116 protein-coding genes, 1 tRNA gene and 16 pseudogenes (2 of these 133 only partly in view) are annotated in these 111,053 nt (G+C 53.6%); 78 read left to right on the top strand and 55 right to left on the bottom strand.

The features are described from left to right. Window positions 1-1,282, bottom strand: partial view of a choline BCCT transporter BetT gene (gene betT / locus ACU8XX_RS18855; RefSeq protein ID WP_000131044.1) — the 5' portion only. Its footprint begins 752 nt before the window's first position; the window shows 1,282 of its 2,034 coding nt (coding positions 1-1,282); it begins with the start codon at window positions 1,280-1,282; its stop codon lies off the left edge, out of view. Window positions 1,283-1,410: 128 nt separating this feature from the next. Here betT and betI point away from each other — a divergent pair, with 128 nt between their 5' ends. The 4 genes from betI to ykgH all read left to right on the top strand — a co-directional run bounded on the left by betI (window position 1,411) and on the right by ykgH (window position 6,049). Then, the gene (betI, locus tag ACU8XX_RS18860; RefSeq protein WP_016241917.1) at window positions 1,411-1,998 is read left to right on the top strand and encodes a transcriptional regulator BetI; all 588 of its coding nucleotides are present in this window, start codon (window positions 1,411-1,413) and stop codon (window positions 1,996-1,998) included. A gap of 13 nt (window positions 1,999-2,011) precedes the next feature. Beyond that, window positions 2,012-3,484 carry a betaine-aldehyde dehydrogenase gene (gene betB, locus ACU8XX_RS18865; RefSeq protein ID WP_016241916.1) on the top strand — a complete coding sequence of 491 codons (1,473 nt, stop codon included), beginning with the start codon at window positions 2,012-2,014 and terminating at the stop codon, window positions 3,482-3,484. 13 nt (window positions 3,485-3,497) lie between these two features. Continuing rightward, window positions 3,498-5,168, top strand: coding sequence for a choline dehydrogenase (gene betA, locus ACU8XX_RS18870; RefSeq protein ID WP_001159094.1), 1,671 nt, complete (start codon window positions 3,498-3,500; stop codon window positions 5,166-5,168). 212 nt (window positions 5,169-5,380) lie between these two features. Continuing rightward, entirely contained in the window at window positions 5,381-6,049 is a 669-nt protein-coding gene (ykgH, locus tag ACU8XX_RS18875) for a protein YkgH (RefSeq protein ID WP_001209100.1), read from the top strand. A gap of 242 nt (window positions 6,050-6,291) precedes the next feature. Here ykgH and ACU8XX_RS18880 read toward each other — a convergent pair whose 3' ends face one another. Genes ACU8XX_RS18880 through ACU8XX_RS18890 form a run of 3 tightly spaced genes read right to left on the bottom strand, consistent with a single transcriptional unit; the run spans window position 6,292 to window position 9,137 of the window. Next, window positions 6,292-6,987 (bottom strand): LutC/YkgG family protein, encoded by a 696-nt coding sequence (locus ACU8XX_RS18880; RefSeq protein ID WP_016241914.1) that lies wholly within the window; start codon window positions 6,985-6,987, stop codon window positions 6,292-6,294. After that, window positions 6,980-8,407 carry a LutB/LldF family L-lactate oxidation iron-sulfur protein gene (locus ACU8XX_RS18885; RefSeq protein ID WP_016241913.1) on the bottom strand — a complete coding sequence of 476 codons (1,428 nt, stop codon included), beginning with the start codon at window positions 8,405-8,407 and terminating at the stop codon, window positions 6,980-6,982. The genes ACU8XX_RS18880 and ACU8XX_RS18885 overlap by 8 nt, the downstream gene beginning before the upstream one ends. A 10-nt stretch (window positions 8,408-8,417) precedes the next feature. After that, entirely contained in the window at window positions 8,418-9,137 is a 720-nt protein-coding gene (locus ACU8XX_RS18890) for a (Fe-S)-binding protein (protein WP_001102119.1), read from the bottom strand. 61 nt (window positions 9,138-9,198) lie between these two features. Between ACU8XX_RS18890 and ACU8XX_RS18895 the strand changes: the two genes are divergently transcribed. The 3 genes and pseudogenes from ACU8XX_RS18895 (at window position 9,199) to fbpC (ending at window position 11,318) form a co-directional block, all read left to right on the top strand. Further along, a protein-coding gene (locus ACU8XX_RS18895) for an IS1-like element IS1A family transposase (protein WP_103215986.1) occupies window positions 9,199-9,896 on the top strand; the annotation gives its coding sequence in 2 pieces (ribosomal slippage) (window positions 9,199-9,448 and window positions 9,448-9,896; 699 coding nt in all). 16 nt (window positions 9,897-9,912) lie between these two features. After that, window positions 9,913-10,260: pseudogene (locus ACU8XX_RS18900) on the top strand (ABC transporter permease subunit); the annotation flags it as partial. Window positions 10,261-10,271: 11 nt separating this feature from the next. After that, complete coding sequence (gene fbpC, locus ACU8XX_RS18905; protein ID WP_000192349.1) at window positions 10,272-11,318, top strand: ferric ABC transporter ATP-binding protein; 1,047 nt, start codon at window positions 10,272-10,274, stop codon at window positions 11,316-11,318. 108 nt (window positions 11,319-11,426) lie between these two features. Here the strand turns inward: fbpC and mmuM are convergent, their stop codons facing one another. The 9 genes and pseudogenes from mmuM to ACU8XX_RS18950 all read right to left on the bottom strand — a co-directional run. After that, the gene (mmuM, locus tag ACU8XX_RS18910; RefSeq protein ID WP_000081352.1) at window positions 11,427-12,359 is read right to left on the bottom strand and encodes a homocysteine S-methyltransferase; all 933 of its coding nucleotides are present in this window, start codon (window positions 12,357-12,359) and stop codon (window positions 11,427-11,429) included. After that, window positions 12,346-13,749 carry an S-methylmethionine permease gene (gene mmuP / locus ACU8XX_RS18915; RefSeq protein WP_023157580.1) on the bottom strand — a complete coding sequence of 468 codons (1,404 nt, stop codon included), beginning with the start codon at window positions 13,747-13,749 and terminating at the stop codon, window positions 12,346-12,348. Before mmuP ends, mmuM begins: the two co-directional genes overlap by 14 nt. Window positions 13,750-14,023: 274 nt before the next feature. Beyond that, window positions 14,024-15,235: a 3-(3-hydroxy-phenyl)propionate transporter MhpT gene (gene mhpT, locus ACU8XX_RS18920; RefSeq protein ID WP_001548201.1), complete on the bottom strand. Its 1,212-nt coding sequence runs from the start codon at window positions 15,233-15,235 to the stop codon at window positions 14,024-14,026. 69 nt (window positions 15,236-15,304) lie between these two features. Beyond that, on the bottom strand, window positions 15,305-16,318 hold the full coding sequence (gene mhpE, locus ACU8XX_RS18925) for a 4-hydroxy-2-oxovalerate aldolase (protein ID WP_001013515.1): 1,014 nt from the start codon (window positions 16,316-16,318) through the stop codon (window positions 15,305-15,307). Further along, window positions 16,315-17,265, bottom strand: a complete 951-nt coding sequence (gene mhpF / locus ACU8XX_RS18930) for an acetaldehyde dehydrogenase (protein WP_000044265.1) — start codon at window positions 17,263-17,265, stop codon at window positions 16,315-16,317. The genes mhpE and mhpF overlap by 4 nt, the downstream gene beginning before the upstream one ends. Then, window positions 17,262-18,071, bottom strand: coding sequence for a 2-keto-4-pentenoate hydratase (gene mhpD / locus ACU8XX_RS18935; RefSeq protein WP_000184938.1), 810 nt, complete (start codon window positions 18,069-18,071; stop codon window positions 17,262-17,264). The genes mhpF and mhpD overlap by 4 nt, the downstream gene beginning before the upstream one ends. A 9-nt stretch (window positions 18,072-18,080) precedes the next feature. Continuing rightward, a complete protein-coding gene (gene mhpC, locus ACU8XX_RS18940; protein ID WP_000222149.1) occupies window positions 18,081-18,947 on the bottom strand; it encodes a 2-hydroxy-6-oxonona-2,4-dienedioate hydrolase in 867 nt (288 codons plus the stop codon). Window positions 18,948-18,975: 28 nt separating this feature from the next. Further along, window positions 18,976-19,929, bottom strand: coding sequence for a 2,3-dihydroxyphenylpropionate/2,3-dihydroxicinnamic acid 1,2-dioxygenase (mhpB, locus tag ACU8XX_RS18945; RefSeq protein ID WP_240765254.1), 954 nt, complete (start codon window positions 19,927-19,929; stop codon window positions 18,976-18,978). A gap of 1 nt (window position 19,930) precedes the next feature. After that, a pseudogene (locus ACU8XX_RS18950) lies at window positions 19,931-21,313 on the bottom strand (bifunctional 3-(3-hydroxy-phenyl)propionate/3-hydroxycinnamic acid hydroxylase); the annotation flags it as partial. Between ACU8XX_RS18950 and ACU8XX_RS18955 the strand changes: the two are divergent. From ACU8XX_RS18955 to ACU8XX_RS18965, 3 genes and pseudogenes are all read left to right on the top strand, one after another. After that, window positions 21,301-21,381, top strand: a pseudogene (locus ACU8XX_RS18955) (hypothetical protein); the annotation flags it as partial. The pseudogenes ACU8XX_RS18950 and ACU8XX_RS18955 sit on opposite strands and share 13 nt — an antisense overlap. Further along, window positions 21,378-22,529 carry an IS30-like element IS30 family transposase gene (locus tag ACU8XX_RS18960; RefSeq protein WP_001254932.1) on the top strand — a complete coding sequence of 384 codons (1,152 nt, stop codon included), beginning with the start codon at window positions 21,378-21,380 and terminating at the stop codon, window positions 22,527-22,529. The pseudogene ACU8XX_RS18955 and the gene ACU8XX_RS18960, both read left to right, overlap by 4 nt. A 10-nt stretch (window positions 22,530-22,539) precedes the next feature. Further along, window positions 22,540-23,441, top strand: a pseudogene (locus ACU8XX_RS18965) (IS3-like element ISEc52 family transposase); the annotation flags it as partial. A gap of 8 nt (window positions 23,442-23,449) precedes the next feature. On the opposite strand, the pseudogene ACU8XX_RS18970 reads toward ACU8XX_RS18965, so the two are convergent. The 3 genes and pseudogenes from ACU8XX_RS18970 to ACU8XX_RS18980 all read right to left on the bottom strand — a co-directional run. Then, window positions 23,450-24,637: pseudogene (locus ACU8XX_RS18970) on the bottom strand (IS256 family transposase); the annotation flags it as partial. Between the two features lie 217 nt (window positions 24,638-24,854). After that, window positions 24,855-25,019 (bottom strand): annotated as a pseudogene (locus ACU8XX_RS18975) (transposase domain-containing protein); the annotation flags it as partial. Continuing rightward, window positions 24,964-25,227, bottom strand: coding sequence for a transposase (locus tag ACU8XX_RS18980; RefSeq protein ID WP_001247776.1), 264 nt, complete (start codon window positions 25,225-25,227; stop codon window positions 24,964-24,966). The pseudogene ACU8XX_RS18975 and the gene ACU8XX_RS18980, both read right to left, overlap by 56 nt. Before the next feature lie 14 nt (window positions 25,228-25,241). Between ACU8XX_RS18980 and ACU8XX_RS18985 the strand changes: the two genes are divergently transcribed. From ACU8XX_RS18985 to ACU8XX_RS19060, 16 genes are all read left to right on the top strand, one after another. Beyond that, a complete protein-coding gene (locus ACU8XX_RS18985; RefSeq protein WP_001295708.1) occupies window positions 25,242-25,505 on the top strand; it encodes a hypothetical protein in 264 nt (87 codons plus the stop codon). Window positions 25,506-25,734: 229 nt separating this feature from the next. Next, window positions 25,735-26,016, top strand: a complete 282-nt coding sequence (locus tag ACU8XX_RS18990) for a helix-turn-helix domain-containing protein (protein WP_000643630.1) — start codon at window positions 25,735-25,737, stop codon at window positions 26,014-26,016. 34 nt (window positions 26,017-26,050) lie between these two features. Further along, window positions 26,051-26,620, top strand: a complete 570-nt coding sequence (hsp20, locus tag ACU8XX_RS18995) for a small heat shock protein sHSP20 (RefSeq protein ID WP_000350437.1) — start codon at window positions 26,051-26,053, stop codon at window positions 26,618-26,620. Between the two features lie 105 nt (window positions 26,621-26,725). Further along, window positions 26,726-29,608 (top strand): heat shock survival AAA family ATPase ClpK, encoded by a 2,883-nt coding sequence (gene clpK, locus ACU8XX_RS19000; protein ID WP_000101612.1) that lies wholly within the window; start codon window positions 26,726-26,728, stop codon window positions 29,606-29,608. Then, entirely contained in the window at window positions 29,608-29,799 is a 192-nt protein-coding gene (locus ACU8XX_RS19005; RefSeq protein WP_001295707.1) for a hypothetical protein, read from the top strand. Before clpK ends, ACU8XX_RS19005 begins: the two co-directional genes overlap by 1 nt. A gap of 60 nt (window positions 29,800-29,859) precedes the next feature. Further along, complete coding sequence (locus ACU8XX_RS19010; RefSeq protein ID WP_000412528.1) at window positions 29,860-31,587, top strand: ATP-dependent metallopeptidase FtsH/Yme1/Tma family protein; 1,728 nt, start codon at window positions 29,860-29,862, stop codon at window positions 31,585-31,587. Between the two features lie 87 nt (window positions 31,588-31,674). Next, on the top strand, window positions 31,675-32,133 hold the full coding sequence (gene hsp20-GI, locus ACU8XX_RS19015; RefSeq protein WP_001275372.1) for a small heat shock protein sHSP20-GI: 459 nt from the start codon (window positions 31,675-31,677) through the stop codon (window positions 32,131-32,133). Between the two features lie 22 nt (window positions 32,134-32,155). Next, window positions 32,156-33,070, top strand: coding sequence for a heat resistance protein YfdX1 (gene yfdX1 / locus ACU8XX_RS19020; protein ID WP_001022485.1), 915 nt, complete (start codon window positions 32,156-32,158; stop codon window positions 33,068-33,070). A gap of 102 nt (window positions 33,071-33,172) precedes the next feature. Continuing rightward, window positions 33,173-34,060: a heat resistance protein YfdX2 gene (yfdX2, locus tag ACU8XX_RS19025; protein ID WP_001005473.1), complete on the top strand. Its 888-nt coding sequence runs from the start codon at window positions 33,173-33,175 to the stop codon at window positions 34,058-34,060. A gap of 89 nt (window positions 34,061-34,149) precedes the next feature. Continuing rightward, window positions 34,150-34,761: a heat resistance membrane protein HdeD-GI gene (gene hdeD-GI / locus ACU8XX_RS19030; RefSeq protein WP_001090787.1), complete on the top strand. Its 612-nt coding sequence runs from the start codon at window positions 34,150-34,152 to the stop codon at window positions 34,759-34,761. 79 nt (window positions 34,762-34,840) lie between these two features. After that, window positions 34,841-35,986, top strand: a complete 1,146-nt coding sequence (locus ACU8XX_RS19035; protein ID WP_001166995.1) for a hypothetical protein — start codon at window positions 34,841-34,843, stop codon at window positions 35,984-35,986. After that, window positions 35,976-36,416, top strand: a complete 441-nt coding sequence (gene trx-GI, locus ACU8XX_RS19040; RefSeq protein WP_016241904.1) for a heat resistance system thioredoxin Trx-GI — start codon at window positions 35,976-35,978, stop codon at window positions 36,414-36,416. The genes ACU8XX_RS19035 and trx-GI overlap by 11 nt, the downstream gene beginning before the upstream one ends. 3 nt (window positions 36,417-36,419) lie before the next feature. Continuing rightward, the gene (gene kefB-GI / locus ACU8XX_RS19045) at window positions 36,420-38,135 is read left to right on the top strand and encodes a heat resistance system K+/H+ antiporter KefB-GI (RefSeq protein WP_001295706.1); all 1,716 of its coding nucleotides are present in this window, start codon (window positions 36,420-36,422) and stop codon (window positions 38,133-38,135) included. Further along, window positions 38,132-38,629, top strand: a complete 498-nt coding sequence (gene psiE-GI / locus ACU8XX_RS19050) for a heat resistance protein PsiE-GI (RefSeq protein WP_000843382.1) — start codon at window positions 38,132-38,134, stop codon at window positions 38,627-38,629. The genes kefB-GI and psiE-GI overlap by 4 nt, the downstream gene beginning before the upstream one ends. Then, window positions 38,607-39,572, top strand: a complete 966-nt coding sequence (locus ACU8XX_RS19055) for a zinc metalloprotease HtpX (protein WP_016241903.1) — start codon at window positions 38,607-38,609, stop codon at window positions 39,570-39,572. The genes psiE-GI and ACU8XX_RS19055 overlap by 23 nt, the downstream gene beginning before the upstream one ends. Before the next feature lie 24 nt (window positions 39,573-39,596). After that, window positions 39,597-40,748, top strand: coding sequence for a S1C family serine protease (locus tag ACU8XX_RS19060; protein WP_000323727.1), 1,152 nt, complete (start codon window positions 39,597-39,599; stop codon window positions 40,746-40,748). Window positions 40,749-40,972: 224 nt separating this feature from the next. Here ACU8XX_RS19060 and ACU8XX_RS19065 read toward each other — a convergent pair. Further along, window positions 40,973-41,548, bottom strand: a pseudogene (locus tag ACU8XX_RS19065) (IS5 family transposase); the annotation flags it as partial. Window positions 41,549-41,785: 237 nt separating this feature from the next. Then, window positions 41,786-42,232: pseudogene (locus ACU8XX_RS19070) on the bottom strand (WYL domain-containing protein); the annotation flags it as partial. A 431-nt stretch (window positions 42,233-42,663) separates the two neighbouring features. On the opposite strand from ACU8XX_RS19070, the gene ACU8XX_RS19075 reads away from it, so the two are divergent. From ACU8XX_RS19075 to ACU8XX_RS19135, 13 genes and pseudogenes are all read left to right on the top strand, one after another. Beyond that, the gene (locus tag ACU8XX_RS19075) at window positions 42,664-43,527 is read left to right on the top strand and encodes a GTPase family protein (RefSeq protein WP_446908308.1); all 864 of its coding nucleotides are present in this window, start codon (window positions 42,664-42,666) and stop codon (window positions 43,525-43,527) included. 91 nt (window positions 43,528-43,618) lie between these two features. Beyond that, window positions 43,619-44,440, top strand: a complete 822-nt coding sequence (locus ACU8XX_RS19080) for a DUF932 domain-containing protein (RefSeq protein WP_001547762.1) — start codon at window positions 43,619-43,621, stop codon at window positions 44,438-44,440. Window positions 44,441-44,656: 216 nt separating this feature from the next. After that, complete coding sequence (locus ACU8XX_RS19085) at window positions 44,657-45,358, top strand: DeoR family transcriptional regulator (RefSeq protein WP_001581462.1); 702 nt, start codon at window positions 44,657-44,659, stop codon at window positions 45,356-45,358. A gap of 40 nt (window positions 45,359-45,398) precedes the next feature. Beyond that, window positions 45,399-45,635, top strand: coding sequence for a protein YpjK (gene ypjK, locus ACU8XX_RS19090; RefSeq protein WP_001144031.1), 237 nt, complete (start codon window positions 45,399-45,401; stop codon window positions 45,633-45,635). Beyond that, window positions 45,635-46,078, top strand: a complete 444-nt coding sequence (locus ACU8XX_RS19095; RefSeq protein ID WP_000649865.1) for a YfjS/YafY family lipoprotein — start codon at window positions 45,635-45,637, stop codon at window positions 46,076-46,078. Before ypjK (ACU8XX_RS19090) ends, ACU8XX_RS19095 begins: the two co-directional genes overlap by 1 nt. A 22-nt stretch (window positions 46,079-46,100) precedes the next feature. After that, on the top strand, window positions 46,101-46,568 hold the full coding sequence (gene ykfB, locus ACU8XX_RS19100; RefSeq protein WP_001547765.1) for a protein YkfB: 468 nt from the start codon (window positions 46,101-46,103) through the stop codon (window positions 46,566-46,568). 76 nt (window positions 46,569-46,644) lie between these two features. Then, complete coding sequence (locus ACU8XX_RS19105) at window positions 46,645-46,884, top strand: DUF905 domain-containing protein (RefSeq protein ID WP_000194654.1); 240 nt, start codon at window positions 46,645-46,647, stop codon at window positions 46,882-46,884. 97 nt (window positions 46,885-46,981) lie between these two features. Next, a complete protein-coding gene (locus ACU8XX_RS19110; RefSeq protein WP_000211838.1) occupies window positions 46,982-47,440 on the top strand; it encodes an antirestriction protein in 459 nt (152 codons plus the stop codon). Window positions 47,441-47,455: 15 nt separating this feature from the next. Further along, window positions 47,456-47,932 carry a JAB domain-containing protein gene (locus tag ACU8XX_RS19115; RefSeq protein ID WP_000811693.1) on the top strand — a complete coding sequence of 159 codons (477 nt, stop codon included), beginning with the start codon at window positions 47,456-47,458 and terminating at the stop codon, window positions 47,930-47,932. A gap of 8 nt (window positions 47,933-47,940) precedes the next feature. Beyond that, window positions 47,941-48,162 carry a DUF987 domain-containing protein gene (locus tag ACU8XX_RS19120; protein ID WP_000691994.1) on the top strand — a complete coding sequence of 74 codons (222 nt, stop codon included), beginning with the start codon at window positions 47,941-47,943 and terminating at the stop codon, window positions 48,160-48,162. An 18-nt stretch (window positions 48,163-48,180) separates the two neighbouring features. Beyond that, the gene (gene yafW, locus ACU8XX_RS19125; RefSeq protein ID WP_000070396.1) at window positions 48,181-48,498 is read left to right on the top strand and encodes a type IV toxin-antitoxin system antitoxin YafW; all 318 of its coding nucleotides are present in this window, start codon (window positions 48,181-48,183) and stop codon (window positions 48,496-48,498) included. Between the two features lie 20 nt (window positions 48,499-48,518). Further along, the gene (gene ykfI, locus ACU8XX_RS19130) at window positions 48,519-48,860 is read left to right on the top strand and encodes a type IV toxin-antitoxin system toxin YkfI (protein ID WP_000854680.1); all 342 of its coding nucleotides are present in this window, start codon (window positions 48,519-48,521) and stop codon (window positions 48,858-48,860) included. A 662-nt stretch (window positions 48,861-49,522) separates the two neighbouring features. Continuing rightward, window positions 49,523-49,735 (top strand): annotated as a pseudogene (locus ACU8XX_RS19135) (integrase core domain-containing protein); the annotation flags it as partial. A 41-nt stretch (window positions 49,736-49,776) separates the two neighbouring features. Here the strand turns inward: ACU8XX_RS19135 and ACU8XX_RS19140 are convergent. From ACU8XX_RS19140 to ACU8XX_RS19150, 3 genes and pseudogenes are all read right to left on the bottom strand, one after another. Beyond that, window positions 49,777-50,520, bottom strand: a complete 744-nt coding sequence (locus tag ACU8XX_RS19140; protein ID WP_032170462.1) for an AraC family transcriptional regulator — start codon at window positions 50,518-50,520, stop codon at window positions 49,777-49,779. A gap of 507 nt (window positions 50,521-51,027) precedes the next feature. Continuing rightward, window positions 51,028-51,725, bottom strand: a protein-coding gene (locus tag ACU8XX_RS19145; protein ID WP_223171527.1) for an IS1-like element IS1A family transposase whose coding sequence is annotated in 2 segments (ribosomal slippage) — window positions 51,028-51,476 and window positions 51,476-51,725 — 699 coding nt in all. Because the reading frame shifts where the segments join, the coding sequence is not laid out codon by codon here. A 46-nt stretch (window positions 51,726-51,771) separates the two neighbouring features. Further along, window positions 51,772-52,068 (bottom strand): annotated as a pseudogene (locus ACU8XX_RS19150) (hypothetical protein); the annotation flags it as partial. A 161-nt stretch (window positions 52,069-52,229) separates the two neighbouring features. On the opposite strand from ACU8XX_RS19150, the gene ysgD reads away from it, so the two are divergent. The 4 genes from ysgD to ACU8XX_RS19170 all read left to right on the top strand — a co-directional run bounded on the left by ysgD (window position 52,230) and on the right by ACU8XX_RS19170 (window position 55,181). Further along, window positions 52,230-52,286, top strand: a complete 57-nt coding sequence (gene ysgD / locus ACU8XX_RS19155) for a protein YsgD (protein ID WP_211180520.1) — start codon at window positions 52,230-52,232, stop codon at window positions 52,284-52,286. Between the two features lie 151 nt (window positions 52,287-52,437). Beyond that, on the top strand, window positions 52,438-53,388 hold the full coding sequence (gene corA / locus ACU8XX_RS19160) for a magnesium/cobalt transporter CorA (protein WP_000947148.1): 951 nt from the start codon (window positions 52,438-52,440) through the stop codon (window positions 53,386-53,388). Window positions 53,389-53,541: 153 nt separating this feature from the next. Then, a protein-coding gene (locus ACU8XX_RS19165) for an IS1-like element IS1B family transposase (RefSeq protein ID WP_240765259.1) occupies window positions 53,542-54,239 on the top strand; the annotation gives its coding sequence in 2 pieces (ribosomal slippage) (window positions 53,542-53,791 and window positions 53,791-54,239; 699 coding nt in all). 168 nt (window positions 54,240-54,407) lie between these two features. Then, complete coding sequence (locus ACU8XX_RS19170) at window positions 54,408-55,181, top strand: LEM-3-like GIY-YIG domain-containing protein (protein ID WP_000355484.1); 774 nt, start codon at window positions 54,408-54,410, stop codon at window positions 55,179-55,181. Window positions 55,182-55,241: 60 nt separating this feature from the next. Here the strand turns inward: ACU8XX_RS19170 and pinE are convergent, their stop codons facing one another. After that, window positions 55,242-55,796, bottom strand: a complete 555-nt coding sequence (gene pinE, locus ACU8XX_RS19175) for a site-specific DNA recombinase (RefSeq protein WP_073514589.1) — start codon at window positions 55,794-55,796, stop codon at window positions 55,242-55,244. 26 nt (window positions 55,797-55,822) lie between these two features. On the opposite strand from pinE, the gene ACU8XX_RS19180 reads away from it, so the two are divergent. Both ACU8XX_RS19180 and ACU8XX_RS19185 read left to right on the top strand, forming a co-directional pair. Beyond that, window positions 55,823-56,374 carry a phage tail protein gene (locus ACU8XX_RS19180; RefSeq protein ID WP_080086227.1) on the top strand — a complete coding sequence of 184 codons (552 nt, stop codon included), beginning with the start codon at window positions 55,823-55,825 and terminating at the stop codon, window positions 56,372-56,374. After that, window positions 56,374-56,976: a tail fiber assembly protein gene (locus ACU8XX_RS19185; RefSeq protein WP_033813583.1), complete on the top strand. Its 603-nt coding sequence runs from the start codon at window positions 56,374-56,376 to the stop codon at window positions 56,974-56,976. The genes ACU8XX_RS19180 and ACU8XX_RS19185 overlap by 1 nt, the downstream gene beginning before the upstream one ends. On the opposite strand, the gene ACU8XX_RS19190 is transcribed toward ACU8XX_RS19185, so the two are convergent. The 14 genes and pseudogenes from ACU8XX_RS19190 to ACU8XX_RS19255 form a co-directional block, all read right to left on the bottom strand. Continuing rightward, entirely contained in the window at window positions 56,948-57,367 is a 420-nt protein-coding gene (locus tag ACU8XX_RS19190) for a tail fiber assembly protein (RefSeq protein ID WP_000376436.1), read from the bottom strand. The two genes, ACU8XX_RS19185 and ACU8XX_RS19190, sit on opposite strands and share 29 nt — an antisense overlap. A 3-nt stretch (window positions 57,368-57,370) precedes the next feature. Next, window positions 57,371-58,021: a gp53-like domain-containing protein gene (locus ACU8XX_RS19195; RefSeq protein WP_446908309.1), complete on the bottom strand. Its 651-nt coding sequence runs from the start codon at window positions 58,019-58,021 to the stop codon at window positions 57,371-57,373. A gap of 3 nt (window positions 58,022-58,024) precedes the next feature. Further along, window positions 58,025-58,609, bottom strand: a complete 585-nt coding sequence (locus ACU8XX_RS19200) for a YmfQ family protein (RefSeq protein WP_000383548.1) — start codon at window positions 58,607-58,609, stop codon at window positions 58,025-58,027. Next, on the bottom strand, window positions 58,600-59,658 hold the full coding sequence (locus ACU8XX_RS19205; RefSeq protein WP_000785311.1) for a baseplate J/gp47 family protein: 1,059 nt from the start codon (window positions 59,656-59,658) through the stop codon (window positions 58,600-58,602). Before ACU8XX_RS19205 ends, ACU8XX_RS19200 begins: the two co-directional genes overlap by 10 nt. After that, on the bottom strand, window positions 59,645-60,070 hold the full coding sequence (locus ACU8XX_RS19210) for a phage GP46 family protein (protein WP_000424747.1): 426 nt from the start codon (window positions 60,068-60,070) through the stop codon (window positions 59,645-59,647). Before ACU8XX_RS19210 ends, ACU8XX_RS19205 begins: the two co-directional genes overlap by 14 nt. After that, window positions 60,070-60,618 (bottom strand): phage baseplate assembly protein V, encoded by a 549-nt coding sequence (locus ACU8XX_RS19215; protein WP_073514591.1) that lies wholly within the window; start codon window positions 60,616-60,618, stop codon window positions 60,070-60,072. Before ACU8XX_RS19215 ends, ACU8XX_RS19210 begins: the two co-directional genes overlap by 1 nt. Beyond that, complete coding sequence (locus ACU8XX_RS19220; protein WP_073514592.1) at window positions 60,618-61,697, bottom strand: phage baseplate assembly protein; 1,080 nt, start codon at window positions 61,695-61,697, stop codon at window positions 60,618-60,620. Before ACU8XX_RS19220 ends, ACU8XX_RS19215 begins: the two co-directional genes overlap by 1 nt. Continuing rightward, the gene (locus ACU8XX_RS19225; RefSeq protein ID WP_073514593.1) at window positions 61,694-63,070 is read right to left on the bottom strand and encodes a DNA circularization protein; all 1,377 of its coding nucleotides are present in this window, start codon (window positions 63,068-63,070) and stop codon (window positions 61,694-61,696) included. Before ACU8XX_RS19225 ends, ACU8XX_RS19220 begins: the two co-directional genes overlap by 4 nt. Before the next feature lie 24 nt (window positions 63,071-63,094). Next, window positions 63,095-65,002, bottom strand: coding sequence for a phage tail tape measure protein (locus ACU8XX_RS19230; RefSeq protein WP_073514594.1), 1,908 nt, complete (start codon window positions 65,000-65,002; stop codon window positions 63,095-63,097). Window positions 65,003-65,086: 84 nt separating this feature from the next. Further along, on the bottom strand, window positions 65,087-65,410 hold the full coding sequence (locus ACU8XX_RS19235) for a phage tail assembly protein (RefSeq protein WP_000571713.1): 324 nt from the start codon (window positions 65,408-65,410) through the stop codon (window positions 65,087-65,089). After that, the gene (locus ACU8XX_RS19240) at window positions 65,407-65,763 is read right to left on the bottom strand and encodes a phage tail tube protein (RefSeq protein ID WP_000090997.1); all 357 of its coding nucleotides are present in this window, start codon (window positions 65,761-65,763) and stop codon (window positions 65,407-65,409) included. Before ACU8XX_RS19240 ends, ACU8XX_RS19235 begins: the two co-directional genes overlap by 4 nt. Continuing rightward, a complete protein-coding gene (locus tag ACU8XX_RS19245) occupies window positions 65,763-67,256 on the bottom strand; it encodes a phage tail sheath subtilisin-like domain-containing protein (RefSeq protein WP_073514595.1) in 1,494 nt (497 codons plus the stop codon). The genes ACU8XX_RS19240 and ACU8XX_RS19245 overlap by 1 nt, the downstream gene beginning before the upstream one ends. Beyond that, on the bottom strand, window positions 67,243-67,410 hold the full coding sequence (locus ACU8XX_RS19250; protein WP_065312204.1) for a DUF2635 domain-containing protein: 168 nt from the start codon (window positions 67,408-67,410) through the stop codon (window positions 67,243-67,245). Before ACU8XX_RS19250 ends, ACU8XX_RS19245 begins: the two co-directional genes overlap by 14 nt. Before the next feature lie 125 nt (window positions 67,411-67,535). Next, window positions 67,536-67,733, bottom strand: a pseudogene (locus tag ACU8XX_RS19255) (transcriptional regulator); the annotation flags it as partial. Between the two features lie 90 nt (window positions 67,734-67,823). Between ACU8XX_RS19255 and ACU8XX_RS19260 the strand changes: the two are divergent. The 11 genes and pseudogenes from ACU8XX_RS19260 (at window position 67,824) to ACU8XX_RS19310 (ending at window position 76,521) form a co-directional block, all read left to right on the top strand. Beyond that, a complete protein-coding gene (locus ACU8XX_RS19260; RefSeq protein ID WP_000848748.1) occupies window positions 67,824-68,498 on the top strand; it encodes a LexA family protein in 675 nt (224 codons plus the stop codon). A 193-nt stretch (window positions 68,499-68,691) separates the two neighbouring features. Next, complete coding sequence (locus tag ACU8XX_RS19265) at window positions 68,692-68,967, top strand: hypothetical protein (protein ID WP_021563905.1); 276 nt, start codon at window positions 68,692-68,694, stop codon at window positions 68,965-68,967. A 275-nt stretch (window positions 68,968-69,242) separates the two neighbouring features. Beyond that, window positions 69,243-69,562, top strand: a pseudogene (locus ACU8XX_RS19270) (hypothetical protein). An 81-nt stretch (window positions 69,563-69,643) separates the two neighbouring features. Then, window positions 69,644-70,180, top strand: a complete 537-nt coding sequence (gene yfdR / locus ACU8XX_RS19275) for a 5'-deoxynucleotidase (protein WP_000008235.1) — start codon at window positions 69,644-69,646, stop codon at window positions 70,178-70,180. Continuing rightward, complete coding sequence (locus tag ACU8XX_RS19280) at window positions 70,171-70,533, top strand: phage protein (RefSeq protein ID WP_032301943.1); 363 nt, start codon at window positions 70,171-70,173, stop codon at window positions 70,531-70,533. Before yfdR ends, ACU8XX_RS19280 begins: the two co-directional genes overlap by 10 nt. Then, the gene (gene yfdT, locus ACU8XX_RS19285) at window positions 70,533-70,838 is read left to right on the top strand and encodes a protein YfdT (RefSeq protein WP_000627693.1); all 306 of its coding nucleotides are present in this window, start codon (window positions 70,533-70,535) and stop codon (window positions 70,836-70,838) included. The genes ACU8XX_RS19280 and yfdT overlap by 1 nt, the downstream gene beginning before the upstream one ends. Then, on the top strand, window positions 70,754-71,188 hold the full coding sequence (locus tag ACU8XX_RS19290) for a helix-turn-helix domain-containing protein (RefSeq protein ID WP_077873866.1): 435 nt from the start codon (window positions 70,754-70,756) through the stop codon (window positions 71,186-71,188). Before yfdT ends, ACU8XX_RS19290 begins: the two co-directional genes overlap by 85 nt. Then, on the top strand, window positions 71,110-72,228 hold the full coding sequence (locus ACU8XX_RS19295) for a tyrosine-type recombinase/integrase (RefSeq protein ID WP_226235061.1): 1,119 nt from the start codon (window positions 71,110-71,112) through the stop codon (window positions 72,226-72,228). The genes ACU8XX_RS19290 and ACU8XX_RS19295 overlap by 79 nt, the downstream gene beginning before the upstream one ends. A 171-nt stretch (window positions 72,229-72,399) precedes the next feature. Further along, window positions 72,400-73,794, top strand: a pseudogene (locus ACU8XX_RS19300) (tyrosine-type recombinase/integrase). A gap of 880 nt (window positions 73,795-74,674) precedes the next feature. Then, complete coding sequence (locus ACU8XX_RS19305; RefSeq protein ID WP_016246899.1) at window positions 74,675-75,439, top strand: hypothetical protein; 765 nt, start codon at window positions 74,675-74,677, stop codon at window positions 75,437-75,439. Window positions 75,440-75,900: 461 nt separating this feature from the next. Further along, complete coding sequence (locus tag ACU8XX_RS19310; RefSeq protein WP_210761266.1) at window positions 75,901-76,521, top strand: inovirus Gp2 family protein; 621 nt, start codon at window positions 75,901-75,903, stop codon at window positions 76,519-76,521. A gap of 73 nt (window positions 76,522-76,594) precedes the next feature. Here the strand turns inward: ACU8XX_RS19310 and ACU8XX_RS19315 are convergent, their stop codons facing one another. The 7 genes from ACU8XX_RS19315 to ACU8XX_RS19345 form a co-directional block, all read right to left on the bottom strand. Next, entirely contained in the window at window positions 76,595-77,089 is a 495-nt protein-coding gene (locus ACU8XX_RS19315) for a helix-turn-helix transcriptional regulator (RefSeq protein WP_210761268.1), read from the bottom strand. A 34-nt stretch (window positions 77,090-77,123) separates the two neighbouring features. Further along, entirely contained in the window at window positions 77,124-80,255 is a 3,132-nt protein-coding gene (locus ACU8XX_RS19320) for a type I restriction endonuclease subunit R (protein ID WP_240765261.1), read from the bottom strand. Continuing rightward, window positions 80,255-81,430, bottom strand: a complete 1,176-nt coding sequence (locus ACU8XX_RS19325) for a DUF4268 domain-containing protein (protein ID WP_001581473.1) — start codon at window positions 81,428-81,430, stop codon at window positions 80,255-80,257. The genes ACU8XX_RS19320 and ACU8XX_RS19325 overlap by 1 nt, the downstream gene beginning before the upstream one ends. Then, the gene (locus tag ACU8XX_RS19330; protein WP_113372773.1) at window positions 81,423-82,766 is read right to left on the bottom strand and encodes a restriction endonuclease subunit S; all 1,344 of its coding nucleotides are present in this window, start codon (window positions 82,764-82,766) and stop codon (window positions 81,423-81,425) included. The genes ACU8XX_RS19325 and ACU8XX_RS19330 overlap by 8 nt, the downstream gene beginning before the upstream one ends. Beyond that, the gene (locus tag ACU8XX_RS19335) at window positions 82,756-84,465 is read right to left on the bottom strand and encodes a class I SAM-dependent DNA methyltransferase (protein ID WP_113372772.1); all 1,710 of its coding nucleotides are present in this window, start codon (window positions 84,463-84,465) and stop codon (window positions 82,756-82,758) included. Before ACU8XX_RS19335 ends, ACU8XX_RS19330 begins: the two co-directional genes overlap by 11 nt. 268 nt (window positions 84,466-84,733) lie before the next feature. Continuing rightward, on the bottom strand, window positions 84,734-85,195 hold the full coding sequence (locus ACU8XX_RS19340) for a GNAT family N-acetyltransferase (protein ID WP_019077728.1): 462 nt from the start codon (window positions 85,193-85,195) through the stop codon (window positions 84,734-84,736). A 62-nt stretch (window positions 85,196-85,257) separates the two neighbouring features. Continuing rightward, on the bottom strand, window positions 85,258-85,860 hold the full coding sequence (locus ACU8XX_RS19345; protein ID WP_001581470.1) for a helix-turn-helix domain-containing protein: 603 nt from the start codon (window positions 85,858-85,860) through the stop codon (window positions 85,258-85,260). A 43-nt stretch (window positions 85,861-85,903) separates the two neighbouring features. On the opposite strand from ACU8XX_RS19345, the gene ACU8XX_RS19350 reads away from it, so the two are divergent. Beyond that, window positions 85,904-86,599 (top strand): B3/B4 domain-containing protein, encoded by a 696-nt coding sequence (locus ACU8XX_RS19350; RefSeq protein WP_001581469.1) that lies wholly within the window; start codon window positions 85,904-85,906, stop codon window positions 86,597-86,599. A gap of 20 nt (window positions 86,600-86,619) precedes the next feature. After that, a pseudogene (locus tag ACU8XX_RS19355) lies at window positions 86,620-86,865 on the top strand (dihydrodipicolinate synthase family protein); the annotation flags it as partial. Here ACU8XX_RS19355 and ACU8XX_RS19360 read toward each other — a convergent pair. Beyond that, the gene (locus ACU8XX_RS19360; protein WP_305955147.1) at window positions 86,767-87,021 is read right to left on the bottom strand and encodes a hypothetical protein; all 255 of its coding nucleotides are present in this window, start codon (window positions 87,019-87,021) and stop codon (window positions 86,767-86,769) included. The pseudogene ACU8XX_RS19355 and the gene ACU8XX_RS19360 overlap by 99 nt on opposite strands. Continuing rightward, window positions 87,003-87,983 carry an IS5-like element ISKpn26 family transposase gene (locus ACU8XX_RS19365; RefSeq protein ID WP_086550188.1) on the bottom strand — a complete coding sequence of 327 codons (981 nt, stop codon included), beginning with the start codon at window positions 87,981-87,983 and terminating at the stop codon, window positions 87,003-87,005. Before ACU8XX_RS19365 ends, ACU8XX_RS19360 begins: the two co-directional genes overlap by 19 nt. Window positions 87,984-88,304: 321 nt before the next feature. On the opposite strand from ACU8XX_RS19365, the gene mrkA reads away from it, so the two are divergent. The 18 genes from mrkA to ACU8XX_RS19455 all read left to right on the top strand — a co-directional run bounded on the left by mrkA (window position 88,305) and on the right by ACU8XX_RS19455 (window position 100,999). Further along, on the top strand, window positions 88,305-88,913 hold the full coding sequence (mrkA, locus tag ACU8XX_RS19370) for a type 3 fimbria major subunit MrkA (protein ID WP_002916128.1): 609 nt from the start codon (window positions 88,305-88,307) through the stop codon (window positions 88,911-88,913). 95 nt (window positions 88,914-89,008) lie between these two features. Next, window positions 89,009-89,710: a type 3 fimbria chaperone MrkB gene (gene mrkB, locus ACU8XX_RS19375; RefSeq protein WP_000820818.1), complete on the top strand. Its 702-nt coding sequence runs from the start codon at window positions 89,009-89,011 to the stop codon at window positions 89,708-89,710. An 11-nt stretch (window positions 89,711-89,721) separates the two neighbouring features. Beyond that, on the top strand, window positions 89,722-92,205 hold the full coding sequence (mrkC, locus tag ACU8XX_RS19380) for a type 3 fimbria usher protein MrkC (RefSeq protein WP_240765265.1): 2,484 nt from the start codon (window positions 89,722-89,724) through the stop codon (window positions 92,203-92,205). Then, on the top strand, window positions 92,196-93,191 hold the full coding sequence (mrkD, locus tag ACU8XX_RS19385) for a type 3 fimbria adhesin subunit MrkD (protein WP_045270033.1): 996 nt from the start codon (window positions 92,196-92,198) through the stop codon (window positions 93,189-93,191). Before mrkC ends, mrkD begins: the two co-directional genes overlap by 10 nt. A 13-nt stretch (window positions 93,192-93,204) precedes the next feature. After that, window positions 93,205-93,840: a type 3 fimbria minor subunit MrkF gene (mrkF, locus tag ACU8XX_RS19390; RefSeq protein WP_045270034.1), complete on the top strand. Its 636-nt coding sequence runs from the start codon at window positions 93,205-93,207 to the stop codon at window positions 93,838-93,840. A gap of 69 nt (window positions 93,841-93,909) precedes the next feature. Then, window positions 93,910-94,607 (top strand): IS1-like element IS1B family transposase gene (locus tag ACU8XX_RS19395; protein ID WP_223566646.1). Its coding sequence is split into 2 segments (ribosomal slippage): window positions 93,910-94,159 and window positions 94,159-94,607, totalling 699 coding nucleotides; the frame shifts between segments, so codons are not numbered across the junction. Window positions 94,608-94,802: 195 nt separating this feature from the next. Next, window positions 94,803-95,666 carry a GTPase family protein gene (locus tag ACU8XX_RS19400; protein ID WP_446908310.1) on the top strand — a complete coding sequence of 288 codons (864 nt, stop codon included), beginning with the start codon at window positions 94,803-94,805 and terminating at the stop codon, window positions 95,664-95,666. Window positions 95,667-95,757: 91 nt separating this feature from the next. Beyond that, window positions 95,758-96,579, top strand: a complete 822-nt coding sequence (locus ACU8XX_RS19405; protein ID WP_001547762.1) for a DUF932 domain-containing protein — start codon at window positions 95,758-95,760, stop codon at window positions 96,577-96,579. 216 nt (window positions 96,580-96,795) lie between these two features. Then, entirely contained in the window at window positions 96,796-97,497 is a 702-nt protein-coding gene (locus ACU8XX_RS19410) for a DeoR family transcriptional regulator (RefSeq protein ID WP_001581462.1), read from the top strand. A 40-nt stretch (window positions 97,498-97,537) separates the two neighbouring features. Further along, complete coding sequence (gene ypjK, locus ACU8XX_RS19415) at window positions 97,538-97,774, top strand: protein YpjK (protein WP_001144031.1); 237 nt, start codon at window positions 97,538-97,540, stop codon at window positions 97,772-97,774. Further along, complete coding sequence (locus ACU8XX_RS19420; RefSeq protein ID WP_000649865.1) at window positions 97,774-98,217, top strand: YfjS/YafY family lipoprotein; 444 nt, start codon at window positions 97,774-97,776, stop codon at window positions 98,215-98,217. The genes ypjK (ACU8XX_RS19415) and ACU8XX_RS19420 overlap by 1 nt, the downstream gene beginning before the upstream one ends. A 22-nt stretch (window positions 98,218-98,239) precedes the next feature. Then, window positions 98,240-98,707, top strand: a complete 468-nt coding sequence (gene ykfB / locus ACU8XX_RS19425) for a protein YkfB (RefSeq protein WP_001547765.1) — start codon at window positions 98,240-98,242, stop codon at window positions 98,705-98,707. A 76-nt stretch (window positions 98,708-98,783) separates the two neighbouring features. Further along, window positions 98,784-99,023 carry a DUF905 domain-containing protein gene (locus ACU8XX_RS19430; RefSeq protein ID WP_000194654.1) on the top strand — a complete coding sequence of 80 codons (240 nt, stop codon included), beginning with the start codon at window positions 98,784-98,786 and terminating at the stop codon, window positions 99,021-99,023. Window positions 99,024-99,120: 97 nt separating this feature from the next. Beyond that, window positions 99,121-99,579, top strand: a complete 459-nt coding sequence (locus ACU8XX_RS19435) for an antirestriction protein (RefSeq protein WP_113372854.1) — start codon at window positions 99,121-99,123, stop codon at window positions 99,577-99,579. Between the two features lie 15 nt (window positions 99,580-99,594). After that, the gene (locus ACU8XX_RS19440; protein WP_000811693.1) at window positions 99,595-100,071 is read left to right on the top strand and encodes a JAB domain-containing protein; all 477 of its coding nucleotides are present in this window, start codon (window positions 99,595-99,597) and stop codon (window positions 100,069-100,071) included. A gap of 8 nt (window positions 100,072-100,079) precedes the next feature. Further along, window positions 100,080-100,301: a DUF987 domain-containing protein gene (locus ACU8XX_RS19445; protein ID WP_063841895.1), complete on the top strand. Its 222-nt coding sequence runs from the start codon at window positions 100,080-100,082 to the stop codon at window positions 100,299-100,301. Window positions 100,302-100,319: 18 nt separating this feature from the next. Continuing rightward, entirely contained in the window at window positions 100,320-100,637 is a 318-nt protein-coding gene (locus tag ACU8XX_RS19450; protein WP_113372912.1) for a type IV toxin-antitoxin system YeeU family antitoxin, read from the top strand. Window positions 100,638-100,657: 20 nt separating this feature from the next. Then, window positions 100,658-100,999 carry a TA system toxin CbtA family protein gene (locus ACU8XX_RS19455; RefSeq protein ID WP_016246873.1) on the top strand — a complete coding sequence of 114 codons (342 nt, stop codon included), beginning with the start codon at window positions 100,658-100,660 and terminating at the stop codon, window positions 100,997-100,999. A 381-nt stretch (window positions 101,000-101,380) separates the two neighbouring features. On the opposite strand, the gene ACU8XX_RS19460 is transcribed toward ACU8XX_RS19455, so the two are convergent. The 3 genes from ACU8XX_RS19460 to proB all read right to left on the bottom strand — a co-directional run bounded on the left by ACU8XX_RS19460 (window position 101,381) and on the right by proB (window position 103,939). Further along, window positions 101,381-101,456: transfer RNA gene (locus ACU8XX_RS19460), tRNA-Thr, on the bottom strand. A 114-nt stretch (window positions 101,457-101,570) separates the two neighbouring features. Further along, window positions 101,571-102,824 (bottom strand): glutamate-5-semialdehyde dehydrogenase, encoded by a 1,254-nt coding sequence (gene proA, locus ACU8XX_RS19465; protein ID WP_000893278.1) that lies wholly within the window; start codon window positions 102,822-102,824, stop codon window positions 101,571-101,573. A gap of 11 nt (window positions 102,825-102,835) precedes the next feature. Next, window positions 102,836-103,939: a glutamate 5-kinase gene (proB, locus tag ACU8XX_RS19470; protein WP_240765267.1), complete on the bottom strand. Its 1,104-nt coding sequence runs from the start codon at window positions 103,937-103,939 to the stop codon at window positions 102,836-102,838. A gap of 287 nt (window positions 103,940-104,226) precedes the next feature. Between proB and phoE the strand changes: the two genes are divergently transcribed. Then, the gene (phoE, locus tag ACU8XX_RS19475; protein WP_112034093.1) at window positions 104,227-105,282 is read left to right on the top strand and encodes a phosphoporin PhoE; all 1,056 of its coding nucleotides are present in this window, start codon (window positions 104,227-104,229) and stop codon (window positions 105,280-105,282) included. Between the two features lie 38 nt (window positions 105,283-105,320). Here the strand turns inward: phoE and crl are convergent, their stop codons facing one another. From crl to gpt, 3 genes are all read right to left on the bottom strand, one after another. Then, a complete protein-coding gene (gene crl, locus ACU8XX_RS19480) occupies window positions 105,321-105,722 on the bottom strand; it encodes a sigma factor-binding protein Crl (protein ID WP_000174677.1) in 402 nt (133 codons plus the stop codon). Window positions 105,723-105,779: 57 nt separating this feature from the next. Then, window positions 105,780-107,024 carry an esterase FrsA gene (gene frsA, locus ACU8XX_RS19485; RefSeq protein WP_000189541.1) on the bottom strand — a complete coding sequence of 415 codons (1,245 nt, stop codon included), beginning with the start codon at window positions 107,022-107,024 and terminating at the stop codon, window positions 105,780-105,782. Between the two features lie 91 nt (window positions 107,025-107,115). Further along, entirely contained in the window at window positions 107,116-107,574 is a 459-nt protein-coding gene (gpt, locus tag ACU8XX_RS19490; protein ID WP_001291990.1) for a xanthine phosphoribosyltransferase, read from the bottom strand. A gap of 260 nt (window positions 107,575-107,834) precedes the next feature. Here gpt and pepD point away from each other — a divergent pair, with 260 nt between their 5' ends. Further along, entirely contained in the window at window positions 107,835-109,292 is a 1,458-nt protein-coding gene (gene pepD / locus ACU8XX_RS19495) for a cytosol nonspecific dipeptidase (RefSeq protein WP_001293002.1), read from the top strand. Window positions 109,293-109,348: 56 nt separating this feature from the next. Here the strand turns inward: pepD and prfH are convergent. From prfH to yafO, 4 genes and pseudogenes are all read right to left on the bottom strand, one after another. Continuing rightward, a pseudogene (gene prfH, locus ACU8XX_RS19500) lies at window positions 109,349-109,855 on the bottom strand (peptide chain release factor H); the annotation flags it as partial. Between the two features lie 13 nt (window positions 109,856-109,868). Continuing rightward, window positions 109,869-110,072 (bottom strand): annotated as a pseudogene (locus ACU8XX_RS19505) (RtcB family protein); the annotation flags it as partial. 245 nt (window positions 110,073-110,317) lie between these two features. Next, window positions 110,318-110,770, bottom strand: coding sequence for a GNAT family N-acetyltransferase (locus ACU8XX_RS19510; RefSeq protein WP_001059847.1), 453 nt, complete (start codon window positions 110,768-110,770; stop codon window positions 110,318-110,320). Between the two features lie 9 nt (window positions 110,771-110,779). Then, a protein-coding gene (gene yafO, locus ACU8XX_RS19515; protein WP_001263493.1) for a type II toxin-antitoxin system mRNA interferase toxin YafO crosses the window boundary here: on the bottom strand, window positions 110,780-111,053 show its 3' portion. The gene runs 125 nt beyond the window's last position; the window shows 274 of its 399 coding nt (coding positions 126-399); its start codon lies beyond the right edge, outside the window; the stop codon is at window positions 110,780-110,782.

Below are 111,053 nucleotides of genomic sequence, written 5' to 3' on the forward strand. Positions count from 1 at the left end.
CGGAGTCCGCTGAGGTCACATAAAACAGCAGGCCAGTAATGGTGGCGACGGAGGCGCTAAAGGTAAACGCCGGATACTGCGCCAGCAGGCTGTAGAAGCCGCGCTCCGGATGGACCATCGCTTCCTCGGCAAATGCCGCGCCGCCGTGGATGATTTCATACAGCGCGCTATTGCCGAACACCGAGAGCCATAACAGCGTGAAGGTAAACGGAATAATCAACGTGCCCAGCACGAACTGGCGAATGGTACGCCCACGCGAGATACGCGCCAGGAACAAGCCGACAAACGGCGACCATGCCACCCACCATGCCCAGAAGAAGAGCGTCCAGTTATTCATCCACTCAACTGGACGGTCGAAGGCAAAACTGTTGAGCGTCATGCCCATAAAGCGATTCACATAGTCGCCAACATTCAGCACCAGTGCATTAAGCAGGAACGAAGTGTCGCCCATAAACAACACGAACAGGATCAATCCCAGCGCCAGCGCGACATTAAGCTCCGATAACACGCGAATGCCCTTATCGACACCGGATGTCACCGAGATAGTGGCGATGATCACCGACAAGGCGATCAGTGCCGCTTTTGCCGCCATCGAATCGGGAATATCAAACAGTACGCTCAAGCCATAGTTAAGCTGCACCACACCGATACCGAGCGTAGTGGCAATACCGAAGATAGTGCCGATCACCGCTGCAATATCCACTGAGTGACCTATCGGCCCGTTAATCCGTTTACCGAAGATCGGGTACAGCGCCGAGCGGATGGTGAGCGGCAAATTATAACGATAGCTAAAGTATCCGAGCGCCATGCCCATCAGCGCATACATCGACCAGCCGGTTAAGCCGTAGTGAAACAGCGTCCAGACCATCGCCTGACGCGCGGCCTCAATCGTCTGTCCCGCGCCTTCCGGCGGCTGCATATACTGCGTTACCGGTTCGGCTACGGAGAAGAACATCAGGTCGATACCGATCCCGGCAGCAAACAGCATCGCCGCCCAACTCAGCAGGCTGAATTCCGGTTTGGATTGTTCTGGCCCGAGCTTCACCGAACCAAAACGCGAACAAGCGATACAGACCACAAAGACAATATAGAGCGTTGCCGCCAGCAGATAGTACCAACCGAAGGTTTTAGAAACCCAGTCCAGCGTGCGGCCAATCCACAGGGCCGAGAAGTCGCGAAACAGGATCGTTGTCAGGGAAAACAACAAAATCAGTCCGGCGGAGGTGTAAAACACCACCGGATTGATTTTGTCCTTTTCCCTGCTGTGTGAAAGGTCTGTCATCCAGTATCCCCACTGTTATTGTTACTATTTAAAATCAAATTCGTAACAATTAAGACACATTTTATATTGAACGTCCAATCAATAACCGCTTTAATAGATAAACACCGCTGATGAATGGAGTGGCGAAAATGCCCAAATTGGGGATGCAGTCGATCCGGCGCAGACAACTGATCGACGCCACACTGGAAGCAATAAATGAAGTGGGCATGCACGATGCAACGATCGCGCAGATCGCCCGCCGTGCAGGCGTTTCTACGGGGATCATCAGCCACTATTTCAGGGACAAAAATGGTCTGCTGGAAGCAACCATGCGCGATATCACCAGTCAGCTGCGTGACGCGGTTTTGAATCGATTACATGCACTTCCGCAGGGCAGTGCAGAGCAGCGATTACAGGCGATTGTTGGCGGAAACTTCGATGAAACGCAGGTGAGCAGTGCGGCGATGAAAGCCTGGCTGGCGTTCTGGGCCAGCAGTATGCATCAGCCGATGCTCTATCGTTTACAGCAGGTCAGCAGCCGCCGCTTGCTGTCGAATCTGGTGAGCGAGTTTCGTCGCGAATTGCCGCGCGAACAGGCACAGGAAGCGGGCTACGGCCTGGCCGCGCTGATTGATGGATTATGGCTGCGCACGGCTCTGAGCGGCAAACCGCTGGATAAAACCCGCGCTAATTCCCTGACCCGCCACTTTATCACTCAGCATCTACCCACCGATTAACCGAGGAGACGTGATGTCCCGAATGGCAGAACAGCAGCTTTATATACATGGTGGTTATACCTCCGCCACCAGCGGTCGCACCTTCGAGACCATTAACCCGGCCAACGGTAACGTGCTGGCGACCGTGCAGGCCGCCGGGCGCGAGGATGTCGATCGCGCCGTGAAAAGCGCCCAGCAGGGGCAAAAAATCTGGGCGTCGATGACCGCCATGGAGCGCTCGCGTATTCTGCGTCGGGCCGTTGATATTCTGCGTGAACGCAATGACGAACTCGCAAAACTGGAAACCCTCGACACCGGAAAAGCATATTCGGAAACCTCAACCGTCGATATCGTTACCGGTGCGGACGTGCTGGAGTACTACGCCGGGCTGATCCCGGCGCTGGAAGGCAGCCAGATCCCGTTGCGTGAAACGTCCTTTGTGTATACCCGCCGCGAACCGCTGGGCGTAGTGGCAGGGATTGGCGCATGGAACTACCCGATCCAGATTGCCCTGTGGAAATCCGCCCCGGCGCTGACGGCAGGCAACGCAATGATTTTCAAACCGAGCGAAGTTACCCCGCTTACCGCGTTAAAGCTGGCTGAAATTTACAGCGAAGCGGGCCTGCCGGACGGCGTATTTAACGTGTTGCCGGGCGTGGGCGCGGAGACCGGGCAATATCTGACCGAGCATCCGGGCATTGCCAAAGTGTCATTTACCGGCGGTGTCGCCAGCGGCAAAAAAGTGATGGCTAACTCGGCGGCCTCTTCCCTGAAAGAAGTGACCATGGAACTGGGCGGTAAATCACCGCTGATCGTTTTCGATGATGCGGATCTCGATCTCGCCGCCGATATCGCCATGATGGCAAACTTCTTCAGCTCCGGTCAGGTGTGTACCAATGGCACCCGCGTCTTCGTTCCGGCGAAATGCAAAGCCGCATTTGAGCAGAAAATTCTGGCGCGCGTTGAGCGCATTCGCGCGGGCGACGTTTTCGATCCGCAAACTAACTTCGGCCCGCTGGTCAGCTTCCCGCATCGCGATAACGTGCTGCGCTATATCGCCAAAGGCAAAGAGGAAGGCGCGCGCGTACTGTGCGGCGGCGATGTACTGAAAGGCGATGGCTTCGATAACGGCGCATGGGTTGCACCGACAGTGTTCACCGATTGCAGCGACGATATGACCATCGTGCGTGAAGAGATCTTCGGGCCAGTGATGTCCATTCTGACCTACGAGTCGGAAGACGAAGTCATTCGCCGCGCTAACGATACCGACTACGGCCTGGCGGCGGGCATCGTGACAGCGGACCTGAACCGCGCGCATCGCGTCATTCATCAGCTGGAAGCGGGTATTTGCTGGATCAACACCTGGGGCGAATCCCCGGCAGAGATGCCCGTTGGCGGCTACAAACACTCCGGCATTGGTCGCGAGAACGGCGTGATGACGCTCCAGAGTTACACCCAGGTGAAGTCCATCCAGGTTGAGATGGCTAAATTCCAGTCCATATTCTAACCAGGAGGTTTATTTGCAATTTGACTACATCATTATTGGTGCCGGCTCAGCCGGCAACGTTCTCGCTACCCGTCTGACTGAAGATCCGAATACCTCCGTGCTGCTGCTTGAAGCGGGCGGCCCGGACTATCGCTTTGACTTCCGCACCCAGATGCCCGCTGCCCTGGCATTCCCGCTACAGGGTAAACGCTACAACTGGGCCTATGAAACGGAACCTGAACCGTTTATGAATAACCGCCGCATGGAGTGCGGACGCGGTAAAGGTCTGGGTGGATCGTCGCTGATCAACGGCATGTGCTACATCCGTGGCAATGCGCTGGATCTCGATAACTGGGCGCAAGAACCCGGTCTGGAGAACTGGAGCTACCTCGACTGCCTGCCCTACTACCGCAAGGCCGAGACTCGCGATATGGGTGAAAACGACTATCACGGCGGTGATGGCCCGGTGAGCGTCACTACCTCCAAACCCGGCGTCAATCCGCTGTTTGAAGCGATGATTGAAGCGGGCGTGCAGGCGGGCTACCCGCGCACGGACGATCTCAACGGTTATCAGCAGGAAGGTTTTGGTCCGATGGATCGCACCGTCACGCCGCAGGGCCGTCGCGCCAGCACCGCGCGTGGCTATCTCGATCAGGCCAAATCGCGTCCTAACCTGACCATTCGTACTCACGCTATGACCGATCACATCATTTTTGACGGCAAACGCGCGGTGGGCGTCGAATGGCTGGAAGGCGACAGCACCATCCCAACCCGCGCAACGGCCAACAAAGAAGTGCTGTTATGTGCAGGCGCGATTGCCTCACCGCAGATCCTGCAACGCTCCGGCGTCGGCAACGCTGAACTGCTGGCGGAGTTTGATATTCCGCTGGTGCATGAATTACCCGGCGTCGGCGAAAATCTTCAGGATCATCTGGAGATGTATCTGCAATATGAGTGCAAAGAACCGGTTTCCCTCTACCCTGCCCTGCAGTGGTGGAACCAGCCGAAAATCGGTGCGGAGTGGCTGTTTGGCGGCACTGGCGTTGGTGCCAGCAACCACTTTGAAGCAGGTGGATTTATTCGCAGCCGTGAGGAATTTGCGTGGCCGAATATTCAGTACCATTTCCTGCCAGTAGCGATTAACTATAACGGCTCGAATGCAGTGAAAGAGCACGGTTTCCAGTGCCACGTCGGCTCAATGCGCTCGCCAAGCCGTGGGCATGTGCGGATTAAATCCCGCGACCCGCACCAGCATCCGGCGATTCTGTTTAACTACATGTCGCACGAGCAGGACTGGCAGGAGTTCCGCGACGCAATTCGCATCACCCGCGAGATCATGCATCAACCCGCGCTGGATCAGTATCGTGGCCGCGAAATCAGCCCCGGTGTCGAATGCCAGACGGATGAACAGCTCGATGAGTTCGTGCGTAACCACGCCGAAACCGCCTTCCATCCGTGCGGTACCTGCAAAATGGGTTACGACGAGATGTCCGTGGTTGACGGCGAAGGCCGCGTACACGGGTTAGAAGGCCTGCGTGTGGTGGATGCGTCGATTATGCCGCAGATTATCACCGGGAATTTGAACGCCACGACAATTATGATTGGCGAGAAAATAGCGGATATGATTCGTGGACAGGAAGCGCTGCCGAGGAGCACGGCGGGATATTTTGTGGCAAATGGGATGCCGGTGAGAGCGAAAAAATGAGTCGTGATGTGAACTAACGCAGGAACCGATCAGATTGAGAGTTACCGTTCCAGAGAGGGGGACCGAATCCTTATATAAACACTGAGGTAACTCTCATGCTTCATATCCAGTATTCATGATGCGGGCTTTTTGCTGATATTTAACCCGAACATTCCTGATACAGACTATTAATACAACCTTATCTGCGACAGATTTTATTCTCTGGATATATTATGCGTGAACAAATCAAACAGGATATCGATCTGATTGAGATTTTATTTTATCTGAAGAAAAAGATTCGTGTTATCCTTTTTATTATGGCTATATGTATGGCTATGGTGCTGTTGTTTCTGTATATCAATAAAGACAATATAAAAGTGATTTACAGCCTAAAAATAAACCAGACAACGCCAGGTATACTTGTTAGCTGTGATAGCAATAATAATTTTGCCTGTCAGACTACAATGACTGAAGATGTTATTCAGCGAATTACTACATTTTTTCACACCAGCCCAGATGTCAAGAACAGAGAAATAAGGCTGGAATGGTCAGGAGATAAGAGAGCTTTACCAACTGCTGAAGAGGAAATATCTCGCGTGCAGGCCTCTATTATCAAATGGTATGCGTCAGAATATCATAATGGCAGGCAAGTTCTCGATGAGATACAAACGCCTTCAGCAATTAACAGTGAGCTTTATACAAAAATGATATACCTGACCAGGAACTGGTCATTGTATCCGAACGGTGATGGCTGTGTAACTATAAGCTCACCAGAAATAAAAAATAAATACCCTGCTGCCATTTGCCTGGCTCTGGGATTTTTTCTAAGCATTGTAATTTCTGTAATGTTTTGCCTTGTCAAAAAAATGGTAGATGAATACCAACAAAACTCTGGGCAGTAATAAACAACATTTTGATAGAGAGTGCCTGTATAAAGCTGAAGTGACAATGACCGGGAAGGGAACCCGTTTTCAGGAATGGATGCCTGTCTTTTTCACTGTAAATATCCTGGCATTGGTAATACCAGGATATTTACAGAAGAGCAGCATAACCATGACGGAACGGGGTTAAGTCAGGTTGTCCTAAACGCTATTTTCAACCTCGTATGCCTTCTTCAGGTTTATGTCCAGACTTCATATCTCTCTCAACAATCCTCAATAATCAGATACACCGCTTTCACCGGGCCATGAACTCCGACGACTTTGATAAGCTCAATATCCGCCGTTGAACTGGGGCCGCTAATGATGTTAATGCAGGAAGGCATTCGTTCACCGGCCTGCGCTTTCTGATGCAATTTTTCTGCGAGTTGCGCTACACGCGGCAGGATAGTGCTTTTACGCAGGATAAAAAGAGAATATTCCGGGAGCAGGCTCAATGAACGCCCGCGCTCGGCGGCGGAAAAAAGAACCACGCCTCCCGATTCGGTTAAACCATATTCAGCATACACAACACCCACTTTAGCCTGCTCTGCCTGCGAGATATTCTCGGCACCTTTCGCCGGATCCCAAACAACGGCATTGCATTCCTGCTGCAAACGTTCGCTAATCCCCAATTCCTCCAGCCTCGTGTCACCGCTAATCACGACCGACTGATCTCCCAGCTCTTTACACAGTCGTATTGCAGCTTCTGCCGCCTTCGCCTCGCTGGTCAGTTCACAGCGCGTCAACATAACATCGCTGGCAAACTGAATAAACGCGTCACAGCGCTGCTGTTGGTTAAGTTCGGTAAGCCGCTCGTTAGCATAGTTGTTAAGCGGCGCATCTTCTGCTTGCGGTTCAAATCGCAGCGGGCGACCCAGTGCCTGAGCAACGTTATTCAAAAATTCGCCTCGATTATCCATTCTTTTTCTCCTGCGCCTGATGTTTCTTAAACCAACTACGGAAACTCTCTCCGTCAGCTTCAGGAAGATCGCGTGCTTCCATCCAGTCGCTAATCGCGCCAAATTTGAGTGGTGTTTTGCCGCCATTGATAAACCAGCTTGCCGCATGAGCGCCGGCCATCATCCCGACTTTCCACAATCCTGGATGACTATTGGCATAAGCGAACATTTTTATCGCCCGTTGCTCTGCTTTTGCGGTGATCCCTTTTTCAGCCATCACCCGACGATGACGCAAAATCAGTTTTGACAGCGGAATACGCACCGGACACACGCTGTCACAAGCAGTGCATAAAGAGCAGGCGTAGGGTAAATCTTTAAAATCTTTATAGCCGCCAAGTAGCGGAGAAATCACCGCACCAATTGGCCCTGGATAAATAGAGCCATATCCATGACCGCCAATATGGCGATATGCCGGACAAGTATTCATACAAGCCCCGCAGCGAATACAGCGCAGCACATCCCGAAATTCAGAGGCCAGCACCTCAGAACGCCCGTTATCGACAATAACCAGATGAAACTCTTCAGGACCATCAACGTGCCCCGCTTCGCGCGGTCCTGTCAGCCAGGTGTTGTATCCCGTCAAACGTGCACCAACGGCACTGCGCGCCAGCATGGCGATCAATACATCTACCTCGGCAAACGTGGGGGCAATACGCTCCATTCCCATCACTGCAATATGCGTTTTAGGCAGCGTGGTACACATTCGCGCATTACCTTCATTGGTCACCAGGCATACCGAACCTGTCTCTGCCACCGCGAAATTACAGCCGGTAATACCTATTTCAGCACTGAGGAAATCTTCGCGGATTTTTTGCCGGATGAATAAGGTCATCGCTTCAGGCGTTTCCGGCCCCTCATAGCCCAGACGTTCGTGTAGCACTCGACGGATCTGATGGCGATCTTTATGAATTGCCGGGACCACAACATGAGATGGCGGATCTTGATCCAGCTGGAGAATATATTCACCCAGATCGGTTTCAATCACCTGAATGCCAGCATCCTGCAACACATGATTGACACCAATCTCTTCGGTCACCATCGATTTAGATTTCACCACCTTCCGGGCATTTTTGCGTTGGGCAACCTGTAAAATGTAGCGGGTAGCGTCTTCTTTGGTTCTTGCAAAATAGACGTGACCGCCGTTTTGCGTCACTTTTTCTGAGAGCTGGTACAGATAAGCGTCGAGATTACTCAGAACATGATCACGTATCTGGGCGGCCCGATCGCGCCACTCCTCCCAGTGCCCCAATTCATCGACCATTTTTTGCCGATTTGCCCCAATACGCTGCTGCGCGTTTGCCACCGCTTTGCGCATGATCGGATCTTCAATTTGCTGACGGATGCGTGTCTTAAAATCTGTATTACTGGTTTTGATCGACATCTTTATATCCTCAGCGGCTCATCAACACTTCAGCAATATGCATCACTTTGACTTTCTGCCCTTCCCGTTGTAATCGCCCACTGATGTTCAGCAGGCAACTCACGTCAGCACCAATTAAATACTCAGGGCGGACTTCCATCAGGTGCACAACCTTTTCTTTCACCATCTCGCCGGATATTTCGGCCATTTTGACCGAGAACGTGCCGCCAAATCCGCAGCAGGTATCCTGTTCAGCAAAGGTCAACAGCTCCAGTCCACGCACATTTTTCAGCAGCGTAAGTGGCTCGTCCTTCACTCCCAGCTTACGGGCCAGGCTACAAGATGGGTGATACACAGCTCTCCCTTGCAAACTGGCACCTACATCGACTACCCCTAATTTATTAACAATAAAAGAGGTGAGATCCTGCATACGCGCGGCAACCTTTTCGGCACGTGATGCCCATTCAGGTTCATCCGCCAGATACGTCGGGTAACTTTTTACGGCATAGGTGCAAGAGCCAGCCGGTGAAATAATGGGATCGTCGTTATCCTCCAGTGCGGCGATCAGATTTTTCATCCCTGGAATCGCTTCTTTGATATAACCGCTATTGATCGCAGGCTGACCGCAGCATCCCTGTTTCTCCGGGAAATTTACGCGACAGCCGAGTTTTTCCAGTAGCAGCACGGAGTCTCGTGCCATTCTTGATTTCAGGGCGTCACCAATACAGGTGACAAAGAAATTGACATTCACAACTAAGGTGATGCTGCCAACTTACTGATTTAGTGTATGATGGTGTTTTTGAGGTGCTCCAGTGGCTTCTGTTTCTATCAGCTGTCCCTCCTGTTCAGCTACTGACGGGGTGGTGCGTAACGGCAAAAGCACCGCCGGACATCAGCGCTATCTCTGCTCTCACTGCCGTAAAACATGGCAACTGCAGTTCACTTACACCGCTTCTCAACCCGGTACGCACCAGAAAATCATTGATATGGCCATGAATGGCGTTGGATGCCGGGCAACAGCCCGCATTATGGGCGTTGGCCTCAACACGATTTTACGTCACTTAAAAAACTCAGGCCGCAGTCGGTAACCTCGCGCATACAGCCGGGCAGTGACGTCATCGTCTGCGCGGAAATGGACGAACAGTGGGGCTATGTCGGGGCTAAATCGCGCCAGCGCTGGCTGTTTTACGCGTATGACAGGCTCCGGAAGACGGTTGTTGCGCACGTATTCGGTGAACGCACTATGGCGACGCTGGGGCGTCTTATGAGCCTGCTGTCACCCTTTGACGTGGTGATATGGATGACGGATGGCTGGCCGCTGTATGAATCCCGCCTGAAGGGAAAGCTGCACGTAATCAGCAAGCGATATACGCAGCGAATTGAGCGGCATAACCTGAATCTGAGGCAGCACCTGGCACGGCTGGGACGGAAGTCGCTGTCGTTCTCAAAATCGGTGGAGCTGCATGACAAAGTCATCGGGCATTATCTGAACATAAAACACTATCAATAAGTTGGAGTCATTACCGGGCCAAATCGATAAATCGCTCGATGAAGCCTCACTCAGCCTGCGCGCCGGTTCCCTGCGTACCATTACGCACATCCTGCTGCCGCTGCTGCGCCCGGCGATCCTCTCGGCGCTGATTTACAGCTTTGTGCGCGCCATTACCACCGTCAGCGCCATTGTGTTCCTCGTCACGCCGGATACCCGCATAGCGACGGCTTACATCCTCAACCGCGTGGAAGATGGCGAATACGGTGTAGCGATTGCCTACGGTTCCATTCTGATCGTGGTGATGCTGGCGATTATTTTCATCTTTGACTGGCTGATCGGTGAATCACGTACCTCCCGTTCAAAAGCCAAAAACCAGGCGTAATGGAGCGCACTATGACTCAGAAAAATTTCGTTGAACTGCGCAACGTCACTAAACGATTTGGCAGTAATACGGTAATCGACAATATCAACCTCACCATCCCGCAGGGGCAAATGGTGACGCTGCTCGGCCCGTCCGGCTGCGGCAAAACCACTATTTTGCGCCTGGTTGCCGGGCTGGAAAAACCGAGCGAAGGGCAAATTTTCATTGATGGCGAAGACGTCACCCATCGCTCTATTCAGCAGCGCGATATCTGTATGGTGTTTCAGTCCTATGCCCTGTTCCCGCATATGTCGCTGGGAGAGAATGTCGGTTATGGCCTGAAAATGCTCGGCGTACCGCGCGCAGAGCTGAAAGCCCGCGTCAAAGAGGCGTTGGCGATGGTGGATCTGGAAGGATTCGAAGACCGCTTTGTCGATCAGATCTCCGGCGGGCAGCAGCAGCGCGTGGCGCTGGCCCGCGCGCTGATCCTCAAGCCGAAAGTGCTACTGTTTGATGAGCCGTTGAGTAACCTCGACGCCAACCTGCGTCGCAGCATGCGCGACAAGATCCGCGAGTTGCAAAAGCAGTTTGATATCACCTCGCTGTACGTCACCCACGATCAGAGCGAAGCCTTTGCGGTTTCTGATACTGTGCTGGTGATGAACAAGGGACACATCATGCAGATCGGCTCACCGCAGGATCTTTACCGCCAGCCCGCCTCCCGCTTTATGGCGAGCTTTATGGGCGATGCCAACCTGTTCCCGGCAACCTTCAGCGACGGATACGTTGATATCTACGGCTATCATCTGCCGCGCCCGCTGCACTTTGGTACACAGGGTGAAGGGATGGTCGGTGTGCGCCCGGAAGCGATCACGCTCAGCGATCGCGGCGAAGAGAGCCAGCGCTGCGTGATCCGCCATGTCGCCTATATGGGGCCGCAGTATGAAGTGACGGTGGAATGGCACGGGCAGGAGATATTATTGCAGGTCAACGCTACGCGTCTGCAACCGGACGTCGGCGAGCAGTATTATCTTGAAATCCATCCGTACGGCATGTTTGTTCTGGCGGATGCGGCATAACGTTTTGTGGTTTTGTAGGCCGGATAAGGCGCTTGTGCCGCCATCCGGCAATGCCTGATGCGCTGCGCTTATCAGGCCTACAATGAACGATGTAGACCCGATAAACCCTCAGCTTCGCGCTTTTAACGCGGCGATATCCGCAGGCGTGGTGCGACAGCACCCGCCAATCAACCGTGCGCCAGCGGCCTGCCACTGCGGCAGATAATCCGCCAGCTGCGCGCAATGTTCACCGTGATGATGCCAGGTTTTGCTCACGGCATCGTAATGCTCGCCCGAGTTCGGATACACCACCAGCGGCAGCACCGTTAAACCGTGTAAATGCTGCAACGCAGCGGTGGTGTTTTCCAGCGCAATACAGTTAATGCCTAGCGCCACCACCTGCGGATAACCCGCCAGCAACGCAACCACGTCACGCAGCGGCGTACCGTCGCTCAGGTGTTCGCTGTCGCGCAGGGTAAATGAGAACCACGCCCGCGCACGCGGATATGCGGTCAACAGCTCGGCCAACGCCTCAATCTCGGAAAAATTCGGCAGGGTTTCGCAGGCCAGCAGATCGGCCCCGGCATCCAGCAAGGCTTCCACGCGCGGGCGATGAAACGCCTGAAATGCCTCAACGCTACAATGATAATCGCCACGGTATTCAGAGCCATCCGCCAGATACGCGCCGTAAGGCCCGACGGATCCCGCCACCAGAAGCGTTCCCGCCTGCGGGTTCTCTGCCAGATACGCTTCACGGGCTTTACGCGCCAGCTCCACGCTTTTGCCAATCAGCGCTTTCGACTGCGCTTCATCCAGACCTCGCGCGGCGAAGCCCGCCGGCGTCGCCTGATAGCTGGCAGTGATCGCGCATTGCGCCCCCGCCCGGTAGTAATCAAGATGCACTTCGCGGATAAGCTCCGGGTTTTCTACCAGCACTTTGGCTGACCACAGGCTGTCGGCTAAGTTACACCCTCGCGCTTCCAGCTCCGTCGCCATCGCGCCATCCAGCAGCAGGATATCCTGTTTATCAAGAAGAGCGCGTAACGGATTATTCTGCGACATGTTCTGGCTCCTGTTTTGCGTTTCGGGGTTGAGTAAGGAAATAAGCACCATAGCACAACGCAACAAACGGTAACCCGCACCACAACGCAATTCTCTGCGCTGGATCGAATGCCAGCCCAACACAGGCCACCAGGCACAGCACAAAACCTAATACTGGCACCAGCGGATACCACGGCGCGCGATAATGTAATTCACTCAATGCCTTACCTTGTTGCAGATGACGGCGACGAAAAACAAAATGCGAGGCGCAGATACTCAGCCACACCGCTACCACCGCAAACCCGGAGATTGCCGACAGCGCAACAAATACCGTGTCCGGGGCCACCACGCTGGAAAACAGCGCCAGCACACCACCGAGCATACTGACCGACAGCGCCGTCAGTGGCACGCCGTTTTTCGTTACTCGCGCAAAACAGGCCGGTAGCGTACGTTCATTCGACAACGACCACAGCATGCGCCCGGAGGCATATAACCCGGAGTTCGCTGCAGAAAGAATAGCCGTCAGGATCACGAAGTTAAAAATATCAGCGGCGTACGGGATCCCTACTTTCTCAAATACCAGCACAAACGGGCTTTTCTCCACGCCCGCCTGCTGCATCGGGATCAGCGCTGCCAGCACAAACACGGTGCCGATAAAGAAAATAATCAGTCGCGCGATGGTAGTACGAATCGCTACCGGGATAACTTTGCGCGGGTTTTCCGTTTCACCGGCGGCAATGCCGATAAGCTCGGTACCCGAAAAAGCAAAGTTCACTGCCACCATAGTCATCAAAATCGGTAAGCCACCGCGCGGGAACCAGCCTTCTGCCGTGATATTACTCAGCCCCGGCGCGGGCGAGCCATCCTGCATCGGAATAAAGCCGAAAATCGCCGCCCCACCGAGGATGATAAAGGCGATGATAGTGACCACTTTGACCAGCGAGAACCAGAACTCCCCTTCGGCAAAAAAGCGCGTGGAGATAACATTCAGACCAAAAATAATCGCGCAGAACACCACGCACCAGACCCATACCGGCACCTGTGGAAACCAGTACTGCATACAGAATCCAGCGGCGGTAAAGCTCGAACCCAGCGCCACGGTCCAGGTCAGCCAGTAAAGCCAGGCCACGGTATACCCGGTAGCCGGACCAAGATAGCGCGCGGCATAAACGTGAAACGCTCCGGTCTCCGGCATCGCGACCGACAGCTCGCCCAGACACTGCATAACCAGCCAGACCACCAGCGCACCAATCAGATAGGCCAGCAGCGTTCCCGCCGCTCCAGTGGTGGAAATGATGTACCCGGTATTGAAGAATAATCCTGTGCCAATCACGCCGCCCAAGGAAAGCATAATCAGGTGACGCGTTTTCATTGTGCGCTTCAGTGGCGCATTTTGTTGTGTTGTTTGCATATAACCTTCTAAACGTATGGACATCTAAACATCCAAAGAAGGTTTGTTATACCGCGTTTGTTAACAGAATGCAAAGTCAACCCTGCACCAGACGCAGATGCCCGCGCCGGGCGCTTAATAGCGGGTGGGGATTAATAATCAGATACAAAAAGGGCCGCCAGCTCATAACGCCTCCGTTGCCATGTTTTATCTAAACTTTGGCACCACAGTTGACTGACGGCGTTAACCCGGAAGTGGGAATCAAATCTCCCCACTCCCACAACCGGATGAATGCTTAAGCACCGCTGGCCGGGATCGGCATCTGTGATTTGCGGCTCATCAGAATAAATACCGCCAGGCCTGCCAGCAAAATGCCCGGCGCAGAAGCCGCCATCACCCCTACCCTTCCGGTACCGAGCGCTAACATTTTCCCTGCCAGCAGCGGACCGCTCATCGCCCCCAGACGCCCGACTGCGACGGCGGTTCCCACGCCTGTGGCGCGGATCTGCGTGCTGTAAAACAGCGGCGCCAGCGCATACAACACACTTTGCCCGCCGGTGGCGAACATCCCCGCCACAAATCCCGCCATTAGCATGCCGCTCAATGACGACACCGTACCCAGCGCCAGCAGTGAAGCCAACATCCCGGTGTAGATCAGCAGCGACATCACCACCGGGCGCAGTTTATCCATTAACGCCCCGAGAATTAACGTGCCGCTGGCCGCGCCAATTTGCAGAGCAAACATTACGCCTGCCGCCTGCGATGGCCGAAAGCCCTGCTCCACCAGCAGCATCGGCAGCCAGTTGATCAGCATATACACCACCAGCAGGGTGAAGAAATAGCACAACCACAGCAGCAGCGTGGCACTCGCCGTCGCTGGCGCAAACAGGGCGCGCAACGGTGCGGCGGCCACCTGCGTTTGTTGGGTATAAACCTGAGATTCCGGCAGCCAGCGCATCAACAGCGGCACCAGCAGCAGCGGGATCACCCCGCCTACCCAGAACACCGTTTGCCAGGCGGAGGCCAGGCCGCTAAACCCGAGCGCTGCCGCCAGCGCCGCGCCAATCGGCACACCGCAGTACATCAGGCTCACCGCCGTACCGCGAAAACGCGGGCCCGCCGCCTCGGAAGTCAGCGCGATCAGATTCGGCAACGCCGCGCCCAGCCCGACGCCGGTCATCAGACGGGCAAACACCAGCGATGAGAAATCCCAGGAAATCGCCGTCGCCAGCGAGAACAGGCCGAACAGCGCCACAGAGGCAATGAGAATACGCTTGCGGCCATAGCGGTCGGCCAGCATGCCGCCCACCAGCGCGCCGGGCAGCAGCCCGAGAATGCCCGCACTGAAGATCCAGCCCATCTGCATTTTATCCAGCGCAAACGCGTGGGCGATACCGACAGCAGCGATACCGGCGGCCTGTAAATCCAGCCCTTCCATCAGGGCAACTAAAAAGCAAAGCCCAACGGTCAACGTCAGGCGGTAAGATGCGGAGGTACGGGTCGTCATAAGATGTCCCTCTGAGGTCACGATGCAGGTGAATCGCGGCTGATACGTTGCCAGCCGCGTAATCATTTTTTATTTGCGGTTGCGCAGGTCCAGCGCTACGTCGACGATCATATCTTCCTGGCCGCCCACCATCCGACGTTTGCCCAGTTCCACCAGAATATCTACTGCGCTCAGGCCATAACGTGCTGCCGCCACTTCGCAATGACGCAGAAAACTGGAGTACACCCCGGCATAGCCCAGCGCCAGCGTTTCACGATCCACCCGCACCGGGCGGTCTTGTAGTGGACGCACTAAATCGTCGGCGGCGTCCATCAGTGCGTAGAGATCGGTTCCGTGCTGCCAACCAAGCTTATCCGCAGCGGCGATAAATACCTCCAATGGTGCGTTGCCCGCGCCTGCGCCCATCCCTGCCAGGCTGGCGTCGACACGGTCACACCCCTCTTCTACTGCGGCAATCGAGTTCGCCACCCCAAGACTCAGGTTGTGATGCGCATGCATTCCGGTTTCTGTTTCAGGCTTCAGCACCGCTTTCAGTGCGCGGAAGCGGGCGCGAATATCGCTCATGTTCATTGCGCCGCCGGAATCGACCACATAAATACAGGTCGCGCCGTAGTTTTCCATCAGCTTCGCCTGCTGTGCCAGGTTCTCCGGTGTGGTCATATGGCTCATCATCAGAAAACCGACGGTATCCATGCCAAGCTCACGCGCATACTGAATATGCTGGGCCGACACATCCGCTTCAGTGCAGTGGGTCGCCACGCGCACTACCCGTGCGCCGGCCTGATATGCATTTTTCAGGTCATGAATAGTGCCGATACCCGGCAGCAACAGCGTGGCAATTTTGGCATGCTTCACCACGTCCGCCGCCGCTTCAATCCACTCCAGGTCGCTGTGTGCACCAAAGCCGTAGTTGAAGCTGGAACCTTGTAAACCGTCGCCGTGGGCCACTTCAATAGAATCAACCCGTGCGTCGTCCAGCGCTTTGGCTATCTGGCGCACATTCTCCAGCGAATATTGATGACGAATAGCGTGCATACCGTCGCGCAGGGTCACGTCAGAGATATAGAGTTTTTTACCGTTCATGCTGCTTCTCCTGCCTGACGAGCGAGGGACTGCGCCATCTTCTCAGCGGTCGCCAGCGCGCTGGAGGTCATAATGTCGAGGTTGCCCGCGTAGGCGGGTAAATAGTGCGCCGCGCCTTCCACTTCCAGATACACCGCGGTTTTCAGCCCAGAGAACTGGCCGATACCCGGCAGATTCACCGGTTTATCTTCCGGGATGACTTCAAACTGGACACGCTGTTTCAGGCGATAGCCCGGCACGTAGGCCTGTACCGCCACCGCCATCTCATTAATCGACGCTTCAACTTCAACCTCAGAGGCCGCTTCGCTCAGCACATACACCGTGTCACGCATCATCAGCGGCGGTTCGGCCGGGTTAAGGACAATAATGGCTTTGCCTTTTGCCGCGCCGCCGACCACTTCAATCGCCTTCGAGGTAGTTTCGGTAAACTCGTCGATATTGGCGCGGGTACCCGGCCCCGCCGATTTACTGGCGATCGAGGCGATAATCTCGGCGTAATGGACTTTTGCCACGCGAGAAACTGCCGCCACCATTGGGATGGTCGCCTGTCCGCCGCAGGTCACCATATTGACGTTCTGCTGATCAACGTTGGCTGCCAGATTCACCACCGGCACGCAGTAAGGACCGATTGCCGCGGGCGTCAGGTCGATCAGGCGGATGCCAGGTTTAACGGCACGTAGCGCGGCGTCGTTCTTCACATGCGCGCCTGCACTGGTGGCGTCAAACACGATGTCGATATCGGCGAATTCCGGCATGGCGATAAGCCCTGTCACCCCTTCATGGGTGGTGGCAACGCCCATGCGTCGAGCACGCGCCAGGCCATCAGATTCTGGATCGATACCAACCATCACAGCCATTTCCAGATGCACGCCGTGACGCAGAATTTTTATCATCAAATCGGTACCGATGTTGCCGGAGCCGATAATGGCGGCTTTACGCTTACTCATGACTGACTTCCTTTTGTAACCGCCGCTGAAAAGGTGGCGGCGACTGAACCAATACCGTCGATATGGGCTTCGAAACGATCGCCCGCATTCACCGCCACCATCGGACCTAACGCTCCGGTGAGAATAATGTCTCCGGCACGCAGCGGCTCGCCGAGGCTGGCCATTTTGCGCGCCAGCCAGACGGCGGCGTTGATCGGATGTCCCAGGCATTCGCTGCCGCGCCCGCTGGAGACCTCTTCGTTGTTGCGCGTCATTTTCATCGCGCAGTTTTTCAGATCTAATCCTGCCGGACGCTGTGCCGGACCGCCGACCACATACACGCCACAGGAGGCGTTATCCGCCACGGTATCAACAAATTTGATCGACCAGTCGCGGATACGGCTGCCGACCACTTCCAGCGCGGGAAGTACCCACTCTATGGCGTTGTAAAGCTCGTCAAAAGTGGTGTCGGTATTGGGCAGATCGCGGTTCAGCACCAGCGCAATTTCGGCTTCAATACGCGGTTGCAGCACACGGGAAAACGGGATGGTTTCGTTATCGCCATAACACATATCAGCAAACAGCGTACCGAAGTCCGGTTGATCGACACCCAGCTGTTGCTGCACTTTCGGGTGCGTCAGCCCCACTTTGCGCCCGACCACACGACGGCCGCGCGCCACGTCGTACTGCACGTTGATGCGCTGAATGGCGTAGGCCGCTTCGGCGTTATCCACACCAATCAATTCACGCAGTGGGGCGATGGCTTCCCCTTTTTCTTCAGCCTGACGTAAATCGGCGGCTAGCTGCTCAAGATTACGATTCGTCATGTCCGTTCCTTAAGGGCGTGTGAGGAAATTCAGCACCAGTTGGTTAAAGGCATCCGCATGTTCCCACTGCGCCCAGTGCCCGCAGTCGCGGTAGATGTGCAGTTCAGAACCGGCAATCCCAGAAAGCAGGCGCAGACCGGCATCCATCGGCACAAAGCGGTCATTGCGTCCCCAGACAATCAGGGTCTGGGCTTTGATTTCACCCAGACGCGGGCTGAAATCCGGGAACTGTTTCGGGTTGGCCTCCAGACTCTGGACAAAGTTTTCCAGGTGATCGCGACGCGACAGCATGTTATTCAGGCGCGCCTTAAACAACGCCTCGGTCAGGTCGCTGGTGTCGAAGACAAAGATCTCCATCATCAGCTTCAGGTTCTCGATGGTCGGCTCACGATACAGCTGATTCAGGCGCTTGATACCTTCGGTCGGCATCGGGGTAAACAGGCTCATGCCGCCCGTTCCGCCGCCCATTAATACCAGTTTGCCCACGCGCTCCGGCCAGCTCAGGGTAAACGCCACAGCACTGTGACCGCCCATCGAGTTACCCAGCAGGTGGACTGTTTGAATATCCAACTGATCGACCACGCTTTTCAGGATGCGGGCGTTGAGATCGGATCGCGAACCGCGGTTAACGATCCCATCGCTTTTGCCCCAGCCAGGACAATCCAGCAGGATCACCCGGTATCCGGCCTGTACCAACGGATCGATATTACGGCTGAAGTTTGCCCAGCCCGTCGCGCCAGGACCAGAGCCATGCAACAGCACGACGGTCTCATCGCCCTGCCCACAGTCATTGAAATGCACGCGTAGGGTTTCGCCTGCTTCCTGCACTTCCAGAAAACGACTGGTAGCGGCTTCGGTTTGCGGTTGGTAAGTCATGATGTTCTCCTGCATATTCAGTTCTGTTTTAGTTCTGTGTAGTGGCGCTCAGGGAGCCGAATCCGGCGATCCACTCCGGGATCGGGCGGTAATAACGGCCTTCGCTGCGCCAGTTGCCAAAAGCAGAAATGGCGGCAAAGGCGGCAAAGGCGGCAACCCAGGTTTTCACTTCGTGCGTTGATTTGCCCGCCATCGCGGACAGCTCTTCGTTACTGACCGCGTCCAGCCCCTGCAAACGCCCCTGCTCAAGCAGGGACATAAAACGGTTATCCCAGACAGGGTTAAGCGGGTGTAGCGTGTTTTGATCGACCACAAACTTCTCGGCGGCGCTGATCACCCGCTGCTGGCGCAGCTCGCGCTCGTTTTCAGGTAACTGTTTGCCACTGCCGAGCAGGCGGTCACGCATATGGGCATCAGCCTTCGCCAGCTCCGGTACCGGCGGCTGATGCGATAGCCCGCCGGAGTCTAAAAACAGCACGCGCTTATTCAGCGAGCTGGCGAAACGGCCAATCGCTTCACCGAGCATGCGGGTACGCTGAAAGCCCGGCAGCGGCGTTGCGACGCCGTTAATAAACACTGGCAGCACCGGCACCTTATCCAGGCCGCCGAGCAAAAACTCCAGCGGCTGCGCGAAGCCATGATCGACCTGCATGTTGTAGGACACGGCGAGATCGATACCGCTTTTCATTACCGCGTGGGCGCAGGCTTCAGCCAGATCTGTCGGCACCGGTAATTCCCCCGCCGCGCTACCAAAATCGCCGATCGCCGTAGCGCCAACGCCTAAACAGAACGGCGGCATCACGTCGTAGAAAAATCCGTTGTAGTGATCGGGGGCAAACAGCACGACCAGTTCAGGTTCGAACGCCGCAATACGTGCCCGAGCGCTGGCGATCACGCCATTAACCTCGTCGAGCACAGCCTGTGCCGGGTCGACATAGCCCACCAGCGGCGAGTGGGAAAGACAGTGAAGATAAGCGTGCATATCAGGCAACCTTTTCAACAGGAATGTCGGCAGTAGCGCGAGTGAGCGTCATCACCGACGCCAGTTTATTCAGGGTGCTGCCCAGGGTTTGCGGAATGGCGATGGCGGCCACGAAGCGGTCCGGGCGCATGACTACCAGCGCGGCGTTGTGCTGGGCAAACCACGCGCGCAGGCGGTTTTGCGTATCGCCTATGCGGGTAACGCCGTCGTGGTTATCCTGATCGGTATGTATCTGCGTATCCGGCACGACCTGGATAAAACGCGTCCCCAGCGCCTGCCACTGTTGGATCTGCGCCTCGCTCATGCCCCATAGTGGGTTACAGCCCCAGCCAATCACCGCAAAATTCGGTCCGATGACGTTGTCGAGCAACGTCACTTCGCCCGATTCCAGCGTCACCTTCGGCTGGATAAACATCTTGCCGACCGGTGAAGTTTTCGCGTCGCCTTCACGCACCAGCGCCCCGGCGTGGTACTGCGGCATCGGCTTAAACCGCATTTCAAGGAAGTAGCGTTTGACCGGCGGAATATAGTTCAACAGCCAGGAAACCCCATCGCGTACCGCGCCGTGCCAGCGTTTGGGCGGCGCAAGTACGTTGCCAGCGGTCACGGAGAGGTCGATCATCGCTTTGGCGTGGTCGCGGCGTTCCTGCTGGTAGGTATCCAACAGCGCATCGTCGGCTTTACCGTTAATCACCAGCGCCAGTTTCCATGCCAGGTTGAAAGCATCGCGCATGCCGCTGTTGTATCCCTGACCCTGCCAGACCGGCATAATGTGCGCCGCATCGCCCGCCAGCAGCACGCGGTCAATACGAAAACGTTCGGCCAGACGAGCATTATGGGTATACACGCGCTGGCGGATCAGCTCGACGTTGTCCGGGTTCGGCAGCACTTTGCTCAGTAACTGGCGCATATTCTGCGGCTCGCTAAGCTGCGCTTCGGTTTCCCCCGGCATAACCATAAACTCAAAACGGCGCACCGCGTGCGGCAGCGCGGCAGAGACATACGGGCGCACCGGATCGCAGCATAAATACACATGCGGCGTGCTGAGCGGATCGTTGGCGATATCCACCACAATCCACTGATTCGGCGCGGTTTTACCTTCAAACGGCACGTTCAGAGAACGTCTGACGTTGCTGCCGCCGCCGTCGCAGGCCACCAGCCACTGAGCCTTCACCGTTTCACGTTGACCGTCTGGCGCTTTCAGATTTAGCGTCACTTCGCCGTTTTGTTGGCTGAAGGCCTCCAGCTCGCGGGAGAACAGGCAGCGCACGTTGGGAAAACGCGACAACCCTTCCAACATCACCGCGTCCACCTGCGGCTGAATAAACGCATTACGACGCGACCAGCCAAATTCGTCGGTCATCGGCTGGATATCAGCAAAGCAACTGTAGATTCAATTGGTCAACGCAACAGTTATGTGAAAACATGGGGTTGCGGAGGTTTTTTGAATGAGACGAACATTTACAGCAGAGGAAAAAGCCTCTGTTTTTGAACTATGGAAGAACGGAACAGGCTTCAGTGAAATAGCGAATATCCTGGGTTCAAAACCCGGAACGATCTTCACTATGTTAAGGGATACTGGCGGCATAAAACCCCATGAGCGTAAGCGGGCTGTAGCTCACCTGACACTGTCTGAGCGCGAGGAGATACGAGCTGGTTTGTCAGCCAAAATGAGCATTCGTGCGATAGCTACTGCGCTGAATCGCAGTCCTTCGACGATCTCACGTGAAGTTCAGCGTAATCGGGGCAGACGCTATTACAAAGCTGTTGATGCTAATAACCGAGCCAACAGAATGGCGAAAAGGCCAAAACCGTGCTTACTGGATCAAAATTTACCATTGCGAAAGCTTGTTCTGGAAAAGCTGGAGATGAAATGGTCTCCAGAGCAAATATCAGGATGGTTAAGGCGAACAAAACCACGTCAAAAAACGCTGCGAATATCACCTGAGACAATTTATAAAACGCTGTACTTTCGTAGCCGTGAAGCGCTACACCACCTGAATATACAGCATCTGCGACGGTCGCATAGCCTTCGCCATGGCAGGCGTCATACCCGCAAAGGCGAAAGAGGTACGATTAACATAGTGAACGGAACACCAATTCACGAACGTTCCCGAAATATCGATAACAGACGCTCTCTGGGGCATTGGGAGGGCGATTTAGTCTCAGGTACAAAAAACTCTCATATAGCCACACTTGTAGACCGAAAATCACGTTATACGATCATCCTTAGACTCAGGGGCAAAGATTCTGTCTCAGTAAATCAGGCTCTTACCGACAAATTCCTGAGTTTACCGTCAGAACTCAGAAAATCACTGACATGGGACAGAGGAATGGAACTGGCCAGACATCTAGAATTTACTGTCAGCACCGGCGTTAAAGTTTACTTCTGCGATCCTCAGAGTCCTTGGCAGCGGGGAACAAATGAGAACACAAATGGGCTAATTCGGCAGTACTTTCCTAAAAAGACATGTCTTGCCCAATATACTCAACATGAACTAGATCTGGTTGCTGCTCAGCTAAACAACAGACCGAGAAAGACACTGAAGTTCAAAACACCGAAAGAGATAATTGAAAGGGGTGTTGCATTGACAGATTGAATCTACAACCGCTCTTGATGTCAGACTCCCTGAACAGTTCTCGATAATCGGGAAACTCAGGGCGTGTTATCCTGTGGCCACTCTCTGCCATGTGTTCGGGGTCCATCGCAGCAGCTACAAATACTGGAAAAACCGTCCTGAAAAGCCAGACGGCAGACGGGCTGTATTACGCAGCCAGGTACTTGAACTGCATGGCATCAGCCACGGCTCTGCCGGAGCAAGAAGCATCGCCACAATGGCAACCCAGAGAGGCTACCAGATGGGGCGCTGGCTTGCTGGCAGACTCATGAAAGAGCTGGGGCTGGTCAGTTGCCAGCAGCCGACTCACCGGTATAAGCGTGGCGGTCATGAGCACGTTGCTATCCCGAATCATCTTGAGCGACAGTTCGCCGTAACGGAACCAAATCAGGTGTGGTGCGGTGATGTGACCTATATCTGGACGGGTAAGCGCTGGGCGTACCTCGCCGTTGTTCTCGACCTGTTCGCAAGAAACCAGTGGGCTGGGCCATGTCGTTCTCGCCGGACAGCAGGCTTACCATGAAAGCACTGGAAATGGCATGGGAAACCCGTGGTAAGCCCGTCGGGGTGATGTTCCACAGCGATCAAGGCAGTCATTATACGAGCAGGCAGTTCCGGCAGTTACTGTGGCGATACCGGATCAGGCAGAGTATGAGTCGGCGTGGAAACTGCTGGGATAACAGCCCAATGGAGCGCTTCTTCAGGAGTCTGAAGAACGAATGGGTGCCAGCGACGGGCTATGTAAGCTTCAGCGATGCAGCTCACGCAATAACGGACTATATCGTTGGATATTACAGCGCACTAAGACCGCACGAATATAATGGTGGGTTACCACCAAACGAATCAGAAAACCGATACTGGAAAAACTCTAACGCGGTGGCCAGTTTTAGTTGACCACAACAGTCACCGAACTCGATAATAAAGCGACTCATGGCTATCCGCCAGTCCTGAAGTGGCATCGTCCATTTCTGTGAGGCTGACTGGATAGCCAGCCTCATCACTTTTTTCACCGATTCATCTATCGGGAACACTTTCCGTTTCTTTATCGCATGTCTGATGACGCTATTCAGCGATTCGATTGCGTTAGTGGTGTAGATAACCTTGCGGATCGCCTCCGAATACACGAAGAAGGTGGCAACATTCGGCCAGTTTGCCCGCCAGCTGCGACTTATCTGCGGGTACCGTGCATCCCATTCCTTCCCGAACGCATCCAGCGCCTGCAACGCGCCTTCTTCCGTGGCTGCGCGGTAAACCTGTTTCAGGTCACGGGTTACCGCTTTATAGTCTTTCCACGCCAAGAACCGCAGGCTGTTGCGTGCCATGTGTACTATGCACAACTGGATCTGCGTCTCCGGGTAGACGGCATTAATCGCTTCCGGGAAGCCTTTCAGGCCGTCCACACAGGCGATAAGGATATCGTTCAGCCCGCGATTTTTCAGTTCCGTCAGTACATTCAGCCAGAACTTTGCACCTTCATTTTCGGCCAGCCACATACCTGGCAGCTCTTTCTGACCATCAAGGTTAATACCCAGAGCCAGGAACACCGCTCTGTTGATAACCCGGCTGTCCTGCCGTACTTTCAGGACAATACATTCAAGATAAACAATGGGATAAATCGCATCCAGAGGACGGTTTTGCCATTCTACAACCTGGTCGATTGCGGCATCGGTGACTTTCGATATCAGCGCCGGAGAGACGTCTGCATCGTACATTTCTTTGAAGACTGAGGTAATTTCGCGGGTAGTCATCCCTCTGGCATACAGCGCCAGGATCTGGTTGTCCATGCCGGTAATGCGGGTCTGATTTTTCTTCACCAGTTGTGGTTCGAAGGAACCATCACGATCACGTGGAGTACGTAATTCCATCGGCCCGTCGGTAGTGGTGACGGTTTTCGTGGAATAGCCATTACGGGAGTTGGTTCCCGATTTGGGCTGATTTTTTTCATGTCCCAGATGGTGAGTCAGTTCAGCGTTGAGAGCAGCCTCAACACTGATTTTCTTGAGCAGGCGATCGAACTGACTGAGATCTTCAGGGGTTTTGAGATTTTTGGCCAGTTCGTTAGCCAGAGCCTGCAATTGTTTGTCGTCCATAATTTAACCTTCATTTGATGTTGAATTGAACATATCAAAATCAGGCAATTACACAAATATATGTACAGGCTCGCACCTGGGCTTGCCTGACTGACCGCAGGCCGGCGACGACAAGGTGGAAAAGTTCGGCGTGTGGCTCTGGCGGCAACGATCCCGCGAAGGGCGGACGGTGCTTGAGCTGTTGAACGTAAGCATGCGGGCAAACCATCTTGCGCGACTATGCCGGATGCCACCTATGCGGCAGCAGCTCTGCAATCTCACTAGCTCGCTGCGTCGGCAACCGTCTCAGCACATCCTTGAGATAGGCATACGGATCGTGCCCATTATTACGGGCCGACTGGATCAAACTCATGATCGCAGCAGCGCGCTTGAGCATGCGAACCCGCGCCGAGCATTTGAGAAGGCAACGGGATGAACGCTGGCTGGATAGCCGTGGTTTTCTGGGTAAGCAGGCGAATCCATTTGTGGACGAGGTTGGCATTGAGGCTGTAGCCCAAGGCGATGTTTGCGATGGAGGCACCGGGTTCAGAACACTCCTGAATGACCTGGGCCTTGAAAGATTTGCTGTAGGTACGGCGCTGAGGGCGCATGGAAAATCCGCTTGATGGGCCATGGCCTTCGGCGGCGGTGTCGGGAAGGTGTGTTGGCCGGACGGATACTGTTGAACTACGTTGTCTGGGGCAACGGAAGTGTTTCGGCCCGACTCTGGAACGCGATCCGCAGCGACGACTGGGCAATTCCGCACGTTGGCCTGAGCAGCCTCGGGGAAATCGTCGTCTGGGCGCGCCCAGACGAGTTTCCGCCAAGGAACATGCAGACAAGCAAGGGGCTGCGGGCACTCGGCTACAACGTGAGGATCGGTGTTTGATCGAGGCGCCTGTGGCACACGCAGGCTGAGGAGCCAGGCGCTGTCCATTGCCTGATCAGGCCGCCCCCCTGTGCCTTGCCTGAGCAGTTGACCTGCATCAATGGGGCGGGAGAACGCTGCACATTGCACTCTTGACTCCTGAGGTTTTTCATGGTAAGCCTAATATTACAAAGTATTGCAAGGATTTCCTTGGCCGGAACCGCAAAGCGACGCGATTGGAGAGGGTGAGATGAAAGCGCACCTACAGGTGATTTTCACGCTCGATGAATTGGCTGCGTACTTGAAAGTCGGCAAGCGGACGCTTTATCGGCTCGCCGCACACGGGGAAATTCCGGCTTTCAAGGTGGGCGGGACGTGGCGGCTTCGTCAAAGTGAAATCGATCAGTGCATCAATGATCAGACCCGAGCCGGAGCAAAGAAGGAGGTGATGCGCAAGCGTGAACAGCAGAAGTCATCCGAGCAGCCCGTGTCGCCTGGGCGCACTGCCCGTCGCAGCAGGCAAAGGGCTTGAGTAACTCGTTTTCCAATTTTTCTGGAGGTATGACATGGACATCGATTTCAAGAAGTTGGCTCCCTGGAACTGGTTCAAGAACGAGCAGCAAGAGCAGCAGACCGCCTCTTCCCTGCCGGTGCAGCGCAATGACCTGCCAGCGGCGAGCGGGCCAGTCAGCCCGATCCTGCAACTGCGTCGGGAAATCGACCGGCTGTTCGATGACGCATTCCGGGGCTTCGGTTTTCCGGCGTTGAACATGCCGCAGTGGCCATCCGATTGGTCGGGCATGCTGAAGCCGGCCCTGGACATCCAGGAAACCGACAAGCAGTACAAGATTGCCCTGGAAGTGCCCGGTGTCGAGGAGAAGGACATCCAGATCACCCTCGACAACGACGTGCTGATGGTGCGTGGCGAGAAGCGCCAGGAACAGGAGAAGAAGGAAGGTGGCTTCCACCGTGTGGAGCGCTCCTACGGCAGCTTTCAGCGTGCCTTGAACCTGCCTGACGACGCCAACCAGGATTCGATCAAGGCATCGTTCAAGAACGGGGTGCTCACGGTCACGATCGACAAGCGCGAGGTCAGCGCGCCGAAGCAGGGACGCTCGATCCCGATCAACGGCTGACGTCGCCGGCTCGTTCGTCACAAGAAAAACCCGTCCCGAGACGAGGTGTCGCGGCTCGCGATGCCTCGTCGCCTCAACCTTTTCAACCTTCTAAGGAGCATCAGCATGGCCAGAAAACAATGCCAGGTCTGCGGCCAACCCGCCACCGTGCGGGTGGAAGCCAATCTCAACGGTCGTCACAGCACCATGCTGTTGTGCGACGACCATTACCGGCAATTAGTGCGCCAGCAAAAGCGCACCGTTTCGCCGCTGGAAGCCTTGTTCGGTTCGCGCAGCGGCCTGTTCGAGGACTTCCTCGGCAGTGACTTCTTCCGCATCGGCGACGACGCGACGCCAGTTGCCGCCGATACCGATGACGTGGTCGATGCCTCGTTTGGCGAGCCCGCCGCCGCAGGTTCGGGTGCGCCGCGCCGTCGCGGCAGTGGGCTGGCCAGCCGCATCAGCGAACAGTCGGAAGCCTTGTTGCAGGAGGCCGCCAAACACGCTGCCGAATTTGGCCGCTCCGAGGTGGATACCGAACATCTGCTGCTGGCGCTGGCCGACAGCGACGTGGTCAAGACCATCCTGGGTCAGTTCAAGATCAAGGTCGATGACCTCAAGCGGCAGATCGAGTCTGAGGCCAAGCGCGGGGACAAGCCCTTCGAGGGCGAGATCGGCGTGTCGCCGCGCGTGAAGGATGCGCTCAGCCGCGCCTTCGTGGCCTCCAATGAACTCGGCCATTCTTATGTCGGTCCAGAGCATTTCCTGATTGGTCTGGCCGAGGAAGGCGAAGGGCTGGCCGCCAACCTGCTGCGCCGCTACGGCCTGACGCCGCAGGCGCTGCGCCAACAGGTCAGCAAGGTGGTCGGCAAGGGCGCCGAGGATGGACGCGCTGAGACGCCGACCAACACGCCAGAACTCGACAAGTACTCGCGCGACCTGACCAAGATGGCGCGCGACGGCAAGCTCGACCCGGTGATCGGCCGCGCGCAGGAGATCGAAACCACCATCGAGGTGCTGGCCCGGCGCAAGAAGAACAACCCGGTGCTGATCGGCGAGCCGGGTGTGGGCAAGACCGCCATCGTCGAAGGGCTGGCGCAGCGCATGGTGGCGGGTGAAGTGCCCGAGACCTTGCGCGACAAGCGCCTGGTGGAACTCAACATCAACGCCATGGTGGCCGGCGCCAAATATCGCGGCGAGTTCGAGGAGCGCGTGCAGAAGGTGCTGAAGGAGGTGACCGAGCACCAGGGCGAGCTGATTTTGTTCATCGACGAGGTGCACACCATCGTCGGTGCCGGCCAGGGCGGTGGCGAAGGCGGGCTGGACGTGGCCAACGTATTCAAACCGATGATGGCGCGCGGTGAACTCAACCTGATCGGCGCCACGACGCTGAACGAGTACCAGAAATACATCGAGAAGGATGCCGCACTGGAGCGGCGCTTCCAGCCGGTGACGGTGCCCGAGCCGACGGTGGCCCAGACCATCATGATTCTGCGCGGCCTGCGCGACACCTTCGAGGCGCACCACAAGGTCAGCATCTCCGAGGACGCGATCATCGCGGCGGCCGAGTTGTCCGACCGCTACATCACGGCGCGCTTCCTGCCGGACAAGGCGATCGACCTGCTCGACCAGGCGGCCGCGCGCGTGAAGCTGTCGGCCACGGCCCGGCCGGTGGCCGTGCAGGAGCTGGAGTCCGAACTGCACCAGCTGCGGCGTGAACAGGATTACGTGGCCGCGCGCAAGCAGTACGACCAGGCCGCCGAGCTCGGCAAGCGCATCGAAGCCAAGGAGGCCGAGCTCAAGAAGCTCGTCGAGAACTGGGAGCGGGAGCGGGCCTCCGGCAGTGCAGAGGTCAAGGCGGAACACGTGGCGCAGATCGTCTCGCGCCTGACCGGCATCCCGGTCAACGAGTTGACGGTGGAAGAGCGCGAAAAGCTGCTGCACTTGGAACAACGGCTGCACGAGCGCCTGGTGGGACAAGACGAGGCGGTCCGTGCCGTGGCCGATGCCGTGCGGCTGTCCCGCGCCGGCCTGCGCGAAGGCAGCAAACCGGTGGCTACCTTCCTGTTTCTGGGCCCGACCGGGGTGGGCAAGACCGAGCTCGCCAAGGCATTGGCCGAATCGATCTACGGCGATGAGCACGCCCTGTTGCGCATCGACATGTCGGAATATGGCGAACGCCATACCGTGGCGCGGCTGGTGGGCGCGCCTCCGGGCTATGTCGGTTACGACGAAGGCGGTCAGCTCACCGAGAAGGTGCGGCGCAAGCCCTACAGCGTGCTGCTGCTCGACGAGATCGAGAAGGCACACCCTGACGTCTACAACATCCTGCTGCAAGTGTTCGACGACGGTCGCCTCACCGACGGCAAGGGCCGGGTGGTGGATTTCACCAACACCATCATCATCGCCACGTCCAACCTGGGTTCGGACATCATCCAGCGACGGCTGAAGGCGCGTGGGGCGGCCGACGAGGAGTACGAAAAGACCAAGGCCGAGGTCATGGACGTGCTGCGCGGCCACTTCCGGCCCGAGTTCCTCAACCGCATCGACGAGATCATCGTCTTCCATGCGCTGGGTAAGGAGGAGATCCGCCACATCGTCGGCCTGCAGCTCGATCGCGTGGCGCGCAGCGCCGCCAGCCAGGGCGTGACGCTCACTTTCGATCAGACGCTGATCGACCATTTCGCGGAAGAAGGCTACAAACCCGAGTTCGGTGCGCGTGAACTCAAGCGCCTGATCCGCAGCGAGCTGGAAACTGCGCTGGCGCGCGAGATGCTCGGTGGCGGCATCGGCAAGGGCGATCACGCCAGCGCACGCTGGGACGACAAGGCCGAACGCGTGGTGTTCGAACGCAAAGAGCCACTGCAGACCCCGGCCGAGCCGGAGCAGCCGGATGCCGCGAAGGCGACCGAGCCGGAGCAGCCGGATGCCGCGAAGGCGACCGAGACGCCGCACGGCGACGCTGGCAAAGGCTCGCGCAAGAAGAAGTCGGCGAGCGACGCATCTTGATGGCGGGCGAGGCTGCCGTGTCCGACCCCAAGGGCCTGGCATGGGCAGCCTCCCTGGCCTCGATCGCGGTGGCGTTCGTGGCCGCGGGTCACGCGGTCGTCTACAAGCGTGATCCGCGGTCGACCACGCCGTGGGGGCTGCTCATCAGCGGCGGCACTGCCCTCCCGCTCGCTGGCCATCCGTTTGCGTGACGGTGCGGCCCGTCTGTTCACCTGATCCTCTGGCAACTCGACTTTCGAGGAACACAGCCCATGGAAAAAAAGAATCAATGGAATACCGGCTACTGGATCGTTGCCCTCCTGCTGTTGTTGAGTTTGCAGAGCTACTGGCAGACGGCGAAAACCGTCGAGCCGGTGCCCTACAGCGAGTTCGAGAAGGCGCTGGCCGAGGGGCGCGTGGCCGAAGTGCTGGTGTCGGATCGTACGGTGACCGGGCGCCTGAAGTCGCCGGACAGCCGGGGCAAGACGACGATCGTGGCAACGAGGGTCGAACCCGATCTTGCCGATCGCCTGTCGAAGTACGACGTGCCCTATGCCCGCGTGTTGGAGAGCACCTGGCTGCGCGATGTGCTGTCGTGGATCCTGCCAGCGGTAGCCTTCTTTGGCGTCTGGTTCTTCCTGTTCCGCCGCTTCGCCGAGAAGCAGGGCATGGGCGGGTTTCTCAACATCGGTAAGAGCCGCGCCAAGGTGTTCGTGGAAAAGAACACCGGTGTGACGTTCGCCGATGTCGCGGGGGGGGATGAGGCCAAGGCGGAGCTGGTCGAGATCGTCGATTTCCTGAAGAATCCGCAGGACTATGGCCGTCTCGGGGCGCGCATTCCCAAGGGCGTGTTGCTGGTCGGCCCACCGGGCACCGGCAAGACATTGCTGGCCAAGGCTGTTGTCGGCGAGGCGGCGGTGCCCTTCTTCTCCATCTCCGGATCAGAGTTTGTCGAGATGTTCGTCGGCGTGGGTGCGGGCCGCACGCGCGGCGTCGGCGGCCACGACGAGAGCGAGCAGACCCTCAACCAACTGCTCACGGAGATGGACGGCTTCGACAGCTCGGTCGGGCTGATCATCCTCGCCGCCACCAACCGCCCCGAAATCCTCGACCAGGCTCTGCTGCGTGCCGGCCGCTTCGACCGCCAGGTGCTGGTGGACCGGCCCGACAAGAAGGGGCGGCTGGACATCCTGAAGGTTCATGTCAAGAAGGTGACGCTGGCCCAGGATGTAGACCTCGAACAGGTAGCAGCACTGACCACGGGCTTTTCCGGCGCGGACCTCGCCAATAGGGTCAACGAGGCGGCGCTGGCGGCGAGGAGACGCCGTGCGTCCGCCGTGGAATTGCAGGACTTCACCGCGACCATCGAGCGCATCGTGGCGGGCCTGGAAAAGAAGAGCCGCGTGCTCAATCCCAAGGAGCGGGAAACCGTGGCCCATCACGAGATGGGCCATGCGCTGGTGGCGCTGGCGCTGCCCGAAACCGACCCCGTACACAAGATCTCGATCATCCCGCGCGGCATCGGCGCGCTGGGCTACACCTTGCAGCGCCCCACCGAAGACCGCTTCCTGATGACGCGTACCGATCTCGAGCACAAGATCGCCGTACTGCTGGGCGGGCGTGCCGCCGAAAAGCTGGTGTTCGGCGAGTTGTCTACCGGGGCGGCGGACGATCTGGCGCGAGCCACCGACATCGCCCGCGACATGATCACCCGCTTTGGCATGGACGAGGGCCTGGGCTACATCGCCTTCGAGGCGCAGCGGCCCCGCTTTCTCGATACACCGGAACTGGCCCACGGCGGTTGCCGGGTGGCCGAATCGACCCAGGCGCGCATCGATCAGGCTATCCGCGACATCGTGATGGGCGTGTTCGAGCGCGCCTACCGGATTCTCGACATCAACCGCGCGGTGCTGGAGCGCTGCGCGCGCGAGCTGCTGGCGCGGGAAACGCTCGACGAAAGCGATATCCGTCAATTGACTCAAGGACTTGTTCGGAACTGAAAACAGTAGTAGGTGCCATTCAGAGTAAACCGACGGCTCTGTTCAGTGCGTCATCCAATTCGTCGGCATTGTTCAAGGAGAACCGATATGTCTGCATTGACTCCGTGGGACCCCTTCCGGGAACTGGATGAATTGCAAAACCGCCTGGCGACGATGTTCGGACGAATACCCCAGCGACAGGGCGCCCGTACCGGCAACGAAGCCATGACCACGGCGGACTGGGCACCAATGGCGGACATCAGCGAGGATGAGAACGCATTCCTCCTCAAGCTGGATCTGCCGGAGGTCCCCAAGGATGCCGTGCGCGTCAGCGCGGAAAACGGTGTGCTCACCATCAGCGGCGAGCGCAAACTGGAAAAAGAGGAGCAGGGCAAGAAGTTCCACCGCATCGAACGTGCGTATGGCCGCTTTGTGCGCAGCTTTGTCTTGCCTGACAACGTTGATCCGACCAAGGTGACGGCTTCCATGAAAGACGGCGTACTGGAAGTGCGGCTTGTCAAGGCCGAGCAAGCCAAACCGAAACAGATTGAAATCTCAGTCAACTAACTTCAATCAGGAGCCCAAGATCATGAATATCAAACAGCCACAATACACCTTCTCCGCACTTGCCCTGGCGGTCGTCGTCGGACTGAGCGGACCGGCTCTGGCCCAATCGGCGGCAGGTTCTAGCCCAGGTGCTGCAGCACCCTCTGCCGCATCCAAGGCGGCACAGCCACAGGTAGATGACAAGGCCGCCCGGGAAGCCGATAAAAAGCGTGCCGAGCTCACTCAAGACGCCATCACGGCGCTCACCAAGACCCAGGAGGCTTTGACCCTCCTTGATGCAAAGAAGACCAAGGAGGCGCTTGCTGCGCTGGAACTGGCCAGCGGAAAGCTGGAACTGGTATTGGCACGTGACGCCAAACTTGCTTTGGCGCCGGTCGATGTACGCGTCATCACCCACGATATCCACGCCAACGTGGAATCGGTAAAGAAAGCGGTCAAGTTATCTCGGGAGTTGTTGGGTGATGGCGAGGTGCAAAAGGCCCGGCCCATCGTTGCCAATCTGGCCAGCGAAATCGTAATCCAAACCGACAACCTTCCGATGGCAACGTACCCGGCAGCGATCAAGTCGGCCGCACGGCTCATCGACAGCGGCAAGATCGACAACGCCAAAGCGGAACTCGCCCGAGCACTGAACACGCTGGTGGTGACCTCGGTCGCCTTTCCTCTGCCCGTGCTACGGGCCGAAGCCGCGATGGCAAAAGCTGAAAAGCTGGCCGAGACCGACAGGCGCGATGCCAAGCAGAACGAGGAGCTCAGCACCTTGCTGTCGTCCGTGCGCACGGAGATCGAGATGGCGCAGATCCTGGGTTATGGCAAGAAGGCGGACTTCAAACCCATTTTCGATCAGGTGAAGTCCATTGAGCAAAAGTCGGCTGGTGGCAAAAGCGGCAAGGGATGGTTCGACGAGTTGAAGACGCGCATCCAAAAGCTGTTTTGAGGTGATGAAGGGGCTGACTGCTCTGTCGGTCAGTCTCGCGATGTTCGCATTCAGCCCCAACAGATTCGCCTATTTTCACTATCTCATACGAGGCATATCACCATGAATGAGCAAACACCGAATCCCAATGCGACGAACGAAGGAATAAACGAACAAGCCGCGGTAAGCAGCCTTCCTGTCAGTCCAGAGTCCAAGCCTGAAGTCGTCACGGAGGTACAGCCTGAGGTTCAGAAAGAAACGGACTCGCAGGCGGCAGACAAACGTAAACAAGTCCTCGATGAGGCAGTCTCGGCCTTGTCGCTGACCAAATCAGCGCTGGCCGCACTTGACGGCAAGGACACTGCACGCGCATTGGCAACGCTGGCCGAAGTGACGGGAAAGCTGGAGCTGATCGTCGCGCGCGAACCCACGCTCGCCCTGGCCGGCGTTGATGTGCGCACCATCGTGCACGACTTGTTCGCCAACACGGAAACCATTGAGGCGATGACCGACGAGGCGCTGGATGCCCTCAAACATGGCGAGGTGCAACAGGCTCGCCACGTGCTGGCTTTGCTGGCCAGTGAAATCGTGATCACGGTCACCAACATCCCTTTGGCGTCCTATCCCGCAGCCGTGAAGGCAGTCGTGCCGCTGATCGATCAGGGCAAGATCGAAGAAGCCAAAGCCGCGCTGCAGTCAGCGCTCAGCACGCTGGTCGAGGAGCGCAGTGTGCTTCCGCTGCCCGTCCTGCGTGCGAAGCTGCTCCTGAAGCGCGCCGAGCCTCTGGTAGAAGATGGTCAGCGCAGCGAAGCATCCAATGAGCGCCTGGAGACATTGTTGAACGAAGCCCGGCAGCAGTTGGAAATGGCAGAACTGCTGGGCTATGGAAAAAGGAAGGACTTTGAGCCCCTGTACGCTGAACTCAAGAAAATCAAGGAAAAGACGGGAGGGGGAGGCTTCGGAAAAGGCTGGCTCGATGAAGTCAAGGCAAAACTGTCCAGGTTGTTCTGAAACCGCTGGAGAGGGGGCGCATAGCGCCCCCTCTCTTGTCCCATGAGTGTTTGATTTTTTATTTTGTATAGATCTTTAGGAGATATTGCATGAACACAGACACCAACGCCAATTCCAATGCGGATGACCCCACCAAAGCACTGTGTTCGCTGAGCCAAAATTGGTGGCTTTTTGTGCTGCGCGGTGTCTTGGCATTGATTTTTGCAGCCCTCGCGTTCTGGATGCCACAATCGGCTCTGTTGGCCATGACCATCATGTTCGGCGCATTTTCCTTGGTCAATGGCGCGTTCAACTTGTTTGCAGCAGTGCGCCATATCCAGAAAAAAGAGCGCTGGGGCTGGTTGCTGTTCAGCGGCATTGTCGGCATACTTACGGGCGTCGTCGTCCTGGTTGCTCCTTGGGTCGCCACGATAGTCTTGGCTTCTTTTTTATGGGCTAGCGTGGGCTTCTGGGCGATTTTCACCGGTGTGCTGGAGATATCTGCCGCCGTTCGGCTGCGTCGGGAAATCAAGGGTGAAATCTGGCTTGCCCTCAGTGGACTGCTCTCGATTATCCTTGGTGCTATCGTCTTGTGGATATTTTTTACCCGTCCGGTCGAGTCATTCGTGGCCGCAGGCTGGCTGTTGGGTTTCCATGCGGCAGTCTATGGCGTCACGCTTTTGTTCTTGAGTTGGAGTCTTCGCAAAACGCGCCTGGGGTAAGAGCGTGCCAAACCAGAATCTATGGATATGAGCATCCTCGATTCATGCCTCCATAGAAATGACATCGAAGGAGTCATACATGCAGATACAATATAGCTATCGAGCTATCGACAAAGAGTTTCATGAACCTTGGCAGAGAGCTTTGGGAAATGTGATCGAGCACGCCCTCAAGCCATTGCTCGACAAACACACTAAAGATTCAGCGCGACTTCAAATCGTCCTTGATCGCGACAAGATCAAGCGGCAATTTCTGGCCAGTGGCTATATGCACCTGCCCGGCAAAAAGATTGTCAGCGTTACTGCATCACATGACGAGCTGACGCCCCTCGCGCAGATGCTCGCACAGTCGTTGTTCCGTCAGGCCAAGAAGCATTTTGACCGACTGCATGCTCAGGATCAAATCAAGCGCAAAGCACGACGCGAGCGCTTGCGCGAGCTCAAGGTGCGGATTGCCGCAAAACCCGCATCAGCCGCCCATGAGGCCGAGGTGACCCGAATGCCTCTACTGTCGAAACTTGAGGCTGTCGCAAGGCGTGAGCTGGCTTATCTGCGGGCCGTCGGCGATTTACCGCGCGATTATCCGACGCTGCGCGACGTGGTGGATGAAGCGATTGTCCGAGCTAAGGTGGAATGGCAATCCGTGCCGGGGGAAAAAGAGGCTTACACCGGTCTTTTGAAGCATCTGTTCGCCGTCCTGGATAACGAAGTGGCAAGCAGCCGGCAATTTGGCGAATTCGTTTCTCTGGACGCGCCGGTCGAACCGGATGCCCAAGACGTGGCCGAGGCCATGGTGGAAGAGGAAATCTTCGAATTTTATCAGCACGATGACACACTCAAGCTGGCCGATATTTTCGCTGGCAGTCAGCATCCCGATGTCGCAACGATCGCGGAACAGGAGGAGCTGATTGATCGGTCGAGCGAGTTCGCTTTTGCATTTGACCTGCTGAAGGACATGCCGCGTTTGTGGCGGCGCATTTTTCTGCTTATCCGTGTGGACGGGCTGAATGCCAGCAGCGTCTCTGAAATCCTGCTGATTCCTAGTAAGGAAGATGCTGTCCAAAGGTGGCTCATGCAGGCCGAAGCATTCATCGCTGCTCATCTGGAAGAGGCCGGAGTAAGCAAAAACGGGAACGATTGGCTCCAAGGCGTTGATTGGTCGGCATTGTCTGTGACCCGAAGCGAGGCAGCCTCACTGTGGTCCAAGGAGGCGAACCATGAAGAATGATCTTCACCTCGTCTGCCCGCATTGCCAGTCCATCAACCGCGTACCGACTGCGAAGCTATCGGAACATCCCAACTGTGGCCGCTGCCAGCAGCCCTTGTTCACGGGCGAGCCCATCGAGTTGACCACGGCGACGTTCTCGCGCCACGTGGAGCGCAGCGATCTGCCGCTGCTGGTCGATTTCTGGGCGCCATGGTGCGGGCCGTGCAAGATGATGGCGCCACAGTTTCAGCAAGCGGCGCACCAGCTCGAACCGACGATCCGGCTGGCGAAGGTGAATATCGAGGCTGAGCCCCACCTGGCCGCGCAGTTCGGTATCCGCAGCATCCCGACGCTCGCCCTGTTCCAGGGTGGGCGGGAGATCGCCCGTCAGGCCGGCGTGATGGGCGCGCAGGACATCGTGCGCTGGACGTCGACGCAAGTGGGACGCTGACCGATGCAGGGCTTGCTCGGCACTACGCTAATCCTGCTGGCGGCTTGCAGCCTGGCGGCGATGGCGACGGCGGCGTTCAGAGTGCCCGCCTTGCTGGGGTATCTCTCTGTCGGCGTTGTACTGGGCCCCTCAGTCATCGGCGTGATCGCGCCGGGGGAGACGCTGAGCTTTCTGTCCGAGCTGGGCGTGGCGCTGCTGTTGTTCATGGTCGGACTGGAATTCTCCCTCGGAGACTTCTGGCTCGCCCGCAGGACGGTGCTGATGGCGGGCGCTCTGCAGATGATCGCCGTGGCCCCGCCGCTGATCCTGCTATTGATGTGGCTGGGGCAGCCCGGCCAGAGCGCCGCGCTGCTCGGCACTGCGGCGGCCATGTCGTCCACGGCGCTGGTCAGCCGACAACTGGCCGACCAAGGCGAGCTCACCACCCGCCACGGACGCAGTGCCATCGCCGTGCTGGTCTTTCAGGACCTGGCCAGCGTGCCCCTGCTGGCCTTGCTGGCGATCTGGGCGCGCGGCGAGTCGCCGAAGATCGAGCATGTGCTGCTCGAAGTATTCGGTGTGCTGCTGCTGTTCGCGGCAGCGGCCCTCGCCTCGCGCCGTCTGTTGCATGGCCTGCTGGGCTGGGTGGCGCGGCGGGGCCACGAGGAATCGTTCGTGCTCGTCTCCTTGTGCGTGGTGGTGGCCGCCGCCGCCGCTGCGCACGCGGTCGGCGTATCTGCCGCCCTGGGGGCCTTCCTCGCCGGGATGGTGCTGGGCGAGAGCGACTTCCGGCACCACATGGAAAGCCACCTCAGGCCGTTTCGCGATGTGTTGTCGGGCGTGTTCTTCGTGACCATCGGCCTGCAACTGGACGCAGCACAGATTCTTTCGGCACCGCTGGCGGTGCTGGCGTGGCTGGTGGTGCTGGTACCGGTCAAGATCCTGCTCAATACGCTGGCCTTGCGGGCGACGCGCCTGTCCGCCCTCGATGCCTGGCGCACGGGCATAGCGTTGGGGCACGGCGGCGAGTTCGCCCTGCTGTTGTTGGGCACGGTCTTGCAGCAGCATCTGATCCCCGCGACCGTCGTCCAACCCATGCTGGTCGCGCTGGTGCTCAGCATGGCCCTGGCACCGCTACTGATCCGCCATCACGATGTACTTGCCCGGTTCTTGAGCCGCACCGGCGGCGTCATTCAGCCACCCCAGGCTGAAGAAGTCGAGATCGCCGCGCAGACGACGCGATATCGAGACCATGTCATCATTTGCGGCGCGGGCGAGCTTGGCCTGACAGTCAGCGAGATTCTTCGCCACGCCGGCGTGGCGCATCTGCTGCTGGAGGCGGACGCGCAGAAGGTCGAGGCCGCGCGTGCCGCCGGCGCGCCGGTGTTCCATGCCGATGCCAGTCGGCCCGATACCTTGCTGGCTGCCGGCTTGACGCATGCACACTTGGTGGTGCTGACGTTCGCCCATGCCCAGCAAGCGTTGCGCATCGCCCAGGCGATTGCCGAGCACCGTCCGGCGCTGACCTTGTGGGTGTCATGCAGAAGTACGACCGCGGCCGATGCATTTCGCGCCATGCCCAACGTGCGCGTGTATCAGCAATCCTTTGCCGCAGCTATTGGGCTGGCGGAACAGGTGATGTCGACGCTTGGCATGTCGACCGAGCTGATTGAAGGACACATCAGCGCAATGCGCCGCCGTCTCGACAGCAGCCGTTTTCCAGGGAGTTCATCGTCATGAAATCAACACGCCTTAACCCATTTCAGGTCTTACGTGACCAATTGGCCATCATGAGTTTTTACGAGCGCTTCGAGCAGGTCGTCGCGCTCGTGCTGTCGGCGGTGATCGCCGTCATCATCGTGGTGTCGCTGTTCCAGCTCATCTCCATCGTCTTCACGCTGCTGGTTCTAGATGCCTTCAATCCCCTGGACCACGAGGTATTCCAGAGCGTGTTCGGCATGATCATGACGCTCTTGATCGCGATGGAGTTCAAGCATTCCATCGTGCGCGTGGCGCTGCGTCGGGACAGCATCATCCAGGTCAAGACGGTGGTCCTGATCGCGCTGATCGCACTCTCCCGCAAGTTCGTGATCCTCGACTCCAACGCGAGCCCCGCAAAGATAGCCGCGCTGGCTAGCGCCACGCTGGCTCTGGGTGCGACCTACTGGCTGCTGCGCAAGCGCGGCGACCGCGCCGCCGAGACCTCTGAGCATGACCCGTCATCATCCCAGTGATCCGCGCACGGCGCTCTTGCAACACCGCTGGCCCAACCGCCTGCAGACCGGGCTGTTGGTCCTGACCCTGGTCGGGATCGCAGCCGCAGCAGGGAGACTGCCGTTTGGGGAAGGCTGCCTGTGGCTCGCGCTGTTTGCCATTGCAGGTGCGTTGCTGCTGGAACCGGTAGCCGCGTCGGCGCTGAGCTTGCGCCTGTACCGCGTACGGGCCTTGCACCCGCAAGAAGCCCACAAGATGTGGGCCCTATTGCGCGAGCTGCCCGCCCGTGCCGGTTTGCCCGCCACGCCGGTGCCGCACTATGTGCCCAGTGCCGTCGTCAACGCCTTCGCCACCGGATCGAAGCAGGAGGCATCGATCGCCCTCACCGATGGCCTGCTGCGCAGCCTGAGCCCACGCGAGCTGGCGGGTGTGCTCGTGCACGAGGTCGCGCACATCGCTAATGAGGATCTGCGTGTCATGGGGCTGGCGGATTCCGACAGTCGCCTCACGAGCCTACTGGCCCTTATGGGACAGATCGCGATCCAGCTCAGCCTGCCCGCGCAGCTGGTTGGCGCGGCGGAGGTCTATTGGCCTGGTCTATTGTTATTGGCCGCATCGCCCCAGCTGGCCCTGCTCGCACAGCTCGGCTTGTCTCGCGTGCGTGAGTTCGACGCTGACCGCCTTGCGGCGGAACTGACTGGCGACCCGCAGGGGCTGGCGTCCGTGCTGGCAAAAATCGAGCGGGTCAGCCGCTCCTGGCGTGCCTGGCTATGGCCGGGATGGGGCAATCCCGAGCACTCCTGCTTGCGTACGCGTCCGGCAACGCAAGAGCGCATCGCACGCCTGCTGACGTTGGCGCCTGGGCCAGCATCAGCGTTGCCACTCCGCGCGCCCCATTTTTTGCCGGAATCCGCTTTGGCGACGCGCCCACCGCGCTGGCGCCCGAGCGGGCTGTGGCGCTGATTGCCCATCAACAGGAGACGTCTCATGGCCTATCTCGACCCGTACCAACGCCCCGCGCCGGACCGCTTCGTCCGGCGCGGGCTCTTCATCACCGCCTGCATTGCCGCGCTCATGCTGCTGTGGCAGTTTCTGCCCGCCATCGAGGCATGGTTCAGTCCGCGCGAGGCAGCAGAACGCACCGTGATGGCGCGTGGCGATCTGGCGGCGGACGAGAAAACCACCATCGAACTGTTCGAAAAATCGCGCGCCTCGGTGGTCTACATCACCACCGCGCAATTAGTACGCGATGTCTGGACGCGCAACGTGTTCTCCGTGCCGCGCGGCACTGGCTCGGGCTTCATCTGGGACGACGCCGGCCACGTCGTCACCAACTTCCACGTCATCCAGGGCGCGTCCGAAGCCACCGTCAAACTGGCCGACGGCCGCGACTACCAGGCCGCGCTGGTGGGGATGAGCCCCGCGCACGACATCGCCGTGCTCAAGATCGGCGTCGGTTTCAAGCGCCCGCCGGCCGTGCCGGTCGGCACCAGTGCCGACCTCAAGGTGGGTCAGAAGGTGTTCGCTATCGGCAACCCCTTCGGCCTGGACTGGACGCTCACCACTGGTATCGTCTCCGCGCTCGACCGCTCGTTGCCGGGAGAAGCGGGCGGCCCGGCCATCGATCACCTGATCCAGACCGACGCCGCCATCAACCCCGGCAATTCCGGTGGCCCGCTGCTCGATTCGGCTGGGCGGCTGATCGGAATCAATACCGCCATCTACAGTCCGTCTGGCGCCTCGGCCGGCATAGGCTTTGCGGTGCCGGTCGATACCGTCATGCGCGTGGTGCCGCAACTCATAAAGACCGGCAAGTACATCCGTCCGGCACTGGGCATCGAGGTGGATGAGCAGATCAACGCGCGTCTGCAGGCGCTGACCGGCAGTAAGGGCGTATTCGTATTGCGCGTGACGCCGGGCTCGGCGGCGCACAGGGCCGGGCTCGTCGGCGTCGAGGTCACCGCAGGCGGCATCGTGCCCGGCGATCGCGTTATCAGCATCGACGGTATCGCCGTCGACGACGTCACCACATTACAGGCCCGGCTAGACGACAAGAACGTTGGAGATGTTGTGGTCTTGTTAGTGGAGCGGGCCGGCAAGACTCGCGAGATGCTTGTGGAACTACAACCGGGAGTTTGATGGAAAGTGGGTCATGGATCTGCACAGCGAAGCAGCCAAGCGACTTCAGCCTTGCGCCGAACTATGAGCCCTAGCTAGGGATGGTCTGAAGTAGCCCTGTATTTCCGGCTGACTTCAGCCACTGCTGATTTTGAAAGCGGTGAACCGATCAAAAACGATCGGATCACCCGCTCATTTCGGTGCTTTCAGCCGTCGCGAGCACCTTGCGACGGCCATTTTCCGCATTACAGGCGCACCTCTCCTGCGCTTGCCAGCAAATGTCGGCGGGCCATCCATAGGTTCGACAGGGCAAACAGCGTCACCAGTTGTGCAGTGTTCCTCACCAGCCCTCGGAAACGTACCTTGGTGTAGCCGAACTGCCGCTTGATCACGCGAAACGGGGGCTCTACCTTCGCTCGCACTTGCGCCTTGGCCTTCTCGATCTTGCGCTTGGCTTTGTACAGGGCGCTGCGTTTATCGAGCATCTTGTAGGTGCTGCGGCGTGCTGCGACCTGCCAGATCACTTCTCGGTCGGCATGCTCGGAGCGCTTTTCGACGCCGGTGTAGCCGGCATCGGCGCAGACGACGTTCTCGTCGCCGTGCAGCAGCTTGTCGACCTGGGTGACATCCGCCACGGTGGCTGCCGTGCCCACCACGCTGTGTACCAGCCCCGATTCATCATCAACGCCGATGTGCGCCTTCATGCCAAAGTAATACTGGTTCCCCTTCTTGGTCTGGTGCATTTTCGGGTCGCGCTTGCCGTCCTGGTTCTTGGATGAACTGGGCGCGTGGATCAGCGTGGCATCGACGATAGTCCATCTTGATAATATCGGGCCGCTCAACGCTCGGGTACGGCACGAAATCCAGCTCGACGATGCGCGTCCACTGGATGTCGTTATCCTGTCGTTCGTTGGCTTGTGGCTCCTCGTCGAGCAATGTTGGTGCTTCGATGCGGGTGACGACGAAATCCCGAAACTCTCTACTCTTGCGATCAAAGGGACGTGCCAGCGCATGCCGGTATCAACCAAAGCAAAGGGCACAATTACCCGCTCGGACTCGCCGCTGCTCATCGAGTAGTAGCGGATGGCGACGGGTCGCTTAGCGTGGATGCCTCGGCAAATCGTGGCTAACACATCCATCTTGGGAATGCTTAGGGCTGCGGGGGATTCGCATGGTAGCAGCGCCTGCATTGAGCCGTTCACGCCATCGCCAAAACCGAGAGACAGCGCCGACAGAACGCGCAGCGATGCGTGCTCGAACAACGGTGAGAACTCCTGCCCGATGCGATAAATCTTGTTGCTACCATCGAAGGTGATGTTATGCGGCGCAATTTCCCGGTACAAAGCCAAATCGCGTGTCGCCCCTGCCGGAGCCACACCGAAGCGCTCAATCAGATCAGGGCGTCCGATCTCACCGAAGAAATAGAGCCGAAAATCGATGTAGGCCAACCTCTCGCGCTGGACCAAACTCAAGTCCTCAAGCCGCTTAGAAAGGGAACCAAGCATGAATCATCACTATAGGGAAAAAATGAATATTTAATACGGTAATCCATAAAATGCCATGATTATAATCAAATTGATGATAATCAGCATTAATACTTATGTAACAGCAAGAATTTATGTCTTAAACGTAGACAGTCATCGTATGGGCTGATGTTTCTATACCGTTAAATTGATGCCATCCAACTATAAAACCTTGCTGCCCAATGCCCTATAGCTCCCTCAGGCAATTTGCCCTTATCCACTGTTCTGGTCTGGGGATGAGGGATATCAGAATAACCTAACGACTCAGGGACTGGGATCACAGGCAACCGTGGCTCGTCGCTTACCTTAATTCAAATTATTTTCAGATAGATATCATTCTTCTGAACATACCCGATTAACGGCAGAATCTCACGATTCTGCCGTTTTTGTATAATTTTTCAGAGGAGTAGCTAATGAACAATTCTGAAGGTTTGAAGTCGTTTCAGCAATCGCTTGCTGGCCTGCCACAGTGGGTGTCTGAACGTATATTGCAGCAGATAAATCAGTTAACCCATTACGAGCCAGTAATCGGCATTATGGGTAAGAGCGGTGCCGGTAAATCCTCACTCTGCAATGCCCTGTTTGCCAGTGAGGTATCACCGGTCAGCGATGTGGCTGCATGTACCCGTGAGCCACTGCGCTTTCGCCTGCAAGTCGGCGACCGCTATATGACGCTGGTGGACCTGCCCGGCGTGGGCGAAAGTGGTGCTCGCGATACCGAGTATGCTGCGATGTACCGCGAACAACTCCCCCGGCTCGACCTGGTTCTGTGGCTGATTAAGGCCGATGACCGGGCGCTGGCGGTGGATGAACATTTTTATCATCAGGTGATTGGAGAGGTATACCGGCATAAGGTGCTGTTTGTTATCAGCCAGTCGGATAAGGCCGAACCTACCAGCGGTGGGGGACCGTTGTCCACGGCGCAGAAGCAGAATATCAGCCGCAAAATCTGCCTGCTGCATGAGCTGTTCCAGCCCGTCCATCCGGTGTGTGCTGTGTCGGTCCGTCTACAATGGGGGCTTAAGGTGATGGCCGAGCGGATGATTAAGTGCCTGCCACGTGAGGCCACCAGCCCGGTGGTGTCGCAACTCCATCCTTCCTTTCGCACGACGGTAGTCCGGGAACAGGCTCGTAGCGATTTTGGTGAAACCGTCGGGGCCGTACTCGATAGCATCAGTGCCTTTCCCCTGATACCCGCCCCGGTGCGGGCCGTCATTCAGGCCGTGCGCACCACGGTGGTGTCAGTGGCCCGCGCCGTCTGGGATTTCTTCTTCTGAGTATTTAACCCATCCCTGTTACTTCCCTGCCCCTGTCGCCGATGCGACGGGGATCCCTTTTATTTGTTTTCCCGTTATGAGGAGTCTGCTTATGACCCGTCTGGCTTCGCGCTTTGGCGCAGCAAACCTTATCCGTCGCGACCGTCCGTTAACCCGTGAAGAGCTGTTTCGCGTAGTGCCCAGTGTATTCAGTGAGGACAAACACGAGTCCCGTAGTGAGCGTTATACCTATATACCCACCATCTCCCTGCTCGACAGCCTACAGCGAGAAGGCTTCCAGCCATTCTTTGCCTGTCAGACCCGCGTGCGTGACCCGGGTCGTCGTGAACATACAAAGCATATGCTGCGTCTGCGGCGGGAAGGGCAGATCACCGGTATACAGGTGCCGGAAATTATTCTACTCAACTCTCACGATGGAACCAGTTCGTATCAGATGTTGCCGGGACTATTTCGTGCGGTTTGTCAGAACGGGCTCGTCTGCGGTGAGTCGTTTGGCGAGGTGCGGGTGCCACACAAGGGGGACGTGGTGAGTCAGGTGATTGAAGGCGCGTATGAGGTGCTGGGGATTTTTGACCGGGTGGAGGAAAAACGGGATGCCATGCAGTCGTTGCTGTTGCCACCCCCGGCACAGCAGGCACTGGCAAAAGCCGCCCTCACATACCGCTTTGGTGAAGACCACCAGCCGGTGACTGAATCGCAGATCCTCTCCCCTCGCCGCTGGCAGGATGAGAGCAATGACCTGTGGACCACGTACCAGCGTATTCAGGAGAACCTGATTAAGGGCGGGCTCAGTGGCCGTAATGCCAAAGGAGGACGGTCACATACCCGTGCCGTTCGCGGTATCGACGGGGACGTGAAACTTAACCGGGCACTGTGGGTGATGGCGGAAGCCCTGCTCACGCAACTGCAGTGACCGTTTAATGTTGCTGCTTTGTTAATATCGGACACCACCTGTCCGCATCGCACCGTGCTGACGGTCCTCACTCACCGAGGGAAGGCCTGTAACCCCCGCTGCCTCTGGCTTTTACAGAAATGAAAAATAGTTTCTGTGGTGTCCATACCCTGTCCGACCCCCTCTTTAAAGTAATCACATCATTTTCAGTCAGTTAACTTTCACGGAGAACGTCTCATGACACAGGCAGAACGCCGCCATGACCGGCTGGCTGTCAGGCTGTCACTGATAATCAGCCGTCTGGTGGCAGGGGAAACGCTGAGTGTGCGTAAGCTTGCCGCTGAGTTTGGTGTGTCGGTGCGCACGCTGCGGCGTGATTTTCGTGAGCGGCTGATGTATCTGGACCTGGAGTATCAGTCCGGATATTGCCGCTTACGCACTGCGGGCAGTGAGACGCAGATGGTGCCCGACGTGCTTATCTTTGCCCACCGCAGCGGGATGGCCGGTCTTTTCCCTGGCTTTGACCGTCGTCTGGTAAACGCACTGCTGATGTGCGATGAGTCTCCCTGCGTAATCGCACCCGCCAGTCCGGCTCCTTCGCCATCAGGCGCATTGTCTTTCTGGCGACTGATTCAGGCCATTACCGGGCGCAGGCGGGTGACTCTGATTGCCGAGGGGCAGCGCTGTGAGCGGCTGGCTCCCTGCCGGTTACTTATCCACCAGCAGGCCTGGTATCTGGTGGCAGAGCACGACGGACATATCGCCGTATTCTCCCTGGATGAAATCCATCTGGTTCAGCCCCTGCAGGAGACTTTCCGGCGTAACGACAGTCTGTGTCGTCTTGTTGAAGACCCGGGCTTTATTCAGTCCTTACCCCATTTTCGCTTTATCCAGCAGTCACTGCTTACGTTTGTTCCGGCCGACAGCCCACCAGAATAGCGTAAGCGTTGTTATCAACCCGGCAACAGGGAGGAGCCCTATGCCCGTTATTGCCATTATCGCCATTGTTGTCATCGTCATCATTCTGAACAAAACCGGGGTGTCCGACAGTCTCGCGGCCCTGACCCTTGCCACTGTTGCCGCACTGCTGACGGGAGGTGGCGCAGCCGGTGCTGCCAGTGTCGCGCTGACACCGTTCGTCGGCGTGCCGGTGGGTATTTTCGTGGGCATTTATGTCTTTGCCAAAGTGGTACGTCTGATTTCAGGGAAAAAATAATGAAATGTAAAACACTACCTCTGCTGGCGATGGTTGCCACCACTCTGTTTCTGAGCGCCTGCGATGACAGGAGTGATGACCTGAAAGCTATCAGTAAATTTAAGGACCTCACGCCTCCGCGCTTCAGCGATGTGGTCAGTCGGCAGGATGATGTCAGCGAAGAATGGTCACAGGTTGGCTTTTCATCAGGTCTCACCCTGCAGGTCTTACGTACCCGTGAGTCGCCCGATGGCTGCGAGGGCGGTAGTTACTACTACCTCGTGGATATGCAGGAAAAAACCATCCAGCCGCTGATGAATGCGCTGTGTATTGCCGATAACATCAAACTGGAATACCAGGAGGTGACGGACCCGTATACCAAAGAAAAATACTTTGAGTACGCCCATGACGGCAAACTGATGGGGCAGCTACTGATACCCTCGAACCCTGACAATCAGGAATAAAACAACGACAAAGGAGACAAGAATGACAATACTTTCACTAAGTCGGTTTATGCTGGCGGGTGTACTGCTCGCGAGCTTTAATGCCTCTGCTATCCCGGGGTTCTGGCAGCAGGGTTACGGTCAGGGCAATACGGAATACAGCGTGACCGAAGCCAGCGGAAAGACGTTTACCATCAACTGCACAGGGAACCCGGACCAGAATGGTTTCTATCAGCATTCAGTCTTTCTTACCCTTGCCGATGACAAGATGGTCAGTTCGCACGATGACGACACTACTATCACCGTAGTGATGGATCACCAGCAGTACATTATTCCGTCCAGCCTGGGCTGGCGTAACGGCGATAACGCCTGGTTTGACTTCATCAGCAATATCTCTGAGGCCGGGCAGTTCGACGTCTACGTCAATGACCACAAAGCAGGGACCTTCACTGCGGACCGGAAGAACGCTGAGAAAGTTCTGTCCACTCTCGGAGACTGCAGCAACGACTGATAGTAGTATCTTCCCCAGCAAATCCACCCCGACAGCTAGCAGGCTGCCGGGGTTTTCTTTTATCAGGAGCCCGAAAATGACCCAATCCGTGTTGCTGCCACCGGGGCCTTTCACCCGGAGACAAGCGCAAGCGGTCACTACCACGTACAGCAATATCACACTCGAAGACGACCAGGGCAGTCACTTCCGTCTGGTGGTTCGTGATACTGAAGGCCGGATGGTCTGGCGGGCATGGAACTTTGAGCCGGATGCCGGTGAAGGTCTTAACCGCTATATCCGCACCTCAGGCATCCGTACAGACACGGCCACCCGCTGATCGCGAAGCATTTACCCGCATTCACCTCCCCGAACACACTTTATATCCCCATACGCCAGCCATCGCCGCTGGCGTTTTTATTGACGGAGACATACCCATGACAACACAGACGCAGCACGACCTCGCACCCGCTAACCAACCCGAATTTGAACTGACCGTCACGCCGGTCCCCGATGAACAGCGTATCGATTTCTGGCCACAGTACTTTGGCGCTATCCCGCAGTGGCTACTCCTGGAGCCGCATATCTTCGCCTGGATGGACCGCTTCTGTGAGGGCTACAGCGGTGGTATCTGGTCGTTCTACACCCTCAGCAATGGCGGCGCATTTATGTCCCCCGAGCCTGACAACGATGAGACATGGCGTCTGTTTAACTGCCTGAACGGTAACGATGCCCAAATGAGTGCAGAAGCAGCAGGTATTGCTGTCTGCCTGATTGCGTATAGCCACCATGCCTGCCGTACAGAATGTGACGCGATGACCGCACACTATTACCGCCTGCGGGAGTATGCCATGCAACATCCAGAGGCTCACGCCATTCTGCGTATTATCGACTGACCGAAGGAGCAACAGATGAAACAGCTTTCCTTTTTACCCGGCGAGATGACGCCACAGGACCGGCGTCTCATTCAGCGGGCGCTCAGGGCTCTGGACCGCCACCTGCATGAGCCCGGCGTAGCCTTCACCTCTACCCACGCCGTACGTGAATGGCTGCGACTGCATATGGCCGCGCTTGAGCGGGAAGAGTTCCGGGTGTTGTATCTGGACAACCAGAATCAGTTGATTGCCCATGAAACGCTCTTCACCGGCACGATTAACCGCACCGAGGTGCATCCCCGGGAGGTGGTCAAACGTGCTCTGCACTTCAACGCGGCGGCGGTGATACTCGCGCATAACCATCCTTCCGGCGAGACGACACCTAGCCAGGCCGACAAAACCCTCACGCAGCGACTGGTTCAGGTGCTTCAGCTGGTGGATATCCGTGTCCCTGACCATCTGATTGTTGGCGGCAGGCAAATCTATTCGTTCGCAGAACACGGTCTGCTTTGAGGTATTACATGAAAATTATCAGTAAACGCAGGGCAATGACGATATACCGCCAGCATCCTGAGTCCCGAATCTTTCGCTACTGCACCGGCAAATACCAGTGGCACGGTAGCGTCTGTCATTACACCGGCAGGGACGTTCCGGATATCGCCGGAGTCCTCGCGGTATACGCCGAACGCCGCCAGGACCGCAATGGGCCCTATACCTGCCTGATGAGCATCACCCTGAACTGACAATAGTGGAGAACTGTAATGAGCAACCCTACCAGGGGCCTGCAGCGGGAGATTACACTGCGCCTGGGAGCCCGTCTGGTGCAGGAAGGCAACCGACTGCATTATCTGGCTGACCGGGCCAGCATCACCGGCAAGTTCAGTGACATCGAATGCCGGAAGCTGGATGAAACATTCCCGCACTTTATCCGCCAGATGGAATCGATGCTGACCACCGGTGAACTCAGCCCCCACCATGCCCACTGCGTTACCCTGTACCACAACGATTTAACCTGCGAAGCCGACACCCTTGGCAGTTGCGGCTACGTATACATCGCCATTTACCCCACTCAGCGTTAATTACCTACACGAGAGCAAACATGAAAACTTTACCTGCAACAACTCAGCGGGCGGTGAAGCCCTGCCTGTCACCCGTGGCTGTCTGGCAAATGTTACTGACACGTCTGCTGGAACAGCACTATGGTCTGACAATAAACGACACGCCATTCTGCAATGAGGCTGTGATTAAGGAACACATCGATGCCGGTATCACCCTAGCCGATGCCGTGAATTTTCTGGTAGAAAAATACGAGCTGGTTCGTATCGACAGGAAGGGATTTAGCTGGCAGGAACAATCTCCTTATCTCCGGGCTGCAGACATTCTGCGAGCGCGGCAGGCAACTGGCTTGTTGCGGCAAAGCCGTAACAACGTAGTACGATGAACATTGCGTACAACCTTCCCGATTTACATTTCTGAACTTCCTCCCTTGTTTACCTATTGCGTAATGCGCCTGCTACTACCCGGCAGGCGCGTTATCTTTTTACGGACAAACAATCATGCAACCAGAAGTTGAAGTATTAACCGATCATAATGAGCTAATTTGTTCGAGCTTTATTGAACACATTGCCAACACATTAAATTTAGGAGTGGTGTACAACTAAACCTGCAGCCAAGGATGTATAGTGAGCGAAGCCCTATCAGGCCTTTTTGGTCAGTAGATAAGATTGATCTTCGTTGATAGAATTTACTTACACCAGCTGTTACATTAAGATAATTTTTTGGTGGGAGAATGATAAGATCTTACGTAACAATTTGATTTTAATGGTGCCGATAATAGGAGTCGAACCTACGACCTTCGCATTACGAATTATAAGAATCCGCTTCTAATTCAAAGCATTACCCCATCAACACTGCGCTCACACGTCCCGCCACATCAAAACATGTAAAGCCTTGCAAGCCATTGTGAGGCCTTATGTGTCTCAGTTTTGTCCCACTACGACCTGCACAGAAAATAAGAAAATAGCGGTGATATCAAACAGTACAGAAGTCTTTTTTCTTTCAAATGGAGAAACTGATTAACCCGTTTAATTGTACTCCTCATGGGCAATCAGCAGTCCTCAGAGTAATGGAATGGCAGAAAGGTTCGTGAAAACGATGAAGGAAGACTACATCGCGTTCATGCCGAAACCGAATGTAAGAACGGCATTGCATAATCTTGCAGTGGCGATCGAACATTACAATGAAAACCATCCGCACAGTGCGTTGGGTTATCGCTCTCTGCGAGAATATCGACGTCAGCGGGTAACGTTAACTTAAGATACACCCCCTGTCTGGAAATAAGGGGGCAAGAACAATGATCAGATTCCCTGGTGAGTAAGAATTTTACTTTCTGAACTCCTCTGAGAGTATTGACTTGGAGAAATACCAAAATAACGTCTAAATACATAAGTAAAGTATGAGACACTGGCATAACCACAGACCTTAGCTACTTTACTAATAGGATAACAACGAGTGCTGAGTAAATATTCAGCCATTTGCATCCTCTCATCAAGTATGATCTTACTGAATGATACCCCCTCTTCTTTCAATTTCCTCTTTAGTAAACTTTCGCTGAGATATAATCTTGATGATATATCCTTAAGACGCCATGGTGCAGATAAATCCGTATGAATAATCGTTTTAACTTTAGCCCCTGTGCTTTTCAAACATCCAAACAGAAATACTCCAAATTGTTTTTCAGAAGAAAATGCAGAGAGACATGTAAAAGCAATAGACTCATCAAAAATTTCTATGTATTCAGCACAGTGATTAGCCCAACTAATTAATCCTTTAATTAAACTGAAGTCAGCAAAGTTTATTTTTAAATAAGATGGATATTCCCTACAATCAGAAATATCCCTTAAGTTATTAGCTTTCAAATAGCGACTAATAAACTCAGCGCCAAAATCCGCCACTATCACTCTTTCAGGATACGTCAGGAAAAAATCTCTAGAGCTAGAGTCGACAAGTACAGATGAACCTCTCTCCAGAAACACAATCTCTTTTCCTAAATAAACATCAAAGGACTCCAAAATCAATATAACTGAACATGTAGTTGCCATATCATCCACCCAATTTAACTGAAACTAGGATGAAGTATATGCATATAAAGTTCACTTTGCCAAACTTCAGTATAAAAAACCACATAAAAAATAGGGTGTGATAAAAAATACCGTAACAATAAAGCAAAGGATTATAAATTCCGTTACAGTTACAAATGATACTCAAGAAACAATTCCTTAGGAAAAACTTATTTACAGCCAATAAGTAAGACACTTATATGATATCAAGTTTTCATAAAACATAACTAGGCTAAATAGCTTCGCCTAATACCGCTACACTTTTGCCAGCCCATGTGTGCCTCCGGGTATTGACCCCTTCTCTACGCAACTTCAGTTCCCACCACCAACTTTGCGGCAGCTTTGTAGGATCAATGTCTAAAAGAATAATGGTGACCGATAAGAAAACGACTGAATAACTGCAGATTTTCGCTCGAAATCTTCCTGTCAGATCCATAGCGAATCAAGTGCTGAATGTCACAGTATCGAACAGAAGGTAATGACTCCAACTTATTGATAGTGTTTTATGTTCAGATAATGCCCGATGACTTTGTCATGCAGCTCCACCGATTTTGAGAACGACAGCGACTTCCGTCCCAGCCGTGCCAGGTGCTGCCTCAGATTCAGGTTATGCCGCTCAATTCGCTGCGTATATCGCTTGCTGATTACGTGCAGCTTTCCCTTCAGGCGGGATTCATACAGCGGCCAGCCATCCGTCATCCATATCACCACGTCAAAGGGTGACAGCAGGCTCATAAGACGCCCCAGCGTCGCCATAGTGCGTTCACCGAATACGTGCGCAACAACCGTCTTCCGGAGCCTGTCATACGCGTAAAACAGCCAGCGCTGGCGCGATTTAGCCCCGACATAGCCCCACTGTTCGTCCATTTCCGCGCAGACGATGACGTCACTGCCCGGCTGTATGCGCGAGGTTACCGACTGCGGCCTGAGTTTTTTAAGTGACGTAAAATCGTGTTGAGGCCAACGCCCATAATGCGGGCTGTTGCCCGGCATCCAACGCCATTCATGGCCATATCAATGATTTTCTGGTGCGTACCGGGTTGAGAAGCGGTGTAAGTGAACTGCAGTTGCCATGTTTTACGGCAGTGAGAGCAGAGATAGCGCTGATGTCCGGCGGTGCTTTTGCCGTTACGCACCACCCCGTCAGTAGCTGAACAGGAGGGACGGCTGATAGAAACAGAAGCCACTGGAGCACCTCAAAAACACCATCATACACTAAATCAGTAAGTTGGCAGCATCACCTTCATCATAGATGCCGCCGTTCATCGCCATCTGCACCTGACCCTGACTATTAATATCCGCCAGCAGAGCATGTAACGTTCCCCACGCTTCGCCATTGGCTTTTTGCCAGTACATTTTCACCCGCTCTGTTTGAGGATTAACGGTATACGCCTGTACGGTCAGCGTCGGATCTGAGAGTGCGCAATCATCAGCGGCAACAGCAAACAAGGGAAGTAAGGTGAGGGCGAGAAAAATCCGTTTGAGATTCAAGGTGATCATTCCTTTACCAATGAGTAGCTGATGCGCCATTATAGGTCCTGGATGTGGGATTTTTTTATCCTGTTAGCGACCTTGACGAGTACCAAAAAGCGCGAAGTTCAACTATTGTTCTGTGGTGTTCTGTTGCGTGTTGACGGCAAAATTTTGCTGGCGTAACATGCGCGCACGATCACTCTAAGAGGACATTCGCCTTGGACACACCCAGTAGATACTGGCTCACTATCCTGTCATCCAGGATCAACTCCTAAGGCTATCCCTTTTTGCTGATAGCCTTAGCGGTTGTCAGCGACCTCAATTTTTCCCGTCGCGCTGAGTCAGGCTGTTTAATGGTCTGAAACCCAATTTGTTTCTGTGTGCCCACCGAACTGTCCGATATTTTAAGCATTGGGAGTCCCGGTCATGCTGAGCGCATTTCAACTGGAAAATAACCGACTGACCCGGCTGGAAGTCGAAGAGTCACAACCCCTTGTAAATGCAGTATGGATTGATCTTGTCGAACCGGACGACGACGAGCGACTGCGCTTACAATCTGAACTTGGCCAGAGCCTGGCAACCCGCCCGGAACTGGAAGACATCGAAGCATCGGCACGTTTCTTTGAAGACGACGACGGCCTGCATATTCACTCCTTCTTCTTCTTTGAAGATGCGGAAGATCACGCCGGTAACTCCACTGTGGCATTTACCATCCGTGATGGTCGTCTGTTTACTCTGCGTGAGCGTGAACTGCCCGCTTTTCGTCTGTATCGTATGCGTGCCCGTAGCCAGTCGATGGTAGACGGTAACGCCTACGAGTTGCTGCTGGATCTGTTCGAAACCAAAATCGAACAGTTGGCAGATGAAATTGAAAATATCTATAGCGACCTGGAGCAGTTGAGCCGGGTGATTATGGAAGGGCATCAGGGCGATGAGTACGACGAGGCGCTCTCCACTCTGGCGGAACTGGAAGATATCGGCTGGAAAGTTCGCCTGTGTCTGATGGATACCCAGCGCGCGCTCAACTTCCTGGTGCGTAAAGCGCGTTTACCGGGTGGGCAACTGGAGCAGGCGCGTGAAATCCTGCGAGATATCGAATCCCTGCTGCCGCATAACGAATCCCTGTTCCAGAAGGTGAACTTCCTGATGCAGGCGGCAATGGGTTTTATCAACATCGAGCAGAACCGCATCATCAAAATCTTCTCGGTGGTATCCGTGGTATTCCTGCCGCCGACGCTCGTTGCTTCCAGCTATGGCATGAACTTTGAGTTTATGCCAGAACTGAAGTGGAGCTTCGGCTACCCTGCCGCGATTATCTTTATGATCCTCGCGGGCCTGGCACCGTATCTGTACTTTAAGCGGAAGAACTGGTTGTAATATGAGTGCCGGATAAAGCTATTTTTTTATCCGGCTTATTTCTAAAAATTGTCTTTTTTAAAGTCATGCGGATTGAAAACTCTCTCTATTTTATTTTCGGTGATGCTGCCAACTTACTGATTTAGTGTATGATGGTGTTTTTGAGGTGCTCCAGTGGCTTCTGTTTCTATCAGCTGTCCCTCCTGTTCAGCTACTGACGGGGTGGTGCGTAACGGCAAAAGCACCGCCGGACATCAGCGCTATCTCTGCTCTCACTGCCGTAAAACATGGCAACTGCAGTTCACTTACACCGCTTCTCAACCCGGTACGCACCAGAAAATCATTGATATGGCCATGAATGGCGTTGGATGCCGGGCAACCGCCCGCATTATGGGCGTTGGCCTCAACACGATTTTCCGCCATTTAAAAAACTCAGGCCGCAGTCGGTAACCTCGCGCATACAGCCGGGCAGTGACGTCATCGTCTGCGCGGAAATGGACGAACAGTGGGGATACGTCGGGGCTAAATCGCGCCAGCGCTGGCTGTTTTACGCGTATGACAGGCTCCGGAAGACGGTTGTTGCGCACGTATTCGGTGAACGCACTATGGCGACGCTGGGGCGTCTTATGAGCCTGCTGTCACCCTTTGACATGGTGATATGGATGACGGATGGCTGGCCGCTGTATGAATCCCGCCTGAAGGGAAAGCTGCACGTAATCAGCAAGCGATATACGCAGCGAATTGAGCGGCATAACCTGAATCTGAGGCAGCACCTGGCACGGCTGGGACGGAAGTCGCTGTCGTTCTCAAAATCGGTGGAGCTGCATGACAAAGTCATCGGGCATTATCTGAACATAAAACACTATCAATAAGTTGGAGTCATTACCTTAGCTCACATTATGAGGAAAGGTATCTTTTTGCGCTATGTAAATTCAAAGGGTTAGCCTCATTTTCCCGATGGCTTTCTCAACACTACTAGTTGTGAGCCCTTGCAATGTTCATTAATATACGTCTCACAAATAATTCACAGATATTGCAAAATGGATATTACTGAGTTTCCTTCTGGAGTAATTGAACACCTTGGCTGGTATGTATACCGATTGATTGATCCGAGGGACGGAAGCACCTTCTATGTAGGGAAAGGCAAAGGTAACCGCGTATTTGCCCATATGCGCGGTGAAGTGGCAGCGACTGATGATGACGAGTTACTGAGCAACAAGCTAAAGCAAATTAGAGAAATAAGGTTAGCAGGACTTGAGGTTATCCATGTCATCCATCGACACGGAATGACTGATGAAAAGACGGCGTACGAAGTCGAAGCAGCACTTATTGATGCCTACCCTGGGTTAACGAATATCATGAATGGTGCTGGCAGCAATGAATTCGGCGCCGCGCATGTCAAAGAGTTGATAGCAACATATCAACCCGAAACCATAACATTTCATCATAAAGCATTAATGATTTCCGTTAACAGAAGTGCAAAGGATTCAGAGCTTTATGATGCGGTTCGATTTAGCTGGCGCATTAATGTCTCTCGCGCCAGCCAAGCAGAAGTCATTCTTGCTACTGTAAGGGGGATCGTTCGAGGGGTTTTCATTGCTGATAAATGGCTCAAATCAACACGTGAAAATTTCCCTACGATGAAATACTGGGACGAGGATCCGGACTTTGAGGCAACACAAAGTTCTCGCTATGGTTTTGAAGGTCGAGAAGCCCCACCTGAAATAGCAAATCTTTATCTTGGAAAAAAAATACCAGATGAATTAAGAAAAAAAGGAGCTATGTCCCCGGTCCGTTACTCACCTAATTTTTGAGTCTTTAAGTGATAAGCATAAACCGCAGCACGATCTTCTTGCATACGACGTGCTACGGTTTCATTTATCTCCGACCGGAAACTTCTTACACAGTGTCGATATACCAACATCATAGATGATCGCCACCTTCTGGCGAGGAACGCCTGATGCAATTAATCGTCCGGCCTGCTCCCATTGTTCTGGTGTAAGTTTGGGGCGACGTCCACCAATTCGTCCCTGTGCGCGAGCTGCTTCCAGTCCAGCTTTTGTTCGTTCAACAATCAGTTCACGCTCCATTTCAGCCAGGGCACCCATCACATGAAAGAAAAAGCGCCCCATTGGGGTACTGGTATCAATTGAATCCGTCAGACTACGAAAGTTGATGCCTCGTTCGCGCAACTCCTCCACCAGCACGACAAGATGCCGCATACTACGCCCTAGCCGATCCAGCTTCCAGACAACCAGAGTGTCACCTGCCGATAATGTCCTGAGCAGTTTTTTCAGTCCCGGCCTTTCGGACTTTGTACCGCTTATCTTGTCTTCAAAAATCAGCTCGCATCCTGCACAGTTCAGCGCATTACGTTGTAGATCTGTGTTCTGGTCATTTGTTGACACACGTACATAGCCAATAAGCATGGTAGATCTCCCTGACAAAAGCAGGAATGATGCCATTTGCTCGTTATTTCTGCATTTTCATAAACGTTGGTTTGGGAGAAGGCTCTGCATTACCTGTTGGGGTGCCTGTTCCGTGGCCTTCAGCCACTCCGCCAACAGGCTGGCTGAAATGCAACGGAGCAGCTTTTTCTGCTGAAGAATACCCGGAGCTGGCAAAGGCTTACCCGACAAATAAATTGCCTGATTTACGTGGTGAGTTTATTCGTGGCTGGGATGACGGACGTGGTATGGATACGGGGAGGGCAATATTATCCGCTCAGGGCGATGCCATACGTAATATCTATGGTGAGTTCAAGACTGTAAACACCGAAAATTATTCAATATGGGAATCAGTAGGCTCGTTTAAGGGGGCAGTAGTGCCTTTGAACCCCTCAACGAACAATAGTTATTTCTCCTTAATCAGAAGTATGGTGACTGAAAGAACAGATGGCGCTGTTTACCCAAAAGTGATTGGTCTTGATGCTTCAAGAATTGTTCCAACTGCAAACGAAAACCGTCCTCGTAACATTGCCTTTAATTATATCGTGAGAGCTGCCTGATGAATAAAGCCGTATTAAATAACGAACTCATTGCCATAAAAGCGGGAGACATTACCATTTATAATTATGATGGTGAAACGCGGGAATATATTTCCACATCAACTGAATATCTTGCGGTTGGCGTCGGTATCCCGGCATGTTCTTGTTTAGATGCACCAGTTACACATAAAGCTGGTTATGCAATCTGCCGTTCTGCAGATTTTAACTCATGGGAATATGTGCCAGACCATCGCGGTGAAGTTGTCTATAACACCGAAACGGGAGAATCAAAAGAAATCACAGCTCCGGGTGATTACCCTGAAAATACAACCACTATCGTCCCGTTAACGCCATACGATAAATGGGATGGTGAGAAATGGGTGACAGATACTGAGGCACAGCATAGTGCCGCAGTAGACGCGGCAGAAGCACAGCGCCAGTCACTGATTGATGCAGCAATGGCTTCCATTAGTCTGATTCAGCTGAAATTACAGGCCGGACGTAAACTGACGCAGGCAGAAACAACCAGACTTAACGCCGTGCTGGATTACATTGACGCGGTGACGGCAACAGATACCAGCACCGCGCCGGATGTCATCTGGCCTGAACTGCCGGAGGCGTAGGCCATTCAATATCTGGAGCACTGGAGGTATCAACCAGTTCCAGTGCGTCCAGATAATCCAGCCACAAATTATATTGCGCCAGTTCCTCACCTTTCAGACGACCAATAGCCGCTTTACCAGGCCATTGCCTGCTGTTCATGTGCTCGTTGGCTTCATTAATAAGTTTTCCTTTTTTCAACTCTGCCAATGCAATAAGGTTTTCTTTTGATAAAGGTGGTTGCTCTGTCAAAACCGGATATCCCTCCTGATTGCTGACTATTTTCATGCCATTATCCTGACCATCCAGTAGTGACAGCCATTCATCCGTGGTTATCTCAACAGCATCTGAAGGTGCTTTATTTAAATCGGTAAAAAAACCATTTTCTTTTTGTGAATAGAAGTATCTGTCCATTTATCAATCTCCAAAAGCAATCCAGTAAGCAAAAGGATTTATTCCTTGCTCAGTCACAGATGACATCAGGGAAAATTGCGATGGTGAAACAGGTAATGCTGCAAAACTAACCATTGTTGACACACCTGACCGTGCATTATCGTACGATGCAACAACACAATAATTGGTATTGCTGAAAGATATCGGCAGGGTGATATTTACAGGTGAGCCTAATGGCCCTGATGCTGATATTCCCATTTGAATGATGGTTCCATCAGGCAATTTTCTCCAGCGATTAGAACTCGGATTTCTTTTCCAGGATGACATATCCGGTATCTGATTTTCTCCTGTGCCCACATCCCTTTTCGCCGCTTCTCCCAAACCAAGGTTTTCGAGAGCCGTTTTCACCGTGCCATCCGATTTGATATCGCCAAACGGATTCTTGCGGCTTAACAGCAGCGCACGAAGCGCGGTAAGCAGCTGGTCGTGCCGCGCCTTCTCCAGACTGGCACCGGATGCCTCCACCACGCTACAAAGTTCTTCCTGCAACATGTCAAAGTAGTCATCATCCAGATCGGTGGCAGGCGTGCCAGTCTGGGGGTTACCACGGGTAAAACCGTTCTTACCCGCGCCGAACTTATCCTTCTGCGCGGTTTTCGTGTCTATACGATGCATGGATTACTCCGGATATTTAAAAATTACGTAGGTATGCGACGGGCAGAGTTTGTTAAGCACGCACTCGACAACGGTGTCGCCCCAGATACGCAGTGCGGAATCACAGGGATCGCCACATGTCATCCAGGTGGTGTTGGTGGCGGCTGGCATGTTGACCTGCCAGTAATACCGCCATTCCGGCGCATTCACCGCGTCAGTACAGGCCGATGAGCAGGTGAACGTGCTTTTGTCGTATCGCGTGATGGTAGCGTCTGGTCTGCCCAGGGCAGCAAGCTGTGCAAGGTAAAAATCCTCGTTGATGCCGCCCGCCAGGTTAACCTTCGCATCCAGTCGTTGCTGACGCTGGCGAAGGGTCTGTGTCCCTGCGGGAATACATTCATCCGGCAGACCGCACAGACGCTCCCAGCGGTTTATCAGTTCAGTGGTGGTGCGCGGATCCAGCTCCCGCATCAGGGCATCCGCACGCTGATGAACGCGGGTTAATGAAGGTGCCGCACCGGCAATCGCCGGATCGCTGGCTGACCATGCAGGACCGGGCGGCAACAGTGCCGATAACAGGCGGATGTAATCATCGTTTGTCACGTCCATGAAATCGTCCCCAGAACCGCCAGTTCATTTTTTGCAATGGAGATATTGTCCGCCGGGGCAAGCAACTGATGGCTGTATTCCCCGTTCGCACCGGAAATCGCCTCACTGATACGCGATACCTTCAGTTCTCCCTGCGGATAACCATCACGCAGCAGGAACGAACGCAACTCGGCGGTGATGGCAGCCCGTATTTCCGGTGTGTCCGGCGTCACGCGGATATGAAAATCCACTTTATGCGCCACCGGCCTGAATACATACAAATCAGAGCCTGCCACCGGGGCCAGTGGCTCAATGTGTTGTCTTGCCGCCGTTTCCGTTGATTCTTCCGGAATGGGATTAATCAGGTCACTGCTGGCAATCATCACACCGACAGTTCCCGTTCCCATCCAGTGACGGTATGTCCATGCGCGGGTAATGCCGGGCACTTCTTTAGCCCAGACGACATAGTCCACGTCAGCCCCGCCCTGCGGCGTCCAGTAATACCGCTCAATGATGCGGGCGCGCCACGTTTCCAGATCTTCAGTATCAAATCCGCCTGTCAGGGTGTCAGCCACACCGGAAGACGGCAGACCATTCACCGGCGTGACCAGGATTAATGACGTACCGTCGTCAGCGTTACCGACCGCGCCTGAACTTGAGCAGGCGATCGGCACGCGCAGGACACCACCGGAGCTGGTTGCATCGGCAGTTGCCGTGTACTGAACCAGGTCATCGCGCTGAATAACACTCCCGGCGGTCACCTTCAGGCCATCGCTGACACCTTCCCAGCGCATATACCCGCTGGCAGCCGTGGCCCCCTTGCGCGGACACCGTTTCATCGCAGCATGTCGCGCCAGCCAGGACTCATCGCACAGGTCAGGCAGCATGTTCATTGCCAGATAATCGATGTACCCGTAAACCGTATGCAGCGCCGCCGCATACACCTTTGCCCGCACGTCTTCATCCATGCGCCGGAGCGTGTCGCTGACGTCCAGCCTGGCGAATAAATCGTTACGGAGCATACTGATATTTTCTGCCAGCGTCGGGCGCTGAAATTCACTGTCCGCCATGCGTTATCGCACTCCACAGATCATCAAAAGAAATCATTACCGGTCCGTCACGACGCCAGAGAGTGATACTGTTACCCAGTTCATTAATCCCGGTGCGGCGGATATCCAGATCAATACGGGACACCACGCCGTCATCAATCATCCATTGCAGGCATTCGCGGATATACCCCCTTACCGTCTGCACCAGCTGATTGGTCAGTTTGCTGCGCTGAAGCAGCCACAGTCGGGAGCCGTAACGGTCATTCTGTACCGCAGGCCAGGTATCCCCCCACCATCCCATCGGGACGTCGGCGTTGTCATCAGGCTCCGCCCGCCGCCAGGTAAACAGGGAAATCACCACGGCGCGGGTCAGCGGATCCAGTTGTGCGCTGGCGCAGGTGCGTTTACCGTTCACCGTCAGCCACAGTTCCATCATGCCTCCATCGCTTTATCAGGTTTGTCGGTGTTACTGCCCTGACCGTTCTCTCTGTGACGATGCCCGTTATAGGCAAGCCGCATCGCTGACATGGTGGTGCCGGTGGAGTCGCACAGGTCTTTCACCTGTCCGGTCACTTCCAGGTCCATTTCAAAACGTGCCTTAGGCGCATTGCGAAACGTGATCGTTTTACCTGCACCGTCCACCACGATCCCCTCCCGGGCCAGCGTCACGGACTGCCCCTGATCGTCATAGACAGCCACCTCACCCGTCTGCAGCCCTTTCAGGCGGTAGCGCCGGTCCGACACCGTAACAACCACCGCATGAGAACGGTCGCCATCCGGAAACAACACCACCGCTTCCGCACCGCTGTTTGCCCTTGCGGTAAAACCGTAGGGTTCAAGATGTTCAACCCCGGCTTTGGGTTCACCGGCAATCAGGGACACATCCACGGTCTGACATTTCGTGGCGGCACTGATGCTTTTCACCACTGCCCGCCCAATCAGGCCGAGGAGTTGTCGCTGCATGGCTTCAATCGCCCTCATCAGAACGGGTCCTCCTGTACTCTGGCTTTTTTCTTTTTCCGCACGCCGGGATCTTCGGGTTCAGGCAGATAAGCATCAGGCGGGCCGACACGGATTTCCGTCAGGGTGCCGTTCTGGTCCTGAGTAAACGTGACTTCCGAAACAAGCAGTTCGGTATTGTCGAAACCACAGACCGGATCGAAGACAATCACCCGCTGGTTGGGCTGCCACAGCGTACCGTTACCCTGTCGCCAGCCCTGCACCACATAAGTGGTTTCATCCGTCCGCGCCGCCCGTTGTCGGGCTTCAAAGTCAGCACGCGCAATACAGCCTGCCCCCGTGGCCTGCCCTGTCTGCCTGATATACATCGGACGGTAACGGGCAATAAATGCGTCCTCTGTGCGGGCCCGCAGCGCGGTGGTGGTGGCCTCACCGAAATCATCGTCGTTTCCGGCACGCTGCCCCGCCACCTGGTAAACAGAAAACCGCTCCCGGATACTCTTCTCCGTATCGCAGGAAAGGATGTTTTCCCCAAGTACCAGCGCGGTATGTGCCCGCGTTGAGCCAATACCGCCAATCACCAGCCTGCCGTGCGGGTCGTCGTAAGCCAGTGCCTGCTGCTGACCGAGTATTTTGTTGATTACCTCAATCACCGTTTCACCGTGATCAGGCTGAACATCAGGAATAACACCCGACGGCGCACCGCTGTTCACCACCTCAATGCCGAAAGGCGCAGCAAGCGCCTGCGCAATCTGCACCAGCGAGCGTCCGTTAAACTGTGTCGGTTCGGCTGCACAGTCAATCAGGTCAGCCGTCAGACTACGTCCGGCAATACCGGTGCTGACCGAACGGGCATCGTAACGAACGGGAGTCGCCTCCACCCAGCCGGTGATCACCAGCTCATCACCAATCAGCACTTCCACTTTTGAACCGTTTCTAATGCGCGGCTGAAGCGTGGTGATACCCTCATCTCCCGGCCACTGGCGGGTGATCTCCACACTGAAATCCCGCGCCAGCCGTTCAATACCGGCACCGATGCGCACCGATGTCCAGCCATTCCACTCCCGGCCATTTACCCGTAGCGTGACATTGTCGTTCATTGCACTGGCACCTTCAGAGGGATCACCGGCACAAAGCCGGGATGCGTAATGGCATTACGCCGGATAATGTCCGCGTCACGCGCCGCGTTATCAAACCAGGTCGCCGCCAGCACCAGCGCGGGTAAAACCTCATCCGGTGTGCGCTGAATGATCCGTGCAGACTGTTCAAGGCGCGTGTTGATATCCGCATTCAGATCTGCTTTCACCCGGCGCAGCGCCAGAAACAGCGCATCACTGGTTGTACGGGACAACTCCTTATCAATTGCCGTATTCAGTGTGTCGCGAATGTCAGTCAGTTCTTCCCACGTCGGCAGGTCAACCGTGTTTTTCACCGCCGGTGCATTGTTCAGTGCCGGATGCGTGACGGAAGGCCAGCCAGTGCTCTGCGCAGGTGTTGTTGCCTGCCCCACTGCGGAATTCTGCATCACCGCGGAAGTTGTTGGCGCAGGCAATCGGGTGACGGCATACGCCGCTTCACTGATTGCGGTCGTACGAAGGGTGCTGGCAACCACATTACGCTGCTGCGTAGCCGTGGCGGTGGTTTTACTGTCCGTTTTCCAGACGCCGCGCGGTTGCAGATCGCTGCCGAGGCTGACACCGGAAAGCGTTTTGATCATGGTGACCAGGTCGCTGGCGTTACCATAAAGGCGTTTCCCGGTACGCCACATTTTCTGCACCTGCTCAACGAGATTTTTGCCTGACGATGGTGGCGGCAGAAGTACCGAGATATCCCCCTGCAACAGCCTGGCAGCATCCGATACGGCAGAATCCACCACTTTCATCGCATCAGAAACATACCCAAGCATTGTGCTGACATTACCAACGACGTCGTTCTGCACGAAATCCGCCACGCCATCGATACTGAAACCTCTGAAGCTGTCACTGATGCAGTCATCCAGTGCAGAACAGGATGACATCAGCGTCTGCGCCGTCGCCGCACCTGAAGTGGGGTAAGAGAGTTCTCCCGCTTCGACAAACTTCAGGTCAAAGCGGACAATACGCCCTTCACTCTTCGATGTGCTGACCCGAACTTCTCCGTCAACACAGACTTTCAGCTCACCGTATGTCGGATGGACAAGCGTGCCGGGACCGGGTTTATTCAGCGCGTCAATCAGGCGATCGCGCTGGTCAAAGCAGTCATCTCCCACCACATAAGCCGTGATGGACGAGCGAAAAGTGATTTTCCCCAGGTCTTCGGTATAGGGTTTGTCGCGGTTCGGGTATTCATGTGTTTCCACACGGCGACCGGTTCCCGCACTTTCTTCTTCAACCTTAAACGGCACGCCGCGAAATGACGCGTCCTGAAGTCTGTCACGCCAGCCTGAAGACGACGAAAGTAATGAAGGTCGGGTGGGAAATGAGGATAAATCCATAGACTGACCTCAAAAAGGACTGCGTTATCGTGGAAAACGAAAAGGGGAATACCCCACATCGTGCGTGATTTTCATCAGGGGATCGGCTTTGCCCGGTACATCAATTATCTTCATACCTGGCGGAGCATTCTCGAACGTGACTTTCAGCTCGCTGTGCTGTGTCATGGAAGAAGATGGATTCAACAGCGGAACATTGGGTTTGTACTGACTCAGGCTGGCCTGATACTGCTCGTACTCTTTACGATCAAAAAAAGGCGTCCAGTCTGAAGCCAGAAACAGCCCTTTATTATCCAGCCAGTTAACCGTATCTTCAGGAACAACACTTTCCAGAGTATCTTTAACCGGCTCATACATCAGGGTTCCCAGAAAACCATATACCCCGGCCTTCCCGATAAAGCCGCGGCCTTTCCCCATCAATCCCGTTTCTGCCGATACCTTCCCCAGCGTACGCATCTCTCTGGTCACTGCGGTAATGGATTTGGTAACGTCAGCAACCCATTTGGTTGCCATAAACAGGGCAATCGCTTTCAGAACAGTTTCCCATCCCCCCATCGCCTGCGCCGTTTCATCCACCACGTGCCAGACTTTTTTTATGACAGGACCTACGGTTTCCCAGTTATCAATAATGAGGTAAGCGCCACCAACCAGAAGAGCAATCAGCCCCTTAGCAGGCGTCATATTCATCACACCGCCGAGAACTTTCATAATTCTGGACAAAGAGCCTGCAGCGGCTCCCACCGTCAGTAAGGCCAGACCGATTTTAGCAATGGTCTTAACGAGCTCCGGGTTTTCACGGACAAACGTTCTCACTTCCTCAAGGAGCGGTTTTACCTCTTCAAGACCATCATTAACCTCAGGAAGAAACGTTTCCCCCAGCGTGGAAGAAATGGCATCAAGTTGATTTTGCAGAAGTAAAAGCTGGTTTTCCGTCGTCGCTGCCCTCGAAGCATATTCCTTCTGCATCGAACTGCCATACTGCTGGGAATCCGCAACCCGCCTGAAGTTGGTACGCAACAAATCAAGGTTAGTCAGCAGAGGTGCTATCGCGCCCAGAGACTCTTTCCCGAACAGGGCATTCAGCACAGCTGCCTGTTTTTCTTTGGGCACTTTAGCCATCGCATCCAGTACAGACAGCATGGTTCCCCGGGCATCTTTCTGCATATCAGCAGCTAATTTCTTCGGATTGATCCGCAGAAAACGTAATGCCTGTTTCTGCGATTTTGTCGCGGAATTTCCCGCGGTCAGGGAAAGCATGAAGTTCTTGATCCCTGTGGCGGCAATTTCTGACTCCACGCCCATCCCGGCAATGGTTGCCCCCATTGCCGCGATTTCGCCGGAAGCCACACCTGCAACACCACCTAAAGGACCAATACGCGTAACAATATCGGAGATTTTCTTCGCATTCGCCGGGCCGGTATTACCAAGGTAGTTGATTTTGTCAGCCAGCCCGGCCACTTCATCCTGCGTCATATTAAACGCAGTACGCCACTGGGCCATCATCTGCCCGGACTCTTCAGCCGTGGTATCAAAGGCCACGCCCATCTTCACCGCATCAGTGGCAAACTGCATCAGTTCATCACGTGCAATCCCGGCCTGACCGCCAGCCGCCACAATTTCCGCGATCCCGTCTGCAGACATGGGAAGCTCAGTAGACAAAGCGCGTACCTGCTCCGTCATGGCCTTAAACGCATCCGGCGTATCCAGACCGTCTACCACTTTGCGGACATCAGCCATCTTCGATTCAAGGGTGATGGCTGATTTTACAGGGAGTGCCAGTGCCCCCATTATTGCAGTACCCGCCCCGGCAGCGCCCAGAGCAAGGCTGGAGACTTCTTTCTGAAACCCCTTAAGCTGACGCTGCATACCTTTAAGCGGGCCGGACAGCCTGTCAACGGCGGTGATGATGGCTTTCAGCTGAAAATTATCAGCCATGCTTCATCTCCTCATTTATACGGACGGCCTCTGCCTCCAGATCAGCAAAGTGGGAAATAGCCGTCCGGCGAAGTTCAAGGGGGTTTAATTTCCAGAACCACGCGACATTGTAGAATCGCTTCCGGAGGTCTCTTCCGTCTCCAAGCCGGTAAAAAAACGCATTACAATCATGCCTGCCTTGAAAATATCCAGCTTCGTCATCTGCGCTGCAGACGAGCGCGGGATCCCGGCCAGAAGCGGGATATATTTCAGCGCTACCTGACTGTCCATTTTCATACCACCATCAGGTGAAACAGAGAAAGGGAACCCCAGCGCCTCAATCTCGTCATACGTAGGCTCACGTATTTCCAGCACATGCAGTGTTTCTTTGTGGGCGATGATCGGTTTTTTAAGTACAAGCTCAATCACTGGTAATCCCCTTCTTCACCGTGGAACTCAAGATCAACCGTGCCTTCTTCGGCATTATGGTTCGCTTCGCCGTGCAGCCAGGCAGACGACAGTACATAGACCTGACCGTTCGCCAGCTCGGCAGTGATGGTCATCTCATCAGACGAGGTGATTTTGTTCACCGGAAAATTCTTCGGCACCTTGAAGGTCCCTTTGACATAGGGCGCACGGTGAGTTTCCTTGCGGTCCACTGAACCGTCCAGGCCGATGATGTCATCATTGACCGTCCTGTTCATGGGCACCTCAATGCCGCCGGTCAGCGATAGCTGCTGACCGTCAATTTTGAAATAACAGGTTCCCCCGATACGGGCCATTATGCAGACTCCTCTGAATACTGAAGACGGAACTGGTTAACCACGGCAAAGACACGCAACTGGTTAACATAGTCAGGCGGGAACAGCGTGTTCAGGCGGTTCGGATCGCTGGCATCACGCTCCACAACCAGGTACTGCTTAAACAGTTCGTAGTTTTCCACGATCCCCGCACGCTCAAGCTGACGGTAGGTTGCCAGCAGTTCCCCTTTGATCACCGCCGGTGTGACAATCGCCTGACCGGGACCAAAGCGGGTACCGTCGCTGGCAAGCTTGTGACGCCCGTACTTACTGGTAATGACGGATTTCAGTTTGCGCAGCACATACGCGCTGGTATGCAGCGTCTCGCTGTCGAGGTAGCTGTTATCCGCAACACCGTAAGCGTTTTTCCTGTACGTGGTGACATCACGCTGAATGCGCAGCACCCCGCTTTCGACACACGCCGTTGCCACGCCATGAGACAGCAGGGTCTGTTGTTCGGTCATCGTGAACCGTTTCCCCTTCGGCGCAGGCAGCATACCCACCAGCTCACCGGTCTGCGTGGGACGTGCCGGATCGTTGCGGATAAACACCGCTGCGCGGGCGGTACGGCTTGCCGCCAGCTCGTCGGCAGGCGTCTGGGTCTCTTTTTCGTATCCCGCCAGGGTAATGTGCTGCTGGTTAAACTGGTCACCTGCGGTCACCAGTTCTGACAGCGTGCCGATCTTTGCCGTATACACATGACCATACAGCTGACGCGCATAGCTCCAGCGACCGCTGGTATCGTTCATCTCGGTCACCAGCGTGTTAACGGAGGCTGTGTCGTTGAACGGCAGGCCGATATAATCAAACGGCTCATCCGCCATTGCAGCCACCGCGCCGGTGAGAACCGGAGCGCCCGTTCCGGCGGTACCCGTCGCCACGGCAATCTGTACGCCCGCTGGCAGCACTTCGCCCCCACCAAAGCCGTAGTAATTGAGGCTGACAGGAATTTCATTCCCGCAAAGCCCCTTATGACGCGCGGTCAGTGTGACCACGCCTGCCGAAGATGAGGCAGTAAACGGCAGGGTCGGAACGGCATTGATGGCATCCTGGATACTGCTGGCAATCGTCGCAACGTTATCGCCGTTGGTCACCGGTGCCTGCACGCGGGTACGTCCCACATAAACATTCACCGTGCCGGTTTCGGTTGCCGCGCCGGTCACCGTCAGCGTAACCGTTGCCGCCGCGCCCGTGGATTCAGGAACGGCAATCACATATAGCTCGCCAAACGGGTCGGTCTGGCGATAAGCCTCGACCATACGCGCCAGCTGACTTCCCGCACCACAAATCTGGCGTGCATAGTCTGCCGACGGCATCAGTACCAGACTGTTGGCAACAATCTCTGCACCGTTATTGGCATGACCAATCAGCAGCGATGCTCCGCTGTCCTGTGCAGTATTCGCCGCCTGATTATCCATTTCCGCATAAAACAGCGGAACCAGCGTATTCGACGGAATGGTGTTAAAGCTCGTCATCGGTATTCACCTTTTTATTCACGCGCCGGATATCACCCGCTACTTCACGGCGCAGCCAGTAGTTGTTCTCGTCAACATTTCGCCCTTCGGCGGGCAAAAGGTCGCCGCGGGCAGGGTCAGGAACTGACCGCCCTTTAACAGGTTTGACAAACATGAGGATCCTCAGGAAGGAAGGGTTATTTCGGTGTGATGTTCGATATCGCCGTCAGGCCCGTTACCGGGCTCGAGATAATCAACATCAATCGCCAGCGTTTGCAGTTCATCCAGACTGTTCAGATCATCCTGCTGGCGGGTATCCGGTCTTAAGTCAGATTTCGTAATTGCACCTGACGTGCATTGCTCAAGTTTTTTAGCCAGCACAAAACTGGCTTTTTTATAGCCATTGAAAACCAGCCGTAAGTAGCCAGGTGTTGAGCCAACTTTTCCGGCCAACTCGCCCTGCTGTTCTTTGGTTAAAGAGTCCCAATACGCTTTCATACAATATGTACCTCCGGTGTACATATTACATGATTGAAATGAACCTTCAAGATACTTGTACCTTAACGGTACAAGGGTTTTAATTTCGTTATGAAAACAATCCATGACATCCGGCGGTCTAACGCCAGAAAACTGAGAGATGGTGTTGGCGGGAATTCTTCCTTTGCCACTATGATTGATCGCGAGCCAACCCAGACCAGCAGGTTTATGGGGGATGGTGCTACTAAAAATATCGGTGACAGCATGGCACGACACATCGAAAAATGTTTCGACCTGCCTGTCGGATGGCTCGATCAAGAACACCAGACAACGAACATCACAAAAAAACCTGATGTTTCAATCACTAATAAACAAATCACATTAGTCCCTGTCATATCATGGGTACAGGCCGGAGCATGGAAAGAAGTTGGATATTCTGAGGTTGATTTGAGCACAGCAGAAACGTATCCCTGCCCTGTACCCTGTGGGGAAATGACTTATATCTTGCGGGTGATAGGTGATTCAATGATTGATGAGTACCGCCCGGGAGACATGATTTTTGTCGATCCTGAAGTACCTGCCTGCCACGGTGACGACGTTATTGCATTGATGCACGATACAGGCGAAACCACCTTCAAAAGGTTGATAGAAGATGGGACACAGCGTTATCTCAAAGCGTTAAACCCAAACTGGCCTGAGCCTTACATTAAGATCAACGGTAATTGCTCTATAATTGGCACAGTGATTTTCTCAGGAAAACCAAGAAGATACAAAATCAAAGCCTAATCAATGTTTATGAACCTGCTTCGGCAGGTTTTTTTATACTTGACAATGTACCTTTGAGATACATAATGTACCCAAGCGAAACAACGAACAGGCAGGACGCCCACGAAGTAGCCGCCTGGGGCATATGAAGTCCAGGATGATTCGTTGAGTCATGTTGTGCCACCAGGCACTCATGTTAAAGCAGGTGTATGAAATGAAAGTCCAGATTTTAAACAATAACTGTGAAGTCGTTTGGTCATACGACATAGCCGCCCCTGTAGATCAGAGCGGCGATAGCTGGACCAATGGGAAACATCAGATTATGGCTGGAGTTGTGTTCTCTTTACGCCGTGCTTTGGAACAGGCTGAAGTATTTCCATCAGACCCTGAATGGAAATGGCCTTTTTCTATTTGTCCAAATTCGGAGAGTACATTTCAGAAAATTGGTCAGAAAGTCGCACTCGAAGAGCATCAGCCAACTGTTTCCTGATTTTTTCAGGTAACTCGTCGGCATCGCAGAAACAACAACGCTCGATCATGTTGAAAGCCGATTCGTAGAACTGTTTTTGCTGAGTGTCGCTGAGACAGGAAAAGAGCGACGTTACGATGATTTTATTAATTGCATTATCAAGTTCTTTTTCATCAAAAGTCATTTGATTTTCCTTTTATGTATACGGGCTTAAAAGGATACCACCGAGCCTGAAGTGGTGAAAAGACAGGCACATAACAGCTAAGTATTTTCAACCAGAGAGAATCCTTAGCGTTGTGGTGAATGCGGCTCAGCGCACGCGGGTTAAGGTTGAGGCTGACAGTCGACCTTCTGTGGATACCCACCCGCCTGGTGTGCAACCTTCGCCAGGCACCGGGAGGCACCCGGCACCACAACTTTATGCTGTGTGTAGTCTTGGCGGTACCAGCTTGTACCCTTGCTTCCGGCTGGTACCGTCCTTTTTACAAAACAGAGAAGAGCATCACCGGACGACGGGTTCATAACCCAATCCATCCGGGCGGCTGCCACCGCAGGTGTTCTTCTCTGTTTTGTGGAGAAACTAACCGCCCCTACGGGGGCATTTATGGAAATGTAATTGACTCAATAATCGCCGGACGGTGAGGGCTTCCTTTTACCCGAATTCAGCGCGGTGCAGCGCATATACGTGGAGAACAAAATGTCATTTATTAAAACTTTTTCCGGGAAGCATTTTTATTATGACAGGATAAATAAAGACGACATCGTTATTAACGATATCGCGGTTTCCCTTTCAAATATCTGTCGCTTTGCAGGACATCTTTCACACTTCTACAGTGTCGCCCAACATGCGGTGCTTTGCAGCCAGCTGGTGCCACAGGAATTTGCTTTTGAAGCTTTAATGCATGATGCAACAGAAGCATATTGCCAGGACATCCCCGCACCACTGAAACGACTTCTTCCTGACTATAAACGGATGGAAGAAAAAATAGACGCCGTAATACGTGAGAAATACGGGTTACCTCCTGTTATGAGCACGCCAGTGAAATATGCCGATCTCATTATGCTGGCAACCGAACGCCGCGATCTCGGGCTTGATGATGGCTCTTTCTGGCCTGTACTGGAAGGTATCCCGGCAACAGAGATGTTCAAAGTGATTCCACAGGCACCGGGCCATGCCTACGGGATGTTTATGGAACGTTTTAACGAGTTATCGGAGTTACGCAAATGCGCATGAATGTTTTCGAAATGGAAGGGTTTCTTCGTGGGAGATGTGTACCGCGAGATCTGAAAGTAAATGAAACAGATGCTGAATACCTGGTGCGTAAATTCGATGCGCTTGAAGCTAAATGTGCAGCACAGGAAAACAAAGTAATACCAGTGTCAGCTGAACTGCCACCAGCAAATGAAAGTGTTTTGTTATTCGATGCTAACGGAGAAGGCTGGCTAATTGGCTGGCGTTCTCTCTGGTACACCTGGGGACAAAAAGAAACCGGAGAATGGCAGTGGACATTTCAGGTCGGGGACCTTGAAAACGTCAATATCACTCACTGGGCAATAATGCCAAAAGCACCGGAGGCTGGAGCATAATGATCACTTTTACCGACAAAGAACTGATTAAAGAAATTAAAGAGCGTATCAGCAGCCTTGACGTGCGAGACGATATTGAGCGCCGTGCTTATGAAATCGCACTCCTATCGCTGGAAGTAGAACCAGATGAACGCGAAGCTTATGAATTATTCATGGAAAAGCGTTTCGGTGACTTAGTAGATCGTCGGAGAGCAAAAAACGGCGATAACGAATACATGGCATGGGATATGACTCTCGGTTGGATCGTCTGGCAGCAACGAGCTGGTATCCATTTTTCAACAATGTCACAGCAAGAGGTGAAATAATGGAGCCATACAGCCTCACACTCGATGAGGCCTGTCATTTTCTCAAGATATCCAGACCGACTGCCATTAACTGGATACGCACAGGGCGTCTTCAGGCAACACGCAAAGATCCCACTAAGAATAAATCTCCTTACCTCACAACACGACAAGCCTGCATTGCGGCTCTTCAGTCTCCGCTGCATACTGTCCAGGTGAGCGCGGGTGATGGCATAACAGAGGAAAGAAAATGTCACTCTTCCGCAGAGGTGAAATATGGTACGCCAGTTTCACATTGCCGAACGGTAAAAGATTTAAACAGTCTCTTGGAACAAAGGACAAAAGGCAGGCGACAGAACTCCATGACAAGCTAAAGGCTGAAGCATGGCGGGTCAGCAAACTTGGTGAAATACCTGATATAACGTTCGAGGAAGCGTGTGTCAGGTGGCTTGAAGAGAAAGCACATAAAAAATCACTGGACGATGACAAAAGCCGGATCGGATTCTGGCTTCAACATTTCGCAGGAATGCAACTAAGAGACATTACTGAATCAAAAATTTATTCAGCAATGCAGAAAATGACGAACCGGCGTCATGAGGAAAACTGGAAACTCAGGGCAGAAGCATGCAGAAAAAAAGGGAAACCTGTTCCAGAATACACGCCAAAACCAGCGTCCGTTGCAACGAAGGCTACGCATCTTTCATTTATAAAGGCCCTACTAAGAGCCGCAGAGCGTGAATGGAAAATGCTGGATAAGGCACCAATTATTAAAGTGCCTCAACCAAAGAATAAACGGATCCGCTGGCTGGAGCCCCATGAAGCACAAAGGCTGATTGATGAATGTCCGGAGCCATTAAAGTCTGTTGTTGAATTTGCACTGGCAACAGGCTTAAGACGCTCGAACATCATCAACCTTGAATGGCAACAAATAGATATGCAGCGCCGGGTGGCATGGATAAACCCGGAAGAGAGTAAATCAAACCGCGCAATTGGCGTTGCGCTGAATGATACTGCATGTCGCGTATTGAAAAAACAAATCGGGAATCATCACCGTTGGGTATTTGTGTACAAGGAAAGCTGTACCAAACCAGACGGAACGAAAGCGCCAACGGTCAGGAAGATGCGGTATGACGCAAACACAGCCTGGAAAGCGGCGCTGAGACGAGCAGGTATTGATGATTTCAGATTTCACGACTTGAGACACACCTGGGCAAGTTGGCTGGTTCAAGCCGGAGTCCCGTTGTCAGTGTTACAGGAAATGGGAGGCTGGGAGTCTATCGAAATGGTTCGTCGATATGCTCACCTCGCACCTAATCACCTTACCGAACATGCACGGCAAATAGACTCGATCCTGAACCCATCGGTCCCAAATTTGTCCCAGTCAAAAAATAAGGAAGGTACTAGTGATGTGTAACTTATTGATTTAAATGGTGCCGATAATAGGAGTCGAACCTACGACCTTCGCATTACGAATGCGAAGTTTTTATATTTTAACTGCTTGAACAACCATCAGAAATCACAAATTTATCATTTTAAATCATAATATTAAAACAAAAAACCTGTTGATGTAAATTGATGAGTGTTGATGTTTATCCTTTCAATTTACTTACACCAGCCGTTACATTACTGTAAACCGTAATCCCCAACAGGAACCCTAAAAATGGCGCTTTCAAGACAAAAACTAACCTTCGAACGAATTCGAAGATTTACTTTACCTGAAGGGAAAAACCAAGTTTTCCTTTGGGATACGGACGTAACAAGCTTGGCATGTCGAGCAACTCGTGGAGCAAAAGCCTTTGTATTCCAAAGCCTGTATGCGGGAAAAACCCTTCGCATGACCATTGGCAACATTAACGATTGGAGGATTGATGATGCGAGGGCCGAAGCCAGGCGACTGCAAACATTAATCGATACTGGGATAGATCCGCGTATAGCTAAGGCGGAAAAAATTGCTGAAGCGGAATCACAGCAGGCTGAATCTCGTAAAACGAAGGCAACCTTTTCAAGCGCTTGGGAAGATTATCTTGATGAATTGAGAACCGGAATCAGCGCAAAAACTAAACGCCCCTACTCTGCACGCTACATTGCCGATCACGTTAACTTGTCCAGTCGTGGAGGCGAAAGTAAAAAAAGAGGCCGGGGCCCAACCTCACCTGGGCCACTGGCTAGCCTGCTCGACCGACCATTATCAGAACTAACACCAGAGAACATTGCCGAATGGCTAAGTACAGAGAGACAAAATCGGCCTACCGTCACTGCTCATGCCTACCGTCTGTTGCGTGCATTCATCAAATGGGCTAATTACCAGAAAAAATATCAGGGAATAATCGATGGCGATCTTGCACAAGATCATAACGTGAGAAAAATGGTTCCAATATCAGCGAGCAAAGCGGGAGATTGCTTACAAAAAGAACAGCTCAAAAGCTGGTTCAGTGCCGTGCGTAGCCTCAATAATCCCATTGCATCAGCCTATCTCCAAGTGCTTTTGCTCACCGGTGCACGGCGTGAAGAAATTTCCTCACTTCGCTGGTCTGACATAGATTTCAAATGGTCAAGCATGAGAATTAAAGACAAGATCGAAGGCGAGCGAATTATCCCCCTCACTCCCTATGTTTCTGACTTGTTACGCTCACTGATGGAGATCCCCAATCGTGGTACAAACGAGGAGAATTGGGTTTTCAGAAGTAACAGCAAAAGTGGCAAAATTATTGAACCGCGTTCAGCACATAATAGAGCATTAACTCGCGCGGAGTTACCACATATCAGCTTGCACGGATTGCGCCGTAGTTTTGGGACCCTCGCTGAATGGGTCGAAGTACCAACAGGTATTGTTGCGCAGATTATGGGCCATAAGCCTAGCGCTCTTGCTGAAAAGCACTATCGCCGCCGTCCATTAGATTTGCTAAGAAAATGGCATGAAAAAGTTGAATTATGGATCTTAGAAGAAGCAAAAATAAAAAACAACGTTGATAAGCGTTGATTTTATCAAATATCAACAACTTACATAAAATCACATGTGTTGACAGAAATTTTTTTTCAGTTATCTTTTATTACTGCTAACTACATTCACTCACTAAGCAGGAGATTAACTACAGTGACTAACCCAATAACTGTATCAAGAGAAGACCGAAGTGCGGAAATCAGAGCGAGATGGGGTTTACATCCGACTAAAAACAAAAGTTCTAATTTTTGGGAAACAACAATTCAGCGTTTTAATAATAGTAGTACTGACCGAATACTACCTCTTTGGCACCGTGTTTCAAAACTTTTAGTTGCTATTAGGAATGTAGTCAATACTATAACATGCCCTTTTCCACCAAAGGGGAATACTTCCCGCTCACGCCGAAGTTCAACAACGTCATCAAAAAACTCATCATCATCTTCATCGGATGGTAGTAGTAGCGACCCCGATCCCGATAGAGACCCCATATTCACCCCTTTTCATTTCATTCTTTCATCTCTGTTAAAAACAATGATCGTCTTATTTGCCCACATATCAAATGTTGGGGTGATGAAATGAGCGATATCAAACATCAAAAACCCTCTCAGTCACAACTAATTTCTACCCGCGAGTTAGCTAATATTATTGGCTATGAAGTACAAACTATTCGAGCTTGGCTTTGCAAAGACAAACTGCCTAATGGTTTACCGCGACCGAAGAAAATTAAAAACCGACACTATTGGTCACGTAAAGACATTGATAGATACCTATTAACCTTCTCAGTATATAGTAACTAATAGAGGCCTCCCCCGGCTATTCTAAAGAATAGCCGGGTTAGTTAATACAAACCTTCCATTAACAATGGGGGGAGATTAATACTATTTATCACATCTCACATTAACAAAATTCAAGGTCACATATGAAAAAACGCATCACTTTCAGCGTAAACAATAGTTCTACTATTGATGCAATTGACGACTATAGCAATGCAAAAGGATACTCCAGGTCAGAGGTGATATCATTTTTATTAAACGCCACAGTCCCAGCATTGAATAAAATAACATCGCAATATCATATAGCTCAAACTTTGGAGTCAACATTAGGCTGTATTTTTGAAGAGAAGGCCCCGTCAATAGCACGGGGGGAGCCAAAATTAACTTACGAAGAGTTTTTTCATTCCGTCTGGAACACTCACATTCGACACCGGAACGAGGTTATCGACCAGAATTTTTATGCACACAAAATATCTCATGATAAGATGGGGAAGAGTGAAAAAAAATTAATTCATGAAAAGCTCACATACATTATAAAAAGCTTCAATGTAAAAAAAGCAATTTTTATTTACACAGATCGGCGCGTGAACCACAAACATCTAATTGCAGGAGGGTTGTCAAATATCATACTGATAAAGGAAACAGTTTACGATGGTTGTTTTTTTGATTTGAGCAGCATTGTGATTATGCCAATCTTTGAACTTATTACATTTGGAATTGAAGAGGTATTGAAAAGAAATAAAATCCACCATAAACAATCATGCTATTGCTGGATACCAATTTATTACACAAATGATCTAGCGGTAATGGTCCCGGTGATTGCCGAAGGCGATACACCTCAAAAGGCGATGAAAGGAGGAGATGCCATCATTATTAACCCCTTTAACGGTGAAGTAAACCATACTTTCTGATACCAATGTTAAGCATAACCACTTAGTTGCATACATCTCGACAGTATGGAGTTAGTACCTAATAGCTTGATGAGGGTAAAATATGCCTACTAACAAAGCAAAATCAAAGAAAATTCTAGGAAGGCCTGAAGGAAGTAAATATTACCATTTAATTCAGAGTGAGAAGGCTAAGCATTACTCTCAATCCAAGGTGGCAAAGATCTTAGGAATAAGTATTTCCACGGTAAAAAGACACTGGGATAATGGCATCTTTGGGTGATTATAATTGCAGAGTTGCTTTTTAAGTATTTTACTGCATGGGTAATGGGTTGATAACAAGTTTTATTGTTGGAAAGGTATTATACAACAGTCATTACTATTAATAGTTAATTAATATAACTAACCACAGACATTCAGCTATGTCTGATCATTTTACTGTATACGGCTATCATAAGCCGTAGGGCTAACAACAGGATCGAAGCATGGAATTATATCATGGTTCCCATGGTGAGCATGTGCTCGCCTATAAAAAACATATTGAACGAGTCGTCAATGATGCTATCAGTGAATTCCCCAGAACAATGGCGTTACGTGTTGATGTTCATTATCCACCCATTTTAGACAGAGGTGACACTGTTTGCTGTTTTCCTAATCTAGAGCCTGGTGCTATATCCCGTTTCCGTAATGCGTTAAATGCAATGCTGGAGGCCAATGAGAAAGCCAGAGCAGCTAACGGTAAACGAATTTATCCAAATCGTGTTCGTCATGTTTGGGTAAGGGAGTTTTCCGAAGAGGGGAAATGTCATTTTCATATTGGTCTTTTTTTTAACAAAGATGCTTATTACCATTTAGGTGATTATGAGGCCGAAAGCAATTTAAGGATGATGATTGTAAGAGCATGGTATAGCGCACTGGGATTGGAACTGGATGATTATCCGGGATTGGTTCACTACCCTGAAAATTGTCGTTATATATTAGACGTCAATGATTTTAACTTTGAAGGAGAATACAATAAATTACTGAATCGTCTTGACTACCTGGCTAAACTTGATACAAAAGTATACGGAGATGGCGACCGTAGCTTCGGCTGCAGTCGCGGGTAATTTATTTTTTTACAGAAATGGCCTTTCTTATGGATGGAAAGGCCAAACCCATCAGTTAAAGATGGTTGTTTTACTATAATCCAACGACCTCATCCCCGATATTAGTCAAAATCATTAATTCTTTAATCTCTCGTTGTGCCAACTGTAATTCAAACTGCTCTTGAATTAACATCCACTTCGACCAACTTCCACCGACTACATGCGATAACCGGAGTGCCATAGCTTTCGTCAGTGAAACTGAACCGTTCAACAATTCAACTATCTCTTGCTCGCGACATCCCATGTAAACCGAAAATTTATTCAGTCCTATATTTGATACCGCTAGTATTTCGGCCAGTTTAATGCCGGGATGATCAGGAAGTAAGGTCATGCCGTATTCATCCTGATAAATTCCATAAATAGAACAGCCAGTTTCTCTCAGTTCTCGTAAATTCTTCCCTGCAAACTTCAGCTCGTGTGAAAGCACGAGAAACTCACCAGTAAATTCATATTCTGCTTCAGGCCTATGGTGGCATTTGATCAATGCAAATGCCGCCCCTACTTTTTCAACTGTTACAGTAACCGACATTGAACCACCTCCGTCAAGATAATCGATGAACGTTTTAGACTGTCCAGCTGTTCGACACCACTTCTGCCTGCTTCAAAATCAGTTCCACGGCGCCCGGCGTTTTGTCCGGCGGATACTTATACTTACGCAGCGTCTGGCGCACCAGAATACGCAATCGGGCACGCACGCTTTCACGCACCTGCCAGTCCACGGTGGTGGACTGCCGCAATTTCAATGTCACTTCGATGGCCAGCTTTCTCAGCGTATCATCGCCCAGTTCACGCACTGCACTTTCATTTTCAGCCAGCGCATCATAGAAGGCGATTTCATCCGGGGTCAGCCCTAACGCATCATCACGCGCCATCGCCTCCTGGAACGCTTTCGCCATCTGGATCAGCTCTTCAATCACCTGCGCGGTCTCAATGGCGCGGTTATTGTATTTGAGCAGCACCGCTTTCAGTCGGTCGGAGTATTTCTTCTGCTGCACCACGTTATTGCCCGAACGGGCATGAATGCCGTCATTGAGCAGTTTTTCCAGCAGTTCCACTGCCAGATTACGCTGCGGCATTTCCCGCACTTCTTCCAAAAACTCATCGGACAGCAAACCTATGTTCGGTTTATCCAGCCCGGCGAGTGCGAAGACATCCTCAACCCCGGTCGCGACAACCGCGTTATCGAGGATCTTGCTCAGCAGCGAGTTTTTTTCGGACTGGCTAAATTTGGCCTTCGGATCGAGTTTGATAAGCCCCACCCTGACCGCCGAAAGAAACGCGAATTCCTCCTGTAAGGGTTCGGCCTCATCCAGCGTGTTACATAGTGACCAGGCTTTGCTCATCGCCAGCGAGACATCGAGGTAACGTTTTTTACCGTCATCCAGTCCCAGAATGTAGTTCACGGCATCACGCAAGAAGGCCAGCGGATCGCGGGAGAAGCCCGTGTAATCAAATCCCGGCTTACCCGCCGAACGGGCAAACATCCCATGAATGACATCCATTTTTTCCAGCAGAATCGCAAAGGCTTCCCTGGCATCGACCGTTGTCTGTCCTTTGCCTTTTGAATCGGTATAGGTTTTCAGCGCCTGCTTCAGCTCGTTGGCAATGCCGATATAATCCACCACCAGCCCGCCGGGTTTATCCCGGAACACACGGTTAACGCGGGCAATCGCCTGCATCAAATTATGGCCGCGCATCGGTTTGTCGATATACATGGTGTGACAGCATGGGGCATCAAACCCGGTCAGCCACATATCCCGCACAATCACCAGTTTCAGCGGATCGTTCAGATCTTTAAAGCGGGCTTCCAGGCGTTTTTTGGTCTGTTTGTTGTAAATATGCGATTGCAGGTGATCTTTATCTGACGCCGATCCGGTCATGATGACTTTGATCGCCCCTTGTTCAACGTCTTCACTGTGCCATTCATGGCGTATCGCCACGATGGCATCGTACAGTTTCACGCAGATCTCGCGGCTCATGGCGACAACCATCGCCTTGCCGTTCATGGCAGTGTTACGTGTTTCAAAATGCTGAACCAGATCGGCGGCGACCTGCTGAATACGTGGCTCTGAACCGACCAGCTTTTCCAGACGGCTCCAGTCACCTTTGGTTTTTTCTTGCTGGCCCGTTTCTTCGTCTTCTACCAGTTCATCGACCTGATCAGAGAGCGTTTCCAGCTCTTCATGGTTCAGGTCGAGTTTTGCCAGCCGGGATTCGTAGTAGATCGGCACCGTTGCGCCGTCATCGACCGCATCCTGAATGTCGTAGATAGAGACATAATCACCGAACACGGCACGGGTATCTTTATCTTCCGAGGCAATCGGCGTGCCGGTAAAGCCCATAAACGACGCATTCGGCAGCGCGTCGCGCATATGTTTTGCGTAGCCGTATTTATAGACACCCGTTTGTCTGTCCAGCGTGGCGCTCAGGCCATACTGGCTACGGTGCGCTTCATCCGAAATCACCACGATGTTGCTGCGCTGATTGAGTGCCGGATGGCTCTGCTCACCGTCCAGCGGCGCAAACTTCTGCACGGTGGTAAAGATGATGCCGCCGGATTCACGGGCATTAAGCAACTCGCGCAATTCATCTCGATCGTTGGCCTGTAGTGGCGTCTGCTTCAGCAAATCCTGTGCCTGGCAGAAGGTGGCGTATAACTGGCCGTCGAGATCGTTGCGATCCGTCACCACCACAATGGTCGGGTTGTTCATCTCCGCCTGTTGCAGCAGTTTCCCGGCATAGCAGCACATAGAGATACTTTTGCCGGAGCCCTGGGTATGCCACACCACGCCCGCTTTTTTACTGCCGGGGGTAATGTTGCTGCGCAGCGGAAGATGTTTACCGGTAGAGGCCACAATCGTTGCCGCAACCGCTTCACGCACCGCGTGGAACTGATGGTAAGCGGCAATCTTTTTGATAAGCCGTTTGCCATCGTTTTCAAACAGCACAAAGAAACGAATGTAATCGAGCAGCAGTTCGCTATTAAAGAAGCCCTGCACTACCGTTTTAAGCTGCCAGTGAAACTGCGGTTTATCATCTTCGTTCGCCACCGTTTTCCACGGCAGAAAACGCTCTTCATCAGCGGTCAGAGAGCCGATACGCGCATTTTGCCCGTCGCTCACTACCAGCGCTTCGTTACAGATAAACAGGTCGCTGAGTTCGTTTTTATAGGTCTGCAGCTGGTTAAACGCAGCCCAGATATCGGCATTGGCATCAATCGGGCTTTTCAGCTCAATCACCGCCACCGGCAGGCCGTTGATATAGCAGATAATATCCGGACGACGAACCTGTTTTATCCCCTGAATAGCCACCTGATTTACGACCATAAAGCGGTTATTGCCGGGATGGTTGAAATCCATCAGCAGGGCTTTATCGTGAACCGTTTTGTCTTCACGCTTGTACTCAACGGGTACGCCGTCGAGCAACAGGTGATGGAATGCTTTGTTGCTGACGACCAGATCCGGGCTTTCGGGGCGGGTAATACGGAGTATCACCTCTTCCAGCACGGAAACAGGGAGATGGGGGTTGATGGTTTGCAGCTGCTCCAGCATCACCGGGCGCAGAAACACATCATGAAATGAAGCACGCAGCGGGTTGTCGCCATCCGGCGCGATATCTGGCCCGTGCAGCACTTCCCAGTCCTGTTCAGCAAACCATTTCAGGCATTGCTGCTCTAAATCGTCTTCGCTCAGCATTACTCTTCCTCTCCCTCGGTGATCATACCGGTCTGTTTCAGCTCAATCGCCAGTTCCAGCAGGCTCGGGCGGATCGCTTTTTCCAGACGGTTCATGCTATCCATCATCCAGTCGATAATGACAGGCCAGATCTCTTTATTGCCGCCGTCAAACGTCTTTGAACAGACGATCTGGCAGCTTTTTCGCTCTGGCAGCAACCGCCAGTCGAGCGGCTCGCCAAACAGCGATTCAATGTGCGTTTTACGTTCCTGAAGGCGTTCAAATAACCAGGTGTTTTCCAGCGCATCTCCGCGCGAAATATTGAGCTGCACGCGAGCGTCTTTCTGGGAAAAGATAAGCTCAAACGGCACGCCGCTAACGCCCGACCCGGCAGCCAGCCAGTGATCGGTTGAGGGAGCGCGGTTGTTAAACAGTGAACAGGGGCTGGTGCGGAATTTTTCCAGCGCCATCGTCCAGAACTCGCGGCGCAGATAGTGACGCTGCTGCAGTTCGCTACTGCTGGAGGTGGACTGCTCTTCCGCCTCTTTTTGCGCCATGCCAATCATGTACGACTCCGCTTCCGGGGTTGGGATAACCTGGCGGATATCGACAAACACGTCTTCACCAAAACGGTAGGGGGTCACTTTGAAGCACTGGGCGCGGATACCAAACTGCATCAACCACAGCGCGGTATTGGTGACCTCTTTGCGGAAATTGGCCGCAACCATGATGACGCGCTGGGTGCCTTTGCGGTTGAGCACCCCTTCTTTCAGGCTTTCCCAGCCCATAAATTCGGCGATGACCTCTGCCGCCTGGCGGTTCTCGTTGGGCTCATACTGATCCAGATAAAGCTGGAAGATCTCCACCACGCTCTCCTGACGCAGGTTGGCGCAGTAGCCGGCATATTTCAGCGCCTGCCAGACGACGTCGCGCCCGGAATCATCAAGCTTATTTTCGATGATGACCAGGTTGCCTTTTTTATCGAGCGCCAGCAGATCGAGACGTTCTTTGGTGTCGTCAAAACCGGCGAACTCTTTCTGGATAATCAGCAACTCATCGTCGTTGTCGCGGGTTAACGCCTGGGGATTCTTTGCCAGCCACTCCTGCAGGTGATCGCGCTCGCGAAAGCCGAGGCTGCTGAACGACACCTCTTGCAGAGAATGCAGACTATTGGTCGGCGTATCGACTTTATACATTTTCCGCCTCACTTACCGCCTGCTCGGCTTCCGGTAGGGTGATTTCACCCGAGAGGAGTTTGGGGAGAAGGGTGTCGCGGAGTAATGCCAAAGATTGAGAGTGTTTTAAATTTACATGTGCACGCTGATGCAAAAGCAAGGCTGATGATTCAAACAAATTTACTAATGCCATAGGGGGGAGTGGATAGCTCAAACTATGTATATGATTACGGTTCAAAGAAGGAACAGCTGAACCTGCATTAAACGCTTTCATATCTAATAGTCGCAGCAACTCATAAGCGTAACAGGGTGTTGCACGTTTGAATTCCTTTACCCAAAGGGTTGTATTCAATGGCCAATAATCTTCAAGCGTTAAATAAACTTTACCAAGCACACCAGAACGACCAGTTATAACGCCCGGAGCTTTAGCCATTGCCACATTATGAGTACCGTTGGGGCCACTGGCGGCAATCAGAGGAAACTCACCATCTTTTCGTGCCGATGAAGGGAGATCAAAACCTCTCTGTAATACCAACAAATCTTGAAGCTTCCCTAACTCCCATGTCACAGGGATATTTCCCAACTCACTATCCTGCATCGCAGACGGAAACAGTTCTGCCGTGGCTTTTAGCTCGGCATACTGCTCAGGGTGTTCACGCTCAAAAACCTCCAGCGCATCAGTATCTTTCCCGGAAATAACCGTCATGGCGGCGAGCGTCGCGTCTTCCTGCGAACCACCCGCTTCCAGCACTGCCATTTTGGCTTTTACCGGTTCAAAATCGACAAACCAGCTTTTGAACAGGGCTTGCGCCATTTGTTCGAGAGTATGGTTGATTTCGGTATTTACTTCTATTTTTGTATCCAAGGAGTCAAGTATTAAAGCGATTTTATTTTGCACGGGTTTAACGGGTAATGAAACCTTAAATTGGCTAAAGTGCCCCTTATTCAAAATTGGGGTTGCACTTCCTCCAGCAATTGCTTTGAAATCATCCTGCAGAGTTGAAAGATAATAATAGACATACTTGTAATCAAAATGTTCTGAATCTACAACGATGGCATTTATCTGCTGATTAGTAATGCTTTCACCGGGTAATAAAACCGTTTTCCCCATATCTGAACCAATACAAGATACCGCAATACTATTTTGAGGCAGTAAGCAATTCCGCACCGCTTCGACACCCTGGGAAGACAAATACCTTTCGGTTTTATCTATAAGTCTACGACCGTCCATATCTTTTGGCGTTACAAAAGGAATACCTTGTGCGCTAAAAGCATCACTAATTTTGGAAGGCGGTGTTTTACCAGTGATAACTTTACCTAGATCCTCAATTTTGTATTCATATAACTCAAAACTCATAACCCAATCCCCCCAGATTCGCCTTAATCTGCTTCTCCAGCTCAGCGCTCTCTTCCAGTTGCTCTTTCAACTGCTCGGTCAGTCGCGCCATCTTCTCGGCAAAGGGTTCATCGTCTTCTTCCTGCTCGACAGCACCGACATAACGGCCTGGGGTTAGCACAAAGTCGTTTTTCTGGATATCTTCCAGCGTTGCGGAGAAGCAGAACCCGGCTTCGTCTTCGTAGTTTTTATCCGCCTGCCAGTTCTGGAAGGTGTCGGCAATTTTGGCGATATCCTCACGGGTAAAATCGCGCAATACGCGGTCTTTCATATAGCCAATCTGGCGGGCGTCGATAAACAGCACCTGGCCTTTGCGGTGGACTTTACCGTTGCCGCCGGATTTGTCTTTGGTCAGGAACCAGATGCAGGCCGGGATTTGGGTGTTGGTAAACAGCTGTCCCGGCAGCGCCACCATACACTCCACCAGATCGGCTTCGATCAGATTGCGGCGGATCTCGCCTTCGTTGTTGGTGTTGGAACTCATCGAGCCGTTGGCCAGCAGCAGCGCCATCGAGCCTTTCGGCGCCAGGTGGTGGATCATGTGCTGCATCCATGCGAAGTTGGCGTTGCCCTGCGGCGGCGTGCCGTATTTCCAACGCACGTCGTTTTCCAGCTTCGCGCTCCACCACTCTTTCATGTTGAACGGTGGGTTAGCCATAACGAAGTCGGCGCGCAGATCCGGATGCTGGTCGTCCAGCAGGGTATCGGCATTTTTCGTACCAAAATTAAAGTCGATGCCACGGATTGCCATGTTCATCGCCGCCAGCTTCCAGGTGGTCGGGTTGGATTCCTGACCGTAAACGGAGATTTTCTGCTTCTGCTCAGCGGCGTTGTACTGCTTCTCGCCCGCGTGCTCTTCAATAAAACGGTCACTGGACACGAAGAACCCGCCGGAACCCATCGCCGGGTCATACACACGGCCGTTATACGGCTGTAGGCATTCAACAATCAGGGTCACGATGCTTTTTGGCGTGTAATACTGGCCGCCCTGCTTACCTTCCGCCAGCGCGAACTGGCCGAGGAAATATTCGTACACGTGACCGAGAATATCTTTGCTCTTTAAGTTGAGCTTCTTGCCGTTATATTCCGGGTTGCTGAAGTTGGCGTCAGAGAAAGTATTAATCAGCCCGGTCAACACTTCGTTGCCCAATTGATACTGGCTGATACGGTTCAGAATACCTTTCAGCTTCGGGTTGGTTTTTTCGATTTCATCGAGCGCGTTATCCACCAGCCAGGACACAGAGCGCAGCGTCACATCCTTGCCGGTGGTTTCATCCACCCACAGCACGGTGCCGGTCGGCAACATGGCTTTGTTTTTCAGCGTGTCCCAGCGCGCGGCTTTCGGCACCCAGAAGATGTTCTTTTCGGTGTAGTAATCTTCCACCTCCAGTTCATCCACAATCGCCTGTGCGTACTCTTCATCAGAGTCGTAACCGTCGCGCGACATGGCATAGATGTTGTCCGGGTTGCCGACATCGCGGAACAAGGTGATTAGCTCCTGCTGACGCGCCTCGAAGGCATCGGACACATACTTGAGGAAGATAAGCCCCAGCACCACGTGCTTGTAGTTGGCGGCATCCATGTTGGCGCGTAGCTTGTCGGCGGCTTTCCAGAATTTGTTATCCAGCTCGTTCAGGAACTGTTGTTCGGCGTTGTTCATGAAAATCCTCAGGGGCGATCGCAGCGATAGTGCTAACATGCCTATCTTAAATTTGGTTTTGGAATGCTAATCGCAAAATGATACCCGGAATGACTAGGTTCATAAACGAGATAGCGCAAAGAAGTGGAAGATGGGCTATGGCTAAGTTGACATTAAGTTCCGGGCCTCAAGCAGACGTCTCAACGTTGTCTCGCGAATATGCCAAATTATTCCGCAGCAGATGCTCAGCCCTACGGATTGACAGTCTATATTACTCTCCAAACAGTCTTCATTTACCTTCGGTTTTACGATACATGTCTGGTCGGTTGATCTGCCAGACAAAGTCTGGTCGGTTCAACGGGAGATACCCCATTTTCTGGTATAGCCAAGGGGCGCTGTCAGTGACCAGCATTATCCGTCGCAGGCGTGACATCAATGGATGGGCGTGACAGCATTCAATCAACCAACGACCGAGGCCACTTTTCTGATAGTCGTTCAGCACGTAGACGTCGCACAAATAACCAAAAGTGGCAAAGTCTGTCACCAGACGGGCGAAACCGATCTGTCTTGTGCCATCCAGTAGGCCAAAACAAAGGCTGTTCTGGATAGATACACTGACCGTTTCTATATCAATACCAGGAGCCCAGGACGATTGCGAAAGGTAATCATGAATGGCTTCCAGCTCAAAAAAGGCGGGATCGGTTGTGACCGTAAACAGGTCTTTAGTAAAACTGAGATGCGGGTTATCCACTGATTAACTCCTTGTAAACGAATATGTGACGAGACAGGACCGAACGGTATGTTGGGTAACTCTCAGGATGATTTCTCATGTACCGTCATGATGAACACCAATGGGCTCGCTCCTCGGTTTTCATAGCAATGCGCAACGTCTGTTCTCGCGGTTGCCGAACAGTTGGTGTTCACTTGATACAGGTGATCTTGTACACCCAGTGTGAGTGTGCCTTCCTGGACGTAAAACAATTCAAGCGTTCCATCTGTGTGGCCGGGGGAAGCAAACTTTTCCCCCGGTTGCATTTCCCACATCCACATCTCGGTCATATCAGGGCCACCTGATCCTGCAAGCAGTCTGGCTCGTCCGCCTTTTTCGCCTTGCCATAATTCGGGGATTTCCTCTTCAGCGATGAGATGCACCGTTGGTTTCGAACTGACATCCACAAAGTCTGCCACCGAAACCCCCATCGCGACGGCCAGGCGGCACAACAGAGCAATACTGGGATTTGCCCGGCACCCCTCAATTTCAACCAGTGCACCCTTGCTGACGCCCGCCCGGCGGGAGAGTTCATCAAGGGAGATTTTTTTTTGTTTGCGATACAGCTTAATCCGCTGAGATACAGCTTCATTTACTGTGCTGGCAATCGAACCAGCATCGGTCATTAAATTGACTTTTTTAGTCATTGGTCATTATCATGATTTAAATTGGTCATTACAGGATTATTCCGTGTTAACAGTATCTCCGTCAATTGCCCCTGAAATTTATCGTATTGCACCCGGTTTCCGGGCACTCAGTATCTATGTAAACGCTGCGCCGGTGCTGAACCCTGATATTGGTGAAACAGCGCTGAGAGAAGCTTGTGAAGCGGTTCTTGTCGGTGAGCCTGAGTGGGCAGAATCGCATTTAGCTGCATGGGCTGAGATTTTTCAGACGTTTGGCGCTAAGCCTAAACGCACCCCTTGTTCAGCTGATGCGTTACGTAAGCGTGTATTACGTGACGGCGCGATGCCAGCACTTGACCCCATCGTTGATCTCTATAATGCCGTTAGCCTTCGCTACGCCGTGCCGGTGGGGGGCGAGAACATTGCTGCCTATCAGGGGCTACCACGCCTCGTTGTGGCAACAGGCACTGAGCCGTTTGATACGGTAAAAGAGGGTGAAATCGCCGTTGAATATCCTTCGCAAGGTGAAGTTATCTGGCGTGATGATGCCGGTGTGACCTGCCGTCGCTGGAACTGGCGACAAGGAGTCAGAACCCGCTTAGATGTGGAAGCACAGCACATGTGGTTTATTCTGGAGAGTCTGCCGCAAATGCCACTGGAAAAACTTCACGAAGCCGGGAAGATGCTGACCGATGGCCTCGAAGCAATGATGCCAGGTCTGCGGGTTGACGTAACTCTCATTGAAGAGCAACAACCGTAATACCATTGAGGAGAAACACCATGTTCACCGGCTTGTCTGCTTTCCCAATGACCCCTGTTACCGCCAACGGCGTCGATGAAAAGGGATTCAATAATATTTTGGCCCGCCTTACGACGGCACGGGTGGATTCAATGGGTATTCTGGGGTCTACCGGTAGCTACGCCTATCTAACCCCGGAGCAGCGCAAACGTGTCGCGACTCTGGCAAAACAGGTTGCTGGGGATATCCCTGTTATGGTGTGTGTGGGGGCAGTCAGGGAAGGTGCGAATAAGTAGGTCATTTCTTCCCAAGCTGACTCGCTGATTAAAATTTCGCGGATCTGGGCCGATTTTTTTCCCGCAAACACATCGAATCAGCCTATTTAGGCTATTTTTTCCACCATTTCTGGCGTTATTTCCGGTTTTTACTGAGATCTCTCCCACTGACGTATCATTTGGTCCACCCGAAACAGGTTGGCCAGGGTGAATAACATCGCCAGTTGGTTATCGTTTTTCAGCAGCCCCTTGTATCTGGCTTTCACGAAGCCGAACTGCCGCTTGATGATGCGAAACGGGTGCTCCACCCTGGCACGGATGCTGGCTTTCATGTATTCGATGTTGATGGCCGTTTTGTTCTTGCGCGGATGCTGCTTCAAGGTTTTTACCCTGCCGGGACGCCCGGCGATCAGCCAGTCCACATCCACCTCGGCCAGCTCCTCGCGCTGTGGCGCTCCCTGGTAGCCGGCATCGGCTGAGACAAATTGCTCCTCTCCATGAAGCAGATTACCCAGCTGATTGAGGTCATGCTCGTTGGCCGCGGTGGTGACCAGGCTGTGGGTCAGGCCACTCTTGGCATCGACACCAATGTGGGCCTTCATGCCAAAGTGCCACTGATTGCCTTTCTTGGTCTGATGCATCTCCGGATCGCGTTGCTGCTCTTTGTTCTTGGTAGAGCTGGGTGCCTCAATGATGGTGGCATCCACCAAAGTGCCTTGGGTCATCATGACGCCTGCTTCGGCCAGCCAGCGATTGATGGTCTTGAACAATTGACGGGCCAGTTGATGCTGCTCGAGCAGGTGGCGGAAATTCATGATGGTGGTGCGATCCGGCAGGGCGCTATCCAGGGATAATCGGGCAAACAGGCGCATGGAGGCGATTTCGTACAGGGCATCTTCCATGGCACCGTCGCTCAGGTTGTACCAATGCTGCATGCAGTGAATACGCAGCATGGTCTCCAGCGGATAGGGCCGTCGGCCATTGCCCGCCTTGGGATAAAACGGCTCGATGACAGCGGTCATATTCTGCCATGGCAGAATCTGCTCCATGCGGGAGAGGAAAATCTCTTTTCGGGTCTGACGGCGCTTAGTGCTGAATTCACTATCGGCGAAGGTGAGTTGATGGCTCATGATGTCCCTCTGGGATGCGCTCCGGATGAATATGATGATCTCATATCAGGAACTTGTTCGCACCTTCCCTAAATCATTAGGTTGGAAGCATCACCGAAAAAATGTATATTTGTCGGCGAATAAATAGCATTCTTTGACGCCGATAGCACCAGCGAACTTATATTTTTAGGTTCGTTACCTGACGCCTTAAATATTGCGGATCCCGGTCAGTCGAAGATTCTATTAGCAGTGGCATAAATCAGCATCGCCTGATGTTTATGGTTCTATGCGAATTCACAGTGTGCTCATGGATTCGTAATTCACTCTGACAAGGAAATAGCAATGAAAAAGGTTCTTCTCTCTGCAGCAATGGCAACCGCGTTTTTTGGCATGACTGCTGCCCATGCAGCTGATACCACTGTTGGCGGCGGCCAGGTTAATTTCTTCGGTAAAGTTACCGATGTATCCTGTACTGTTTCCGTTAACGGCCAGGGCAGCGATGCGAACGTTTACCTGTCTCCGGTAACCCTGACTGAAGTTAAAGCGGCAGCAGCGGATACTTACCTGAAACCGAAATCTTTCACCATTGACGTCTCTAACTGCCAGGCGGCTGATGGCACTAAACAGGATGACGTAAGCAAACTGGGCGTGAACTGGACCGGCGGTAACCTGCTGGCTGGCGCAACCAGCAAACAACAGGGCTACCTGGCGAACACCGAAGCTTCCGGTGCTCAGAACATCCAGCTGGTGCTGTCTACTGACAACGCTACCGCGCTGACCAACAAAATCATCCCGGGTGACAGCACTCAGCCGAAAGCGAAAGGCGACGCTTCCGCTGTCGCTGATGGCGCGCGTTTCACCTACTACGTAGGCTACGCCACCAGCGCGCCGACCACGGTAACCACCGGTGTGGTTAACAGCTACGCGACTTACGAAATTACTTACCAGTAATTCCGTCAGAAAATAAAACTGCCCCGCGATGGGGCAGTTAATAACAATAATAAAGCGGCAATGTCCGCCGCTTGTATTTTTATTCTGAGGTCAGCATGAAGCGTATTGCCCTTTTTTTCTGTTTCATTTTTAGTTTTGCGGCCCATGCCAACAATATTATTGTTAACGGTACCCGCTTTATTTATCCAGGAAATGAAAAAGAAATAACGGTACAGCTTTCAAATAACGCCGACCGTCCGGCGCTGGCGCAGGCCTGGCTGGATAACGGCGATGCCGATGCCACACCGGATACCATTACCACCCCGTTTATTATCACCCCGCCGATTTCGCGCGTTGACGCCAAGAGCGGCCAGACGCTGCGTATTAAGCTCGGCAGCAGCGCCGGTCTGGCGAAAGATAAAGAGACGCTGTGGTGGCTGAATCTGCTGGAAATTCCGCCGGTGGTGGCCAATCAGAAAAATGAAGGCCAGAACGTGCTGCAGCTGGCGATCCGTTCGCGCTTTAAATTTATTTATCGTCCTGCCGGACTGGGCAACCGCGATGCGGCGGCCGAGAAGCTGACCCTGACCGCCAGCGGCAGTAGTCTCGCCATCAACAACCCGACGCCGTTCTACATTACCGTCAGCCGTATTTCCCGCGACGGCGGTAAAGCCCTGAACAGCAAAACCGTGATGCTGGCGCCGCAGTCCAGCCAGACGGTGGCGCTCTCCTCCGCCGTCAACCGCGGCGAAACCCTGACCGTTAACAACATTAATGACTATGGCGCCGATGTCGCAGTGAAAGTGGCCGTTAAATAAGGGAAAAGCTAATGAAGCAGAGGTCATTCTGCCCGGGAAGATTAAGCACCGCGATCGCCATCGCGCTGTGCTGCTTTCCGCCATTTTCCAGCGGACAGGAAAACCCGGGAACGGTATATCAGTTTAACGACGGCTTTATTGTCGGCAGTCGCGAAAAGGTCGATCTGTCGCGCTTTTCGACCAGCGCGATTACCGAAGGCACTTACTCCCTTGACGTCTACACCAACGACGAGTGGAAAGGGCGCTACGATTTACGCATCGCGCGCGATAAAGATGGTCGGCTGGGCGTCTGCTACACCAAAGCGATGCTGGCCCAATATGGCATCGCGGCGGAAAAGCTCAATCCGCAGCTGAGCGAGCAGGAGGGCTACTGCGGTAGCCTCAAATCCTGGCGCAACGAAGAAAACGTCAAAGACAACCTGGTCCAGTCCTCCCTGCGGTTGAACATTTCGGTACCGCAGATCTATGAAGATCAACGCCTGAAAAACTATGTCAGCCCGGAGTTCTGGGACAAAGGCATTACCGCGCTTAATCTTGGCTGGATGGCCAACGCCTGGAACAGCCACACCTCTTCGGTCGGCGGGTCGGATAACAGCAGCGCCTACCTTGGCGTCAACGCCGGTCTGTCGTGGGACGGCTGGCTGCTGAAGCATATCGGTAATCTGAACTGGCAGCAGCAGGGCAAAGCGCACTGGAACAGCAACCAGACCTATCTCCAGCGGCCGATCCCGCAGATCAACTCCCTCGTCAGCGGTGGTCAGATTTTTACCAATGGCGAATTTTTCGACACCATCGGTCTGCGTGGGGTCAACCTCGCCACTGATGACAATATGTTCCCGGACGGCATGCGCTCCTATGCCCCGGAAATTCGCGGCGTGGCGCAGAGCAACGCCCTCGTCACCGTGCGTCAGGGCAGCAACATTATCTATCAGACCACGGTTCCGCCGGGGCCGTTTACCCTGCAGGATGTCTATCCATCCGGCTATGGCAGCGATCTTGAAGTCTCGGTAAAAGAGGCGGATGGCTCGGTGGAAGTGTTCAGCGTGCCTTACGCCTCCGTTGCTCAGCTGCTGCGTCCGGGCATGACCCGCTACGCGCTCTCCGCCGGTAAAGTGGACGACAGCGGGCTACGCAACAAGCCGATGCTCTATCAGGCGACCTGGCAGCACGGGATCAATAACCTGCTGACCGGCTACACCGGGGTCACCGGCTTTGACGACTATCAGGCCTTCCTGGTGGGCACCGGGATGAACACCGGGATCGGCGCGCTCTCTTTTGACGTCACCCGTTCGCGGCTGAAGAGCGATACCCATGATGACTCGGGGAAGAGCTATCGCGCCACCTTTAACCGCATGTTCACCGATACCCAGACCAGCATCGTGCTGGCGGCGTATCGCTACTCGACGAAAGGTTATTACAACCTCAACGATGCGCTGTACGCCGTCGATCAGGAAAAAAACAGCCGCAGCAACTATACGCTGTGGCGGCAAAAAAACGGCATGACCTTCACGGTGAACCAGAACCTGCCGGACGGCTGGGGCGGGTTTTATCTCAGCGGTCGTATTTCCGATTACTGGAACCGCTCCGGGACCGAGAAGCAGTATCAGGTCAGCTACAACAATTCGTTTGGTCGTCTCTCCTGGTCGGCGAGCGCCCAGCGCGTCTATACCCCGGACAGCTCCGGCCATCGCCGCGACGATCGCATTTCACTCAACTTCAGCTACCCGCTGTGGTTTGGCGATAACCGCACCGCCAACCTGACGTCGAACACCTCGTTCAACAACTCGCGCTTTGCCAGCTCGCAGATTGGCATCAACGGTTCGCTGGACAGTGAAAACAACCTTAACTACGGCGTGTCGACCACCACCGCCACCGGCGGTCAGCACGATGTGGCGCTCAACGGCAGTTACCGTACGCCATGGACCACCCTCAACGGCAGCTACAGCCAGGGCGAAGGGTATCGTCAGAGCGGCATTGGCGCCAGCGGGACGATGATCGCCCACAGCGGCGGCGTGGTGCTCTCGCCGGAAAGCGGCTCGACGATGGCGCTGATTGAAGCCAAAGACGCGGCCGGCGCCATGCTCCCGGGATCGCCGGGCACCCGCGTGGACAGCAACGGTTACGCCATCCTGCCGTATCTGCGCCCGTACCGGATCAACGCCGTCGAGATCGACCCGAAAGGCAGCCATGACGATGTGGCCTTCGATCGCACCGTGGCGCAGGTTGTGCCGTGGGAAGGCAGCGTGGTTAAGGTGGCGTTCGGCACCACGGTGCAGAACAACCTCACCCTGCAGGCGCGCCAGGCGAACCATGAGCCGCTGCCGTTCGCGGCGAGTATTTTCTCCCCCGACGGCAAGGAGATCGGCGTCGTCGGTCAGGGCAGCATGATGTTCATCAGCGATGCGAACGCCAAACGCGCGATTGTGAAGTGGAGCGGCGGGCAGTGTTCGGTGGATCTGGGACAGCAAACAACAAAGGATAGCGTATGTCGCTGAGGAAATTACTGACGCTTTTTATCGTCTTAATGGCGCTGGGCACCACCTCGTCCTGGGCCGTCTGTACGCGTCTCTCTTGGCCAACGGTGATGCTGGACATGGTGGTGGGCAGGGTGGTGGTGCCCCCGGATCTGCCGGTGGGCTCGGTGATCCTCACCCGCGACTGGACGATGAGCGCCCCGGGCGGGGCGAGCTATCGCTGTACCTCCGGCACCAACCGCTTCGCGGCGAAGATCGTCTCGCCAGGGGCCACCGATCTTGGGAATAAAATTTATTCCACCAACGTGCCGGGGATTGGTATGCGTTTCAGCCGCGGCGGCGCGACGGTGAATATCGTCTATCCCGACGTCTATTCGTCCCGGGTGTATAACACCACCAACTATTCCCTTGAAGGGTCACGTTTTACGCTGGAGATTATCAAAACCGCGGCAACCACCGGCAGCGGCACCCTCGCGGCGGGAAAATACACCTCCTATGACTGGGAGAGCGGCGGCAACCCGATCCTCGAAACCTATCTGAGCGCCAATGCGATCACCGTGGTCTTGCCCTCCTGTTCGGTACTGAGCGGGAAAAATATGAATGTTGATGTGGGCGCCATCAGACGCACTGACCTGAAAGGGGTGGGCACCACCGCGGGCGGGAAGGATTTTAATATCGATCTGCAGTGCAGCGGCGGCCTGAGTGAAACGGGATACGCCAACATCAGCACCTCTTTTTCCGGCACCCTGGCGACCAGTACCACCGCCACTATGGGCGCCTTGCTGAATGAAAAGGCCGGCAGCGGGATGGCGAAAGGCGTCGGCATCCAGGTGCTGAAGGATGGATCCCCGCTGCAGTTTAATAAGAAATATACCGTTGGCCGCTTGAATAATCAGGAGACCCGCTACATCACCATCCCGCTGCACGCGCGCTTTTATCAGTATGGCCCGACGACCAGCACCGGCGAGGTGGAGTCGCATATGATCTTTAACCTGACGTACGATTAATACGGGAGGGGGAATGAAGGGATTGCCGAAACATACTATCGCGTGGCTGCTGCTCTGCGGCAGCCTCGCTGCCCCCTCGGCGTGGGGTTTCGAGACCAATTATGATCGCGGACGGGGCGATTTTGCCGGGCGGGTGACGGATATTTCCTGCAGCGTCGCGCTCAATGGCGGCCAGCATGCCGGCAGCGGCAACGTCTGGCTGGCGCCGGTCAGCCTGGCGGAAGTGCACGATCGCGGGGCCGGCGCGTTTATGAAGCCGCAGCCTTTTACCCTGGCGCTGTCAAACTGCCAGCTGCGTCATGACGGCGGCGCCGCCTCGCAGGACGAGGTGCGGCGGGTCAGCGTTCGCTGGGTCGACGGTTTTTTACTGACGGCGGTCGGCAATGAGAACGCGGGCTATCTGGCCAATACCTTGCCAGACGGAGCGCAGAATATTTATCTGGCGCTGTCGACCAATGATAATAATACGCTGGATAAGAGTAATAAAATTGTCCCTGCGGACCCGCAGCAAAATCAGGTGCATTTGCAGGAAAGCGCGGTCAGCGGCGGTCTGTTCACCTATTATGTGGGCTACGTTTCGCCGACGCCGAAAAGCGCCACCAGCGGGCCAATTACCAGCTGGGCAACGTGGGAATTAGTTTATAATTAAGTGACGTTAAAAAGGGTAATGGTGCCAACTTACTGATTTAGTGTATGATGGTGTTTTTGAGGTGCTCCAGTGGCTTCTGTTTCTATCAGCTGTCCCTCCTGTTCAGCTACTGACGGGGTGGTGCGTAACGGCAAAAGCACTGCCGGACATCAGCGCTATCTCTGCTCTCACTGCCGTAAAACATGGCAACTGCAGTTCACTTACACCGCTTCTCAACCCGGTACGCACCAGAAAATCATTGATATGGCCATGAATGGCGTTGGATGCCGGGCAACCGCCCGCATTATGGGCGTTGGCCTCAACACGATTTTCCGCCATTTAAAAAACTCAGGCCGCAGTCGGTAACCTCGCGCATACAGCCGGGCAGTGACGTCATCGTCTGCGCGGAAATGGACGAACAGTGGGGATACGTCGGGGCTAAATCGCGCCAGCGCTGGCTGTTTTACGCGTATGACAGGCTCCGGAAGACGGTTGTTGCGCACGTATTCGGTGAACGCACTATGGCGACGCTGGGGCGTCTTATGAGCCTGCTGTCACCCTTTGACGTGGTGATATGGATGACGGATGGCTGGCCGCTGTATGAATCCCGCCTGAAGGGAAAGCTGCACGTAATCAGCAAGCGTTACACTCAGCGAATTGAGCGGCATAACCTGAATCTGAGGCAGCACCTGGCACGGCTGGGACGGAAGTCGCTGTCGTTCTCAAAATCGGTGGAGCTGCATGACAAAGTCATCGGGCATCATCTGAACATAAAACACTATCAATAAGTTGGAGTCATTACCAATATTTCTTTATTCAGAAAATGAAGCATGCTTGGCAGCAGGCTGTTTCATCACGTAAAAAAGACAAAAAGTAGATCAAGTTAATAATTTTCAGATATATATCATCACTCTGAACATACCAGATTAACGGTGGAATCTCACGATTCTGCCGTTTTTGTATTATTTTTCAGAGGAGTAGTAATGAACAATTCTGAAGGATTGAAGCCGTTTCAGCAATCGCTTGCTGGCCTGCCACAGTGGGTGTCTGAACGTATATTGCAGCAGATAAATCAGTTAACCCATTACGAGCCAGTAATCGGCATTATGGGTAAGAGCGGTGCCGGTAAATCCTCACTCTGCAATGCCCTGTTTGCCAGTGAGGTATCACCGGTCAGCGATGTGGCTGCATGTACCCGTGAGCCACTGCGCTTTCGCCTGCAAGTCGGCGACCGCTATATGACGCTGGTGGACCTGCCCGGCGTGGGCGAAAGTGGTGCTCGCGATACCGAGTATGCTGCGATGTACCGCGAACAACTCCCCCGGCTCGACCTGGTTCTGTGGCTGATTAAGGCCGATGACCGGGCGCTGGCGGTGGATGAACATTTTTATCATCAGGTGATTGGAGAGGTATACCGGCATAAGGTGCTGTTTGTTATCAGCCAGTCGGATAAGGCCGAACCTACCAGCGGTGGGGGACCGTTGTCCACGGCGCAGAAGCAGAATATCAGCCGCAAAATCTGCCTGCTGCATGAGCTGTTCCAGCCCGTCCATCCGGTGTGTGCTGTGTCGGTCCGTCTACAATGGGGGCTTAAGGTGATGGCCGAGCGGATGATTAAGTGCCTGCCACGTGAGGCCACCAGCCCGGTGGTGTCGCAACTCCATCCTTCCTTTCGCACGACGGTAGTCCGGGAACAGGCTCGTAGCGATTTTGGTGAAACCGTCGGGGCCGTACTCGATAGCATCAGTGCCTTTCCCCTGATACCCGCCCCGGTGCGGGCCGTCATTCAGGCCGTGCGCACCACGGTGGTGTCAGTGGCCCGCGCCGTCTGGGATTTCTTCTTCTGAGTATTTAACCCATCCCTGTTACTTCCCTGCCCCTGTCGCCGATGCGACGGGGATCCCTTTTATTTGTTTTCCCGTTATGAGGAGTCTGCTTATGACCCGTCTGGCTTCGCGCTTTGGCGCAGCAAACCTTATCCGTCGCGACCGTCCGTTAACCCGTGAAGAGCTGTTTCGCGTAGTGCCCAGTGTATTCAGTGAGGACAAACACGAGTCCCGTAGTGAGCGTTATACCTATATACCCACCATCTCCCTGCTCGACAGCCTACAGCGAGAAGGCTTCCAGCCATTCTTTGCCTGTCAGACCCGCGTGCGTGACCCGGGTCGTCGTGAACATACAAAGCATATGCTGCGTCTGCGGCGGGAAGGGCAGATCACCGGTATACAGGTGCCGGAAATTATTCTACTCAACTCTCACGATGGAACCAGTTCGTATCAGATGTTGCCGGGACTATTTCGTGCGGTTTGTCAGAACGGGCTCGTCTGCGGTGAGTCGTTTGGCGAGGTGCGGGTGCCACACAAGGGGGACGTGGTGAGTCAGGTGATTGAAGGCGCGTATGAGGTGCTGGGGATTTTTGACCGGGTGGAGGAAAAACGGGATGCCATGCAGTCGTTGCTGTTGCCACCCCCGGCACAGCAGGCACTGGCAAAAGCCGCCCTCACATACCGCTTTGGTGAAGACCACCAGCCGGTGACTGAATCGCAGATCCTCTCCCCTCGCCGCTGGCAGGATGAGAGCAATGACCTGTGGACCACGTACCAGCGTATTCAGGAGAACCTGATTAAGGGCGGGCTCAGTGGCCGTAATGCCAAAGGAGGACGGTCACATACCCGTGCCGTTCGCGGTATCGACGGGGACGTGAAACTTAACCGGGCACTGTGGGTGATGGCGGAAGCCCTGCTCACGCAACTGCAGTGACCGTTTAATGTTGCTGCTTTGTTAATATCGGACACCACCTGTCCGCATCGCACCGTGCTGACGGTCCTCACTCACCGAGGGAAGGCCTGTAACCCCCGCTGCCTCTGGCTTTTACAGAAATGAAAAATAGTTTCTGTGGTGTCCATACCCTGTCCGACCCCCTCTTTAAAGTAATCACATCATTTTCAGTCAGTTAACTTTCACGGAGAACGTCTCATGACACAGGCAGAACGCCGCCATGACCGGCTGGCTGTCAGGCTGTCACTGATAATCAGCCGTCTGGTGGCAGGGGAAACGCTGAGTGTGCGTAAGCTTGCCGCTGAGTTTGGTGTGTCGGTGCGCACGCTGCGGCGTGATTTTCGTGAGCGGCTGATGTATCTGGACCTGGAGTATCAGTCCGGATATTGCCGCTTACGCACTGCGGGCAGTGAGACGCAGATGGTGCCCGACGTGCTTATCTTTGCCCACCGCAGCGGGATGGCCGGTCTTTTCCCTGGCTTTGACCGTCGTCTGGTAAACGCACTGCTGATGTGCGATGAGTCTCCCTGCGTAATCGCACCCGCCAGTCCGGCTCCTTCGCCATCAGGCGCATTGTCTTTCTGGCGACTGATTCAGGCCATTACCGGGCGCAGGCGGGTGACTCTGATTGCCGAGGGGCAGCGCTGTGAGCGGCTGGCTCCCTGCCGGTTACTTATCCACCAGCAGGCCTGGTATCTGGTGGCAGAGCACGACGGACATATCGCCGTATTCTCCCTGGATGAAATCCATCTGGTTCAGCCCCTGCAGGAGACTTTCCGGCGTAACGACAGTCTGTGTCGTCTTGTTGAAGACCCGGGCTTTATTCAGTCCTTACCCCATTTTCGCTTTATCCAGCAGTCACTGCTTACGTTTGTTCCGGCCGACAGCCCACCAGAATAGCGTAAGCGTTGTTATCAACCCGGCAACAGGGAGGAGCCCTATGCCCGTTATTGCCATTATCGCCATTGTTGTCATCGTCATCATTCTGAACAAAACCGGGGTGTCCGACAGTCTCGCGGCCCTGACCCTTGCCACTGTTGCCGCACTGCTGACGGGAGGTGGCGCAGCCGGTGCTGCCAGTGTCGCGCTGACACCGTTCGTCGGCGTGCCGGTGGGTATTTTCGTGGGCATTTATGTCTTTGCCAAAGTGGTACGTCTGATTTCAGGGAAAAAATAATGAAATGTAAAACACTACCTCTGCTGGCGATGGTTGCCACCACTCTGTTTCTGAGCGCCTGCGATGACAGGAGTGATGACCTGAAAGCTATCAGTAAATTTAAGGACCTCACGCCTCCGCGCTTCAGCGATGTGGTCAGTCGGCAGGATGATGTCAGCGAAGAATGGTCACAGGTTGGCTTTTCATCAGGTCTCACCCTGCAGGTCTTACGTACCCGTGAGTCGCCCGATGGCTGCGAGGGCGGTAGTTACTACTACCTCGTGGATATGCAGGAAAAAACCATCCAGCCGCTGATGAATGCGCTGTGTATTGCCGATAACATCAAACTGGAATACCAGGAGGTGACGGACCCGTATACCAAAGAAAAATACTTTGAGTACGCCCATGACGGCAAACTGATGGGGCAGCTACTGATACCCTCGAACCCTGACAATCAGGAATAAAACAACGACAAAGGAGACAAGAATGACAATACTTTCACTAAGTCGGTTTATGCTGGCGGGTGTACTGCTCGCGAGCTTTAATGCCTCTGCTATCCCGGGGTTCTGGCAGCAGGGTTACGGTCAGGGCAATACGGAATACAGCGTGACCGAAGCCAGCGGAAAGACGTTTACCATCAACTGCACAGGGAACCCGGACCAGAATGGTTTCTATCAGCATTCAGTCTTTCTTACCCTTGCCGATGACAAGATGGTCAGTTCGCACGATGACGACACTACTATCACCGTAGTGATGGATCACCAGCAGTACATTATTCCGTCCAGCCTGGGCTGGCGTAACGGCGATAACGCCTGGTTTGACTTCATCAGCAATATCTCTGAGGCCGGGCAGTTCGACGTCTACGTCAATGACCACAAAGCAGGGACCTTCACTGCGGACCGGAAGAACGCTGAGAAAGTTCTGTCCACTCTCGGAGACTGCAGCAACGACTGATAGTAGTATCTTCCCCAGCAAATCCACCCCGACAGCTAGCAGGCTGCCGGGGTTTTCTTTTATCAGGAGCCCGAAAATGACCCAATCCGTGTTGCTGCCACCGGGGCCTTTCACCCGGAGACAAGCGCAAGCGGTCACTACCACGTACAGCAATATCACACTCGAAGACGACCAGGGCAGTCACTTCCGTCTGGTGGTTCGTGATACTGAAGGCCGGATGGTCTGGCGGGCATGGAACTTTGAGCCGGATGCCGGTGAAGGTCTTAACCGCTATATCCGCACCTCAGGCATCCGTACAGACACGGCCACCCGCTGATCGCGAAGCATTTACCCGCATTCACCTCCCCGAACACACTTTATATCCCCATACGCCAGCCATCGCCGCTGGCGTTTTTATTGACGGAGACATACCCATGACAACACAGACGCAGTACGATCTCGCACCCGCTAACCAACCCGAATTTGAACTGACCGTCACGCCAGTCCCCGATGAACAGCGTATCGATTTCTGGCCACAGTACTTTGGCGCTATCCCGCAGTGGCTACTCCTGGAGCCGCATATCTTCGCCTGGATGGACCGCTTCTGTGAGGGCTACAGCGGTGGTATCTGGTCGTTCTACACCCTCAGCAATGGCGGCGCATTTATGTCCCCCGAGCCTGACAACGATGAGACATGGCGTCTGTTTAACTGCCTGAACGGTAACGATGCCCAAATGAGTGCGGAAGCCGCAGGTATTGCTGTCTGCCTGATTGCGTATAGCCACCATGCCTGCCGTACAGAATGTGACGCGATGACCGCACACTATTACCGCCTGCGGGAGTATGCCATGCAACATCCAGAGGCTCACGCCATTCTGCGTATTATCGACTGACCGAAGGAGCAACAGATGAAACAGCTTTCCTTTTTACCCGGCGAGATGACGCCACAGGACCGGCGTCTCATTCAGCGGGCGCTCAGGGCTCTGGACCGCCACCTGCATGAGCCCGGCGTAGCCTTCACCTCTACCCACGCCGTACGTGAATGGCTGCGACTGCATATGGCCGCGCTTGAGCGGGAAGAGTTCCGGGTGTTGTATCTGGACAACCAGAATCAGTTGATTGCCCATGAAACGCTCTTCACCGGCACGATTAACCGCACCGAGGTGCATCCCCGGGAGGTGGTCAAACGTGCTCTGCACTTCAACGCGGCGGCGGTGATACTCGCGCATAACCATCCTTCCGGCGAGACGACACCCAGCCAGGCCGACAAAACCCTCACGCAGCGACTGGTGCAGGTGCTTCAGCTGGTGGATATCCGCGTCCCTGACCACCTGATTGTTGGCGGCAGGCAAATCTATTCGTTCGCAGAACACGGTCTGCTTTGAGGTATTACATGAAAATTATCAGTAAACGCAGGGCAATGACGATATACCGCCAGCATCCTGAGTCCCGAATCTTTCGCTACTGCACCGGCAAATACCAGTGGCACGGTAGCGTCTGTCATTACACCGGCAGGGACGTTCCGGATATCGCCGGAGTCCTCGCGGTATACGCCGAACGCCGCCAGGACCGCAACGGGCCTTATGCCTGCCTGATGAGTATTACCCTGAACTGACAATAAAGGAGGTTATAAATGAGCAACATTACATGGGGGCTGCAGCGGGATATCACGCCACGCCTGGGAGCCCGTCTGGTGCAGGAGGGGAACCGGCTGCATTATCTGGCTGACCGGGCCAGCATCACCGGTAAATTCAGTGACGTCGAATGCCGGAAGCTGGATGAAACATGCCCGCACTTTATCCGCCATATGGAGTCGATGCTAACCACCGGTGAACTCAGTCCCCAACACGCCCACTGCGTCACCCTGTACCACAACGGTTTCACCTGCGAAGCCGATACTCTTGGCAGTTGCGGCTACGTATACATCGCCATTTACCCCACTCAGAGTTAATTACCTTCACGAGAGTAAACATGAAAACTTTACCTGCAACAACTCAGCGGGCGGCGAAGCCCTGCCTAGCACCCGTGGCTGTCTGGCAAATGCTACTGACCCGCCTGCTGAAACAGCACTATGGTCTCACCCTCAACGACACACCGTTCAGTGAGGAACGTGTTATACAGGAACATATCGATGCCGGAATCACGCTGGCTGATGCCGTGAATTTTCTGGTGGAAAAATACGAACTGGTGCGTATCGACAGGAAGGGATTTAACTGGCAGGAACAATCCCCTTATCTCCGGGCTGTAGACATTCTGCGAGCACGGCAGGCAACTGGCTTGTTGCGGCAAAGCCGTAACAACGTAGTACGATGAACATTGCGTACAACCTTCCCGATTTACATTTCTGAACTTCCTCCCTTGTTTACCTATTGCGTAATGCGCCTGCTACTACCCGGCAGGCGCGTTATCTTTTTACGGACAAACAATCATGCAACCAGAAGTTGAAGTATTAACCGATCATAATGAGCTAATTTGTTCGAGCTTTATTGAACACATTGCCAACACATTAAATTTAGGAGTAGTGTACAACTAAACCTGCAGCCAAGGATGTATAGTGAGCGAAGCCCTATCAGGCCTTTTTGGTCAGTAGATAAGATTGATCTTCGTTGATAGAATTTACTTACACCAGCTGTTACATTAAGATAATTTTTTGGTGGGAGAATGATAAGATCTTACGTAACAATTTGATTTTAATGGTGCCGATAATAGGAGTCGAACCTACGACCTTCGCATTACGAATGCGCTGCTCTACCAACTGAGCTATATCGGCCCTGAAAGGACATGTTCACGAACGTGAATCACGGTGGACAAGGTTAAAACTAACCGGGCGATGCGTCAATGGCCTTGTGAATCAAATGGCTACTTTTGCATCACCCGGTTTTATTTACGCACGAATGGTGTAATCACCAATGCCGATCCACTTGTAAGTGGTCAGTGCTTCCAGCCCCATTGGGCCACGCGCGTGGAGTTTTTGTGTGCTTACCGCCACTTCCGCACCCAGACCAAACTGGCCGCCGTCGGTAAAACGCGTAGAGGCGTTAACGTAAACAGCGGACGAATCCACTTCGTTAACAAAACGCTGGGCGTTGCGCATATCGCGGGTCAGGATCGCATCGGAGTGTTGTGTGCCGTGTTCACGAATATGGGCGATGGCATCGTCAAGATCGCTGACGATTTTGACGTTCAAATCTAATGACAGAAACTCATCGTCATACTCTTCGGCTTTAACAGCAACCACCTTCGCAGGGCCTGCCTGCAACTGCGCCAGTGCAGCTGCATCTGCGTGTAATGTCACGCCGCTTTCCGCCATTTGTTTGCTTAATGCGGGCAGGAAGCTATCGGCGATGTTTTTATTCACCAGCAACGTTTCAACCGTATTACATGTGCTCGGACGCTGAGTTTTCGCGTTGACGATCACTTTTAATGCTTCAGCGATCTCTACACTTTCATCAACGTAAATATGGCATACGCCTATACCACCTGTGATCACCGGGATTGTCGACTGTTCACGGCACAGTTTATGCAAACCAGCGCCACCACGCGGGATCAGCATGTCGATGTATTTATCCATACGCAGCATTTCACTGACCAGCGCACGGTCAGGATTATCAATCGCCTGCACGGCACCCGCCGGTAAGCCGCAGGATTTCAGGGCGTCCTGAATCACCGCCACCGTTGCAGCGTTAGTGCGACACGTTTCTTTGCCACCGCGCAGGATCACCGCATTACCGGTTTTCAGGCACAGCGAAGCGACATCAACCGTCACGTTCGGGCGCGCTTCATAAATCACGCCAATAACCCCCAGCGGTACGCGACGACGCTCAAGACGCAGGCCGCTGTCCAGTACGCCGCCATCGATTACCTGCCCCACCGGATCGGCGAGGTTGCACACCTGACGTACATCGTCGGCAATGCCTTTCAGCCGTGCGGGCGTCAGTGCCAGACGGTCAAGCATCGCTTCGCTAAGGCCATTGGCTCGCGCGTCAGCAACATCCTGGGCGTTAGCGTTGAGGATGATTTCGCTTTGTGCTTCCAGTTCATCGGCGATTTTTTCCAGCACGCGATTTTTTTCGCGGCTGGAGAGTTGCGCTAATTTATACGAGGCTTGCTTCGCGGCAATGCCCATTTGTTCCAGCATCAGCCTGCTCCTTAACGGGTAATCATGTCATCACGGTGAACGGCAACCGGGCCGTATTCATATCCCAGTATTGCATCAATTTCTTGCGAGTGGTGTCCGGCAATACGGCGTAATGCATCGCTGTTGTAACGACTGACGCCGTGGGCGATATCGCGGCCTTCGAGGTTGCAAATGCGGATGACTTCACCACGCGAGAAATTGCCAGTCACGCTTTTAATGCCTTTCGGCAACAGGGAGCTGCCGCGTTCCAGAATGGCGGCAGTTGCCCCTTCATCTACCGTGATTTCACCCGCCGGCGGCGCACCGAAAATCCAGCGTTTACGGTTTTCAAGCGGAGTCGCCTGGGCATGGAACAGCGTACCGACGGAAATGCCTTCCATCACATCACCAATAACGCCCGGCTTGCTGCCCGCGGCAATAATGGTGTCGATACCCGCACGGCAAGCCACGTCAGCGGCCTGCAATTTGGTACTCATGCCGCCAGTTCCGAGGCCTGAAACGCTGTCACCGGCAATCGCGCGCAGTGCGTCATCAATGCCGTAAACATCTTTAATCAGTTCTGCCTGCGGATTGCTGCGCGGGTCAGCGGTATACAAACCTTTTTGATCGGTCAGCAGCAACAGTTTATCGGCACCCGCCAGAATCGCCGTCAGCGCAGAAAGGTTATCGTTATCGCCGACCTTAATCTCTGCCGTAGCGACAGCATCGTTCTCATTGATTACCGGAACGATATTGTTATCGAGCAACGCACGCAGGGTGTCGCGGGCGTTCAGGAAGCGTTCTCGGTCTTCCATATCAGCACGGGTCAGCAGCATTTGCCCGACGTGAATGCCATAAATCGAAAACAGCTGTTCCCACAGTTGAATCAGTCGACTCTGCCCTACCGCCGCCAGCAGTTGTTTCGAGGCGATAGTCGCTGGCAGTTCCGGGTAACCCAGGTGCTCACGTCCGGCGGCGATCGCGCCCGACGTCACAATAACAATCCGATGCCCGGCGGCATGTAACTGCGCGCACTGGCGAACAAGTTCAACGATATGGGCACGGTTCAGACGGCGCGATCCGCCTGTTAGCACACTGGTGCCGAGTTTTACCACCAGCGTCTGGCTGTCACTCATGATTCTCTGCCATTCAATTTTAGGAAAAATGATATCAAACGAACGTTTTAGCAGGACTGTCGTCGGTTGCCAACCATCTGCGAGCAAAGCATGGCGTTTTGTTGCGCGGGATCAGCAAGCCTAGCGGCAGTTGTTTACGCTTTTATTACAGATTTACTAAATTACCACATTTTAAGAATATTATTAATCTGTAATATATCTTTAACAATCTCAGGTTAAAAACTTTCCTGTTTTCAACGGGACTCTCCCGCTGAATATTCGCGCGTTAATTAAAATCAGGAATGAAAATGAAAAAGAGCACTCTGGCATTAGTGGTGATGGGCATTGTGGCATCTGCATCCGTACAGGCCGCAGAAATATATAACAAAGACGGTAATAAACTGGATGTCTATGGCAAAGTTAAAGCCATGCATTATATGAGTGATAACGACAGTAAAGATGGCGACCAGAGTTATATCCGTTTTGGTTTTAAAGGCGAAACACAAATTAACAATCAACTGACTGGTTATGGTCGTTGGGAAGCAGAGTTTGCCGGTAATAAAGCAGAGAGTGATACTGCACAGCAAAAAACGCGTCTCGCTTTTGCCGGGTTGAAATATAAAGATTTGGGTTCTTTCGATTATGGTCGTAACCTGGGCGCGTTGTATGACGTGGAAGCCTGGACCGATATGTTCCCGGAATTTGGTGGCGACTCCTCGGCGCAGACCGACAACTTTATGACCAAACGCGCCAGCGGTCTGGCGACGTATCGGAACACCGACTTCTTCGGCGTTATCGATGGCCTGAACTTAACCCTGCAATATCAAGGGAAAAACGAAAACCGCGACGTTAAAAAGCAAAACGGCGATGGCTTCGGCACGTCATTGACATATGACTTTGGCGGCAGCGATTTCGCCATTAGTGGGGCCTATACCAACTCAGATCGCACCAACGAGCAGAACCTGCAAAGCCGTGGCACAGGCAAGCGTGCAGAAGCATGGGCTACAGGTCTGAAATACGATGCCAATAATATTTATCTGGCAACTTTTTATTCTGAAACACGCAAAATGACGCCAATAACTGGCGGCTTTGCCAATAAGACACAGAACTTTGAAGCGGTCGCTCAATACCAGTTTGACTTTGGTCTGCGTCCATCGCTGGGTTATGTCTTATCGAAAGGGAAAGATATTGAAGGTATCGGTGATGAAGATCTGGTCAATTATATCGATGTCGGGGCTACGTATTATTTCAACAAAAATATGTCAGCGTTTGTAGATTATAAAATCAACCAACTGGATAGCGATAACAAATTGAATATTAATAATGATGATATTGTCGCGGTTGGCATGACCTATCAGTTTTAATGGATATTGCCGGATGTGATACATCCGGCACATTTCACTCACGCCGTTAACTTCACCGGTTCATCACGAAAATCATCCGCCGGTTCCAGCTTCAGATTCAGCGTCGTCAGCAGTTCACGCAGCTTCTCGTGAAACTCACGCAGGGTGTGCTCCAGTCGTTCAACCACTTCAGTGTCTTTTACCGGAACACTCTTCCAGTCGCCTGCTTTATCGAACAGACCAAACTGGTAACTGTAGGTAAAACGGGATTCCTGCGCTTCAAGCTCCATCCACCAGCCCCAGAACTCACGCACTTCCGGTGCCGGTTTCACGTTGACGCATACAGCCAGACAATCGAAAAAGAATCGATTATCTTCGCACTTACCTTCACGAATATACGGGCCTAGTGCGGTAAATTTTTTGATCAATCTGCTCTTCGGGTGTCCACTCGGTAACGTCATTGCTATCTCCTGTTGTGATGCAACTGTTTTACCAAATTGGCAAAATTTAGCAAATTTTTAACACAAACGTTTTTCGATCCAGTCTGTGATTTCCTGAAGACCTTTGTCAAAATTCCGATACACCGGGTTAAATGGGATCTCTAATAATTTACCGTCAGCAGATGATGAGGTGATTAAGCGTGAGTCCTCTTCCGGGCTGAACGGATCGTTCTTCCAGTAGCCTGATAACATTGGCGTTGGGCAGCGACGTCCCAGCAATCCTTGCACTTTTAATGAATAGCGATTCAGCTCCACGCGCAACGCTTCATCGGAAGCATCATGCATCCCCAAACGACTGGCCAGAACGTCAAGATACATTTCCGGCACCTGTTGCTGGCACTTAAAATCACTCAACAGGGTATGAACTACCGGACCAAGACAGGCAACCGCTTTCAGACGCGGCGATTCAAGGTATGCCAGACGCACGGCAACGTTAGCGCCGAAACGGAAACCAAAGGCCGCGACGCGAGTGTGATCCACCCACGGTACGTTAGGCAGCGCCTTTAAGACGTGCTGATGCAACAGGCTGGAGTCCTGGGTCAGCTTCCATTTTGAAGAAAAGCCCACCGACGGCATATCAATAGTCAGCATCGCAATGCCGCGCGGCGCAAAATAACGTTCGTACAGGCTGTAATAGTCCGTCTGCATCGCATCCAGACCACCACACATTAATACTGTCGGGAACGGGCCATCGCCTTTCGGCATATGCAAAAAGCCGGTGATGGGCGCACCGCCGGGTACGGTAAACTCCATCTGCCGCATCGTGCCCGGCAGACGCTGAGCGGCCTCTTCATAGGCGCGGTTTGACAAAGCCTGCGCTTGCTCGGCCAGGTCATCTCCTTTCAGATGAGGATAGGCAGCAATGTTATACAACGTAGCCGCATGCAGCCAGTGACGACCACTGAGTTGCGGATCTTCTTCCGCACAGGCTTTTTGTTGCCACACCATCGCCTGGGTGGCCCACTCATAAATCCAGTTGCCACCACGGTAGCCAATCACAGTATCGTATAAATCATCGTCGGTACGTTCAGCATCGCTCATCACAATACGTGCCTGGACGTCGAGGATTTCACGTGGGTCAATACCGCGCCAGATCCACATCAGACGGTTAATCATGCGATACCAGTGAGGGATGGTTTTACCATCAAGAGCCGACTGCACAGGCGGTTGTGCGCCGTGATTAAAGCGGCGGACTAGCGTCGAGGTTTCAGGATGTTTAAAGCGGGGTTTGAACAGGGTTTCGCTCAGGTTTGCCTGTGTCATGGATGCAGCCTCCAGAATACTTACTGGAAACTATTGTAACCCGCCTGAAGTTAAAAAGAACAACGCCCGGCAGTGCCAGGCGTTGAAAAGATTAGCGACCGGAGATTGGCGGGACGAATACGACGCCCATATCCCACGGCTGTTCAATCCAGGTATCTTGCGGGATATCAACAACATAGTCATCAACCAGCGGACGACCAGCCGGTTTTGCGAAGATGGTGACAAAGTGCGCTTTTGGATACATTTCACGAATCGCAACCGCAGTACCACCGGTATCCACCAGGTCATCAATAACGATGAAGCCTTCGCCATCGCCTTCTGCGCGTTTCAGCACTTTAAGCTCGCGCTGGTTGTCGTGATCGTAGCTGGAAATACAAACGGTATCGACATGACGAATACCCAGTTCACGCGCCAGTAACGCACCCGGTACCAGACCGCCACGGCTTACGGCAATAATGCCTTTCCATTGTTCAGAAGGCATCAGTCGGCTTGCGAGTTTACGTGCATGGATCTGCAACATGTCCCAGGTGACGATGTATTTTTCGCTCATGTGAAGTGTCCCAGCCTGTTTATCTACGGCTTAAAAAGTGTTCGAGGGGAAAATAGGTTGCGCGAGATTATAGAGATCTGGCGCACTAAAAACCAGTATTTCACATGAGTCCGCGTCTTTTTACGCACTGCCTCTCCCTGACGCGGGATAAAGTGGTATTCTCAAACATATCTCGCAAGCCTGTCTTGTGTTGACAACATTTTCTGCTAACCCTGTGACCTGCAATACTGTTTTGCGGGTGATCGACAAGGAGACTTAACGTGTCTGAACTGTCTCAATTATCTCCACAGCCGCTGTGGGATATTTTTGCCAAAATCTGTTCTATTCCTCACCCGTCCTATCATGAAGAGCAACTCGCTGAATACATTGTTGGTTGGGCAAAAGAGAAAGGTTTCCATGTCGAACGCGATCAGGTAGGTAATATCCTGATTCGTAAACCTGCCACCGCAGGTATGGAAAATCGTAAACCGGTCGTCTTGCAGGCCCACCTCGATATGGTGCCGCAGAAAAATAACGACACCGTGCATGACTTCACGAAAGATCCTATCCAGCCTTATATTGATGGCGAATGGGTTAAAGCGCGCGGCACCACGCTGGGTGCAGATAACGGCATTGGTATGGCGTCTGCGCTGGCGGTTCTGGCTGACGAAAACGTGGTTCACGGCCCGCTGGAAGTGCTGCTGACCATGACCGAAGAAGCCGGTATGGACGGTGCGTTCGGCTTACAGAGCAACTGGTTGCAGGCTGATATTCTGATTAACACCGACTCCGAAGAAGAAGGTGAAATCTACATGGGTTGCGCGGGGGGTATCGACTTCACCTCCAACCTGCATTTGGATCGTGAAGCGGTTCCAGCTGGCTTTGAAACCTTCAAGTTAACCTTAAAAGGTCTAAAAGGCGGTCACTCCGGCGGTGAAATCCACGTTGGCCTGGGTAATGCCAACAAACTGCTGGTGCGCTTCCTGGCGGGTCATGCGGAAGAGCTGGACCTGCGCCTTATCGATTTCAACGGTGGCACACTGCGTAACGCCATCCCGCGTGAAGCCTTTGCGACCATTGCTGTCGCAGCTGATAAAGTCGACGCCCTGAAATCTCTGGTGAATACCTATCAGGACATCCTGAAAAACGAGCTGGCAGAGAAAGAGAAGAATCTGGCCTTGTTGCTGGACTCTGTAGCGAACGATAAAGCTGCTCTGATTGCGAAATCTCGCGATACCTTTATTCGTCTGCTGAACGCCACCCCGAACGGTGTGATCCGCAATTCCGACGTGGCAAAAGGTGTGGTCGAAACCTCCCTGAACGTCGGTGTGGTGACCATGACTGACAATAACGTAGAAATTCACTGCCTGATCCGTTCACTGATCGACAGCGGTAAAGACTACGTGGTGAGCATGCTGGATTCGCTGGGTAAACTGGCTGGCGCGAAAACCGAAGCGAAAGGCGCATATCCTGGCTGGCAGCCGGACGCTAATTCTCCGGTGATGCATCTGGTACGTGAAACCTATCAGCGCCTGTTCAACAAGACGCCGAACATCCAGATTATCCACGCGGGCCTGGAATGTGGTCTGTTCAAAAAACCGTATCCGGAAATGGACATGGTTTCTATCGGGCCAACAATCACCGGTCCACACTCTCCGGATGAGCAAGTTCACATCGAAAGCGTAGGTCATTACTGGACACTGCTGACTGAACTGCTGAAAGAAATTCCGGCGAAGTAATTATTTGATTTGCTGCCGGATGGCGTTTAATCGCCTTCCGGCAGTTTCATCCTTCATTATCCTTCGATAAAAGCCATCCCTGTAAATGTCCGTCGCGGGTTGCCACGTTCAATCTGGTGATGGAACATTCGCCGCTGCGATTTCAGCGCCGCGCTATTTTCCTGTTGCTGCTGCTCCAGCTTCCAGGCAATCAGCAATCGCGCCAGCCGTTTGTTAGCATGCTGGCTGCGCTCTGACTGAACCTTCACGCTAATACCGGATGCCAGATGCGTGGCGCGTACCGCCGAGTCGGTTTTATTGACATGTTGACCGCCCGGCCCCGACGAACGCAGCGTCTCATAACGGATTGCATCCGATTGTTCCTTCTCATCAGCGGTAAAACGCCCAATGCCCAGAAACCAGTTTTTGCGCCCATGATGAGGCCGATACGGACTCGGACAAATCCACTGAATAGTGCCACACCAGCTTTCGCTTAATGCCCATGCGTTATCGCCATCCAGAGAAACCAGCGCCGAACGCAGCGTGTCAGAGTAGCGGCCCGTTTCTGTTTCCAGCACCGTTACAGCGACGTCTTGTCGGGTAAAAACGACCAACAGAGAAGAACGCTGCGCCAATCGGGTAGCCGCGTCCGGGGTGTAAATCTGGCATCCCCACTACGCGCTGCATGTTGGGTAAATTTGCCGTGGTGTGTAATTGTTGGATCGCTAAACTCTCGATCCACAGGTCATCAGATGCGATGGTAAATACCGCATCGGATAAGGGACGAATATATTTGCCCATGTACCATTCCATTTATACTCGTCATACTTCAAGTTGCATGTACTGCGACTCGAATTATTTAGAGTATATAAATATAAAAATCAGGAAATGGCAGACGAATCCAGGGCAAGAAAAAAAGAATTAATCCTGGAAAGGTCTGCAAAGAGTCATTGATAAAGGATTTGTCATGATTTACCTCCTTGCAGTTTGTGGAATAAGAAAACGCGCACATACCAGGCGGGCGTTATTTTCATTGCAAGCTGGATTTAATATTGCGGTTTATATCGCATATAAAAATTAGTAAACCACGTTCCCCGGCATTCAACGCGCTGCTGCTTAACTGTCTGAAAACCATAACGTTCAAAAAAGGGTTTTGCGGTTATGCTGGCGTCCACCGTAAGTTCGGATTCAGACTTAATCAAAGGTTTTAACAAAGCGCAGGCAACCCCGCGGCGGGTGTATTCAGGGTCAACAAATAACATATCGATATAACGTTCAACGCAGGTAATAAAACCAACCGGTTGTGCATTAATGACGGCAACCCGCACTTGTGATTTCGCGAGTTTCTCCTTCCAGCGAGATTCGTCAATCTGCGCCCAGGCGGCAATTTGTTGTGGTGAATAATGCTGACTGGAGATCATCGTAACCGCTCTAATGAAAATAGCGCATAGTTGCTGAAAATCGCCAGGCTGATAGTCTCTTATTTGTATGTTATTCATAATATAAATTCAAAAACGCATGCGAAACGCTTCTGCCATTTTCCCAATTTTATGCATTTGGTTGTTATCTCGAGCCTGTTTATGAGGTTCAGGTTTCAGAATGGCAATGAGCAACCATGCTTGCTCATCAAACGCACCCTGACAATATACCAAATGCGCTTCGTCATTCGTTCTGCTGAATTGGCGCAACTGTGGCGGAAATGGATTATTCACATTTGCCAGATGAATATGAGCAACTCGCTCAAATTTGATTAATGGCCAGGTAAACGAGTCGTCGTAGAGT

The sequence above is a fragment of the Escherichia sp. MAL-1 genome (assembly GCF_052948035.1).

What these genes read in the sequence shown, in the direction of transcription:
- pinE (WP_073514589.1), bottom strand. Translation starts at nt 55,796, where the DNA reads ATGCTTATTGGCTATGTACGTGTGTCAACAAATGACCAGAACACAGAT.
- betI (WP_016241917.1), top strand. Translation starts at nt 1,411, where the DNA reads ATGCCCAAATTGGGGATGCAGTCGATCCGGCGCAGACAACTGATCGAC.
- mrkB (WP_000820818.1), top strand. Translation starts at nt 89,009, where the DNA reads ATGAAGCGTATTGCCCTTTTTTTCTGTTTCATTTTTAGTTTTGCGGCC.
- ACU8XX_RS18980 (WP_001247776.1), bottom strand. Translation starts at nt 25,227, where the DNA reads ATGCGCCCTCAGCGCCGTACCTACAGCAAATCTTTCAAGGCCCAGGTC.
- mrkF (WP_045270034.1), top strand. Translation starts at nt 93,205, where the DNA reads ATGAAGGGATTGCCGAAACATACTATCGCGTGGCTGCTGCTCTGCGGC.
- ACU8XX_RS19120 (WP_000691994.1), top strand. Translation starts at nt 47,941, where the DNA reads ATGAAAATTATCAGTAAACGCAGGGCAATGACGATATACCGCCAGCAT.
- ACU8XX_RS19115 (WP_000811693.1), top strand. Translation starts at nt 47,456, where the DNA reads ATGAAACAGCTTTCCTTTTTACCCGGCGAGATGACGCCACAGGACCGG.
- ACU8XX_RS19185 (WP_033813583.1), top strand. Translation starts at nt 56,374, where the DNA reads ATGAATAAAGCCGTATTAAATAACGAACTCATTGCCATAAAAGCGGGA.
- mhpE (WP_001013515.1), bottom strand. Translation starts at nt 16,318, where the DNA reads ATGAACGGTAAAAAACTCTATATCTCTGACGTGACCCTGCGCGACGGT.
- yfdR (WP_000008235.1), top strand. Translation starts at nt 69,644, where the DNA reads ATGTCATTTATTAAAACTTTTTCCGGGAAGCATTTTTATTATGACAGG.
- ACU8XX_RS19315 (WP_210761268.1), bottom strand. Translation starts at nt 77,089, where the DNA reads ATGTCGGTTACTGTAACAGTTGAAAAAGTAGGGGCGGCATTTGCATTG.
- ACU8XX_RS19440 (WP_000811693.1), top strand. Translation starts at nt 99,595, where the DNA reads ATGAAACAGCTTTCCTTTTTACCCGGCGAGATGACGCCACAGGACCGG.
- ACU8XX_RS19365 (WP_086550188.1), bottom strand. Translation starts at nt 87,983, where the DNA reads ATGAGCCATCAACTCACCTTCGCCGATAGTGAATTCAGCACTAAGCGC.
- yfdT (WP_000627693.1), top strand. Translation starts at nt 70,533, where the DNA reads ATGATCACTTTTACCGACAAAGAACTGATTAAAGAAATTAAAGAGCGT.
- ACU8XX_RS19330 (WP_113372773.1), bottom strand. Translation starts at nt 82,766, where the DNA reads ATGAGTTTTGAGTTATATGAATACAAAATTGAGGATCTAGGTAAAGTT.
- ACU8XX_RS19180 (WP_080086227.1), top strand. Translation starts at nt 55,823, where the DNA reads ATGATGCCATTTGCTCGTTATTTCTGCATTTTCATAAACGTTGGTTTG.
- yfdX1 (WP_001022485.1), top strand. Translation starts at nt 32,156, where the DNA reads ATGAATATCAAACAGCCACAATACACCTTCTCCGCACTTGCCCTGGCG.
- ACU8XX_RS19200 (WP_000383548.1), bottom strand. Translation starts at nt 58,609, where the DNA reads ATGGACGTGACAAACGATGATTACATCCGCCTGTTATCGGCACTGTTG.
- mhpD (WP_000184938.1), bottom strand. Translation starts at nt 18,071, where the DNA reads ATGACGAATCGTAATCTTGAGCAGCTAGCCGCCGATTTACGTCAGGCT.
- clpK (WP_000101612.1), top strand. Translation starts at nt 26,726, where the DNA reads ATGGCCAGAAAACAATGCCAGGTCTGCGGCCAACCCGCCACCGTGCGG.
- ACU8XX_RS18880 (WP_016241914.1), bottom strand. Translation starts at nt 6,987, where the DNA reads ATGGATAATCGAGGCGAATTTTTGAATAACGTTGCTCAGGCACTGGGT.
- mrkA (WP_002916128.1), top strand. Translation starts at nt 88,305, where the DNA reads ATGAAAAAGGTTCTTCTCTCTGCAGCAATGGCAACCGCGTTTTTTGGC.
- hdeD-GI (WP_001090787.1), top strand. Translation starts at nt 34,150, where the DNA reads ATGAACACAGACACCAACGCCAATTCCAATGCGGATGACCCCACCAAA.
- ACU8XX_RS19455 (WP_016246873.1), top strand. Translation starts at nt 100,658, where the DNA reads ATGAAAACTTTACCTGCAACAACTCAGCGGGCGGCGAAGCCCTGCCTA.
- ACU8XX_RS19240 (WP_000090997.1), bottom strand. Translation starts at nt 65,763, where the DNA reads ATGGCCCGTATCGGGGGAACCTGTTATTTCAAAATTGACGGTCAGCAG.
- ACU8XX_RS19450 (WP_113372912.1), top strand. Translation starts at nt 100,320, where the DNA reads ATGAGCAACATTACATGGGGGCTGCAGCGGGATATCACGCCACGCCTG.
- mrkD (WP_045270033.1), top strand. Translation starts at nt 92,196, where the DNA reads ATGTCGCTGAGGAAATTACTGACGCTTTTTATCGTCTTAATGGCGCTG.
- ACU8XX_RS19215 (WP_073514591.1), bottom strand. Translation starts at nt 60,618, where the DNA reads ATGAGGGCGATTGAAGCCATGCAGCGACAACTCCTCGGCCTGATTGGG.
- corA (WP_000947148.1), top strand. Translation starts at nt 52,438, where the DNA reads ATGCTGAGCGCATTTCAACTGGAAAATAACCGACTGACCCGGCTGGAA.
- ACU8XX_RS19400 (WP_446908310.1), top strand. Translation starts at nt 94,803, where the DNA reads ATGAACAATTCTGAAGGATTGAAGCCGTTTCAGCAATCGCTTGCTGGC.
- ACU8XX_RS19085 (WP_001581462.1), top strand. Translation starts at nt 44,657, where the DNA reads ATGACACAGGCAGAACGCCGCCATGACCGGCTGGCTGTCAGGCTGTCA.
- ypjK (WP_001144031.1), top strand. Translation starts at nt 97,538, where the DNA reads ATGCCCGTTATTGCCATTATCGCCATTGTTGTCATCGTCATCATTCTG.
- yafW (WP_000070396.1), top strand. Translation starts at nt 48,181, where the DNA reads ATGAGCAACCCTACCAGGGGCCTGCAGCGGGAGATTACACTGCGCCTG.
- mrkC (WP_240765265.1), top strand. Translation starts at nt 89,722, where the DNA reads ATGAAGCAGAGGTCATTCTGCCCGGGAAGATTAAGCACCGCGATCGCC.
- mhpC (WP_000222149.1), bottom strand. Translation starts at nt 18,947, where the DNA reads ATGACTTACCAACCGCAAACCGAAGCCGCTACCAGTCGTTTTCTGGAA.
- proB (WP_240765267.1), bottom strand. Translation starts at nt 103,939, where the DNA reads ATGAGTGACAGCCAGACGCTGGTGGTAAAACTCGGCACCAGTGTGCTA.
- kefB-GI (WP_001295706.1), top strand. Translation starts at nt 36,420, where the DNA reads ATGCAGGGCTTGCTCGGCACTACGCTAATCCTGCTGGCGGCTTGCAGC.
- ACU8XX_RS18990 (WP_000643630.1), top strand. Translation starts at nt 25,735, where the DNA reads ATGAAAGCGCACCTACAGGTGATTTTCACGCTCGATGAATTGGCTGCG.
- ACU8XX_RS18960 (WP_001254932.1), top strand. Translation starts at nt 21,378, where the DNA reads ATGAGACGAACATTTACAGCAGAGGAAAAAGCCTCTGTTTTTGAACTA.
- ACU8XX_RS19110 (WP_000211838.1), top strand. Translation starts at nt 46,982, where the DNA reads ATGACAACACAGACGCAGCACGACCTCGCACCCGCTAACCAACCCGAA.
- ACU8XX_RS19310 (WP_210761266.1), top strand. Translation starts at nt 75,901, where the DNA reads ATGGAATTATATCATGGTTCCCATGGTGAGCATGTGCTCGCCTATAAA.
- ACU8XX_RS19140 (WP_032170462.1), bottom strand. Translation starts at nt 50,520, where the DNA reads ATGGCAACTACATGTTCAGTTATATTGATTTTGGAGTCCTTTGATGTT.
- gpt (WP_001291990.1), bottom strand. Translation starts at nt 107,574, where the DNA reads ATGAGCGAAAAATACATCGTCACCTGGGACATGTTGCAGATCCATGCA.
- ACU8XX_RS19010 (WP_000412528.1), top strand. Translation starts at nt 29,860, where the DNA reads ATGGAAAAAAAGAATCAATGGAATACCGGCTACTGGATCGTTGCCCTC.
- psiE-GI (WP_000843382.1), top strand. Translation starts at nt 38,132, where the DNA reads ATGAAATCAACACGCCTTAACCCATTTCAGGTCTTACGTGACCAATTG.
- phoE (WP_112034093.1), top strand. Translation starts at nt 104,227, where the DNA reads ATGAAAAAGAGCACTCTGGCATTAGTGGTGATGGGCATTGTGGCATCT.
- ACU8XX_RS19410 (WP_001581462.1), top strand. Translation starts at nt 96,796, where the DNA reads ATGACACAGGCAGAACGCCGCCATGACCGGCTGGCTGTCAGGCTGTCA.
- mmuM (WP_000081352.1), bottom strand. Translation starts at nt 12,359, where the DNA reads ATGTCGCAGAATAATCCGTTACGCGCTCTTCTTGATAAACAGGATATC.
- mhpF (WP_000044265.1), bottom strand. Translation starts at nt 17,265, where the DNA reads ATGAGTAAGCGTAAAGCCGCCATTATCGGCTCCGGCAACATCGGTACC.
- ykfB (WP_001547765.1), top strand. Translation starts at nt 98,240, where the DNA reads ATGACAATACTTTCACTAAGTCGGTTTATGCTGGCGGGTGTACTGCTC.
- ACU8XX_RS19170 (WP_000355484.1), top strand. Translation starts at nt 54,408, where the DNA reads ATGGATATTACTGAGTTTCCTTCTGGAGTAATTGAACACCTTGGCTGG.
- ACU8XX_RS19190 (WP_000376436.1), bottom strand. Translation starts at nt 57,367, where the DNA reads ATGGACAGATACTTCTATTCACAAAAAGAAAATGGTTTTTTTACCGAT.
- ACU8XX_RS18985 (WP_001295708.1), top strand. Translation starts at nt 25,242, where the DNA reads ATGGGCCATGGCCTTCGGCGGCGGTGTCGGGAAGGTGTGTTGGCCGGA.
- mmuP (WP_023157580.1), bottom strand. Translation starts at nt 13,749, where the DNA reads ATGCAAACAACACAACAAAATGCGCCACTGAAGCGCACAATGAAAACG.
- hsp20-GI (WP_001275372.1), top strand. Translation starts at nt 31,675, where the DNA reads ATGTCTGCATTGACTCCGTGGGACCCCTTCCGGGAACTGGATGAATTG.
- trx-GI (WP_016241904.1), top strand. Translation starts at nt 35,976, where the DNA reads ATGAAGAATGATCTTCACCTCGTCTGCCCGCATTGCCAGTCCATCAAC.
- yfdX2 (WP_001005473.1), top strand. Translation starts at nt 33,173, where the DNA reads ATGAATGAGCAAACACCGAATCCCAATGCGACGAACGAAGGAATAAAC.
- ACU8XX_RS19205 (WP_000785311.1), bottom strand. Translation starts at nt 59,658, where the DNA reads ATGGCGGACAGTGAATTTCAGCGCCCGACGCTGGCAGAAAATATCAGT.
- ACU8XX_RS19280 (WP_032301943.1), top strand. Translation starts at nt 70,171, where the DNA reads ATGCGCATGAATGTTTTCGAAATGGAAGGGTTTCTTCGTGGGAGATGT.
- ACU8XX_RS19260 (WP_000848748.1), top strand. Translation starts at nt 67,824, where the DNA reads ATGAAAACAATCCATGACATCCGGCGGTCTAACGCCAGAAAACTGAGA.
- ACU8XX_RS19245 (WP_073514595.1), bottom strand. Translation starts at nt 67,256, where the DNA reads ATGACGAGCTTTAACACCATTCCGTCGAATACGCTGGTTCCGCTGTTT.
- ACU8XX_RS19335 (WP_113372772.1), bottom strand. Translation starts at nt 84,465, where the DNA reads ATGAACAACGCCGAACAACAGTTCCTGAACGAGCTGGATAACAAATTC.
- ACU8XX_RS19420 (WP_000649865.1), top strand. Translation starts at nt 97,774, where the DNA reads ATGAAATGTAAAACACTACCTCTGCTGGCGATGGTTGCCACCACTCTG.
- ACU8XX_RS19210 (WP_000424747.1), bottom strand. Translation starts at nt 60,070, where the DNA reads ATGGAACTGTGGCTGACGGTGAACGGTAAACGCACCTGCGCCAGCGCA.
- frsA (WP_000189541.1), bottom strand. Translation starts at nt 107,024, where the DNA reads ATGACACAGGCAAACCTGAGCGAAACCCTGTTCAAACCCCGCTTTAAA.
- hsp20 (WP_000350437.1), top strand. Translation starts at nt 26,051, where the DNA reads ATGGACATCGATTTCAAGAAGTTGGCTCCCTGGAACTGGTTCAAGAAC.
- ACU8XX_RS19510 (WP_001059847.1), bottom strand. Translation starts at nt 110,770, where the DNA reads ATGAATAACATACAAATAAGAGACTATCAGCCTGGCGATTTTCAGCAA.
- ACU8XX_RS19405 (WP_001547762.1), top strand. Translation starts at nt 95,758, where the DNA reads ATGACCCGTCTGGCTTCGCGCTTTGGCGCAGCAAACCTTATCCGTCGC.
- ACU8XX_RS19250 (WP_065312204.1), bottom strand. Translation starts at nt 67,410, where the DNA reads ATGTTTGTCAAACCTGTTAAAGGGCGGTCAGTTCCTGACCCTGCCCGC.
- ACU8XX_RS19080 (WP_001547762.1), top strand. Translation starts at nt 43,619, where the DNA reads ATGACCCGTCTGGCTTCGCGCTTTGGCGCAGCAAACCTTATCCGTCGC.
- ACU8XX_RS19430 (WP_000194654.1), top strand. Translation starts at nt 98,784, where the DNA reads ATGACCCAATCCGTGTTGCTGCCACCGGGGCCTTTCACCCGGAGACAA.
- ACU8XX_RS19220 (WP_073514592.1), bottom strand. Translation starts at nt 61,697, where the DNA reads ATGAACGACAATGTCACGCTACGGGTAAATGGCCGGGAGTGGAATGGC.
- ACU8XX_RS19325 (WP_001581473.1), bottom strand. Translation starts at nt 81,430, where the DNA reads ATGTATAAAGTCGATACGCCGACCAATAGTCTGCATTCTCTGCAAGAG.
- fbpC (WP_000192349.1), top strand. Translation starts at nt 10,272, where the DNA reads ATGACTCAGAAAAATTTCGTTGAACTGCGCAACGTCACTAAACGATTT.
- ACU8XX_RS19320 (WP_240765261.1), bottom strand. Translation starts at nt 80,255, where the DNA reads ATGCTGAGCGAAGACGATTTAGAGCAGCAATGCCTGAAATGGTTTGCT.
- mhpT (WP_001548201.1), bottom strand. Translation starts at nt 15,235, where the DNA reads ATGACGACCCGTACCTCCGCATCTTACCGCCTGACGTTGACCGTTGGG.
- crl (WP_000174677.1), bottom strand. Translation starts at nt 105,722, where the DNA reads ATGACGTTACCGAGTGGACACCCGAAGAGCAGATTGATCAAAAAATTT.
- ACU8XX_RS19435 (WP_113372854.1), top strand. Translation starts at nt 99,121, where the DNA reads ATGACAACACAGACGCAGTACGATCTCGCACCCGCTAACCAACCCGAA.
- ykgH (WP_001209100.1), top strand. Translation starts at nt 5,381, where the DNA reads ATGCGTGAACAAATCAAACAGGATATCGATCTGATTGAGATTTTATTT.
- ACU8XX_RS19345 (WP_001581470.1), bottom strand. Translation starts at nt 85,860, where the DNA reads ATGACTAAAAAAGTCAATTTAATGACCGATGCTGGTTCGATTGCCAGC.
- ykfB (WP_001547765.1), top strand. Translation starts at nt 46,101, where the DNA reads ATGACAATACTTTCACTAAGTCGGTTTATGCTGGCGGGTGTACTGCTC.
- ACU8XX_RS19290 (WP_077873866.1), top strand. Translation starts at nt 70,754, where the DNA reads ATGGGATATGACTCTCGGTTGGATCGTCTGGCAGCAACGAGCTGGTAT.
- ACU8XX_RS19035 (WP_001166995.1), top strand. Translation starts at nt 34,841, where the DNA reads ATGCAGATACAATATAGCTATCGAGCTATCGACAAAGAGTTTCATGAA.
- ACU8XX_RS19075 (WP_446908308.1), top strand. Translation starts at nt 42,664, where the DNA reads ATGAACAATTCTGAAGGTTTGAAGTCGTTTCAGCAATCGCTTGCTGGC.
- betB (WP_016241916.1), top strand. Translation starts at nt 2,012, where the DNA reads ATGTCCCGAATGGCAGAACAGCAGCTTTATATACATGGTGGTTATACC.
- ACU8XX_RS19055 (WP_016241903.1), top strand. Translation starts at nt 38,607, where the DNA reads ATGACCCGTCATCATCCCAGTGATCCGCGCACGGCGCTCTTGCAACAC.
- ACU8XX_RS18885 (WP_016241913.1), bottom strand. Translation starts at nt 8,407, where the DNA reads ATGTCGATCAAAACCAGTAATACAGATTTTAAGACACGCATCCGTCAG.
- ykfI (WP_000854680.1), top strand. Translation starts at nt 48,519, where the DNA reads ATGAAAACTTTACCTGCAACAACTCAGCGGGCGGTGAAGCCCTGCCTG.
- ypjK (WP_001144031.1), top strand. Translation starts at nt 45,399, where the DNA reads ATGCCCGTTATTGCCATTATCGCCATTGTTGTCATCGTCATCATTCTG.
- ACU8XX_RS19225 (WP_073514593.1), bottom strand. Translation starts at nt 63,070, where the DNA reads ATGGATTTATCCTCATTTCCCACCCGACCTTCATTACTTTCGTCGTCT.
- ACU8XX_RS19265 (WP_021563905.1), top strand. Translation starts at nt 68,692, where the DNA reads ATGAAAGTCCAGATTTTAAACAATAACTGTGAAGTCGTTTGGTCATAC.
- ACU8XX_RS19105 (WP_000194654.1), top strand. Translation starts at nt 46,645, where the DNA reads ATGACCCAATCCGTGTTGCTGCCACCGGGGCCTTTCACCCGGAGACAA.
- ACU8XX_RS19095 (WP_000649865.1), top strand. Translation starts at nt 45,635, where the DNA reads ATGAAATGTAAAACACTACCTCTGCTGGCGATGGTTGCCACCACTCTG.
- ACU8XX_RS19005 (WP_001295707.1), top strand. Translation starts at nt 29,608, where the DNA reads ATGGCGGGCGAGGCTGCCGTGTCCGACCCCAAGGGCCTGGCATGGGCA.
- proA (WP_000893278.1), bottom strand. Translation starts at nt 102,824, where the DNA reads ATGCTGGAACAAATGGGCATTGCCGCGAAGCAAGCCTCGTATAAATTA.
- ACU8XX_RS19305 (WP_016246899.1), top strand. Translation starts at nt 74,675, where the DNA reads ATGAAAAAACGCATCACTTTCAGCGTAAACAATAGTTCTACTATTGAT.
- mhpB (WP_240765254.1), bottom strand. Translation starts at nt 19,929, where the DNA reads ATGCACGCTTATCTTCACTGTCTTTCCCACTCGCCGCTGGTGGGCTAT.
- ACU8XX_RS19445 (WP_063841895.1), top strand. Translation starts at nt 100,080, where the DNA reads ATGAAAATTATCAGTAAACGCAGGGCAATGACGATATACCGCCAGCAT.
- ACU8XX_RS19230 (WP_073514594.1), bottom strand. Translation starts at nt 65,002, where the DNA reads ATGGCTGATAATTTTCAGCTGAAAGCCATCATCACCGCCGTTGACAGG.
- ACU8XX_RS19060 (WP_000323727.1), top strand. Translation starts at nt 39,597, where the DNA reads ATGGCCTATCTCGACCCGTACCAACGCCCCGCGCCGGACCGCTTCGTC.
- ACU8XX_RS19195 (WP_446908309.1), bottom strand. Translation starts at nt 58,021, where the DNA reads ATGCATCGTATAGACACGAAAACCGCGCAGAAGGATAAGTTCGGCGCG.